Annotated in this window: 100 protein-coding genes and 2 tRNA genes (1 of these 102 cut by a window edge); 55 read left to right on the forward strand and 47 right to left on the reverse strand. The window is 61.5% G+C overall.

Annotated features, from left to right (window positions below; translation table 11 throughout):
* The 3 genes from AC13QO_RS08345 to AC13QO_RS08355 form a co-directional block, all read right to left on the reverse strand.
* Positions 1-5,952 carry the 5' portion of a translocation/assembly module TamB domain-containing protein gene (locus AC13QO_RS08345; protein WP_488540415.1) on the reverse strand. 792 nt of this gene lie to the left of the window's left edge, so the window shows 5,952 of its 6,744 coding nt (coding positions 1-5,952); it begins with the start codon at positions 5,950-5,952; its stop codon lies beyond the left edge, outside the window.
* Positions 5,953-6,012: 60 nt separating this feature from the next.
* Positions 6,013-7,941, reverse strand: a complete 1,929-nt coding sequence (locus tag AC13QO_RS08350) for an autotransporter assembly complex protein TamA (RefSeq protein WP_488540416.1) — start codon at positions 7,939-7,941, stop codon at positions 6,013-6,015.
* 167 nt (positions 7,942-8,108) lie between these two features.
* The gene (locus AC13QO_RS08355) at positions 8,109-8,366 is read right to left on the reverse strand and encodes a YMGG-like glycine zipper-containing protein (protein ID WP_004679653.1); all 258 of its coding nucleotides are present in this window, start codon (positions 8,364-8,366) and stop codon (positions 8,109-8,111) included.
* A gap of 328 nt (positions 8,367-8,694) precedes the next feature.
* Here AC13QO_RS08355 and hemA point away from each other — a divergent pair, with 328 nt between their 5' ends.
* The 7 genes from hemA to AC13QO_RS08390 all read left to right on the forward strand — a co-directional run bounded on the left by hemA (position 8,695) and on the right by AC13QO_RS08390 (position 17,516).
* Positions 8,695-9,909: a 5-aminolevulinate synthase gene (gene hemA / locus AC13QO_RS08360; RefSeq protein WP_488540470.1), complete on the forward strand. Its 1,215-nt coding sequence runs from the start codon at positions 8,695-8,697 to the stop codon at positions 9,907-9,909.
* Positions 9,910-10,246: 337 nt separating this feature from the next.
* Positions 10,247-11,224 carry a LacI family DNA-binding transcriptional regulator gene (locus tag AC13QO_RS08365; RefSeq protein WP_285195386.1) on the forward strand — a complete coding sequence of 326 codons (978 nt, stop codon included), beginning with the start codon at positions 10,247-10,249 and terminating at the stop codon, positions 11,222-11,224.
* A 54-nt stretch (positions 11,225-11,278) separates the two neighbouring features.
* Complete coding sequence (locus tag AC13QO_RS08370; RefSeq protein WP_488540417.1) at positions 11,279-12,517, forward strand: ABC transporter substrate-binding protein; 1,239 nt, start codon at positions 11,279-11,281, stop codon at positions 12,515-12,517.
* Positions 12,518-12,591: 74 nt separating this feature from the next.
* Positions 12,592-13,509: a carbohydrate ABC transporter permease gene (locus AC13QO_RS08375; protein ID WP_488540418.1), complete on the forward strand. Its 918-nt coding sequence runs from the start codon at positions 12,592-12,594 to the stop codon at positions 13,507-13,509.
* Entirely contained in the window at positions 13,506-14,369 is an 864-nt protein-coding gene (locus tag AC13QO_RS08380) for a carbohydrate ABC transporter permease (RefSeq protein WP_085779667.1), read from the forward strand. Before AC13QO_RS08375 ends, AC13QO_RS08380 begins: the two co-directional genes overlap by 4 nt.
* Before the next feature lie 127 nt (positions 14,370-14,496).
* Complete coding sequence (locus AC13QO_RS08385) at positions 14,497-16,419, forward strand: glycoside hydrolase family 127 protein (protein ID WP_488540419.1); 1,923 nt, start codon at positions 14,497-14,499, stop codon at positions 16,417-16,419.
* Between the two features lie 23 nt (positions 16,420-16,442).
* The gene (locus tag AC13QO_RS08390) at positions 16,443-17,516 is read left to right on the forward strand and encodes an ABC transporter ATP-binding protein (protein ID WP_285195321.1); all 1,074 of its coding nucleotides are present in this window, start codon (positions 16,443-16,445) and stop codon (positions 17,514-17,516) included.
* 12 nt (positions 17,517-17,528) lie between these two features.
* Here AC13QO_RS08390 and dxr read toward each other — a convergent pair whose 3' ends face one another.
* Positions 17,529-18,719, reverse strand: a complete 1,191-nt coding sequence (dxr, locus tag AC13QO_RS08395; RefSeq protein ID WP_285195320.1) for a 1-deoxy-D-xylulose-5-phosphate reductoisomerase — start codon at positions 18,717-18,719, stop codon at positions 17,529-17,531.
* A gap of 378 nt (positions 18,720-19,097) precedes the next feature.
* On the opposite strand from dxr, the gene AC13QO_RS08400 reads away from it, so the two are divergent.
* Entirely contained in the window at positions 19,098-19,748 is a 651-nt protein-coding gene (locus AC13QO_RS08400) for a hypothetical protein (protein WP_488540420.1), read from the forward strand.
* 60 nt (positions 19,749-19,808) lie between these two features.
* Positions 19,809-20,099 (forward strand): BON domain-containing protein, encoded by a 291-nt coding sequence (locus AC13QO_RS08405; protein WP_097601551.1) that lies wholly within the window; start codon positions 19,809-19,811, stop codon positions 20,097-20,099.
* Positions 20,100-20,156: 57 nt separating this feature from the next.
* On the opposite strand, the gene AC13QO_RS08410 is transcribed toward AC13QO_RS08405, so the two are convergent.
* Together AC13QO_RS08410 and AC13QO_RS08415 are read right to left on the reverse strand one after the other, a co-directional pair.
* The gene (locus AC13QO_RS08410; RefSeq protein WP_176536406.1) at positions 20,157-20,309 is read right to left on the reverse strand and encodes a hypothetical protein; all 153 of its coding nucleotides are present in this window, start codon (positions 20,307-20,309) and stop codon (positions 20,157-20,159) included.
* Positions 20,310-20,410: 101 nt separating this feature from the next.
* Entirely contained in the window at positions 20,411-20,692 is a 282-nt protein-coding gene (locus AC13QO_RS08415) for a hypothetical protein (protein WP_488540421.1), read from the reverse strand.
* Positions 20,693-20,838: 146 nt separating this feature from the next.
* On the opposite strand from AC13QO_RS08415, the gene AC13QO_RS08420 reads away from it, so the two are divergent.
* Complete coding sequence (locus AC13QO_RS08420; RefSeq protein WP_488540422.1) at positions 20,839-21,363, forward strand: DUF2937 family protein; 525 nt, start codon at positions 20,839-20,841, stop codon at positions 21,361-21,363.
* A gap of 90 nt (positions 21,364-21,453) precedes the next feature.
* On the opposite strand, the gene AC13QO_RS08425 is transcribed toward AC13QO_RS08420, so the two are convergent.
* A tRNA-Arg gene (locus tag AC13QO_RS08425) sits at positions 21,454-21,530 on the reverse strand.
* Between the two features lie 54 nt (positions 21,531-21,584).
* On the reverse strand, positions 21,585-22,748 hold the full coding sequence (locus tag AC13QO_RS08430) for a M20 aminoacylase family protein (RefSeq protein ID WP_488540423.1): 1,164 nt from the start codon (positions 22,746-22,748) through the stop codon (positions 21,585-21,587).
* 157 nt (positions 22,749-22,905) lie between these two features.
* On the opposite strand from AC13QO_RS08430, the gene AC13QO_RS08435 reads away from it, so the two are divergent.
* Both AC13QO_RS08435 and AC13QO_RS08440 read left to right on the forward strand, forming a co-directional pair.
* Positions 22,906-24,039 carry a D-alanyl-D-alanine carboxypeptidase family protein gene (locus AC13QO_RS08435; protein ID WP_488540424.1) on the forward strand — a complete coding sequence of 378 codons (1,134 nt, stop codon included), beginning with the start codon at positions 22,906-22,908 and terminating at the stop codon, positions 24,037-24,039.
* Positions 24,040-24,069: 30 nt separating this feature from the next.
* On the forward strand, positions 24,070-25,239 hold the full coding sequence (locus AC13QO_RS08440; protein WP_488540425.1) for a CobW family GTP-binding protein: 1,170 nt from the start codon (positions 24,070-24,072) through the stop codon (positions 25,237-25,239).
* A gap of 62 nt (positions 25,240-25,301) precedes the next feature.
* Here AC13QO_RS08440 and AC13QO_RS08445 read toward each other — a convergent pair whose 3' ends face one another.
* The 5 genes from AC13QO_RS08445 to AC13QO_RS08465 all read right to left on the reverse strand — a co-directional run bounded on the left by AC13QO_RS08445 (position 25,302) and on the right by AC13QO_RS08465 (position 29,106).
* Positions 25,302-25,526, reverse strand: a complete 225-nt coding sequence (locus tag AC13QO_RS08445; RefSeq protein WP_488540426.1) for a sulfurtransferase TusA family protein — start codon at positions 25,524-25,526, stop codon at positions 25,302-25,304.
* Between the two features lie 5 nt (positions 25,527-25,531).
* Complete coding sequence (locus AC13QO_RS08450; RefSeq protein WP_488540427.1) at positions 25,532-26,758, reverse strand: L,D-transpeptidase family protein; 1,227 nt, start codon at positions 26,756-26,758, stop codon at positions 25,532-25,534.
* Between the two features lie 196 nt (positions 26,759-26,954).
* Complete coding sequence (locus AC13QO_RS08455) at positions 26,955-27,908, reverse strand: acetyl-CoA carboxylase carboxyltransferase subunit alpha (RefSeq protein ID WP_085779655.1); 954 nt, start codon at positions 27,906-27,908, stop codon at positions 26,955-26,957.
* A 62-nt stretch (positions 27,909-27,970) separates the two neighbouring features.
* Complete coding sequence (xerD, locus tag AC13QO_RS08460; RefSeq protein WP_085779654.1) at positions 27,971-28,924, reverse strand: site-specific tyrosine recombinase XerD; 954 nt, start codon at positions 28,922-28,924, stop codon at positions 27,971-27,973.
* Positions 28,925-28,929: 5 nt separating this feature from the next.
* Positions 28,930-29,106 carry a hypothetical protein gene (locus AC13QO_RS08465; RefSeq protein ID WP_157131434.1) on the reverse strand — a complete coding sequence of 59 codons (177 nt, stop codon included), beginning with the start codon at positions 29,104-29,106 and terminating at the stop codon, positions 28,930-28,932.
* A 148-nt stretch (positions 29,107-29,254) separates the two neighbouring features.
* Here AC13QO_RS08465 and AC13QO_RS08470 point away from each other — a divergent pair, with 148 nt between their 5' ends.
* The 3 genes from AC13QO_RS08470 to AC13QO_RS08480 are packed head-to-tail and all read left to right on the forward strand — an operon-like array spanning position 29,255 to position 32,279.
* Positions 29,255-29,842: a shikimate kinase gene (locus tag AC13QO_RS08470; RefSeq protein WP_085779653.1), complete on the forward strand. Its 588-nt coding sequence runs from the start codon at positions 29,255-29,257 to the stop codon at positions 29,840-29,842.
* A complete protein-coding gene (gene aroB / locus AC13QO_RS08475; RefSeq protein ID WP_488540428.1) occupies positions 29,839-30,969 on the forward strand; it encodes a 3-dehydroquinate synthase in 1,131 nt (376 codons plus the stop codon). Before AC13QO_RS08470 ends, aroB begins: the two co-directional genes overlap by 4 nt.
* Complete coding sequence (locus AC13QO_RS08480; RefSeq protein ID WP_488540429.1) at positions 30,966-32,279, forward strand: HlyC/CorC family transporter; 1,314 nt, start codon at positions 30,966-30,968, stop codon at positions 32,277-32,279. The genes aroB and AC13QO_RS08480 overlap by 4 nt, the downstream gene beginning before the upstream one ends.
* Before the next feature lie 47 nt (positions 32,280-32,326).
* On the opposite strand, the gene AC13QO_RS08485 is transcribed toward AC13QO_RS08480, so the two are convergent.
* Complete coding sequence (locus AC13QO_RS08485) at positions 32,327-32,611, reverse strand: BolA family protein (RefSeq protein WP_176536407.1); 285 nt, start codon at positions 32,609-32,611, stop codon at positions 32,327-32,329.
* Positions 32,612-32,713: 102 nt separating this feature from the next.
* Between AC13QO_RS08485 and AC13QO_RS08490 the strand changes: the two genes are divergently transcribed.
* The 5 genes from AC13QO_RS08490 (at position 32,714) to AC13QO_RS08510 (ending at position 38,220) form a co-directional block, all read left to right on the forward strand.
* Complete coding sequence (locus tag AC13QO_RS08490) at positions 32,714-33,331, forward strand: J domain-containing protein (protein ID WP_085779650.1); 618 nt, start codon at positions 32,714-32,716, stop codon at positions 33,329-33,331.
* Positions 33,332-33,640: 309 nt separating this feature from the next.
* Complete coding sequence (gene cobS, locus AC13QO_RS08495) at positions 33,641-34,633, forward strand: cobaltochelatase subunit CobS (RefSeq protein ID WP_064805316.1); 993 nt, start codon at positions 33,641-33,643, stop codon at positions 34,631-34,633.
* 13 nt (positions 34,634-34,646) lie between these two features.
* Positions 34,647-36,548, forward strand: a complete 1,902-nt coding sequence (gene cobT, locus AC13QO_RS08500) for a cobaltochelatase subunit CobT (RefSeq protein ID WP_488540430.1) — start codon at positions 34,647-34,649, stop codon at positions 36,546-36,548.
* 21 nt (positions 36,549-36,569) lie between these two features.
* Positions 36,570-37,595 (forward strand): esterase-like activity of phytase family protein, encoded by a 1,026-nt coding sequence (locus AC13QO_RS08505; protein ID WP_488540431.1) that lies wholly within the window; start codon positions 36,570-36,572, stop codon positions 37,593-37,595.
* A 58-nt stretch (positions 37,596-37,653) separates the two neighbouring features.
* Positions 37,654-38,220 (forward strand): ATP-binding protein, encoded by a 567-nt coding sequence (locus tag AC13QO_RS08510; RefSeq protein ID WP_488540432.1) that lies wholly within the window; start codon positions 37,654-37,656, stop codon positions 38,218-38,220.
* A 6-nt stretch (positions 38,221-38,226) separates the two neighbouring features.
* Here the strand turns inward: AC13QO_RS08510 and AC13QO_RS08515 are convergent, their stop codons facing one another.
* Together AC13QO_RS08515 and rpmB are read right to left on the reverse strand one after the other, a co-directional pair.
* On the reverse strand, positions 38,227-38,862 hold the full coding sequence (locus AC13QO_RS08515; RefSeq protein WP_488540433.1) for a queuosine precursor transporter: 636 nt from the start codon (positions 38,860-38,862) through the stop codon (positions 38,227-38,229).
* A gap of 109 nt (positions 38,863-38,971) precedes the next feature.
* Positions 38,972-39,268, reverse strand: a complete 297-nt coding sequence (gene rpmB, locus AC13QO_RS08520; protein WP_008527777.1) for a 50S ribosomal protein L28 — start codon at positions 39,266-39,268, stop codon at positions 38,972-38,974.
* A 240-nt stretch (positions 39,269-39,508) separates the two neighbouring features.
* Between rpmB and AC13QO_RS08525 the strand changes: the two genes are divergently transcribed.
* Both AC13QO_RS08525 and yddG read left to right on the forward strand, forming a co-directional pair.
* Positions 39,509-40,288: a DUF3108 domain-containing protein gene (locus AC13QO_RS08525; protein ID WP_430959673.1), complete on the forward strand. Its 780-nt coding sequence runs from the start codon at positions 39,509-39,511 to the stop codon at positions 40,286-40,288.
* Positions 40,289-40,318: 30 nt separating this feature from the next.
* Complete coding sequence (yddG, locus tag AC13QO_RS08530; RefSeq protein ID WP_285195299.1) at positions 40,319-41,209, forward strand: aromatic amino acid exporter YddG; 891 nt, start codon at positions 40,319-40,321, stop codon at positions 41,207-41,209.
* 3 nt (positions 41,210-41,212) lie between these two features.
* Here yddG and AC13QO_RS08535 read toward each other — a convergent pair whose 3' ends face one another.
* Together AC13QO_RS08535 and gloB are read right to left on the reverse strand one after the other, a co-directional pair.
* Positions 41,213-41,635, reverse strand: a complete 423-nt coding sequence (locus AC13QO_RS08535; RefSeq protein ID WP_285195298.1) for a cupin domain-containing protein — start codon at positions 41,633-41,635, stop codon at positions 41,213-41,215.
* Positions 41,635-42,405 carry a hydroxyacylglutathione hydrolase gene (gene gloB, locus AC13QO_RS08540; RefSeq protein WP_488540434.1) on the reverse strand — a complete coding sequence of 257 codons (771 nt, stop codon included), beginning with the start codon at positions 42,403-42,405 and terminating at the stop codon, positions 41,635-41,637. The genes AC13QO_RS08535 and gloB overlap by 1 nt, the downstream gene beginning before the upstream one ends.
* A 53-nt stretch (positions 42,406-42,458) precedes the next feature.
* Between gloB and AC13QO_RS08545 the strand changes: the two genes are divergently transcribed.
* The 4 genes from AC13QO_RS08545 to AC13QO_RS08560 all read left to right on the forward strand — a co-directional run bounded on the left by AC13QO_RS08545 (position 42,459) and on the right by AC13QO_RS08560 (position 45,843).
* Complete coding sequence (locus tag AC13QO_RS08545; protein ID WP_488540435.1) at positions 42,459-43,235, forward strand: class I SAM-dependent methyltransferase; 777 nt, start codon at positions 42,459-42,461, stop codon at positions 43,233-43,235.
* A gap of 122 nt (positions 43,236-43,357) precedes the next feature.
* Complete coding sequence (hisC, locus tag AC13QO_RS08550; RefSeq protein ID WP_488540436.1) at positions 43,358-44,455, forward strand: histidinol-phosphate transaminase; 1,098 nt, start codon at positions 43,358-43,360, stop codon at positions 44,453-44,455.
* Positions 44,452-45,378: a prephenate/arogenate dehydrogenase family protein gene (locus tag AC13QO_RS08555; RefSeq protein WP_488540437.1), complete on the forward strand. Its 927-nt coding sequence runs from the start codon at positions 44,452-44,454 to the stop codon at positions 45,376-45,378. The genes hisC and AC13QO_RS08555 overlap by 4 nt, the downstream gene beginning before the upstream one ends.
* Positions 45,379-45,387: 9 nt before the next feature.
* Positions 45,388-45,843 (forward strand): GNAT family N-acetyltransferase, encoded by a 456-nt coding sequence (locus AC13QO_RS08560; protein ID WP_488540438.1) that lies wholly within the window; start codon positions 45,388-45,390, stop codon positions 45,841-45,843.
* Here AC13QO_RS08560 and AC13QO_RS08565 read toward each other — a convergent pair.
* Complete coding sequence (locus AC13QO_RS08565) at positions 45,840-46,856, reverse strand: DUF2125 domain-containing protein (RefSeq protein ID WP_488540439.1); 1,017 nt, start codon at positions 46,854-46,856, stop codon at positions 45,840-45,842. The two genes, AC13QO_RS08560 and AC13QO_RS08565, sit on opposite strands and share 4 nt — an antisense overlap.
* Before the next feature lie 49 nt (positions 46,857-46,905).
* Between AC13QO_RS08565 and AC13QO_RS08570 the strand changes: the two genes are divergently transcribed.
* Positions 46,906-47,436: a gamma-glutamylcyclotransferase gene (locus AC13QO_RS08570; protein WP_097601580.1), complete on the forward strand. Its 531-nt coding sequence runs from the start codon at positions 46,906-46,908 to the stop codon at positions 47,434-47,436.
* On the opposite strand, the gene AC13QO_RS08575 is transcribed toward AC13QO_RS08570, so the two are convergent.
* From AC13QO_RS08575 to ftsE, 4 genes are all read right to left on the reverse strand, one after another.
* Positions 47,437-48,234: a lysophospholipid acyltransferase family protein gene (locus AC13QO_RS08575; RefSeq protein ID WP_085779636.1), complete on the reverse strand. Its 798-nt coding sequence runs from the start codon at positions 48,232-48,234 to the stop codon at positions 47,437-47,439. It abuts the gene before it with no gap.
* A gap of 87 nt (positions 48,235-48,321) precedes the next feature.
* A complete protein-coding gene (locus AC13QO_RS08580; protein ID WP_488540440.1) occupies positions 48,322-49,038 on the reverse strand; it encodes a YdcF family protein in 717 nt (238 codons plus the stop codon).
* A 67-nt stretch (positions 49,039-49,105) separates the two neighbouring features.
* Positions 49,106-50,125 (reverse strand): cell division protein FtsX, encoded by a 1,020-nt coding sequence (locus AC13QO_RS08585; protein WP_488540441.1) that lies wholly within the window; start codon positions 50,123-50,125, stop codon positions 49,106-49,108.
* A complete protein-coding gene (ftsE, locus tag AC13QO_RS08590) occupies positions 50,118-50,777 on the reverse strand; it encodes a cell division ATP-binding protein FtsE (protein ID WP_488540442.1) in 660 nt (219 codons plus the stop codon). Before ftsE ends, AC13QO_RS08585 begins: the two co-directional genes overlap by 8 nt.
* Positions 50,778-50,983: 206 nt before the next feature.
* Here ftsE and AC13QO_RS08595 point away from each other — a divergent pair, with 206 nt between their 5' ends.
* From AC13QO_RS08595 to AC13QO_RS08605, 3 genes are all read left to right on the forward strand, one after another.
* A complete protein-coding gene (locus AC13QO_RS08595; RefSeq protein ID WP_488540443.1) occupies positions 50,984-51,637 on the forward strand; it encodes a hypothetical protein in 654 nt (217 codons plus the stop codon).
* A gap of 129 nt (positions 51,638-51,766) precedes the next feature.
* Positions 51,767-52,309, forward strand: coding sequence for a hypoxanthine phosphoribosyltransferase (gene hpt / locus AC13QO_RS08600; protein WP_064805282.1), 543 nt, complete (start codon positions 51,767-51,769; stop codon positions 52,307-52,309).
* A 136-nt stretch (positions 52,310-52,445) separates the two neighbouring features.
* Complete coding sequence (locus tag AC13QO_RS08605) at positions 52,446-52,805, forward strand: response regulator (protein ID WP_010028815.1); 360 nt, start codon at positions 52,446-52,448, stop codon at positions 52,803-52,805.
* A gap of 33 nt (positions 52,806-52,838) precedes the next feature.
* Here the strand turns inward: AC13QO_RS08605 and AC13QO_RS08610 are convergent, their stop codons facing one another.
* The 4 genes from AC13QO_RS08610 to argH form a co-directional block, all read right to left on the reverse strand.
* A complete protein-coding gene (locus tag AC13QO_RS08610) occupies positions 52,839-55,508 on the reverse strand; it encodes a TIGR02302 family protein (RefSeq protein ID WP_488540444.1) in 2,670 nt (889 codons plus the stop codon).
* A gap of 268 nt (positions 55,509-55,776) precedes the next feature.
* Positions 55,777-57,045 carry a diaminopimelate decarboxylase gene (gene lysA / locus AC13QO_RS08615; RefSeq protein WP_097601576.1) on the reverse strand — a complete coding sequence of 423 codons (1,269 nt, stop codon included), beginning with the start codon at positions 57,043-57,045 and terminating at the stop codon, positions 55,777-55,779.
* Positions 57,046-57,057: 12 nt separating this feature from the next.
* Positions 57,058-57,252, reverse strand: coding sequence for a hypothetical protein (locus AC13QO_RS08620; RefSeq protein WP_285195285.1), 195 nt, complete (start codon positions 57,250-57,252; stop codon positions 57,058-57,060).
* A 149-nt stretch (positions 57,253-57,401) separates the two neighbouring features.
* The gene (gene argH, locus AC13QO_RS08625; protein WP_488540445.1) at positions 57,402-58,805 is read right to left on the reverse strand and encodes an argininosuccinate lyase; all 1,404 of its coding nucleotides are present in this window, start codon (positions 58,803-58,805) and stop codon (positions 57,402-57,404) included.
* 24 nt (positions 58,806-58,829) lie between these two features.
* Between argH and tlpA the strand changes: the two genes are divergently transcribed.
* The gene (tlpA, locus tag AC13QO_RS08630; RefSeq protein ID WP_285195283.1) at positions 58,830-59,492 is read left to right on the forward strand and encodes a thiol:disulfide interchange protein TlpA; all 663 of its coding nucleotides are present in this window, start codon (positions 58,830-58,832) and stop codon (positions 59,490-59,492) included.
* Positions 59,493-59,662: 170 nt separating this feature from the next.
* On the opposite strand, the gene AC13QO_RS08635 is transcribed toward tlpA, so the two are convergent.
* The 7 genes from AC13QO_RS08635 to AC13QO_RS08665 all read right to left on the reverse strand — a co-directional run bounded on the left by AC13QO_RS08635 (position 59,663) and on the right by AC13QO_RS08665 (position 65,368).
* Complete coding sequence (locus AC13QO_RS08635; protein WP_064805274.1) at positions 59,663-60,544, reverse strand: 3-hydroxybutyryl-CoA dehydrogenase; 882 nt, start codon at positions 60,542-60,544, stop codon at positions 59,663-59,665.
* A gap of 148 nt (positions 60,545-60,692) precedes the next feature.
* Positions 60,693-61,622, reverse strand: coding sequence for an electron transfer flavoprotein subunit alpha/FixB family protein (locus tag AC13QO_RS08640; RefSeq protein ID WP_488540446.1), 930 nt, complete (start codon positions 61,620-61,622; stop codon positions 60,693-60,695).
* Between the two features lie 25 nt (positions 61,623-61,647).
* Positions 61,648-62,409 carry an electron transfer flavoprotein subunit beta/FixA family protein gene (locus AC13QO_RS08645; protein ID WP_488540447.1) on the reverse strand — a complete coding sequence of 254 codons (762 nt, stop codon included), beginning with the start codon at positions 62,407-62,409 and terminating at the stop codon, positions 61,648-61,650.
* Between the two features lie 184 nt (positions 62,410-62,593).
* On the reverse strand, positions 62,594-63,376 hold the full coding sequence (locus AC13QO_RS08650) for a rhomboid family intramembrane serine protease (protein ID WP_488540448.1): 783 nt from the start codon (positions 63,374-63,376) through the stop codon (positions 62,594-62,596).
* 32 nt (positions 63,377-63,408) lie between these two features.
* A complete protein-coding gene (locus AC13QO_RS08655; protein ID WP_488540449.1) occupies positions 63,409-63,987 on the reverse strand; it encodes a cob(I)yrinic acid a,c-diamide adenosyltransferase in 579 nt (192 codons plus the stop codon).
* Positions 63,988-64,312: 325 nt separating this feature from the next.
* Positions 64,313-64,516, reverse strand: a complete 204-nt coding sequence (locus AC13QO_RS08660) for a twin transmembrane helix small protein (RefSeq protein ID WP_085779625.1) — start codon at positions 64,514-64,516, stop codon at positions 64,313-64,315.
* 18 nt (positions 64,517-64,534) lie between these two features.
* Entirely contained in the window at positions 64,535-65,368 is an 834-nt protein-coding gene (locus AC13QO_RS08665) for an SDR family oxidoreductase (RefSeq protein ID WP_488540450.1), read from the reverse strand.
* A gap of 76 nt (positions 65,369-65,444) precedes the next feature.
* Between AC13QO_RS08665 and AC13QO_RS08670 the strand changes: the two genes are divergently transcribed.
* Positions 65,445-66,368 carry a YihY/virulence factor BrkB family protein gene (locus AC13QO_RS08670; RefSeq protein WP_085779623.1) on the forward strand — a complete coding sequence of 308 codons (924 nt, stop codon included), beginning with the start codon at positions 65,445-65,447 and terminating at the stop codon, positions 66,366-66,368.
* On the opposite strand, the gene gluQRS is transcribed toward AC13QO_RS08670, so the two are convergent.
* Positions 66,333-67,214, reverse strand: coding sequence for a tRNA glutamyl-Q(34) synthetase GluQRS (gluQRS, locus tag AC13QO_RS08675; RefSeq protein WP_488540451.1), 882 nt, complete (start codon positions 67,212-67,214; stop codon positions 66,333-66,335). The genes AC13QO_RS08670 and gluQRS overlap by 36 nt on opposite strands.
* On the opposite strand from gluQRS, the gene AC13QO_RS08680 reads away from it, so the two are divergent.
* On the forward strand, positions 67,213-67,905 hold the full coding sequence (locus AC13QO_RS08680) for a DNA-3-methyladenine glycosylase family protein (protein WP_488540452.1): 693 nt from the start codon (positions 67,213-67,215) through the stop codon (positions 67,903-67,905). The genes gluQRS and AC13QO_RS08680 overlap by 2 nt on opposite strands.
* A 111-nt stretch (positions 67,906-68,016) precedes the next feature.
* Positions 68,017-68,574: an HNH endonuclease gene (locus AC13QO_RS08685; protein ID WP_285196102.1), complete on the forward strand. Its 558-nt coding sequence runs from the start codon at positions 68,017-68,019 to the stop codon at positions 68,572-68,574.
* Positions 68,575-68,584: 10 nt separating this feature from the next.
* Here AC13QO_RS08685 and AC13QO_RS08690 read toward each other — a convergent pair whose 3' ends face one another.
* Both AC13QO_RS08690 and AC13QO_RS08695 read right to left on the reverse strand, forming a co-directional pair.
* Entirely contained in the window at positions 68,585-69,100 is a 516-nt protein-coding gene (locus tag AC13QO_RS08690) for a disulfide bond formation protein B (protein WP_488540453.1), read from the reverse strand.
* 22 nt (positions 69,101-69,122) lie between these two features.
* Positions 69,123-69,719, reverse strand: coding sequence for a YqaA family protein (locus AC13QO_RS08695; RefSeq protein ID WP_488540454.1), 597 nt, complete (start codon positions 69,717-69,719; stop codon positions 69,123-69,125).
* A gap of 195 nt (positions 69,720-69,914) precedes the next feature.
* On the opposite strand from AC13QO_RS08695, the gene AC13QO_RS08700 reads away from it, so the two are divergent.
* Entirely contained in the window at positions 69,915-70,205 is a 291-nt protein-coding gene (locus AC13QO_RS08700; protein WP_097601627.1) for a hypothetical protein, read from the forward strand.
* A 16-nt stretch (positions 70,206-70,221) separates the two neighbouring features.
* Here the strand turns inward: AC13QO_RS08700 and AC13QO_RS08705 are convergent, their stop codons facing one another.
* Entirely contained in the window at positions 70,222-71,967 is a 1,746-nt protein-coding gene (locus AC13QO_RS08705) for a cation:proton antiporter domain-containing protein (RefSeq protein ID WP_488540455.1), read from the reverse strand.
* 212 nt (positions 71,968-72,179) lie between these two features.
* Here AC13QO_RS08705 and AC13QO_RS08710 point away from each other — a divergent pair, with 212 nt between their 5' ends.
* Positions 72,180-72,464, forward strand: coding sequence for a hypothetical protein (locus tag AC13QO_RS08710; protein WP_434711532.1), 285 nt, complete (start codon positions 72,180-72,182; stop codon positions 72,462-72,464).
* A gap of 163 nt (positions 72,465-72,627) precedes the next feature.
* Entirely contained in the window at positions 72,628-72,915 is a 288-nt protein-coding gene (locus AC13QO_RS08715) for a hypothetical protein (protein WP_488540456.1), read from the forward strand.
* 201 nt (positions 72,916-73,116) lie between these two features.
* On the opposite strand, the gene AC13QO_RS08720 is transcribed toward AC13QO_RS08715, so the two are convergent.
* Positions 73,117-73,201 (reverse strand) — tRNA-Leu (locus tag AC13QO_RS08720).
* A gap of 124 nt (positions 73,202-73,325) precedes the next feature.
* On the reverse strand, positions 73,326-74,621 hold the full coding sequence (locus tag AC13QO_RS08725) for an MFS transporter (RefSeq protein WP_488540457.1): 1,296 nt from the start codon (positions 74,619-74,621) through the stop codon (positions 73,326-73,328).
* Between the two features lie 128 nt (positions 74,622-74,749).
* Here AC13QO_RS08725 and AC13QO_RS08730 point away from each other — a divergent pair, with 128 nt between their 5' ends.
* Positions 74,750-75,328 carry a TetR/AcrR family transcriptional regulator gene (locus tag AC13QO_RS08730; RefSeq protein WP_488540458.1) on the forward strand — a complete coding sequence of 193 codons (579 nt, stop codon included), beginning with the start codon at positions 74,750-74,752 and terminating at the stop codon, positions 75,326-75,328.
* 65 nt (positions 75,329-75,393) lie between these two features.
* Here AC13QO_RS08730 and AC13QO_RS08735 read toward each other — a convergent pair whose 3' ends face one another.
* Positions 75,394-76,374 carry an aldo/keto reductase gene (locus AC13QO_RS08735; RefSeq protein ID WP_488540459.1) on the reverse strand — a complete coding sequence of 327 codons (981 nt, stop codon included), beginning with the start codon at positions 76,372-76,374 and terminating at the stop codon, positions 75,394-75,396.
* A 193-nt stretch (positions 76,375-76,567) separates the two neighbouring features.
* On the opposite strand from AC13QO_RS08735, the gene AC13QO_RS08740 reads away from it, so the two are divergent.
* Positions 76,568-78,196 (forward strand): AMP-binding protein, encoded by a 1,629-nt coding sequence (locus AC13QO_RS08740; RefSeq protein WP_488540460.1) that lies wholly within the window; start codon positions 76,568-76,570, stop codon positions 78,194-78,196.
* Positions 78,197-78,212: 16 nt separating this feature from the next.
* Here the strand turns inward: AC13QO_RS08740 and AC13QO_RS08745 are convergent, their stop codons facing one another.
* The 3 genes from AC13QO_RS08745 to secA all read right to left on the reverse strand — a co-directional run bounded on the left by AC13QO_RS08745 (position 78,213) and on the right by secA (position 83,798).
* A complete protein-coding gene (locus AC13QO_RS08745) occupies positions 78,213-79,490 on the reverse strand; it encodes a GNAT family N-acetyltransferase (protein WP_488540461.1) in 1,278 nt (425 codons plus the stop codon).
* Positions 79,491-80,906, reverse strand: coding sequence for a lipopolysaccharide biosynthesis protein (locus AC13QO_RS08750; RefSeq protein ID WP_488540462.1), 1,416 nt, complete (start codon positions 80,904-80,906; stop codon positions 79,491-79,493). It lies immediately after the preceding gene.
* A gap of 177 nt (positions 80,907-81,083) precedes the next feature.
* Positions 81,084-83,798 carry a preprotein translocase subunit SecA gene (gene secA / locus AC13QO_RS08755; RefSeq protein WP_285196092.1) on the reverse strand — a complete coding sequence of 905 codons (2,715 nt, stop codon included), beginning with the start codon at positions 83,796-83,798 and terminating at the stop codon, positions 81,084-81,086.
* A gap of 246 nt (positions 83,799-84,044) precedes the next feature.
* Between secA and AC13QO_RS08760 the strand changes: the two genes are divergently transcribed.
* The 6 genes from AC13QO_RS08760 to AC13QO_RS08785 all read left to right on the forward strand — a co-directional run bounded on the left by AC13QO_RS08760 (position 84,045) and on the right by AC13QO_RS08785 (position 88,173).
* Positions 84,045-84,926, forward strand: coding sequence for a peptidylprolyl isomerase (locus AC13QO_RS08760; protein ID WP_085780207.1), 882 nt, complete (start codon positions 84,045-84,047; stop codon positions 84,924-84,926).
* A 114-nt stretch (positions 84,927-85,040) separates the two neighbouring features.
* Positions 85,041-86,282 carry a bifunctional glutamate N-acetyltransferase/amino-acid acetyltransferase ArgJ gene (gene argJ / locus AC13QO_RS08765; protein ID WP_183705415.1) on the forward strand — a complete coding sequence of 414 codons (1,242 nt, stop codon included), beginning with the start codon at positions 85,041-85,043 and terminating at the stop codon, positions 86,280-86,282.
* A complete protein-coding gene (locus tag AC13QO_RS08770) occupies positions 86,263-87,069 on the forward strand; it encodes a GNAT family N-acetyltransferase (protein ID WP_085779609.1) in 807 nt (268 codons plus the stop codon). The genes argJ and AC13QO_RS08770 overlap by 20 nt, the downstream gene beginning before the upstream one ends.
* Complete coding sequence (gene mutT, locus AC13QO_RS08775; protein ID WP_488540463.1) at positions 87,066-87,479, forward strand: 8-oxo-dGTP diphosphatase MutT; 414 nt, start codon at positions 87,066-87,068, stop codon at positions 87,477-87,479. Before AC13QO_RS08770 ends, mutT begins: the two co-directional genes overlap by 4 nt.
* Positions 87,480-87,605: 126 nt before the next feature.
* Complete coding sequence (locus tag AC13QO_RS08780) at positions 87,606-87,923, forward strand: hypothetical protein (RefSeq protein ID WP_064697586.1); 318 nt, start codon at positions 87,606-87,608, stop codon at positions 87,921-87,923.
* Between the two features lie 82 nt (positions 87,924-88,005).
* A complete protein-coding gene (locus tag AC13QO_RS08785) occupies positions 88,006-88,173 on the forward strand; it encodes a Flp family type IVb pilin (RefSeq protein WP_085779607.1) in 168 nt (55 codons plus the stop codon).
* A gap of 15 nt (positions 88,174-88,188) precedes the next feature.
* On the opposite strand, the gene AC13QO_RS08790 is transcribed toward AC13QO_RS08785, so the two are convergent.
* Positions 88,189-89,073, reverse strand: coding sequence for a methyltransferase domain-containing protein (locus tag AC13QO_RS08790; protein ID WP_488540464.1), 885 nt, complete (start codon positions 89,071-89,073; stop codon positions 88,189-88,191).
* Between the two features lie 77 nt (positions 89,074-89,150).
* Between AC13QO_RS08790 and AC13QO_RS08795 the strand changes: the two genes are divergently transcribed.
* From AC13QO_RS08795 to AC13QO_RS08810, 4 genes are read left to right on the forward strand one after another with little or no spacing between them, the layout of a single operon-like run.
* Complete coding sequence (locus AC13QO_RS08795; RefSeq protein WP_488540465.1) at positions 89,151-89,927, forward strand: ComF family protein; 777 nt, start codon at positions 89,151-89,153, stop codon at positions 89,925-89,927.
* Positions 89,928-89,959: 32 nt separating this feature from the next.
* On the forward strand, positions 89,960-90,217 hold the full coding sequence (gene grxC / locus AC13QO_RS08800; protein ID WP_085779605.1) for a glutaredoxin 3: 258 nt from the start codon (positions 89,960-89,962) through the stop codon (positions 90,215-90,217).
* A 10-nt stretch (positions 90,218-90,227) separates the two neighbouring features.
* Positions 90,228-91,085 (forward strand): carbon-nitrogen hydrolase family protein, encoded by an 858-nt coding sequence (locus AC13QO_RS08805; protein WP_285196088.1) that lies wholly within the window; start codon positions 90,228-90,230, stop codon positions 91,083-91,085.
* Positions 91,082-91,510, forward strand: a complete 429-nt coding sequence (locus AC13QO_RS08810) for a DUF1178 family protein (RefSeq protein ID WP_085779603.1) — start codon at positions 91,082-91,084, stop codon at positions 91,508-91,510. Before AC13QO_RS08805 ends, AC13QO_RS08810 begins: the two co-directional genes overlap by 4 nt.
* 64 nt (positions 91,511-91,574) lie before the next feature.
* Here the strand turns inward: AC13QO_RS08810 and ubiG are convergent, their stop codons facing one another.
* Positions 91,575-92,321, reverse strand: coding sequence for a bifunctional 2-polyprenyl-6-hydroxyphenol methylase/3-demethylubiquinol 3-O-methyltransferase UbiG (gene ubiG, locus AC13QO_RS08815; RefSeq protein WP_488540466.1), 747 nt, complete (start codon positions 92,319-92,321; stop codon positions 91,575-91,577).
* A gap of 294 nt (positions 92,322-92,615) precedes the next feature.
* On the opposite strand from ubiG, the gene AC13QO_RS08820 reads away from it, so the two are divergent.
* The 6 genes from AC13QO_RS08820 (at position 92,616) to clpB (ending at position 102,138) form a co-directional block, all read left to right on the forward strand.
* Entirely contained in the window at positions 92,616-93,890 is a 1,275-nt protein-coding gene (locus AC13QO_RS08820) for an aspartate kinase (protein ID WP_064686444.1), read from the forward strand.
* Between the two features lie 89 nt (positions 93,891-93,979).
* Positions 93,980-96,247: a phosphoenolpyruvate--protein phosphotransferase gene (gene ptsP / locus AC13QO_RS08825; RefSeq protein ID WP_285196087.1), complete on the forward strand. Its 2,268-nt coding sequence runs from the start codon at positions 93,980-93,982 to the stop codon at positions 96,245-96,247.
* A 28-nt stretch (positions 96,248-96,275) separates the two neighbouring features.
* Positions 96,276-97,355, forward strand: coding sequence for a peptide chain release factor 1 (gene prfA, locus AC13QO_RS08830; RefSeq protein WP_097601642.1), 1,080 nt, complete (start codon positions 96,276-96,278; stop codon positions 97,353-97,355).
* A complete protein-coding gene (gene prmC / locus AC13QO_RS08835; protein WP_085779599.1) occupies positions 97,352-98,212 on the forward strand; it encodes a peptide chain release factor N(5)-glutamine methyltransferase in 861 nt (286 codons plus the stop codon). Before prfA ends, prmC begins: the two co-directional genes overlap by 4 nt.
* Before the next feature lie 343 nt (positions 98,213-98,555).
* Positions 98,556-99,284: a DUF4167 domain-containing protein gene (locus tag AC13QO_RS08840; protein ID WP_085779598.1), complete on the forward strand. Its 729-nt coding sequence runs from the start codon at positions 98,556-98,558 to the stop codon at positions 99,282-99,284.
* A gap of 253 nt (positions 99,285-99,537) precedes the next feature.
* The gene (clpB, locus tag AC13QO_RS08845; protein WP_488540467.1) at positions 99,538-102,138 is read left to right on the forward strand and encodes an ATP-dependent chaperone ClpB; all 2,601 of its coding nucleotides are present in this window, start codon (positions 99,538-99,540) and stop codon (positions 102,136-102,138) included.
* Between the two features lie 55 nt (positions 102,139-102,193).
* On the opposite strand, the gene AC13QO_RS08850 is transcribed toward clpB, so the two are convergent.
* The gene (locus AC13QO_RS08850; RefSeq protein ID WP_085779596.1) at positions 102,194-104,134 is read right to left on the reverse strand and encodes a M23 family metallopeptidase; all 1,941 of its coding nucleotides are present in this window, start codon (positions 104,132-104,134) and stop codon (positions 102,194-102,196) included.
* Positions 104,135-104,487 lie beyond the last annotated feature (353 nt).

Genomic DNA, 104,487 nt, shown 5'->3' on the forward strand with positions numbered 1-104,487 from the left:
GAGTGAGGTCGGCAATCTTTCCGGGACGGTGATCGAGGTCTTGTCCAGCCGAAGCTTGCCGCTCAGCGTCGCACTCAGGATCGGCCCGCGCAGGCCGACCGTCCCGTTGACGGTCGAGACGACAAGTGTTCCGTCGACATAGACGGCCTTGTCGAGCTTAATCGAAATGTCGGCGGGAAATCCGCCGGCGGGCTGGATGCCGATGGTACCGCTTGCCGAAATCGTGCCGCCGCCGCCCAGATTGCCGCTGAGGCGCGAGATGACGGCCTGGTTGCCATTGAAGGTGACTGTGGCTGCGAGATTGTTGACGGCAAGATTGCGCCTGACGTCGACAAGCTTGGCGCCTGATGTCGAGACCGTGCCGTTGATGACGGGGGCTGCGGCCGTTCCGCCAATCTTAAGATCGACCTTGGCGACGCCGTCGGCGACAAAGCCCTGCTGTGCGAGCGGGGCGCCAAGCACGGCGAAGGGAACATTGCCGTTGAAGCGCATGTCGAGGGCGCGGTTGCCCGATGTCACGACGCTGCCGCCGCCTTTCAGCGACATACCGGCGTCGCCGGTAAGGTTGGTGTCGGCCGTCAGCCTGTTATCGGCAAGCTTGCCGGATGCGCCGATGGTGAATGGCGAAAGACCGGCGCCCTTCGTCTGGCTCGTTGCGGCATTCTTCCAGTCGACCTTGAAGTCCACCACGGGCGAGCTCAGCGTGCCAGTCACTTTGGCCGTCGCCGAGATCGTGCCTTCGGCTCCTATGCCAGGAACAAAACCGTTGGCGATGGCGGCCGGAACATTGGAGGCGTTTGCAGTGACGTCGATCGATCGGATCGTTGTGCCTGCAATGGAAAGATTACCAGCGGCTTTCAGCGAAATGCCGCCACCGCCGCTGAGGTCGGCATCAAAATCCAGCCGGTCGCCGGCATATTTTCCCGTCGCCGCCAAGGCAAGGCGGGAGAGGCCGGCGGCCTTGGTGTGGCTGGTCGCGGCATCTTTCCAGTTCAGCTTGAAATCGACGATCGGGTCTGCCGGCGTTCCCGAGGTCTGGGCGCTCGCCGACAGCGTGCCTTCGGCACCGAGGCCGGGAACAAAGGCATTGGCGATATTTGCGGGCAGCGCCGGAATATCGGCATTGATCGAAAGGTCGCGTATCGCGGTTCCCGCGATCGTCGCGCCACCCGCCGCCTTGGCCAACATGCCGTCCTTGCCGGCAAGGCTAGCATCGAAGTCGACCCTGTCATTGGCGAACTTGCCGGTGACCGCGGCACTCAGGCCCGACAAACCGCTGCTCCTGGTCTGGGCGGTGGCGGCGTTCTTCCAATCGAGCTTGAAATCGACGGCGGGTTTCGGCAGCGCTCCGGATGCGGATGCTGTTCCCGACACGGTGCCCTCGGCGGCAAGACCGGGAACGAAGCCGTTGGCAAGGCTCGCGGGCAGATTGGCGAGATCGGCTTTGACGTCAATGTTGCGGACCGAAGTGCCCGATATCGCCACATTGCCCGCGGCATTCAGTGAGAGACCGTCCTTGCCGCCAAGATTGGTGTTGAAGTCGAGCTTGTTGTCGGCGAAGTGTCCCGACGCGGCAAGCGCGAGGCCGGAAAGATGCGCGCTTCTGGTGTGGCTAGTTGCGGCGTCCGCCCAGTCGAGCTTGAAATCGGCCTTGGGTGCAGCGGGTGTTCCGGCTGCAGAGAGCGTGCCTGATATCGTGCCGCCGGCCGCCAAATCGGGGAGGAAGGCATTTGCGAGAGCAGCCGGGAGTTTGACGATTTCGGCATCGACCTTCACGCTGTCGATCGCCGTACCAGCGAGAGCGACATTGCCCATGGCCTTCAATGAGAGACCTTGATCGCCACCGGCGGCCGCGTTGAAATCCAGCTTGTTATCGGCGAATTTCCCCGATGCGGTCATGGCGAGAGCCGCAAGGCCGGCACGCTTCGTGTGGCTCGTCGCAGCGTCTTTCCAATTGAGGTCGAAATTGGCGGTCGGGGCGGAAAGCGAGCCCGCAGCCGAGATCCTCCCCGAGACTGTGCCTTCGGCGGCGAGATCGGCGACGAAGCTGTTTGCCAGGCTTGCCGGGATATTTGACAGCGTCGCATCGGCCGCGACGGTGCCGATCGTCGTGCCGGTCACGGCGACATTGCCGTTCGCCTTGAGCGAGAGGCTGTCTGCGCCGGCGACCACGGCGTCGAAATCAAGCTTGTTGTCGGCAAATTTGCCGGACGCCGTGGCATCAAGACCGGTTAGGCCGGCTCGTTTCGTGTGGCTCGTCGCGGCGTTTTGCCAATGGAGATCAAAATCAGCGATCGGAGCCGCAAGCGACCCGCTGGCGGCGACCGTTCCGGAGAGAGCACCTTCCGCTGCGAGATCGGGAACGAAGCCGTTGGCAATAGCCACCGGGATATTGTCCAGTGTTGCGTTGACCTTGACGCTGCCGACCGTCGTTCCGGTGATGTCCACGTTGCCGTTTGCCTTGAGCGAGAGGTTGTTGGCGCCGCTGGCCGCAGCGTCGAAATCGAGCTTGTTGTCGGCGAACTTTCCGGACGCCCTAGCTTCAAGACCGGTAAGGCCGGCTCGTTTCGTGTGACTCGTCGCGGCGCTTTGCCAATGGAGATCAAAATCGGCGATCGGAGCTGCAAGCGACCCGCTGGCCGCGACCGTTCCGGAGAAAGCGCCTTCCGCTGCGAGATCGGGAACGAAGCCGTTGGCAATAGCTGCGGGGATATTGTTCAGTGTTGCATCGACCTTGATGTCGCCGATCGTCGCCTCGGCGATATCAACGTTGCCGTTTGCCTTGAGCGAGAGTCTGTCAGCGCCGATGGCTGCGGCGTCGAAATCGAGCTTGTAGTCCGCGAATTTGCCGGACGCGGTCACATCAAGAGCCGCGAGGCCGGCCCGCTTTGTGTGGCTCGTGGCAGCGTTTTTCCAGGCGAGATCGAAATTGGCGGTCGGAGCCTTAAGCGAACCGGAGGCAGTCACCTTTCCCGTGATGGCGCCCTCGGCGGCGAGATCGGAAACGAAACCATTGGCGACCTGCGCCGGCAGGTTGAGGATATCGGCATCGATATCGAGCACCGGCGCCGTCGGATCAGCGAGCCCGACGTCGCCGCGGGCCTTGAGCAACAGGCTGTCCGCACCGGTGATTGTCGTGTCGAAATCGAGCTTCTTGTCGACGAATTTACCGTTGGCGATGATGCCGAGCGGTGCCAGGCCCGCGCCCTTGAGCTGTCCTGTGGTCGCATCCTTCCAGTCGAGTTTGAAATCGGCGATGGGTGCTGCCGGCGTTCCCGTCACGGCAATCGTTCCCGAGATCGTGCCGCCAGCCGAAAGATTCGGCACGAAACCGTCGACGAGTGATGCTGGCAGCTCTTTGATGATGGCATCGAGATTCAGCGTTTCGCCGGCCGAACCGGTAACCGATACCGAGCCGGTGCCGGTCTTCAACGTCAGTCCGTCCAGATTGGCGACGCCGCCGGTGACCGTGACCCGCGTCGGCGCAGCGAGTTCGATCGGAATATTGCGGGGGCTTGCCGAGAGCCGATCGAGGTTGAGGCCGATATTGCCAGCGGCCATCTCGATGGTGCCGTCCGCCATCACGGGATTGCGGTCATAGGCAGCATCGAGGTCGAAGTTGGTGCGGTCTTGCTGCTTGGTAAAGCTGAGAGAAAGTCCGCCAAGTTTGTTCGCTCCGGCAGCTACCTCCTCGGCCCTGAGCGTGCCGTTTGCCGCGAGGGTGCTGAGATCGCTGACCGTGAGGTCGATATCCGGCTTAGCGATCGCCAGCGTATCGCGGCGGATCGAGGCACCTGACGCAACGAGCTTGAGCGCGATCTTGCCGTCATGGCTATCGATGCCGAGCGAGCCCTTGAGGTCTCCTTCGGCTTTCTGTCCGCCGAGCGCGGCCAGCAAGCCGAGCTTGGGAAGATCGAAGGTCAACCCGCCCGAGGGTGTCAAGGAGGGCGAGAGCTCCAGATTGCCGGTCAGCCGGTTGCCGCCGACATCGGCGGTCAGTGCGGGAATGCTCGTCTTGCCGTTTTCAGAACGGATGTCGCCGTTGATGCCGAGCGGCTGTCCGTCGATCGTGCCGGTGGCCGCAAACTTCCCCTGCGGTGCCTTGGGATCGGCGACACCCGACAGATCGATATTGACGTCGGCGAGCGCGCGATCAGCTATCTCAAGGCTGGGAGCCTTGATATTGGCTGTCACGGAGATCGCCGGCAGTTCGCCTCCGATCCTCAGCGCGTAACCTGCTCCGCCGCTCGCGCCTGTCATCAGCTTGCCGATATCGGGCAGCCGGCCTGAAAGATCGGCGTTCAACATCGAGCCGTCGAGCGCGACGTTGCCGGCAGCTTCAAGCGTGCCGGATTTCAGGACGAGGTTGGACAGCGCGAATTTCGACGGGATCGTGCCGGTCACCTGGCTTTCGACCAAGATCGGCTGATCGAACCTGCTCGTCGCCGCGGCCGGCAGGGCCGCCGGTTCGACGCTCAGCTTGACATTGCCGGTCAGCGCGCGGTCCGCCAGCCGATAGGAGCCGTTGAGGCTGCCGTTGATATTGGCGCTTTCGACGGTGGTGCCGTTGAAGCCGATGTCGCCCGGCGAAATCTGGAGCGGCGCCGCGATCGTGATAGGGCCTTGAACTGCGCGGTTGAGGTTCGGCTCGGCAAAGGTTGCGTCGCCGGCCACGAGGCGTAGCTGAACGCTGCCGGAACGGCCGGCAAGATTGAAGGCGTCGCTCTTTGCTGTCAGCTTGACGTTGCCGATATCGGCCTGCGGCAGGGTTGCGCTGTCGAGCGAGCCGCTGAGGCTCAGTCGGGCGGTCTGCGCCTCGCCTGTTAGAGCCAGGTTGAGGCCTGATATCAGAAAGCGCGCTTCGCCTTCGGCGAGCGGCCAGCGGAAATCGACGGGGCCGGATGTGCCGAGGAGATTGGCGTTCAGGCTGTTGTTGCCGGCCGGATCAAGCGCGCCCGATGCGGCGATGACGACGCCGCCGGTGGCGATGTTGCCGGTCTGGATATCGAGCTTGCCATGATCGTCGAAGGTGGCGGCAAGGTCGATATTGGTTTGGCCGGCGAAAAGCGGCCGGAATGCCGCGGGAAGAAGCGAACTCAGGTCACCGCCACCCTTGAGATCGAGATGGTGCAGTCCGTCTGTGCCAATCGCATGCCGGCCCTCGATTGCAGCGCGCTGCTGTCCGTCGAGCGCAGCCTGCACTTTGCCCGTCCAGTCGGATATCGGTCCCTGACCGTCGAGGTCGATGTTGACGGCAGGATTGTCAGGCAGGCCGAGGAAGCCTGCCAACAGCCCACCCTTCGGCTCGGCAAGCTCAGCCTTCAGCCGCAGCCGGTTTTCGGCCGGCGCATAGGCGATATCGGCAGTAAGGCGCGCATCCGGAACCGCGTGGCGGCTGACATTGACCATCGCTTCGCCGCCGTCGCCATCGGCCGAAAGGCTGCCGTTGGCGGCGAGCGCGAAGGCGCGCCCGGCAAAAGCTTCGGCCAGATTGATATCGGGCAGGGCCACATGGTCGACATCGATCTTGACCGGAAGTGCGAAGCCGCCGGAATTTTCGGCGCCGGGCCGCGAAGGCAGGGTGCGCACCGGCTTGCGCAGCACGTTGATCGTGTCGATCTGGAAACGCTTGGCGTGGAATGTTCCCGTCAGCAGCGCCAGCGGGTTCCAATCGATTGCCACGCCGTGAATTTCCGCAAAAACGCCCCTGGTGTCGGATAGGGAGATTTCGGCGGCGCGAAGCCCGCCAGTCAAAAGCCCTTCCGGTTCGCGCACCTTGATCGTCATGTCGCGGTTGGAAAGAGTGGAGGCGATCCTTTCGGTGACGATGCGGGCGCCAAAGGAGGTGAAGCCGAAGATCGCAAGTGCCGCGACAGCGAGAATCAAAATGGCGCCTACGGCATAGCCGGTGACCCGCACGATCCAGTTGACGATTTTTGCCAGCGTTTGCATCGGCGCGGACTACCCCGTTTTCATGCGGCCCATCGATCGGAAGAAGCCGGAATCGCAATCCTAGAAGGATTGGCCGATGCCGGCATAAATTCCATAATCTGTGCCATCTTCGTACTTGTTCAGCGGCACGGCAAAATCAAGCCGCAACGGCCCGAAAGGTGTGGCATATCGTATTCCCGCGCCGGCGCCGGCGCGGATATCGGAAAAACCCGGGAAAGTGCTATCCGATACGGTGCCGACATCGATGAAGGGCACAAGGCCGATCGTATCGGTGATCTTGAATCGGGCCTCCAACGACCCGGTCACATAGGAGCGGCCGCCGGTGGCATCGCCTTTGTCATTGTAAGGCGAAATCTCCTGATAGCTATATCCGCGCACTGAACCGCCGCCGCCGGCGAAAAAACGCTGCGTGGCAGGAATGTCCTCGATCCCGCCGCCGCCGATCAGCACGCCGGCGGCGATCTTGCCGGCAAGCACGAGGCGGTCCTCGGCGCCGAATGGCAGATAGCCGGAGATCGAGCCCTCGAATGCCGCGTAGGGTGTGGCGTTGAAGATCTCGTAGCCGGGCTTTGCCGATGCTGTCGCCCGATAGCCTTCGGTCGGATTGAACTTGTCGTCGCGTGCGTCACGATCATATTGAAGCGGCAGGGCGATGGTCAGATAGTCATTGGTGCCGAAGGCGTCATCATCACGCTCCCAGCTGACTTCGCCGCTCGCCGACACCGTGTCCTTGTCGGTCAGTTCATAGGAAAGGCCAAGCGAGGCGGTGACGAGCGTTGCATTATAAGCGTCCGGGTTCTGGGTCTTGGCGACGATGCCGGCCTTCAACGTGGCGGCCGGGAAGAAGGCGCCGGGCTTGGTGAAGAGGATGCCGGCGGAGTAGTCGAGGCTGCCGACATCGGTTGTTTCGCCGAGCCGCGAGACCGAGCCTTCGATCCTCAGCGTCTCGGCCTCGCCGAATAGGTTGCGGTGACCCCAGTAGCCCTGGATGCCGAGGCCGTCGGTGGTGGAATATTGCGCGCCGACGCCGAAATAACGCCTCTTGCCTTCGGAAACCTCGATCGTCATCGGCAGCGTACCATCAGGCGCCAGCACATCGCCCTGATGAATGGTGACGCTTGAAAAGACGCCGAGGGCGCGAAGCCGCTCGCCGGCCTTTTTCAGCCTTTCCGGCGAATAGGCGTCCCCTTTGTTCAGCCGGGAATAACGCTGGATGAAACCGGGCCGCACGGTCTTTTCGCCGGTGACCCCGACATCGCCGATCGGGGCGACAGGCCCACCTTCGGCAGCAAGCACGATGTCGACCGTATCGCTCCTGTGATCGGCGACGACCTTGCGTTCGGTCAATTTGGCGAAGGGCCGGCCTTCACTTTTCAACTGTTCGACAATCTTGTCGCCGGCCTTGATGATGGCGAGCGAGCCGGCCTCGGCGCCGGGTGCAAGGTCGTAATCGGCGGGATTGCGATCTGCGGCGTCGCCGCCGAACTGCACCTCTCTGACCCTGAACACGGGACCGGGTGTTATATTGACGGTGACGGGGATCGGCCCGGAGCGGTCGAAGGTCGGATTGGGCGGCAGGTCGTCGATGTTTCTGCCATCGATGGTGATCGTCACCACGCCGCCATAGCGCGCCTTTTCGTACAAGGCGGCGATCAGCCGCTCGCGGTCGTCACGCGCCTTGACGACGATGCCGAGATCGCCGGAGACCAGCTGTTTCTGGTCGCTGACGAGGCGGGAGCTGTTTTCGAGCGCTTCCTTAAGATCGGGATCGGCGGTGTCGGCCTTGAGGTCGACTTGATAGCGCACCGGATCGGGCACCTGTTCGCTCTCGTCCTCCTCCTTGCCGAAGATGGTGATGCCGAAAAGCTTGAAGGCGTAAGCATCGCCGATCAGGACCGGTGAGAAAGCAGCTGCCGCTGCGACCACCATCATGGTGCCTGTTCGCCGATACGCAAAACCTATTTTCGGACTTGTCCCTCTAATCCGCATCCGCTGCTTTTGGTTACGCCTACATGAAGCTTCGTTGCCCAGCCGTGAACAGCTTAGCGGCAAAATCGCGCAGGGTGTACCATTTTAAATTGCCCACGCACTAATTCAGCACAAAAAATCCCGGATGTGTGTCCGGGATTTCCTGTTTTGCCGCTTTGTCAGCGCTCTCAGCGCGGGCAAGCGTCGATGTAACGGCGACCATAGCGGTCGCGATAGTAGCACTGGCCGGGCTGTTCCGCGACGCTGCCGATAAGAGCGCCTGACACGCCGCCGATGGCGGCCCCGACGGCCGCGCCGCGGACATTGCCGGTGACCGCGCCACCGATGACGGCGCCCGATGCAGCGCCGATACCGGCGCCCTGCTGGGTCGGCGTGCAGCTTGCGATCGACAGGCCGATCAATGCGAGTATGACAGCTTTTTTCATCTCTTCTCTCCGAGGTTGTTGTCCAGTGGGCAAAGGCCGTCCCTTTTGTTTTTTTGGCAGGCTAGCTGGAAAACTATGTCGGAAGAAAGGGTTGTCCACTCTTGGCCTGATTTTTTTCGCGAAGAGTGTTGTTGCGGCCGTGCGGATTTTGCGCCTATGTCAGGCGCTTTTGCGGCACCGGTCCCACTGATTGTGGCGCACGCATTTTTTCCTCTGGAATCATTCAAAAATCTGGGCCTTTTGCCGCAGTTGATGTTAAAGCAAAGGGTAAGCATTGACGCGCGGACGTCCGGTCGGCAAGAACGGCCGCGCGATACTGGAGCATATGATGGATTTCGAAGCATTTTTCAAAAACGAGCTGGACGGGCTTCATGCCGAGGGCCGCTACCGCGTTTTTGCCGATCTCGAACGTCACCGCGGTAATTTCCCGCGCGCGACGCGCCATACGTCCGACGGCGAGAAGGAAGTCACGGTCTGGTGCTCCAACGACTATCTCGGCATGGGCCAGAACCCGAAGGTGATCGAGGCGATGAAGGCCGCCATCGACCACTGTGGCGCGGGTGCGGGAGGCACCCGGAATATTTCTGGCACCAACCATTATCACGTTCTGCTCGAGCGGGAGCTTGCCGATCTGCACGGCAAGGAATCAGCACTGATCTTCACCTCAGGCTATGTCTCCAACTGGGCCGCACTCGGTACGCTCGGCGCCAAAATTCCCGGCCTGATCATCTTCTCCGACGCGCTGAACCACGCCTCGATGATAGAGGGCATCCGTTACGCCAAGTGCGACAAGGTGATCTGGAAGCATAACGACGTCGCCGATCTCGAAGCCAAGCTCAAAGCCGCCGATCCGAAGGCGCCGAAGCTGATCGCCTTCGAGAGCGTCTATTCGATGGACGGCGATATCGCCCCGATCAAGGAGATCTGCGATCTCGCCGACAAATACGGGGCAATGACCTATCTCGACGAAGTCCATGGCGTCGGCATGTACGGCCCGCGCGGCGGCGGCATTGCCGAGCGGGAGGGACTGATGGACCGGCTGACGGTGATCGAGGGCACGCTCGGCAAGGCTTTCGGGGTGATGGGCGGCTATATCGCCGCGTCGACGGCCCTTTGCGATTTCATCCGCTCCTTCGCCTCCGGCTTCATCTTCACCACGGCGCTGCCGCCGGCGCTCGCCGCCGGTGCGGTGGCCTCGATCCAGCATCTGAAGGTCAGCCAATTCGAGCGCGCCCGCCATCAGGACCGGGTGCGCAAGCTGCGCTCGCTGCTCGACCAGCGCGGCATTCCGCATATGCACAATCCCAGCCATATCGTACCGGTGATGGTCGGCGATGCCGCCAAGTGCAAGTGGATCTCCGACCTGCTGCTCGACAATTGCGGCGTCTATGTCCAGCCGATCAACTATCCCACCGTGCCGAAGAAGACCGAGCGACTGCGCATCACCCCGACGCCGCTGCATTCCGACGCCGATATCGCCCATCTCGTCGAGGCCCTGCATTCGCTCTGGTCGCGTTGCGCGCTGGCAAGGCACGTCGCCTGATCTAGCGATCGCTTGGGTTCTAGCTTCCGCGAATCAGAACCTCCATCGGGTTCTGACGGCGGTTGTTCGTTCCGCATTCATTAGCTAAGATTATCCAGCGCTGCCCTTCGCTCTAAGATGAGTGACGCATTGCAAGTCGGTCCTATGGATTCGCATCGGCCGTTTCAACGCCTTCCTTCCAGACAATCCATGCCTCGCCGCTCCGTCTCTCGAATTGCATGAGAAAACCTTTTCTCACTTGACAGGCACAATGGTAAAAGCTTTTCTCAAGCCATTTCAGAAGGAGGAAAGCCTGAACATATCGGGAGGAAAAAGAGGCAGGATCACCATCCATGAGGTGGCGTCGGCCGCCGGGGTGAGCATCTCGACGGCGTCGAAGGCGCTCAACGACACCGGTCGGATGGGGACGGAAACCCGCGAGCGCGTGAAGCGGATTGCCGGCGAAATCGGATATCGGCCAAATGCGCTGGCAAGAGGTCTTCTCAGCAAGCGCAGCTTCACCATCGGGCTGCTGACGAACGACACCTACGGCCGTTTCACGCTGCCTGTGATGGCGGGTATTTCGGACGCGCTCGTCGATCATGGCGTTTCGGTTTTCCTATGCGCCATCGAAGACGATCCGGCGCTCGCTCAGATCCATGTCGATGCGATGCTGGACAAGCAGGTCGACGGTATCATCGCAACCGGCAAGCGGCTGGACAGGCGTCTGCCCGTCGATCTGTCGAATTTGCATGTGCCTGTCGTCTACGCCTTCACCGAGGGGACGCCGAACAGCGTTACTTTCCGTTCGGACGACGGGCAGGGTGCGAGATTGGCGGTGGAATGGCTGGTGACGATCGGGCGGCGGCGGATTGCGCATATTACCGGGCCGGAGGACTTCTTTTCGGTGCGGGAGCGGGCCGGGGCCTATCGTCAGGTGGCGGGCCACCGCGAGCCGGTGCTCTACGGCATCTGGTCGGAGAGCTGGGGCCATGAGGCGGTGGAACAGCTTTGGAAGAGGCCAGGGGAAAAGCCCGATGCGCTCTTCTGCGGCAACGACCAGATCGCCCGTGGGGCGGTGGATGCGCTGCGTGAGCGCGGCGTCAAGGTGCCGCAGGACGTGTCGGTGATCGGCTTCGACAATTGGGAGATTGTCGCGGCCCAGACGCGGCCGCCGCTGACGACGGTAGATATGGAACTGAAGGAACTCGGGCGGCAGGCCGGATTGACGGTGCTGGCGCTTGCGGAAGGACGGCCTGTCGAGCCGGGAGTGAGGAAGTTGCCCTGCCGGCTCGTCGTTCGGCGGTCATGCGGGGGTAGAACCCCCGGGGAATGAGAATCACGGAAATGAGCAAAGGCGCGAGGAGAGCGCCATATTGGGAGGAGTGTCATGATCAAGCGTCTATTGGCGGCGACCGGTATCGCCACCTTGTGCCTGGTTTCGGCTGCATCGGCGGCCGAAAACGTCGAAATGTGGGTTCGCTCGGGGATCGGCGACGCCTTCAAGAAAGTCGTCGAAGCCTATAATTCCAGCCACGAGAACAAGGTCGTAATGACCGAAGTGCCGTTCTCCGAGCTGGTGCAGAAATATGCGACGGCAATCGCCGGCGGACAGGCGCCCGACGCGCTGTCGATGGACCTCATCTACAATCCTGCCTTTGCCGCGGCGGGCCAGCTGGAGGATCTGACGGACTGGGCGAAGTCGCTGCCCTATTTCAACTCGCTTTCGCCGTCGCATGTCCGCCTCGGCACCTATCAGGACAAGATCTACGGCCTGCCGCTCTCCGTCGAGACATCGGTCTTCGCCTGGAACAAGGATCTCTACAAGAAGGCCGGTCTCGACCCGGAGAAGGCGCCGGCGAACTGGGATGAAATCACTGCCAATGCAGAGAAGATCCGGGCACTCGGTGACGACACCTACGGCTTCTATTTCTCCGGCGGCGGCTGCGGTGGCTGCATGATCTTCACCTTCACGCCGCTCGTCTGGGGTGCGGGCGCCGACATCCTGTCGGCCGACAGCAAGACGGCGACGCTCGATACGCCTCAGATGCGCAAGGCCGTCGACATCTACCGCAACATGGTCAAAAAGGACCTCGTGCCGGCGGGTGCGGCCAGCGACAACGGTACGAACTTCCTGACCTTCACCAACGGCAAGATCGGCCAGCAGAGCCTCGGCGCCTTTGCCATCGGCACGCTGGTGACCCAGCATCCCGAGATCAATTTCGGTGTGACCCTCATCCCCGGGGTCGACGGCAAGCCTTCCTCCTTTGCCGGCGGCGACAACTTCGTCATCACCAAGGGCACCAAGAAGATCGACGCCGTGAAGGAGTTCCTCGAATATATCTATTCCGAGGACGGCCAGAAGGTGATGGCGAAATATGGCAGCCTGCCGACCCGCGGCGACATCGCCGGTAAGGTGCTGGAAGGTCTCGATCCGCGCATGCAGGTCGGCCTCAAGGCGATCAGCGTCGCCAAGACGCCCTATACGCTGCAGTTCAACGACCTGATCAACAGCGCCAACGGCCCATGGGCAAGCTTCACCAACGCGGCGATCTTCGGCGACGATGTCGACGGCGCGTTCTCGAGCGCCCAGTCGGAAATGCAGTCGATCATCGATAGCGGCCAATAACTCTCCCAAGGCCGCGGCCGGGGAGCGGTGGCAGCTTCCCGGCCATTTTCAATTGACAGATGCGGAGCGTTTCGATGACCGGTTCCGGTTCGAATATGCTATTGCCCCGGCGAAAGCGGCGGCGCAGATCGAATTGGCGCGGCCCGCTCTACATCGCGCCGGCCATGGCGCTGGTCATCGTCTTCTTCGTCATGCCGGTTCTCTTCACGGGGTGGATGAGCCTTCACAACTGGCCGCTGATGGGAGCGTCGCGCTGGATCGGCTTCAACAATTATTTCCGTATGTTCAACGACACCCGTTTCATGGCGGCACTGAATTTCACCGCCTATTACACCGTGATCGTCACTATCGCGATCTTCGCTGTCGCCTTTCCGCTGGCGATCTTCGTCGAAAAGGAACGGCAGTTCGTCAGCGCCTACCGCACGATCATCTTCCTGCCGGTCGTGGTCGGCCTTGCCACGGCCTCGCTGCTCTGGGTCTGGCTTGCCAATGTCGATAGCGGCTTCATCGGCCCAGCCTTTAAAGCACTCGGTCTTCTGGAAAAGAGCCCCAACCTGCTTGCGACCTTCGACACCGCCTTTCTGACGGTCGTGGTGATGGTCGTCTGGAAGATCGCCGGCTTCACCATGATCATTCTGCTGACCGGGCTGCAGGCCATTCCATCCGAGCTGACGGAGGCGGCCCGCATCGACGGCGCCGGCCGCTGGCAGCGCTTCCGGCACCTGACGCTGCCGCTGATGCGCAAGACGATCGCGCTAGCCCTGATCGTCTCGGTTACCGGCTCGATCCTCGCCTTCGACCAGTTTTATATCATGACGGCCGGTGGACCGCAGAACAAAATGATCTCGGTGGTCTATTACATCTTCAACCAGTCCTTCGTCTCCTTCAATCTCGGGTATGGCGCGGCCCTCTCGATTGCGCTCCTCGCCATTCTGGTCGCCATCAGCATCGTGCAGCTCTGGCTGCTGCGCGTCGGGGAGGAGCGTCCATGACGACCTCAAGGCAACGCCGCGCCCGCAAGGCCATCCGCACGAAGTCGACCTATCATCTGGCAGGCATCGCCATTTCGATCTTCTTTCTGGCGCCGTTCGCGGTCACGCTGCTCGCTTCCTTCCGGCCGGGTGCCGAGGCCACCCTGCCGCCCTTGCCGCCGTGGCCGACATCCAGCATCAGCTTCGATGCCTATGCGCTGCTCGATACGTTCGGCGCCGGCATCTGGCGGCACATGATCAATTCGCTGTTCGTTTCGGTCGCCACCGTGGTGCTGACCGTTCTTGTCAGCCTGCTCGCGGGCTATGGCTTCTCGCGTTATCGCTTCCCGATGAAGAATGCACTGTTCGTGCTGATCATTGCTACGCTGATGATCCCGTTCCAGTCGATCCTGACGCCGCTCTTCATCATCCTGGCAAAACTCGGCCTCAACAATTCGCTGCTCGGGCTGACGCTCGTCTATGTGACGCTGCAACTGCCGTTCTCCGTTTTCATGATGCGCAATGCCTTCGACGCCGTGCCCAAGGAGATCGAAGAGGCAGCGCGCATCGACGGTGCGCGCGATCTGAGGCTGCTGGCGCGCGTCCTGCTGCCGCTGGTGCTGCCCGGTGTCGCGACGGTGGCGATCTTCGCCTTCCTCAATGCCTGGAACGAGTTTCTCGCTGCGCTCGTGCTGCTTTCCAGCAATGAGAAATACACCCTGCCGGTGCTGATGACGGCGGTTCGCGCCGGACGGCTCGGCGCCATCAACTGGGGAGCGGTGCAGGCCGGTGTCGTCGTCATGACGATCCCCTGCCTGATCGTCTTCCTGCTCCTGCAACGCTACTACATGCGCGGGCTGATGGCCGGCGCGGTGAAATGATCGCAAGAACAGGATGATTTTAGGCCGTCGGCCTAAAATCTGAATCCTATTCTAAATTAAAGAGTTAGAGCATGATGTCGTCCGAAAACCGCTCACACTTTTCGGCATCATGCTCAAGGTAGAGCCCATGACCAAGTCAAGCAATGACCGCCAGTTTCGTCCCGTCGCCGTTCCCGATGTCGAGCTCGGCGGCTTCTGGGGCAAGTGGCAGGACGCCGTCTGCAATTCCACCGCCGAGACCCTGCTCGACCGCTGCGTCGAGGCCGGGATGTTGAAAGCGATCGACGTCAACCAGCCGAGCCCGGGCGTTGTCATTCCCATTCAGCCCTGGGGCGGGACGACGCAGATGTTCTGGGATTCCGATCTCGGCAAGTCGATCGAGACGATCGCCTACTCGCTTTATCGCCGGCCGAACCCGAAGCTCGAGGCGCGCGCCGATGAGATCATCGACATGTATGAACGAATGCAGGACAAGGACGGCTATCTGAACGCCTGGTTCCAGCGCGTCGAGCCATCCCGCCGCTGGACCAATCTGCGCGATCATCACGAACTCTATTGCGCAGGCCATCTGATGGAAGCCGCGGTCGCCTATTATCAGGCGACCGGCAAGCGCAAGCTGCTCGACATCATGTGCCGCTACGCCGATTACATGATCAAGGTTTTCGGCCATGGCGAGGGACAGATTCCCGGCTATTGCGGCCACGAAGAAATCGAGCTGGCATTGGTCAAGCTCGCCCGGGTGACCGGCGAGAAGAAATATCTCGACCTGTCGAAATACTTCATCGACGAACGCGGCACCGAGCCGCACTTCTTTACGGCCGAGGCCGCTCGCGACGGCCGGAGCGCTGCCGACTTCCATCAGAAGACCTATGAATATGGCCAGGCGCACCTCCCGGTGCGCGAACAGACGAAGGTGGTCGGCCATGCGGTGCGCGCCATGTACCTCTATTCCGGCATGGCCGATATTGCCACCGAATATAACGACGACAGTCTGACGGCGGCGCTGGAAACGCTTTGGGACGATCTGACGACCAAGCAGATGTACATCACCGGGGGCATCGGCCCGGCCGCCTCCAACGAAGGCTTCACCGATTATTACGATCTGCCCAACGACACGGCCTATGCGGAAACCTGCGCCTCCGTCGGCCTGGTCTTCTGGGCGAGCCGCATGCTCGGGCGCGGACCGAACCGGCGCTATGCCGATATCATGGAGCAGGCGCTTTATAACGGCGCGCTGCCGGGTCTTTCCACAGACGGCAAGACCTTCTTCTATGACAATCCGCTCGAAAGTGCGGGCAAGCACCACCGCTGGAAGTGGCACCATTGCCCCTGCTGCCCGCCGAACATCGCCCGTCTGGTGACGTCGATCGGCTCATACATGTATGCGGTTGCCGATGATGAGATCGCCGTCCATCTCTATGGCGAAAGCACCGCCCGGCTGAAGCTTGCCAATGGCGCCGAGTTGGCGTTGGAGCAGAGCACCAATTATCCGTGGAACGGCGCGGTCGCCTTCACTGTCAAGCTGGCAAAGCCGGCTCGGTTCGCGCTGTCGCTGCGCATCCCGGATTGGGCAGAGGGCGCAACCCTCAGCGTCAACGGGGCGATGCTCGACCTCGGTGCCCATGTCCGCGACGGATATGCGAGGATCGACCGCGAATGGGCGGACGGTGATAAGGTGGCCTTCTACCTGCCGCTGGCGCTTCGTCCGCAATATGCCAATCCGAAAGTGCGCCAGGATTCCGGCCGCGTCGCCTTGATGCGCGGTCCGCTCGTCTATTGCGTTGAGACAACGGACAATGGCGAGGACCTCAACACCATCGTTCTGCCCCGCGACCTGTCGGCCGCCGAAACGGTCGTGCTGAAGGACCTCAATGATGCCGTCGCTCTCGATCTCAAGGTCGAGCGTGAGGAAACATCGAATTGGGGCACATCGCTCTACCGCAAGGCACCGGCCGAAAGGCGGGTCGCCACAGCTCGCTTCGTGCCCTATCATCTCTGGGACAACCGCGCGCCCGGAGAGATGCTCGTCTGGGTCCAGGCGGACAAGTAGGTCGTTTGGGGATGACGAACGGTATGGGTAACAAGAGCGTCGTCCTTCAGGACGTGCGAAAAAGCTATGGCAATCTGCAGGTGGTCCATGGCATCGACCTGACGATCGAGGAGGGCGAATTCGTCGTCTTCGTCGGTCCGTCCGGCTGCGGAAAATCGACGTTGCTTCGCATGATCGCCGGCCTGGAGGACGTGACCGATGGCGAGATCGAGATCAAGGGACGTGTTGTCACCGATCTTGATCCTTCCGAGCGCGGCATCGCCATGGTCTTCCAATCCTACGCGCTCTATCCGCATATGAGCGTGCGCGACAACCTGGCCTTCGGCCTGAAGATGGCGCGTACGAATGGTGCGGAGATCGAGACGCGCGTCAAGGCAGCCTCGGCGATCCTGAAGATCGACCATTTGCTCGACCGGCGCCCCGGCCAGCTTTCCGGCGGCCAACGCCAGCGCGTGGCGATCGGCCGGGCGATCGTGCGCGAGCCCGATGTTTTCCTGTTCGACGAACCGCTGTCCAATCTCGATGCGGAGCTGCGCGTGTCCATGCGCATCGAGATCGCCCGCCTTCATCGCGAACTCGGCAATACGATGATCTATGTCACGCATGATCAGACCGAGGCGATGACGCTCGCCGACAAGATCGTCGTGCTGCGCGACGGCCGCGTCGAGCAGGCCGGAACGCCGCGGGAAATATACGAAAATCCTTCGAATACGTTCGTGGCGGGTTTCATCGGTTCGCCGAGGATGAATCTCCTGAATGCCCGATGGGGCGAAGGCGGCTTGGTCGATATCGCCGGCGGGGGCGTCGAAAGCGGCCTGCTGGCGAAAGACAGGCTGGCCGGTACGGCCGTGACGCTCGGTCTGCGGCCGGAGCATCTGAAAGTGGCGCCCGAGCTCAATGGCAGCCTGAGGGCAAGAGTCGATTTTTCGGAGTATCTCGGCGGAACGCAGTATCTCTATTGCCAGCTTGGCGATGGTCAGTCGCTCACCGTCGAGCACCGGTCGCCGACCAGCATTGCGGCCGGCGAAGAGGTCAGCCTGCAGTTCGAGCCCTCGAATTGCCGATTGTTCGACGAGCACGGCAATCGGCTGCGCTAGCCGACCGAGCTCTCAACCGACGAGATCGAGTTTCAGCAGCGCCGCCGCGCGCTGCCGGGCTTGCCGGTCGGCGTTGAAGACATCGTCCATGCCGGCAGCCGGCGGCAGGTGGGCCAGGTCATCCATGACCCTCTCGGTGACCTCGGCCATGGCGAGGAAGGAGAGGCGCCCCTCGATGAAGGCCTCGAGCGCCACTTCCTTGGCGCCGTTCAGCACCGCGCCCTGAACGCCGCCGCGCGTCATCGCAAGGCGCGCCAGCCGCAAGGCGGGAAACCGCACCTCATCCGGCGCCTCGAAATCCAGCCTTGCGAGCTTGGCGAAATCCAGCCGCTCGACCGGCAGGTTCGGCCGGCGCGGAAAGGACAGCGCGTAACCGATGGCGGTGCGCATATCAGGCGCGCCGAGCTGCGCCAGCACTGAACCGTCGGTATAACCCACCATGGAATGGATGATCGACTGCGGATGGAAGATCACCTCGATCTGCTCGGGCCTCAGTCCGAAAAGATGGCGGGCTTCGATCATTTCCAGCGCCTTGTTGAACATCGAGGCGCTGTCGATCGAGATCTTCAAGCCCATCGACCAATTCGGATGGGCGCGTGCGGTTTCCACCGTCACATCGGCCATCTCCTTCAACGAGGCGGTACGGAAGGGACCGCCTGAGGCGGTCAGGATGACACGCTCGACGGCATGGCGCTGGTTTTCTTCCAGCACTTGGAAAATCGCATTGTGCTCGCTGTCGACGGGAAGCAGCTTGCCGCCGCCGGCGCGGATCGCCCCGATGAAGAGATCGCCGGCCGAGACCAGACATTCCTTGTTGGCAAGGGCGATATCAGCGCCACGGCGCGCAGCGGCAAGCGTCGGCGCCAGACCCGCCGTGCCAACGATTGCCGCCATCACCCAGTCGGCTTCGCGGTCGGCCGCTTCCATCAGGCCGGATTTCCCCGACGCGACCGCGATGCCGCTGCCGAAAAGTTCGTCCTTCAGCGCTTCATAATGCCGGTCGTTTGCCGTCACCGCCAGCCGCGCGCCGAAGGATCTGGCCTGCCGGGCGAGCAGCTGGACATTGCCGTTGCCTGTCAGCACGGAAATTTCGAAGTTCTCCCGCCCGCCCAGATGTTCGACGACATTGAGGGTATTGCGGCCGATCGACCCGGTCGAGCCGAAGATGCTGAGGCGCCGCGGCGCGGTTTTGCCTGTCATCATTTGGAATTTCGCGAAAAATGTCTCTCGTAGGCTCAGGCTCTACTAGGGTTTGGAGGGTGCGGCAAGTGTGCGGTGCAGCAGATTTCAGCTCCTCGGGGGTTTACAGAGCGGCGGCGGGGTGTGATCCTTATGACATTCCTGAAGGGATGTGATTCCCCTGCCGCCGCTCGCCGGCGCATGGGCAACCGGGGCGCTACGGCGGCCATTGAAAAAGGGCACTTGGCTGCCCTCGGCTTTTTCGGCCAAACACTAAATCGAGGATGACATCGGGATGAACGGCTTGGCCGTGCTGCCTGTCCGTGTTCGCTGACGGCACTTTGGTGCGGTATCGTGCCATTCGATGAGCCAGCACGTGTCAGGTCAAAACGATCGGAACACATGACGATATTCAGAATAGCCATCATTCTTTCCGCCATCGTGCTTTCGCTGACCGTGACCGCAAAGGCGGACGACCTGTTGATCTGGTCGCCTGCCAAAGTCTCGGATCGATCATACAAGGCAACGATGGGTTTTCGTCTGCCGGCGGAATGGGAGACGAGCGCCGGCGCCGATCTCGCATTGGCAGCGACAAAAGGCGGCGCGCCGCTACCCGATTCCGAACAGGCCATGCTCTGGGGTAGGATCAGCAAGACGAGCGTTACGCCGGCAGGCCAATGGCAGCAGGGCGCCAGGGTCAGCGTCGATACGCTGCGCGGCAGCGGCGCTCTGACGCTCAGCCGCTCGCGCAGCTGGATCCTGTCGGATTCGCTCGACATGCAATCGAGCCGCTCCCTGAGCGTCCGTTACGATCCAGTCGATGCCAGGGAGACTTCGGTGACGGCGTCACAGGCGCTGAAGTTGATCCATCCCTGGACGGGAACCTCGCTTTCGGCAGGCGCCGGGGTCAGCAATGCCAGCGGCGACTTCTCGAGCTCGGTGGCGGTCAACCAGGCGATCCTGCCGAACCTCAACCTCGATGCCTCGGTCAGCAATCCGTTCTCGCCTGATGAGGCGAGCAGCGTCAATCTCCGCTATCGCGTCAGGTGGTAACGCAGGAAACCAAACCAGGCCGATGGCGTTTCTTCTTGAGATCTTTCGGAGGAACGGAATATGGTTTTCAAAGAGCCAACATTTCACGGGCTTGCGCCCGAAGTGGAAGCGGAGATCGCCAATCGCGCATCTCTCGAGGCCGCCGTCGCCAATGCATTGGCAATTGCCGGCGGCATCGATGCATCGGATGTGGAAGTGACGATGGAGGAAGATCAGGTCGTGTTGACAGGCACCGTCGGTACGGTCGGGGAAATCGAACGGGCAACCGCCGTCGCCCGGGCGGTCGAGGGCGTGACCGCGGTGCAGAACCGAATCCTGCTCAGCGGGTCTGCCGTCGGCAACCCACATTGATATTAGCGAAAGGCGTCCCGCTTGCGAGCGCCGGCCTCTACGCCGGCGCTCGGCTGATCAACCGGCGAAGCGCTCGACGAGGAAGGACGCGCCTTCCAGGCGATCGGTCTTCGCTGTGGCCACCGACCCCTGCGGCTGATACGCGATGGCGAGCAGCAGAGCGCTGACGGCGACATAGGCGATTGCCAAAAGAGTCATCTTGATACGCATGATGAGTTCTCCCTTTTTCGCGATAAACGCAGCCGATGTTGCGAAGTTCCTGAAGAGCCCGGCCGGGGAGGAGCGGCCGGGCTTTTCATGCATGGACCGCCTTATCGGCAGATCCGGGTCTCCTTCACGATCGTATGGCCGTGACGGCGGATTCTTTCCGTCTTGGTGAAGCAATCATCGGAGACGCGGCGCATCATGTGATGGCGGTAGTAGGGCCGGTGGCGATAATAAGGGCGCTCCGAATCGCGATAATAAGGACGCTCCAAATCGCCATAATAAGGACGCGGGTTATCGGTGGTGATAGTCACGCTTGCCGCCTGGGACGGCATGGCGGAAAGGACGGACGCTGCAGCGAGCGTGCAAGCAAGAATGAACTGTTTCATGACGAGCCTCTCTTTCTGAGTTGGTCATAGTCTCAACTCGCCGGAAGCGCCGCCGGTTCAATCACATAGCGTTACCGATTGTGTCGAAGGCAGAAACCTTTGCGGCCGCGGATCGTTAGCGCAGGAAACAGCCGGAGACCACGGTCGTGGGACAGATTGCAAGGATCATCGCCCTTGTCGCCGGACTTGCCGGCGGCACGGTCTTTTCGCAAGCGCCTGAATTTGCGCAGCAATATCGCCAGCGGATCGGCGGCGCGATCGATGAGCTGCGTGTCATCGTCGAGGACTTCAACCGCCAAGCCGCCCAGCATCAGCTCGACCGCGAGCAGGCGCTGAACGCTTATGCCCAATCTTCCGATGATTTCCTGCGCGACCGCGGCGTCTCGATGCAGAGCACGATTACTCGTTATGAAAGGCTGCAGTCGCAGCAATTGAAACTGAGCACCGCGGCCCCCGTCGCCAAGCCCTTCGTGCTGCTAGGGAATGCGGATGATGTGGTTTTCGCCAATACTTGGCGCGACTTCGTGCCTGGGGTGCCTATGAGCTTTGCCGGCCTCGTCTGGGGCGCAATCGGTTTCGTCGGCGGATCGGTTGTGGCGGCGTTGCTGGGACTAGGGGCACGGCGGATCATAAGAAGACGAGGAGCCTATCGTCAGGTACCGCGAGCTTGAAACGGGGCAAAGCCTTCAGCGGCGATCTACAAGACGAGATCAGTCATTCCACCCATTCCCGCAGTGGCCATATGGCTCAGCGTTTGAGAATGGTGATCCCGGCGCGATTCGAACGCGCGACCCCCAGATTAGGAATCTGATGCTCTATCCTGCTGAGCTACGGGACCACTTGAATGCCATGCATACAAAAGGCTTGGCGCGAAGCCAAGCCTTAATTCTTGTCAGAGGCCCAAGCGTTGTTCGGCAAGGCGGACCCAGTAGGAGATGCCGTGGGCGATGGCTTCGTCGTTGAAGTCGTAGGCCGGGTTGTGGAGGCCGGCGCTGTCGCCGTTGCCGATGAAGATGAAGGCGCCGGGACGGGCGTTCAGCATGTAGGAGAAGTCCTCGCCGCCCATCATCGGATCGATTTCGGCATTGACGTTGGCCTCGCCGGCAATGGCGCTGGCGGTGGCGACGGCATGCTCGGTCTCGTCGGGGTGGTTGACGGTGACTGGGTAATTGCGATTGAAGCTGATTTCGGCCTCGGCGCCATGAGCTGCGACCAGGCCTTCGATAATCTGCCGGAAACGGGTTTCGGCAAGCGTGCGCATTTCGGGATCGAGGGTGCGGACGGTGCCGGCGAAAGTCGCGTCATTGGGGATGACGTTATGGGCGAAACCGGCGTTGAACTTGGTCACCGAGACGACGACAGAGCTGATCGGATCGGCGGTGCGCGAGGCGATCATCTGCAAATTGCTGACGATCTGGGCGGCGATGGCGATCGGGTCGATCGTCCGGTGCGGCTGGGCGGCGTGGCCGCCGCGGCCCTTGATGGTGACGGTGAATTCGTCGGTTGCCGCCATGATGGCGCCCTTGCGGATCGCGAACTGTCCCACAGGCAGGCCCGGCAGGTTGTGCATGCCGTAGACTTCTTCGATCCCGAAGCGCTCCATCATGCCATCCTTGACCATCAGATTGCCGCCGCCGCCGCCTTCTTCGGCGGGCTGGAAGATGACGGCGACATTACCATTGAAATTGCGGGTTTCGGCGAGATATTTCGCGGCGCCGAGCAGCATGGCGGTATGGCCGTCATGTCCGCAGGCATGCATCTTGCCCGGCGTCTGCGAAGCCCAGGGCTTACCGGTGATTTCAGTCAGCGGCAGGGCATCCATGTCGGCGCGCAGGCCGATCGTGCGGCGGCCTTCGCCCTTGCCCTTGATTAGTCCGACGACGCCGGTGCGGCCGATGCCGGTGACGATCTCGTCAACCCCGAAATCCTTGAGTTTTTCAGTGACGAAAGCGGCCGTGTTTTCCACCGCGAAAAGAAGCTCGGGCCGGGCATGGATATGGCGGCGCCATTCGGCGACTTCGTCCTGCAATTCGGCGGCTCTGTTCAAAATCGGCATCTTGGCGTTCCTGTTATCAAATTCCGACAATCGTTCGTCGCTTCAAAAGGCCGTGAGGCCCGTGCAATTACTTCGTCAATGACCTTTGCCATGTCATAGCCATATAGGCTAGATAGATGAAGGTTGCGAGATTTTCCGGACATCTGAAGGACGAACCGTGTCGACGAGCCACTTCCGTTTGTTTGCCGCCATGCGGCCGTTTCGTTTCATGGTTGCGGCGACTGCCGCTTTTGTCGCTTCCGTTTCGCTCGTCCAGGCCAATCCCCATATTCTCGTCGACGTGCAGACAGGCCGCGTTCTCGAACACGAAGAAGCCTTCCGAAAGTGGTATCCGGCCTCACTCACCAAGCTGATGACCGTCTATACCGTCTTCGATGCGATCCGCGCCGGCCAGATCAGCCTCGATACGCCCATCGTCATGAGCAAACGCGCCGCCGCGCAGCCGGCCGCCAAGATGTATTTCAAGCCGGGCCAGAAGCTGACGCTCGACAGTGCCTTGAAGATCCTGATGGTGAAATCGGCCAACGATATCGCGGTCGCGGTCGCAGAAGCCGTCGGCGGCACGCAGGAAGGTTTCGTGACCCGGATGAACGGCGAGGCGCTGAAGCTCGGCATGACGGATTCGCATTTCGTCAATCCGAACGGCCTGCCGGGCAAGGGGCAATATACGACGGCGCGGGACCTGGCGGTGCTGACGGTGGCGCTGCGTCGCGAGTTTCCGCAATATGCCAGCTATTTCGCGCTCGAGGGCTTCACCACCGGCCAGCAGAACGTGCCGAACCTCAATATGCTGATCGGCCGCTTCGCCGGCGCCGACGGCATGAAGACCGGCTTCATCTGCGCCTCGGGCTTCAACCAGATCGGTTCGGCGACGCGCAACGGCCGTACGCTTGTTTCCGTCGTGCTCGGCACGGACAGTCTCGCGGCGCGTGCCGATGCGACGGCGAATCTGTTGCAGAAGGGCTTTACCACCCAGTTTCCCGGCAATGAGACGCTGGGTTCGCTAAAGCCCTACGGGCCCGGACAAGACCAGGTGACCGACATTACAGCCGATATATGCAGCGCCAAGGGCGCCAAGATACGCAGCGAAACGCGAGACGAGGTCGGCCGCATGAAGGTGCACTCGCCCTACATTCTGGAAATGGACCACGACCCGCGATTCGTCTTCGCCGGCCTCATTCCGGGGCAGGACCCGCAGCCGTCTCAGCAGCCGGAAAAGGTGGCGACCGGCGATACGGCTGGCGGCATCGCCAACGTGCCGGTGCCGCTGCCGCGCCCGACCGCGTTTTAAGACAAGATGGGCTTCTAAGGTAAGGCAGATATGAGCGCGTTTAACGACAGGATTCCGGTCACCATCCTGACCGGCTTTCTCGGCGCCGGCAAATCGACGCTGCTGAACCGCATCCTCAAAGATCCTGACATGAAGGATGCGGCTGTGATCATCAATGAATTCGGCGATGTCGGCATCGACCATCTGCTGGTCGAAAGTTCCGGCGATTCGATCATCGAATTGTCCGACGGCTGCCTCTGCTGCACGGTGCGCGGCGAGCTTGTGGATACGCTGGCGAACCTGATGGACGCCGTCCAGACGGGCCGCGTTAAGCCGGTGAAGCGCGTCGTCATCGAAACGACCGGTCTTGCCGATCCTGCGCCCGTCATGCAGGCAATCATGGGCAATCCCGTCATCGCCACGAATTTCGAGCTCGACGGCGTCGTGACGGTCGTCGATGCGGTCAATGGGCTGCAGACGCTCGACAATCACGAAGAAGCGCGCAGGCAGGCTGCGGTCGCAGACCGGCTGATCGTCTCGAAGAGGTCGATGGCCGGCGCAACGGCGGAGCTGGAACAGCGCCTGCGGACGCTCAATCCGCGCGCGGCGATGATGGATGCTGACGGCGCCGAGGCCGGCAGCGCCGCGCTCCTGGTGAACGGTCTCTACGACCCGGCAACGAAGATCGCCGATGTCGGGCGCTGGCTGCAGGACGAGGATGCGCATGAGGCGCATCATCATGATCATGACCACGATCACGATGGCCATCACCATCATCGCGATGGCCACGGCCACCACCATCATGATCATGCGCAGCAGGATCCGCACGACGTCAATCGTCACGATGCCTCGATCCGGTCTTTCTCCATCGTCGAAGAAAAGCCAATCGATCCGATGGCGCTCGAAATGTTTGTCGATCTCCTGCGCTCGGCGCATGGCGAAAAGCTGTTGCGGATGAAGGCGATCGTATCCGTCTCCGACCGACCGGAACGGCCGCTGGTGCTGCAGGGCGTCCAGAGCATCTTTCACCCGCCGGTGCGGCTGCCGGCGTGGCCGAATCCGCAAGACCGGCGCACGCGCATGGTGCTGATCACCAAGGATCTGCCCGAAGCTTTCGTGAAGGATCTTTTCGACGCCTTCCTCGGCAAGCCGCAGATCGACACACCGGATCGTCAGGCGTTGTCCGACAATCCACTCGCCATTCCGGGTTTGCGCATCTAAAGGCGCGCCGCGTCGTTCTTATCGAGTCCGATTTTTCAGGCTGCTACGCCAAGTGACATGTTCTACCGCTTGCGGATCAGGAAGCAGTGGCCGTCTTCGGTCTTTTCCGTCGCGACCAGTTCGTGACCGTCCTCATTGCAGAAATGCGGCATATCGATCACCGCCATCGGATCGCTGGTATCGACGAGGACGAGCGTGCCGCGTGCCATGGCGGCAAGCTTCCGGCGTGTCTTGATCACGGGGAGTGGGCATTTCAGGCCGCGGAGATCGTAGAGAACGGGGTTCAAGCCGTTCAGTTCCGCGCCCAGAATTTCCAGAACGGCTTCTTTGCCGCGGCGTCTGCCGTCTCCTGCGGCTCGGGCGCGGTATAGGCGAGCGGGTTCGGCATCGGCACCGGCACGACCGCAGGCGTCGCGGCGGCAATGGTCGTTGCCTGCGGCTGGGTCGGCGGTGTCGGTGTCGCGCCGGCCGCGGTGTTGGCGGTGAGGCTCTGAGTCGTGCGCTTGGCCATCAGGTCTTCGAGTTCGGCGATCTTGACCATGCGGCCGGCTTCGAGCGACGTCCCGGTCGGGGCGAAAGCAAGTTCGCGTCCCTTGCGCAGCTTGGCGACCACGGCCTTGCGCTCGGCTTCGGACGGGTCGTACCAGGCCATGCCGTCATATTTGCTCATCGCCTTGGCATAGTCGGCGTCATAGGTCTTGCCGTAGGAGGCAAGGGCTGCCGTCAGCGCCGGCGGCGTCGACATGGCAGGGCATTTGCCGGCGGCGTTGAAGGCGCCACCATCGGTTGCCTGCTGGTTGAAGACGTATTTCTTCTCGCAGACGTTGACCTCGGGCGGGCGCTTCGTCACTTCGAAATTGTCGTAGCCGACCTTCAGCATCTTCCAGAAGTCATAGTTCGGGTCGAGGCGATGCTTGACCATGTTTTCCGCCGTCATGCGGAACGGGAAGGCCTGCAGTTGCACGGTCGACTGGCCGCCCTTGAAGGCGTCACGGGCGAAGGCATAGATCTCCAGCACCTGCTGGTCGGTCATCGAATAGCAGCCGGATGACGAGCAGGCGCCGTGGATCATCAGATCGGAACCGGTGCGGCCGTTCACTGCGTCGTAGCGGTTCGGGAAGCCGGTGTTGATCGCCAGATAATATTTGGAATTCGGGTTCAGGTTGGCCCGGGTCAGCTCGTAGAAGCCTTCCGGCGCCTGCCGGTCGCCGGTCTTGACCTTCGGACCGAGGCGGCCGGACCAGGCGCAGATCTTGTAATCGGCGATCTTGTCAAAACGGTTGTCGGTCTTCGCTTTCCAGATCTCCATTGCACCTTCTTCCTTGAAGATGCGGATCATGATGGGCGAATTGCGGTCCATGCCCTTAGCGGCCATGGCGTTCAGGATATGGGGAGGGAGCGGCTGTTCGACCTTGTTCTTGACCTTGGAAAGATCGACCTGCGCCACTTCCAGCGTATCGTTGCAGCCGGCGAGAGCCAGCGCCATGACGGAAACATAGGCAAAATGACGTATGCGCATCCAAACTAGCCCATAAAGATAGTGCGACCCGGTCCGCCTATGGAGTTCGGGCATTGGAAGGAATCATAGGCGGCTTATACTTTATAAAACCTTACCAGCCTATGACGTGCCTCGAACATCCCCGCAAGCGCGAATGTTACAGATAATATCAATGTGGCCAAGATTTGGCCCCAATCGCTGAAAAGCGCAACTTGCCTTAGAGGTTGCGGCCCATATTGAGGAATTTCTGACGCCGCTCATTGCGCAGCTGTTCGCCGGAACGCGATGCCATTTCGCCGAGCGCATTGGCGATCACGTCGCCGGTTGCGGCGATCACGCTGTCGGGATCGCGATGGGCGCCGCCGAGCGGCTCGGAAATGATGCCGTCGATGACGCCGAGCGATTTCAGGTCTTCGGCGGTGATCTTCATGTTGGTCGCCGCTTCCCGGGCGCGGGTCGAATCGCGCCAGAGGATGGAGGCTGCCCCTTCCGGGGAAATGACGCTGTAGATCGAATGCTCGAGCATGTAGACCCTGTTGCCGGTGGCAATCGCGATCGCGCCGCCCGAGCCGCCCTCGCCGATGACGACGGAAACGAGGGGAACCTTGACGCCGAGACACATTTCCGTCGAGCGGGCAATCGCCTCGGCCTGGCCGCGCTCCTCGGCGCCGACGCCGGGATAGGCGCCGGCCGTATCCACCAGCGAAATGACAGGCAGGCCGAAACGGTCAGCCATTTCAAGGATGCGGATCGCCTTGCGGTAGCCTTCCGGCCGGGGGCTGCCGAAATTATGCTTCAGGCGAGTCTTGGTGTCGTTGCCCTTTTCCTGGCCGATGACGGCGACGGGCTGGCCGCGGAAGCGGGCAAGGCCCGCCTGGATCGCGGCATCCTCGGAAAACTTGCGGTCGCCGGCAAGCGGGGTGAATTCCTGAAACAGCGTCTTGGCGTAATCCACGAAATGCGGGCGTTGCGGGTGGCGGGCGACCTGCGTCTTCTGCCAGGCATTGAGCTTGGAATAGATTTCGACGATCGCTTCGCGGACGCGAACCTCCAGCCTGCCGATCTCATCGGTGGTGTCGATGCTCTCGTCTTCCATTGCGAGCTTCTTCAGCTCGATGATCTTGCCTTCGAGGTCGGAGATCGGCTTTTCGAAGTCGAGATAATTGTGCATGAGGTGCGTTTCCGTTCCTTGTGCCCGGGGCGTTTTCCTGGCTCCGCCCCTTGTCGCCGGTCCTATTCGTGCTTTTTCGCCTGTTTGGCAAGGGGGTGATGCATCTGGACGAGCTGCTGCAGCCGCTCTTCGAGGACATGCGTATAGATCTGTGTGGTCGAAATGTCCGAATGGCCGAGGAGTTCCTGCACGACGCGCAGATCGGCGCCGTTTGCAAGCAGGTGGCTGGCAAAGGCGTGGCGCATGACGTGCGGCGAGATCAGCGACGGCGTCAGGCCGGCGCGGATCGCCAGGTTCTTGAGGTCGCGCGCGAAAACCTGGCGCGGCAGGTATCCCTCCTTGGAGGCGGCAGGAAAGAGCCAAGGGCTTTCCTGCGGCTCCTTCGCCGCGGCGGTCTCGGTCGCCAGCAGGCGCCCATACGATTTCAGTGCCGCGATCGCCGAGTGCGACAGCGGCACCAGCCGCTCCTTGTTGCCCTTGCCGCGGATCATCAGGAAACGGCCCTCCTGGTCAAGTACGCGGGCCGGTAGCGAGACGAGTTCGCTGACGCGCATGCCGGTGGCATAGAGCAGTTCCAGCAGCGCCAGCATGCGCAGGCGCTGCAACTGGCCCGGGGCCGGGTCGTCGGCCTCGGCCTGCGCTTGCGACAGCAGCCTGCCGACCTCTTCAACCCCCATTGTCTTCGGCAGCGGACGTCCCTTCTTCGGCGCATCGAGAACGCCTGTGGGGTCGTCGGTCCGCAGGCCCTCGGCATAGAGGAACTTGTAGAATTGCCGCATGGCGGCGAGCCGGCGTGCTTGCGAGGAGGGCTTGAAGCCCTGGCGGGCGAGCGAGGCGAGATAGGCGGCCAGGTCGGCGGAACCGGCTTCGGTCAACCTTATGCTGCGGCCGTTCAGGAAAGCGCTGACATCGTCGAGGTCGCGCTGGTAGGATTGCAGGGTGTTGGCGGCAGCGCCACGTTCGGCGCTCATCATTTCCAGAAAGGATTCCACGTGGACGCGGCTTAGATCCATCATCTCACTCACTTACCGGTCGTGTTGATTGTGCCCGTCGCCGGCGGGTTGACCCGCTCGGAGGGAAGACGAATCGTCACGTCGCGCGGCTCGGGCTCGACGAAGGTCACGAGCGCCAACATCGCTCCGTAAACCGTCCCGGCGAGGATCGCGCAGAAGAACAGGAAACGGAACAGGGTCGGCATCCGGCAACTCCTTCATGCTGTGCTTCTGTTATAAGAAGCGTATTCGCAAGTGCAAGAAGCGCCATTCGAGCCATGATTCCCTTGTCCGCGACTTGACGCTCTACCTGCATTTGTCGATACGGTTTGCAAACAAAGTGTGAATGGACCGATGAGTGAACCACTGCTGACCGTTGCTGACAGCCTGAAAGACAGAGCTCGCGCTGCGCTCGGTTCACGCAATCTGATCCTCGTCGGCCTGATGGGCGCCGGGAAATCCTCTGTCGGGCGCATCGTCGCCAGCCAACTCGGCATTCCCTTCATCGACAGCGATCATGAGATCGAGCGGGTGTCGCGCATGACCATTGCCGAACTTTTCGCAGCCTATGGCGAGGAAGAGTTCCGGGCGCTGGAAACGCGAGTGATGAAGCGGCTCCTGAAGAGCGGACCGCGCGTCGTCTCCACCGGCGGCGGCGCCTTCATCAATGACCGCACCCGCAGGCATATAAAAAAGGGCGGGCTTTCGATCTGGCTGAAGGCTGATCTCGACGTGCTTTGGGAGCGGGTCAACAAGCGTGACACGCGGCCGCTGCTCAAGACCGAAAATCCCAAGCAGACCCTCGAAAATCTGATGAAGGCGCGTTACCCAATCTATGCGCAGGCAGACCTCACTATACTCTCGCGTGATGTGCGCAAGGAAATCATGGCGGACGAGGTGCTGAAGGCTGTGGTCGAACAGAAAGAAAGTGCAGCGTCATGAAAGCGATAAGCTCCACCTCATCAGTCCAGACGGTGCATGTGCCGCTCGGCGAGCGCGCCTATGACATCCTGATCGGGCCAGGGCTGATTGCGCGGGCCGGCGCCGAGATCGCCTCGCGTCTCAAAGGCCGCAAGGCGGCCATCATCACCGACGAAAACGTCGCTCCGCTCTATCTCGAGGCCGTCGTCGCGAGCCTCAATGCGGCAGGTGTCGTCTCGGCCGAGGTCGTGCTGCCGCCCGGCGAAAAGACGAAGAGCTTCGAACATCTCATTGATGTCTGCGACAAGGTGCTCGAAGCCAGGGTCGAGCGCAACGACTGCGTGATCGCGCTCGGCGGCGGCGTCATCGGTGACCTCTCGGGTTTTGCCGCCGGCATCGTCCGCCGCGGCGTGCGCTTCGTGCAGGTGCCGACTTCGCTGCTGGCGCAGGTCGATTCTTCCGTCGGCGGCAAGACCGGCATCAATTCCCGCCACGGCAAGAACCTGATCGGCGTCTTCCATCAGCCGGACCTGGTCCTGGCCGATACGGATGTGCTGAATACGCTGAGCGGGCGGGAATTCCGCGCAGGCTACGCCGAGGTCGCAAAGTATGGGCTGATTGACAAGCCGGATTTCTTTGCCTGGCTGGAAGCGAACTGGAAGTCGGTGTTTACGGGCGGCTCGGCCCGCATCGAGGCCATCGCTGCCAGCTGCCAGGCGAAAGCCGATGTCGTCGTTGCCGACGAGCGGGAAACCGGCCAGCGGGCGCTGCTCAATCTCGGCCATACGTTCGGGCATGCGCTGGAAGCGGCGACCGCTTATGACAGCCGCCGGCTGGTGCATGGTGAGGGCGTGTCGATCGGCATGGTGCTGGCGTATGAATTTTCCGCACGAATGAACCTTGCGAGCCCAGACGATGCGCAGCGCGTCGAGCGGCATCTGAAGGAAGTCGGCCTGCCGACCCGCATGGCGGATATCATGGGCGAGCTGCCGCCGGCTGAATCGCTGATGGATGCGATCGCGCAGGACAAAAAGGTCAAGAGCGGCAAGCTCACCTTCATCCTGACGCGCGGCATCGGTCAGTCCTTCGTCGCCGACGATGTTCCGGCATCCGAAGTGCTCAGTTTTCTCCGGGAAAAACATCCTTGACGACGATCGAAGGCGCTTTGGCGTTTCTTGCGACATACTGGCCGGAGATCCTTTCGATCACGGCGCTCGTGCTGACGTCCGCCTTCTTCTCCGGCACCGAGACGGCGCTCACCGCCGTTTCGCGCAGCCGCATTCATACGCTTGAGGTCAACGGCGATGAACGCGCCGGCCTCGTCAGGCAGTTGATCGAACGGCGCGACCGGCTGATCGGTACGCTGCTGATCGGCAACAATCTTGCCAACATCCTCTCTTCCTCGATCGCCACCAGCCTTTTTCTCGGGCTGTTCGGCAGTTCGGGTGTGGCGCTGGCGACGCTCGCCATGACCATCATCCTCGTCATCTTCGCGGAGGTGCTGCCGAAGAGCTGGGCGATCTCGGCGCCGGAACGCTTCGCGCTGGCGGTCGCATTTCCCACCAGACTGTTCGTCGCTATCGTCGGCCCGGTGTCCTCCTTCGTCAATGCGGTTGTGCGACAGATCCTGGCGCTGTTCGGCATCAATCTTTCGCGGGAAGTTTCGATGCTGACGGCGCATGAGGAGCTGCGCGGCGCCGTCGATCTGCTGCACCGCGAGGGATCGGTGGTGAAGGCCGACCGCGATCGCCTCGGCGGCGTGCTCGACCTCAACCAGCTGGAGCTATCAGACATCATGGTCCACCGCACCAAGATGCGGGCGATCAATGCCGACGATCCGCCGGAAGCGGTGGTGCGCGCTATTCTTGAAAGTCCCTATACGCGCATGCCGTTGTGGCGCGGCACGATCGACAACATCATCGGCGTCGTCCACGCCAAGGATCTTCTGCGGGCCCTGGCCGAGCCGAACATGGAGCCGCAGAATCTCGATATCGTGAAGATTGCGCAGAAGCCGTGGTTCGTGCCAGACAGCACCAATCTTGAGGACCAGCTCAACGCTTTTCTGCGCCGCAAGCAGCATTTCGCCGTCGTTGTCGACGAATATGGCGAGGTGCAGGGCATCGTCACGCTGGAGGATATTCTCGAGGAAATCGTGGGCGACATTTCCGACGAGCACGATATCGAGATGCAGGGCGTGCGTCAGGAAGCGGACGGCTCTGTCGTCGTCGATGGCAGCGTGCCGATCCGCGATCTCAACCGCGCGCTCGACTGGAACCTGCCCGACGAGGAGGCGACGACCATCGCCGGCCTCGTCATCCATGAATCGATGACCATCCCGGAAGAGCGTCAGGCCTTCACCTTCTACGGCAAACGTTTCGTCGTGATGAAGCGGGAGAAAAACCGCATCACCAAGCTGCGCATCCGCCCCGCGCAGGAAGACGACACAAAACCGGTGTGATCCGGTTGGATTGCCTGCGCCTTATACCCATATAGGCTGCTGTGCCGCTACCAGCGGGTGGGTTCACCAGGTGCCGCCGGTTCGACGGCCAGCGCGTGCAGGCCGGCATCGAGCTCCGGTTTCAACAGATCGGTGATCGCCCGGTGGCGCGCCAGGCGGGAGAGGCCGGCAAATTTAGTCGAAACGATCCTCACCCGCATGTGGGTTTCGCCGGTGCCCGTGATGTCAGGTTGGTGGCCGGCATGCAGATGGCTTTCGTCGATGACGCTCAAGCGTTCGGGCGCGAAGGCTTCGATAAGTTTTTCTTCGATGCGGGTCCGCAGGGTCATCATCCGGTCTTGCTGCTTCGCGAAAAGGGTTCCCACCAAGCCAGCAACATTCCCATTTGTCAATTCTTGTTGTCGCCTCGCGACAGCCCCATAATTAGCGCCGCCATGAGACTTGATTCAAAATACTTCGATCGCATCCGCACACGCCGCAAACGCGAGCAGGAGACGGAGCAGGCGCCGCCTACCTGTCAATGGGACGGCTGCGATAAGAAAGGTGCGCATCGCGCTCCGGTGGGGCGCAATGCGGAAGGCCAGTTCTTTTTGTTCTGCTTCGAGCACGTCAAGGAATACAATAAGGGCTATAATTATTTCTCAGGCCTTTCGGACGGCGAGATCGCGCGCTACCAGAAAGAGGCGATCACCGGCCATCGACCGACATGGACCGTCGGCGTCAATAAGTCGGCCAAGGACAGCCCGCTGCATTCCGAGGTGCGCTCCGGCGCCTACTCGCGCGTTCGCGATCCCTTCGGCTTCGTCAAGGAAGGCGGCAAGGGCAGCGGGCCGCGCTTTCCCCAGGCGCGCAAGCTGAAATCGCTCGAAAGCAAAGCTTTCGACACAATGGGTCTCCACGCCAACGCGACCTCGGCGGAGATCAAGAGCCGCTACAAGGAGCTGGTCAAGAAGCACCATCCGGATGCCAATGGCGGCGACCGCGGCTCGGAAGAGCGTTTCCGCGCCGTCATCCAGGCGTATCAATTGTTGAAGCAGAACGGTTTTTGTTAATTCCCGTCCTTGCTCTTGGGCTTCAATCGGGTATGGTCCAAATCGGCTGAGGCCGCAGGCAAACGCGGCTCCTATCTGCGTGTTTTCCCGACATCGCCTCGGCCGACCTTCCGGACGCGGCGTTTCTTGTCCGGGACTCTTTCAAGAATGCTCGCACGCGGTCATCATCCCGCCGAGGTTTCGTTTCAGTCCCGGAGAAGTATCGCCGACGTTCCGACCTGGACGGGCGCGGAATAAAATCGCGGCGTCACGGTTGCGACATGGCCTGAGACAGTTTGGCCGGGTGGCTTCACCCGCCTTGGAGACATGATGAGCAAGATCGACCTCGATATTTCAGAACTGCCCGATACTACCGTTTCGGTCCGCGAGACCTTCGGCATCGATTCCGACATCCGCGTTCCTGCCTACAGCAAGGGTGACGCCTATGTGCCGGATCTCGATCCCGACTACCTGTTCGACCGCGAGACGACGCTCGCCATTCTCGCAGGCTTCGCGCATAACCGCCGCGTGATGATCTCCGGCTATCACGGCACGGGCAAATCCTCGCATATCGAGCAGGTGGCGGCGCGCATCAACTGGCCCTGCGTGCGCATCAACCTCGACAGCCATGTCAGCCGTATCGATCTCGTCGGCAAAGACGCGATCGTCGTCAAGGACGGGCTGCAGGTCACCGAGTTCAAGGACGGCATCCTGCCTTGGGCCTATCAGCACAATGTCGCGCTCGTCTTCGACGAATATGATGCCGGCCGTCCCGACGTGATGTTCGTCATTCAGCGCGTCCTGGAATCGTCAGGCCGCCTGACACTGCTCGACCAGAGCCGCGTCATCCGGCCGCATCCGGCTTTCCGCCTGTTTGCGACCGCCAATACGATCGGCCTCGGCGACACCACCGGCCTTTATCACGGCACGCAGCAGATCAACCAAGCGCAGATGGACCGCTGGTCGATCGTCACGACGCTGAACTACCTGCCGCATGATCACGAAGTGAATATCGTCGCCGCCAAGGTGAAGAGCTTCGGCAAGGACAGGGAAGGGCGTGAGATCGTCTCGAAGATGGTTCGCGTTGCCGATCTGACGCGCGCCGCCTTCATGAACGGCGACCTTTCGACCGTCATGAGCCCGCGCACGGTCATCACTTGGGCCGAGAATGCCGAAATCTTCGGCGATCTAGCCTTTGCCTTCCGCGTCACCTTCCTCAATAAGTGCGACGAGCTGGAGCGCCCGCTGGTCGCCGAGCACTATCAGCGCGCCTTCGGCGTGGAGCTGAAGGAAAGTGCTGCCAACATCGTCCTCGGAGCCTGAGGCCCGACCGATCATGGCAGCTCGCGGTGACAATTCGAAAGCAAAGCCCGGTGCGCCCGTCGACGTCGAGCCGTTGCGCCGGGCGATATCCGGCTGCGTCCGCTCGATCGCCGGCGACGGCGATGTCGAGGTGACCTTCGCCAACGAACGGCCTGGTATGACCGGCGAGCGCATCCGGCTGCCGGAGCTTTCCAAGCGGCCGACGGCGCATGAGCTGGCGGTCACCCGCGGGCTAGGCGATTCCATGGCATTGCGCCTCGCCTGCCATGACGAGAAGATGCATACGACGATGGCGCCGCAGGGCTCCGACGCCCGAGCGATCTTCGATGCGGTCGAGCAGGCGCGTGTCGAATCGATCGGGACGCTGCGCATGGAGGGCGTGGCGGCGAACCTGCGTTCCATGACGGAAGAGAAATATGCCAAGGCGAATTTCACCGGCATCGAGCGCCAGGAAGACGCGCCGATCGGCGAAGCCGTCGCCATGATGGTGCGCGAGAAGCTGACTGGCCAGCGTCCGCCTGCTTCCGCCGGCAAGGTGCTCGATCTCTGGCGCGGTTTCATCGAAGACAAGGCGGGGGCTGAACTCGGTAACCTGTCGGGTGCGATAAACGACCAGCAGGCCTTCGCCAAGGTCGTCCGCAACATGCTGTCGGCGATGGAAATGGCCGAGGAGTATGGCGACGACGACAGCGAAGCTGACAATGACGATCAGTCGGAGCAGGAAGACCAGCCGAGCGGCGAGGAGCAGGACCAGGACGAGGTCGACGAGGATGCCGGCACCGATGCCGCCCCGGTCGAGGACAGCGAGGTTTCCGACGAGCAGATGGAGGACGGCGAGACTGAAGGCGCCGAAATCTCCGACGACGACATGATGGAAGAGGGCGAGGACGATTCGGAAACGCCTGGCGAGACCCGCCGCCCGAATACGCCGTTTGCCGATTTCAACGAAAAGGTCGATTATCACGTCTATACCGAAGAGTTCGACGAGATCATCACCGCTGAGGAACTCTGCGACGCCGCCGAGCTGGAGCGCCTGCGCGCCTTTCTCGACAAGCAACTGGCGCATCTGCAGGGCGCGGTCGGGCGCTTGGCCAACCGGCTGCAGCGCCGCCTGATGGCACAGCAGAACCGCTCCTGGGATTTCGATCTGGAGGAGGGCTATCTTGATACGGCGCGGCTACAGCGCATCATCATCGACCCGATGCAGCCGCTCTCCTTCAAGATGGAGCGGGACACGCAGTTCCGCGATACCGTCGTCACCCTGCTCATCGACAATTCCGGCTCCATGCGCGGCAGGCCGATCACGGTAGCCGCTACCTGCGCCGACATTCTCGCCCGCACGCTGGAGCGCTGCGGCGTCAAGGTCGAGATTCTCGGCTTCACCACGAAAGCCTGGAAGGGCGGGCAGGCGCGTGAAACCTGGCTTGCCGGGGGCAAGCCGCAGACGCCGGGTCGTCTCAACGACCTTCGCCACATTGTCTACAAATCGGCCGACGCGCCGTGGCGGCGGGCACGCGCCAATCTCGGGCTGATGATGCGCGAAGGCCTGCTCAAGGAAAACATCGACGGCGAGGCGCTGATCTGGGCGCATAACCGCCTGCTCGCCCGCCGTGAACAGCGCCGCATTCTGATGATGATCTCGGACGGCGCGCCGGTCGACGATTCGACGCTGTCGGTCAATCCGGGCAATTATCTCGAGCGGCATCTGCGAGCCGTCATCGACCAGATCGAGACGCGCTCGCCCGTCGAACTGCTGGCAATCGGCATCGGTCACGATGTGACGCGCTACTATCGCCGCGCCGTGACGATCGTCGATGCGGACGAGCTTGCAGGCGCGATGACCGAACAGCTCGCCTCGCTCTTCGAAGATCAATCCGCCCAGCCTCGCGGCGGCCGGTTACGCCGTGCCGGCTGACGCGGGAAGGAAACATATCGAATGATGGTCAAGCGCCTGTGCCGCGCGGCATCGATCTCGCTCTGCCTGGCAGGGGGAGCTTCCGCGGCTATGGCCGGCGACGAGACACCCATAATTAGCCGGCAAATTACCGATTTCAGGATCGGATCGTCGGAGACGACGTTCGGCTCGCTGGAATTTCTCGGCGGGCTGGAGATGGTTTCCAGCCGAGCGTTGTTCGGCTCGCTTTCCTCCATCCGTTTCCGGCAGGACCAGAAACACTTCATCGTCGTGCTCGATACCGGCCAGTGGCTGACCGGCAGCATCGAGCGCGATGCGAGGGGCAGGCTTTCAGGCCTTTCTCAGGTCGAGATCACCCCGATGAAGAACCGCGCCGGCCGCAGCCTCGAGGGCAAGGGCTATATGGATGCCGAGGGCGTGGCGCTCGACGGCGACCGGATATTGGTCTCTTTCGAGCAAAATCATCGCGTCGACGTTTATCCCAATCCCGGCTTTGCCGCATCGCGCGCGACCGCTACCCTGCCGATCCTCATCCCGCGCCAGATGCTGAGCGACAATCGCGGTATCGAAACCATAGCCGTGGCACCCGCCTCCAGTCCGTTGAAGAGCGGCGTGGTCATCGTCTCCGAGCGCGGTCTCGACAGCGAGGGCAATCGGATGGCGGCTATTCTCAGCGGCCCGCTTAAGGGGCTGTTCTCGATCAAACGCGATGGAAGCTTCGACGTCACCGACGGTGCTTTCCTGCCGGACGGCGACCTGCTGCTCCTGGAGCGGCGCTTCAACATGGCCGAAGGCATCGGCATGCGGCTTCGGCGCATCAAAGGCGCCGATATCCGGCCGCAGGCCGTCGTTGATGGCGAATTGCTCCTCGAAGGCAATTTCAACTCGCAGATCGACAATATGGAAGGGCTTGACGTGTTTCAGGCCGCCGACGGCACGATCCATATGATCATGGTGTCGGACGACAACCATTCGATCCTGCAGCGCAATCTGATGCTGGAATTCCGGCTCTCCGATAGCCGTATGCTCAGCGCGGCGTCAGATTGACGTCACATGTCCCGGTTATGCCATTGTCGCGTTGAGAGCAGCTTTCGGAGGGACAATCATGGTGCATATTCATATCATGGGTGCATCCGGTTCCGGCACGACTTCGCTCGGTCATACGCTTGCCGAACGGCTCGATATCGCCCATCTCGATACTGACGATTTCTTCTGGCTGCCGACCGACCCGCCATTCACGACGCCGCGTGACGCCGACGAACGCATTCGGCTGCTGCTTGCAGAAGCGGCACGGCATGACGGCTGGGTCCTCTCCGGATCGGCGCTGAAATGGGCGAGGCAGATCGAGCCGTTCTATGATCTGATGGTGTTTCTCAGGGTCGAGCCGGAGCTGCGGATGGCCCGGATTCGCGCGCGGGAGATTGCCCGCTACGGAGACAGGATCGGGCCTGGCGGTGACATGGAAATCAAAAGCGGGGAATTCATGGAATGGGCGGCAAGTTACGACACGGCCGGTCCGGAACGCCGCAGTCTTGCAGCGCATGAGCAATGGCTGGAAACGCAGACGGCCCCTGTCCTGCGGCTTGATTCGTCACGAGAGATCGATGATCTGGCTGCAGAGGTTCTGCTGCATCCCGCAATCGCCGCCGGCGCGGTCCGGCAGCGCCGTTGAAAGGCTTTAGCTGACGCGTGCGGGCTGCATCGGCCGCAGCACGTTCATCAGCGCGCCATAAGGCAGCAGCATCACGAGGCCGACGATCATCTTGACGGCGAAATCGCCGATCGCCCAGGAAATCCAGCGCGGCGCCTCTATGGCAAAGACGCCGAGGACAGGAGCTGCTTCGAGCGCAAAGGGCTCGTTCGGGCCGAGGAAGACGAAAAACGCGGCAAAGGACAACGAGAAGAACATCACCGTGTCGAGCGCCGAGCCGATCAGCGAGCCCAAAAGCGGCGCGCGCCACCAGACCTGGCGGCGAAGGCGGTTGAAGACGGCGATATCGAGCAGCTGGCCGGCGAGATAGGCCGAGCCGGAGGCGATGGCGATGCGCGGCACTGACGTGAAGAACGACAGCGTCACGCCGACGACGAAGCCGGCAAAAACGACCTTGCGGGCTGTCTGCGGGCCGAACTGGCGGTTGGTCAGATCGGTGATCAGGAAGGCGACCGGATAGGAGAAGGCGCCCCAGGTCAGGATGTCGGCCAAGTTGATGCCCGCGACTTCGGCGTTCAGCGGAAACTGGACGAGGAAGTTGGAGGCGACGACGACAAGCGTCATCAGCGCGACATAGGCAAGCGTATAGCGGGTCTTCAGCATTTTTTTATCCTGGGTGATGCCATCAGTTGGAGTGCCCAGGCAAAGCAAAAGGCTTGTCCGGCATCATCCGTTCAAGCCTTTTGAAGCCGTATGAAAGAAGGTCAGAAGCTTACGCAGCAGCGGCTTCGGCGGTCTTCTTCACAATCTGACGGCGCAGCAGGCGCGCGCGCATCGACAGTTCGTTTTCGCTTGCCTTGATCAGGAAGGCATCGAGGCCGCCACGATGTTCGACGGAGCGAAGAGCCGCAGCCGAAACGCGAAGACGGTAACGCTGGTTGAGAGCGTCGGAGATCAGCGTTACCTGGCACAGGTTCGGCAGGAACCGGCGCTTGGTCTTGTTGTTGGCATGGCTGACATTGTTACCAGTCAGGACGGCCTTGCCGGTCAATTCGCACACGCGGGACATTGAACACCTATTCTTGTTTTTCTCGGGCCATCGAATTGTTATCCCCGGCAAAACCGGTCTCGCAATCCAACAGGCATGATTGGAAAGTTGCGGTTCTATAGTCAGAGAGGCTGCGCGCGTCAAGCCAAACCTTGGCCTTTCCCGCAATTCTGTCAAAAAGCTGCTGTTTTCTTCTCTTTACGGCAGGAGTATAGAGCGTTCGGCAGGGCTGCCGGCGCGCGGCAAGACAAGGCTTCACTCATGGCTCATTCGGGCAGACGCATTTTCATTTCGGCCATCGCCGCACTCCTTGCCATACCGGCATCGGCGGCCGAAATCCAGCATCAGACCGTCTATCGGGTGACGCTTGCCGGCCTGCCAATCGCGCGTGCGGCGTTTCTGACGCAGATCGAGGACGATCACTCTTACAAGATTGCCGGCGATATCAAATCCGCCGGGCTTGCCGATCTCGTCAAGACGATCTCGGCAAAGACCAGCGTCACCGGCGTCGTCCGTAACGATCGGCTGCAGGCGCTGAAATATTCGCTCTATTACAAGAGCGGCAAGAAGGCCCGCGTCTACGAGGTCAGCTACCGCAACGGCAACATCATCTCGGCGACGACGACGCCGCCGCCGAAACGGCCGAAGAACTGGATCGACGTCACGCCGGGCGACATGCGTTCGGTGCTCGATCCGATCTCCGGCCTTGTTTTCACCGGGGATACCAAGGTCTGCGCGCAGACGCTGCCGATCTTCGACGGCGAGACGCGCATGGACCTCGTGCTTTCGCCGAAAGGCGACGAGGATTTTTCGACCGACGGCTTCAAGGGGAAGGCGGTCGTCTGCGGCGTGCGCTTCGTGCCGCGCTCCGGCTACAAAAAAGGCCGCAAGGACATCGACTATCTCAGCAAGAGCGACCGCATGGAGATCTGGTTTGCCAAGTCGGAGGCGGCCAATGTATATGCTCCGGTCTATGTGCGCATTCCCACGGAATATGGAATGGTGACGATCACTGCCGTCAAATATGGCAGTGTCAGCTGACGGAGCTTTCGCCTCCGTGAAGGGGGACAGGTGAAGCTTCGTGCCACGGTGGTCGGTTTTACGGCTATTCTGATGTGGTCGTTCCTGGCACTGCTGACGGCCGGCTCCGGAAAGATGCCGCCCTTCCAGCTTTCGGCCGTCTGCTTTGCGATCGGCAGCATTCCCGGCCTCGTCATGCTTGTCCTCAATCCGGCGCGGCTGGCGTTGCTGAAGCAGCCGCCAAAGGTCTGGATAACCGGTATTGCAGGCTTGTTCGGCTATCATTTCCTGTATTTCACCGCGCTCAGGAACGCGCCGGCGGTGGAGGCGGGACTGATCGCCTATCTATGGCCGCTCTTGATCGTGGTCGGCTCAGCGCTGCTGCCGGGCGAACGGTTGCGCTGGTATCACGTGGCGGGCGCGCTTGCCGGGCTTTGCGGCACCTTCCTGATCGTCGGCCGCAACGGCATCGATTTTGACGGCGCCTACGCGGTCGGTTATGGGGCTGCCTTCCTCTGCGCCTTCACATGGTCGGGCTATTCGCTGCTGACCAGGCGTTTCGAAGCTGTCTCCACAGATGTCGTCACTGGCTTCTGCCTTGCGACCTCCATCCTGTCCCTCTTCAGCCATCTCGGCCTGGAGGTGACTGTCTGGCCGGAAACCAGCGTCGAATGGGTGGCCGTCGTCGGGCTCGGCCTCTTCCCGGTCGGGGCGGCCTTCTATGCCTGGGATTACGGCGTCAAGAATGGCGATATCCAGATTCTCGGCGCGGCAAGCTATGCCGCGCCGCTGCTTTCGACGCTCATCCTGACGTTGTTCGGATTTGCCGAGCCGAGCTGGCGCGTTGCTCTCGCCTGCCTGCTCGTCACCGGTGGAGCGGTGCTCGCCGCCCAGGAAATGTTCCGCCGCAAAATTCCGGCGCATTCTGCGGCAGCGGAGTAGCCCTCAGTCGCCCGGCTTCCAATCCGCCGGCGCCATCTCAAAGCTCGAAAATTCGAAGCCGGGCGAGACAGTGCAGCCGACCAAGGCGAAGTCACCGAGCGGTTCGGCCGATTGCCACCAATTGGCGGGGATGATTGCCTGCGGCCGCTCGCCGGCGGCAAGGTCTGTTCCGAGCGTCAGGGTTTCGCTTGTCATCCCGTCCTGCGAGCGGTGCAGAGCCAGCGGTGCGCCGGCGTAATAATGCCAGACCTCGACCGCGTCATGGACGCGATGCCAGTGCGAACGCTGTCCTTTTGTCAGCAGATAATAGATCGCCGTCGAATGGCCGCGCTCTCCACCCGCCTTGTCGCGGAACGTCTGCACGTACCAGCCGCCTTCGGGATGCGGCTGCATGCCGAGCTCGCGAATGATCTTCTCAGGCGACATCAGAAATTGTCCTTGCGCTTCCGGATCTCGGCAAAGACCTCCTCGTTCGTCTTGCCTTCCATGATCAGATTGCGGCGGATCGCGGGATCGGCGGCGCGCAGAAACGGGTTCGTTTCCTTTTCCAGCCCGAGCGTCGTGGGGATGGTGAATTTGCCTTCGGCGCGCCGAGCTTCGATCTCGGCAGCGCGGCTTTTCAGGCGCTCATTGTCGGGATCGACCGTCAGTGCGAAGCGGGCGTTGGACAATGTATATTCGTGGCCGAAATAGACAGCGGTCTCGTCCGGCAGGACCGCGAGCTTCTGCAGGGAATGCCACATGTCGGCGGCGGGGCGTTCGAAAAGGCGGCCGCAGCCGAGGGCAAACAGGGTGTCGGCGGCAAAGAGCAGCTTGTCGTCGACGAAGTGATAGCAGATGTGACCGGCGGTGTGACCGGGGGTCTCAATGACCTTGACCGTGTGATCGCCGAAAAGAAAGCTGTCGCCATCGGCCATCGTTCGGTCGAGACCGGGAATGGCGATGGCCTCGTTGATCGGGCCGATGATCTCGCAGCCGAACTGCTCCTTCAGCGTCAGGTTTGCCGCGACATGATCGGTGTGGTGATGCGTGGTGAAGATGTGGGTGATCTTCCAGCCGCGCCGTGTTGCCGCTTCCAGGATCGGCGCCTCCTCCGGCGCATCGATCGACGCGGTAAATCCTGTCTCCGGATCGTGCACGAGCACGCCGAAATTGTCGGTGCGGCAGAGAAAAACGTCTAAATCCAAAGGTTTCATCTTTAAACAATCCCTTGTCCCACGACTCTCGCGGGAATGTAGAGACTCCGGCCTTGAAGTCCAACCGCCCGCTGATAACATTTATCGCGATGCACGCAGATATCGTCGACCTTCGTCAGTTCTACCACTCCGACCTCGGGCGTCTTGCCGAGCACTCGATCGCCATGGCGCTCTCCTCGCTCTGGGTGCGCCTGCCACAGGAGCGTCTCGTCGGACTCGGTTATGCCGTGCCGTTCCTCGATCGATTCCAGGCCGATACCGAACGCACCTTCGCCTTCATGCCGGCCGGACAGGGGGCGGTGAACTGGCCGATGGGCTCGCTGTCGTCGACGACGCTGATTTTCGATGAGGAACTACCGCTGCCGGATTCCTCGATCGACCGGGTGCTGATGGTGCATTCGCTCGAGTTTGCGGAAAGCCCGCGCGAGACGCTGAAAGAGCTTTGGCGGGTGCTGGCACCGGGCGGGCGGCTTGTTATCGTGGTGCCGAACCGGCGCGGGGTCTGGGCCCGCATGGAACACACGCCCTTCGGCTCGGGCCGGCCCTATTCCCGCGGTCAGCTGACGCATCTGCTGCGCGAGACGAATTTCACGCCGGGTGCGACCGCCGAAGCGTTGTTCTTTCCGCCCTCGAAACTCAGAACCATCCTGCGCCTTCGCCGCGCTTTCGAGCGGATCGGCCGCACTTTATGGCCAGCCTTTTCGGGTGTCATCATCGTCGAGGCGCAGAAGCGGCTCTATCAGGGTTTGCCGGTCGCCGCCCGCGCCTCCCGCCGTGTCTTCGTGCCCGTTCTCGCGCCGCACGGCGTCCCGACCACACGCAACAGCTGAAGAACATGGGACATTCTCCGGCTGCTTGTGTCACGCCCATGCCTCTCGACAACAATCACATTCCGCTTTAATGCCACTTGGTCATTTTCCGGAAAATCCAAGGTCGACCCATGAGCGTTGAGATGAGCAAGCCCGTTCCGCGTCCCGGTATTCTCGATATCGCATCTTATGTGCCGGGCAAGGAACATGCGCCGGGTGTCGCCCGCGTTTACAAGCTCTCCTCCAACGAGACGCCGCTCGGCGCCAGCCCGAAGGCGATAGAGGCCGTCAAGGCAGCTGCCGACAATCTGGGACGTTATCCCGACGGGCAGGCGGTCGAACTGCGCGAGGCGATCGCCGCTGTACATGGCCTCAATCCGGCAAACATCCTCTGCGGCAATGGTTCCGACGAGCTGCTCGGCCTGTTGTGCCATGTCTATCTGGGCGCCGGTGACGAAGGCATCATCACCGAGCACGGCTTTCTTGTCTACAAGATCCAGATCATGGGCACGGGCGCCATGCCCGTCATCGTCAAGGAGAAGGACTATACCGTCGACGTCGACGCGATCCTGGCGGCGGTGACGGAAAGGACGAAGATCGTCTTCATCGCCAATCCCGGCAATCCCACCGGTACATACGTTCCCGTCAGCGAGATTCGCCGCCTGCAGGCCGGCCTGCCCAAGCATGTCGTCCTCGTGCTCGATGCGGCCTATGCCGAATATGTACGCCGCAACGATTATGAAGCCGGCATCGAGATCGTATCGTCCAGTTCCAACGTAGTGATGACCCGCACCTTTTCGAAAGCCTACGGTCTTGCGGCTCTGCGCGTGGGCTGGATGTATGCGCCAGTGGAGATCGTCGACGCTGTGAACCGTGTACGCGCTCCGTTCAACCTGAATGCGGCCGCGATCGCCGCCGGTGCCGCGGCCATCCGCGACCAGGCCTTCGTCCAGCAGGCCGTCTCTTTCAACCAGATGTGGGTGGAGACGCTCACGGAGGCTCTCGAAGCGATCGGGCTGAAAGTGACGCCGTCCGTCGCCAATTTCGTCCTTATCCACTTCCCCGATATCGATGGAAAGCGCGCGGCCGATGCCGACGAGCTTTTGACGAGCCGCGGTTATATTCTCCGCGCCGTGCGCAGCTACGGCTTTTCCAATGCGCTGCGCATGAGCATCGGTCCGGAAGAGGCCAATCGCGGCGTCATTGCCACGCTGCGTGAGTTCATGGGACGGCAGGCATGAGCGTGCTGTTCGATCGCATCGCGCTGATCGGCATCGGCCTGATTGGCTCTTCGCTCGCCCACGACATCAGGCGGCTCGGGCTTACCAAGGAGATCGTCGTTGCGACACGCAGCGCCGAGACGTTGAAGCGCGCCGAAGAGCTCGGTCTCGGCGACCGCTATACGACCTCTTCGGCCGATGCTGTTCGAGATGCCGACCTCATCATCGTTTCGGTTCCGGTCGGCGCTTCGGAAAGCGTGGCGAAGGAAATCGTCGGCAATCTCAAGCCCGGCGCTATCGTCACCGATGTCGGTTCCACCAAAGCATCCGTCATCGCGCAGATGCAGCCGCATATGCCCGACAATGTGCATTTCATCCCCGGCCATCCGCTGGCCGGCACGGAAAAATCCGGCCCGGATGCCGGTTTCCCCGGCCTCTTCGAAGGCCGCTGGTGCATCTTCACGCCGGTTGCCGGCACCGACGAGACGGCGCTGAAGCGGCTGCGCGGCTTCTGGGAAGCGCTCGGATCGAAAGTCGACGAGATGGATGCGGAGCATCACGACAAGGTGCTCGCGATCGTTTCGCACCTGCCGCATATCATCGCCTACAACATCGTCGGCACCGCCGACGATCTGGAGACGGTGACGGAGTCCGAGGTCATCAAATATTCGGCCTCCGGCTTTCGCGATTTCACCCGCCTTGCCGCTTCCGACCCGACGATGTGGCGCGACGTCTGCCTGCACAATCGCGATGCGATCCTCGAAATGCTGGCGCGCTTCTCAGAAGATCTCGCCTATCTGCAGCGCGCGATCCGCTGGGGTGAAGGCGACAAGATTTTCGAACTCTTCACCCGCACGCGCGCCATTCGCCGCTCGATCATCCAGGCCGGCCAGGATGTCGACGCCCCCGATTTCGGCCGCCCCCACGCGCTGGATAAGAAGTAGACTCTCGCGATGGTGGAGGTGGCGAGCGCAAGTCAGGCGGATATCGACTGGCTGGCTCGCGAGGATGCCACTGCAGGCAAGGTGTGGGTATCGCGATGCGTCGCGCTTGGCGAATATCTCGTTGCCAGGGAGGCCGGCGAGATCGTCGGCTTCCTGCGCTTCTCCCGCTTCTGGGGCAGGGTTCCCTATATGGAGGTGATCCGCGTTCTGCCCGGCCATCGCCGGTCGGGCGTCGGCACCGCGCTGTTTCTCGCCTGGGAAAGAGCCATGCGCGGCGAGGGCGCTCGGCTGCTGATGACGTCGAGCGAATGCGATGAGAGCCGGCCGCAGGACTGGCATCGCCGTAACGGATTTACAGAAACCGGTGCGATCGAGCTGCCTGGTCTGCAATCGGTGCCTGAGGTTTTTTTCATCAAGCGGATTGATTACGGCCTTTCCAGCACTCTAGCCCCGGAAAAGCCTTAGATCGGTGGGATCTGACCGAGCGGAATGAAGCCGCTGACGGTGGCATTGCCGCGATCGACGACGAGATCGACTGAGACCTTGTCTCTACCGCCGGCCAGCGCCTTCAGCATCTTCGTCGCCGTGTTGACGGTCGGAGCAAGATCCGGGAAAGCCTGTTTCAGGCTGTCGCCCCAGGGGCCGAGCCGTTCAATTTCCAGCTTGAACTTCCCGGAGAGAAAGCCTTGCTCGTCGAAGGAAAACGGGCCGGTGAGCGTCATCACCTTGCCGTCGCCGATGTCGGCAACGATGCGACGCAGTTCGCCGGCAGAACCATTGAGGCCGTTCGGGTCGCTGCCGTCGATCAGGCCGGCCTTGCCGGCAATCGTGAGATCGATGCTGGCAGAGAGTTTCGGGAAGAGCTGCGGCCAGTCCTTGATCGCGGTGTTCGCATCCTGCAAGGAGATCGCGCCGTCGAGATCGGCGCCGTTCTGGCGCAGGTGAATTTCGGTGCGAGCCGCGTCGAAGCTGATGGTCTGTCCGGAATAGGAGGAGACCGCCGTCGCCTTCAGGCCCTCGATGACGGTCGAGCTGCGATCGATGCCCTGCAGCCTGGTCGTCAGGCTCGCCTGCAGATTCGTCCACTGAGCCGAGACCGAAAGGCCGTTTGTGGTGCGGATTTCGGCCGGTGAATCGAGCTCCCAGACGATATGGCTCGGCGCGTAGACCTGCGCGGCAGAGCGCAATGCGCCGAAGGTGGCGGAGACGCCGTTGACATTGTCGTCGACGTCCACCTTGGAGCAGAACAGACCGATGCGAAAAGGATAGCCGCGGAATTCGATATCGGAGCATTCGCCGGTGACGCCGGCCTGATCGCGCGGCGCGATTGCTTTCAGCACCGTCGTTTTCAAGGCCGATGCGGCATAGAACCAGCCGCCGGTATAAAGCGCGATCACCAGGAGGATGCCTCCGCCCAGCAACAAGAATTTCTTGCTGTTGCCGGGTTGGCTGCTGCCGGATCGGCTTGACGCTGCCATGATGTTCTCCAATGGTGAATCGCAATGTGATTCCGGTCTGGCGTGCGATATGGACGAATTTTGGGTGTTTGGCTACGGCTCGCTGATGTGGAATCCGGGCTTCGAGTTCCTGGAGCGGGCAGAAGCTCTTGTGCATGGTTACCGACGTTCGCTGTGCGTCCGATCCTTCGTCCATCGCGGCACGCCGGACAATCCCGGCCTGGTTCTCGGCCTCGACAGGGGTGGAGCATGCCGTGGCATGGCGTTTCGTGTTTCACCGCAGAAATGGGACGAGGTGATCGATTATCTCCGCGCCCGCGAACTCGTCACCAATGTCTATCTGGAGCGCCGGGTTCGGCTGCAGTTTGCCGGCGGTCGCCGAACGGAAGCGGTTACCTACATCGCTGATCGCGACCACGAGCAATATGCCGGTACGCTCGATGCGCTTGCGGCCGCGCGGGTGGTGAACGAGGCCAGGGGGCAGTCAGGCCCCAACGACGCCTACGTCTTCAACACGCTTGCGCACCTGAGACAGATGGGCATTCGCGACCCGTGGCTGGAGCAGGTCGGCAACGAGGTGGAGCGGCTGCGGGCCGGCTGATCAGGCCGTCGCCGCCCTCACTTTGCGCAGCTCGGTCAGCCGAGCGACCGCTGTCGGCGGCAACGGCAGATGCGGATTACGGTCGACGGTGTCGATGAGGAGCTCGTCGCTTGCCCGTTCCGTGACCTCGATCAGATGAGCGAAGAAAGCATCGGGATCCATTCCCGGCATGATCGGCGGCAGGATCCTGACCTTGAAATGACCGGGATAACGGCGGACGCTCCGCCGCGGCCAGAAGAGGCCTGGATGCATTGCAACCGGCACGACGGGAATGCCAAGATCGCGGTACATGCGGGCGATGCCGTATTTATAGACCGGCTCGGCACCCGGGGGGCGGCGGGTGCCCTCAGGATAGATGATCAGCTGGCGACCGGTCGAAAGCTCCTCCCTGGTGCGTTTCAGCACTTCCACCATCACCTTGCCGCGGGCGCCGCGGTCGACCGGGATCATGCGCTGCTTCTTCGCATACCAGCCAAAGAGCGGAATCCACATCAGCTCGCGCTTCAGGATGTAGACCGGATCCTTGAGATCAGGCAGCAACGCATAGGTGTCCCAGAAGGACTGGTGCTTCGGCGCCAGGATAAAACTGCCCTCAGGCAGGTTCTCCAGCCCCTCGATCTCGAAGGTCGTGCCGACGATCATGCGCATCAGCCAGTGGTTGGAGCGCGCCCAATTCTTTGGGATCTCATAGGCGGTCAGCCGCGGCACCACAAAATAATAGGGCGAGAGCACGATCATCCGGACGATGAGATTGGCATAGAAGATCGTGTTGAAGAGGACGGAACGCAGGGCGATCATGAAATTATCCCGAGGCATGCTCATGCGACCGGCCTACACGATATTGCCCGTGATAAAAAGCGTTTGATGCCGCCCCGATGCAAAAGCTCAGTCTGCGCCGGATACACTTGCCGAGCGCAGTCCGGTGTGACGGCCGAAGCCGGTGACATTGCGAGCGCCCGTTAACAGCACCTTTGCATATTCGGCGAGCATGACCCGCATCGCGTTCGGGTCGGTAAACCAGTTGCGGGTCTTCAAATCCGAATTGACCACCGGATAGGGGATAAACTCGATGTCCGGATCGACATAGGAGAGTTCTGCGAGGCTGCGCGGCATGTGATAATTGTTCGTGACAACGAGAACGCTTCTGTATCCCCTGGCGTGGATCCAATTGGAGGTTTCCTCGGCGTTGCCGATCGTGTCTATCGCATCGTGGCCGATATCGACGCAGCAGGAGAAAAGATCGGCCGAGCCTTGCGTCATCTTGCGAATCTGCGCCGGCGTCGTCGTCGGATGGACGCCCGAGATCAGCAGTCGTTTGCCCGCCCCCTTCTGCAGCAGTTCCACGGCCTGGTCGATGCGCTGGTAGCCGCCTGTCAGCACGACGATCGCGTCAGCCTTGGGCTCGGCCGGAGGCTTGAGCGTTGTCACGGAATCGGCAAACCGCAGAAAGCCGCCGAACACCAGGGCGATTGCCAGAACGCAACCAAAGCCGCCCCAGCGCAGCAGGCGGCGGATCGGACCGCGCCGCGGCGGCAGGCCCGCCGGACGATCAAGCTCCGGGTCCTGCCGAATCGGATTGCGTGTCGTATCGCCCATGGTCATGAATCGTGATTATACGCTGATTGCGGCGCGGAACAGACGCTTTCACGATAAAACGGCATGGTCACGATCAACTTGCGATGCCGTCGGTGCGTGTCGGGTCCGAACGCAATGTATCGATTTCATAGATCGTCCGCATGACGGTCAGCCGCGCCGTGACGGTCGTCAAGAGTGCGATGACGATCATTGTCGCGAAGATGCCGGCATAACCGAGTACACCAACGGAAAAGGTGCCGAACAGCGCCGTTGCCTGATCCGTCTCCGGCGTCGCCAGCGTACGGCTTTGCCAGAAGCCGGCGCTAGCGAAGAAAAGAGCGGCAAGCGCGCTGCCGATCGCCGAACCCTTAAGGCTGATCTTCAGGAAATGCTTCTGAAATTCGGTGGCGACGAAGGAGCTTTCGGCGCCGACGAAATGCAGGACTTCGACGATGTGCCGGTTGCCGGACAGCGCGCCGCGCGTGGCGAAGACGACGGTCAGCACCATTGCCGAGAAGACCAGAAGCAGGACGCCGGTGCCGATCAGCACCGTCGTGTGCGCCATGGAGACCAGCCGGTCAACCCAGGTGCGGTGATCGTCGAGGCTCGCCTGCGGAATGCTGTCCTTGAGGAGCCCTCGCATTGCATCGAAATCCGGCGGATTGTTTTCGTCGATGGTGATGACGACGAGACGGGGAACAGGCAGATCCTTGAGATCGAGGCCGGGGCCGAGCCAGGGTTCGAGTAGCCGGGCGGTGGCTGCCTCGTCGACGATCTGGCCGCTTTTGGTGCCGACGAATGTCAGCGCCAGGTCGCGTGCCTGCGTCAGCGCTTTTTCCATATCGAGGTTGTCGTCCGGCTTGATCTGGATGGTTATCTCGCGGGAGATCTGGCTCTCCCAGCTTGCCGCCGTCGAACGCACCATGCTGACGCCGCCGAGCGTCAGGCAGGCAAGAAAGGCCATGATCGATATAACCACCATCAGGGCGTTGCCCTGGATATTGGAGGGCGGCAGGATCGGCGCGGTCGGGCGCACGCGCATTTCCGGGCGCTTCTGCTGGGCGGCAGGCTGGCCCGACGCCTTCTCTCGGTTCCTGGACGGGGGTTCAGTCATAGATATCGAGATGCCCCTCCGAGAGGATCATACGGCGGGCTTCTACCTGTTCCATCAGCGCCAGATCATGGGTGGCGATCACGACCGCCGTACCAAGCCGGTTGAGTTCGAGGAAAAGATTGAGCAGGCGCCTTGCCATAGGCGGGTCGACATTGCCCGTGGGCTCGTCGGCCAGCAGGACTTCCGGCCGGTCCATCAGTGCCCGTGCAATGGCGGCGCGCTGCTTTTCCCCGCCGGAGAGGACCGGCGGCAGCACGTTGATGCGTTCGCCGAGCCCGACCCATTTCAAGAGTTCCAGAACGTCGGTTTTGTAGGAGCTTTCATCCTTGCCGCGCACGCGTAAGGGCAAAGCGACATTCTCATAGGTCGTGAGATGGTCGAGCAGGCGAAAATCCTGGAAGACAATGCCGACGCGCCGGCGCAGCAGCGGCAGTTCCGGCCGGGGAATTTCGGAAATGTCGCGCCCGAACATGCGGATCAGACCACGTGTCGGCTGCAGCGACATGAAGAGCAGCCGCAGCAGCGAGGTCTTGCCGGCGCCGGATGGGCCCGTCAGGAACTGAAAGGATTTCTTCGGAATGTCGAAGGTCATGTCCCGGAGGATTTCCGGGCCCATGCCATAGCGCAAACCGACGTTCTCGAAGTGGATCAACGGGCAGCTCAGTCTGTTCTTGGTTTCACCGCGTGACTTGTTAACCAACACCGTTAACAGCCGGTAAAGTTTGCCGAAAAGACGCCCGTTTAATGGCAATCTTTGCGAAGCATTAACCATTAAAATTTACGACTGAGGAGGATTCGTTTCAATGCCAAGATTTCTTGCGGCAGCGAAACCATGTGGACATCTGCGAGGCAGCCACCATGGAAGCATCCTCCTTCAGCCGCCGTACGCCGGGCCAGGCCTATGATTTCCTGCCGCCCGAACCCGTAGGCCGCCAGTATCGTTCGACACGTCCTGCTGATGTCTCCGACGCCGAATTCGTGACGGTCGGCAAAACCCGGCCGAAGGACTTCAGCACCAAGATCCATAACGACAACGGCAGGCGCATGGCGGCAGCGCGCGTCGCACGGCCGCCGCTCCTGTCGCCGATGGCTGCTTCCGCTCTGCGAAGGGCGGAATCCTGGCTGCAGCGAGCGTCGCCGCGCAGTTTCGCGGTGCTGGTACTGGCGCTCGCCGTGCTCGTTTTCGGGCTCGCAGGCGGCTTTTCCGGCCTTTCCGCCGCGGGCGCCTCCTCCGGAGCGCCGCTGCATTTCACCCATGTCACCCTGACGCCGCGTGATGCGAACGGCATGCGTGTGCTCGTCGTCAACGGCATCATCGAAAACGAAAGCGGCACAACGCAGACGGTGCATCCGATCCGCGCCGATCTGGTGACCGACGAACGACTGACGGCAAGCGTCGTCATCGATCCGCCCGCCGACGTCATCTACGACGGCCAAAGCCGTGGCTTTTCAGCCCGCGTCCAGCACGCCGGCGGAAAATTGCCGGAGGTCCAGCTTTCTTTCCTGCCGTAGAAATAACGGGTTTCGTGATCGCTTTCTGCCACAGGATGCACCAATCCCGTTGATTTCATAAACGGCGAGGCTGTTTCAGGCGCGCATATGTGCTAACGGCTTACCCTTCTTTTCATGGAGCAAGCCCTTATGCCTGTCGTGCGCGGAAAAAATATCGAGCCGCTCTTCACCGCCGAGCAGATCGCGGAGCGCAATCATGCGATGGCGCGGGAGATCGCTAACGGTCCGACCAAGGACCTGCTCGTCATTGCCGTGCTCAAGGGCTCCTTCATCTTCGCCGCCGACCTGATTCGCGCCCTGCACGACACCGGACTTGCTCCCGAGGTCGAGTTCATCACGCTTTCGAGTTACGGCACCGGCACCGTTTCGCAGGGCGTGCGCATCGTCAAGGATATCGACAGCGACGTACATGGCCGAGACGTCCTCCTGATTGACGATATTCTCGAGTCCGGCCGGACGCTGCTCTTTGCCAAGGAACTGCTCTTCGAACGTGGCGCGCGCAACGTGACGATCGCCGTGCTGCTCGACAAGCGGGTCAAGCGCAAGGAAAAGCTGGAGGCCGATTATGTCGGCTTCGAATGTCCCGATTACTTCGTCGTCGGCTACGGCATGGACGTTGCCTATGCGTTTCGCGAACTGCCATTCGTGGGCGTAGTGACCGGCGACGCCTGAGGGAATGCAGGCGTCGCTTCATTGCCGCGTGAAGACGGGTTGTTAACCATCTCGCCTATCGCTTCGCCATCTTTACCGATCGAAAAGGAAAGTCTGGTGATTTCCGTCGCGGGGCTGAAGACGGAGCAATGCACATATGGCAAGAATTCTGATTACGGAAGACGAGGATTCCCTGCGGTCTTTCGTAGCCCGGGCCTTGCGGCTTGACGGTCACGAGACCGATGAAGCGGCCGACGGCGCCGAGGGGCTGGAGAAGCTGAAGGACGGGGTCTACGATCTGCTGCTGTCGGACATCCGCATGCCCGTGATGGACGGCATCGAACTCGCCCATCAGGCGAAGGACGCCTTCCCCGCTTTGAAGATCCTGCTGATGACCGGCTATGCCGAGCAGCGCGAGCGCGCCGACGATCTCGCGGAAAAAATCATCGACGTCGTCGCAAAGCCATTTGCGCTTCCCGATATCCGCAAGGCTGTCGCCCGGGCACTTGTCGCTTAAAGCGCACGCGTATCTTTGACGGCGGTATAAGGCTTACTGGATGTCCAGAAGCCGTTCGAGATACCGCCGTTCCATTTCCTGTGGCGGATTGTTGCCGAGCTTCTCGCGGATCGCATCGAGAATTTCGCGTGCGCGCTGAACGTCGATTTCGTCAGGCACCTTCACGCCATCGTTGTCGATATAGCCGTTGGTCATGCGCGGTCGCCCCAACGGATCCCGGCCGTTCTGATCGCCCTGGCCGACCTGGCCGTTCGGGCCTTGTCCCTGCTGGCCCCGCTGCGCCTGCATCATCTGGTTCATCATGTCGCGAGCGCCCTGGCGAAGGGCTTCCAGCGCACGGCCCTGGTTCTCGACGGCCGTGTCGCCGCGGCCCTGGCCGAGTTCGCGGCCGGCGCCGTCCATCTCGCGTTGGGCCTGGCCGAAGCCCGGGCCGGGCTTCATGCCCATTTCGCCGAGTTTCTTCTGCAATTCCCCGAGCTGCTTGCCGAGGGCATCCTGCTGGGCGCGCAACTGCTTCAGCGCTTCTCTGAGCTGCTCGGCAGTCATCTGGTCGGAAGGTTTCTGGCCCTGACCTTGCTGGCTCTGGTCTTGCTGCCCTTGCTGCTGGTCCTGCGGTTCGCCATTCTCTCCCGGCATCATATCGTCGAGCAGCGGATCGTTTTCGCCCATATCGGATTCGCCACGCTGCATACGGTCCTTGAGCTGCTGATCGAGGCGGAAGGTCTCTTCCATCAGCTTCTGCTGATCGCGCAGGATCTCGCCGAGCTTGTCGATCTGCTTGCGGGCTTCGCTGTTTTCCTGACCCTGCTGGCCCCGCTGCGGCCGGCCGGCCTGCAGGTTGTTCATCATGCGCTGCAATTCCGACAGCATCTGCTGTGCCGCGTCGCGATTGCCGGAGCGGGCGAGATTCTCGATCTGGTCCATCATCCGTTCCAGATCCTGCTGGCGCAGGATGTTCTGCGCGTTCTGGTTCGGCTGCATCGTCGGGGCATTCTGCATGCGTTCGGCAAGCTCCGTCAGATAGTCCTGCATCGCCTTGCGCAGCTCATCCATCAGCTTCTTGATCTCTTCGTCGGGCGCGTTGCGGTCCAATGCGTCTGCAAGCTTCTGCTGGGCTTCACGCAGCTTGCGCTCGGCAAGCGAAAGATCGCCGTCCTCCATGCCGAGCGCGATTTCCCAGAGATACTGGGCGGTATCCTTCAGCGCCTCCTCGCCTCTTGCCAGCTTCATGCGGACCAAGGCCGATTCCAGCAGCAGGTAGTTGGTAAGCTTGGGGATGGTCTCCTCGGGACGGATGGTCAGCGCCTCGTTCAGCGCGATCGCCTGCGGCATCTTACGGGTATCGAGCGCGAAAACCTGCCGTTCCTCGGCGACAGCTGCGGCAAGCGGCTCGTTGAAGGGTCGCGACGGCAGCGTCATCTCGTAGGGCGGGCTGCGGCCGGTCTGGCCGGCGGCATCCTTGGCGACGAGGGTAATGCGCACCGGCTTGCCGGCAAGCGGATGTTCGGTCAGATTCCGGCTGGTCACGCCCTTGGCGTCGCGGGCGTTGCGACGGGGAATATCCAGCCGGTACTCCGGCAGCGAATATAGCGGCGTCGCCGTCGGATCATTTTCCAGAGGAACGATCTCCGCATGGGCCTCCTGGACGCCGTAATCGTCCTTGACGGTGAAGCCGATTTCCAGCGCGCCGTTGACGCTTGCCTTCGGCATGCCGTCAAAGGCGATTTCAGGCGCCTTGTCAGGCAGCACGTCGAAGCTCCAGCGGCGACCGTTGACTTCGAGCGCGCCGTTTTCCTCAAGCCTCATCACATGCGTCTGCGCGATGAGGGCATTATTGGCAGTCGCGCCGGCCGTCGGCTGCTCGCCGGCAGGCGCGCTTGCCTGCTGTGGCTTTGCGTCAGCCTGCACGGCGATATCCCGCGCCTCGCCGTTCGCCTTGCGGAACACGACCTTTTCGGCCGTCTTTCCGCCGCTGACGCGCACGGTGAGGCCGGAGAACTGCGGAACGCCGACCGGCGCCTGTTCGCTGCCGTCGGCAGTCAAGTAAACCGGCGCGCGACCGGTATAGGAGGGCGGCGTCACCCAGGCATCGATGCGCACCGCCGGATCGACCGCCACCTGTTCGGGCGCTGACTGCAATGCGTCACTGACCGAGCCACCGTTGAGCGACAGCGAATAGCCAAAAGCGGTGACAACAAGCAGAGCAGGGAGGGCGCGCAGGGCGAAGCGGTCATGTGCGGCGATATCAGGCCGCGGCATGCCGGCATCGAGTGCTGCGATCTTTTCCGCCATGCGCACCTGGTGCTCACGCCAAAGTGCCCGCGAAAAGGGCGTGTCGTAGGCCGGCTCGTCTTCCTGGACGGCAACCGGCTGGTGCGGCAGGCCGTTGCGCTCTTCCAGCATGCGATCGGCTTCAGCGGTTTTCGGCCAGCGCAGATGGCGGAAGGGAACAAGCGAGACGAGAAACGCCGCGGCAAAGGCGATCAGCAACAGGATGCGCAGCCAGTCCGGCACGTTGCGGAAGATACCGAACCAGGAGGCCGAAAGATAAATGGCGACGATGGAGAGGACCGGCATCAACAGCGGCAGCAGTTGCTCGAAGAAGAGCACGGTGCGCGCCAGCAGGCGTTTCGTCGTTACCAGCCGGGCAAGCGAGGGACGGAGCGCAAATGCACCCTTCCTCTGCCTTGAGGGGCTTGTCATCGGTCCGGTCTCCGCGATCTGGCGTTCTGGTACAGAGGGCGCTTCCGGCGATTGCGGGGCAATACGCTCATGAACGAAAGGATAACACTCTTTGTGGCGAAGGCGAGGGCGAACGGGCAGGAATACCGCCTTTTCACGTTTATTCGCCGAAAAGTGATGGTGCTGCTAAAGCGCGCCGCGATCTTTCAGATTCGCTTCTTGCGCTTTAGCTCTATGCTTTACGGATGTCGTTAACGCAAAATCGCCTCACACTTTTGAGCGACATGCTCTAGTCGAGCCAGGCCGGAACGGAATCGAGGCTGATCAGCTCGGCATAGGTCCTGCGCGGGCGGATCACATGAAAATCGCTGCCCCTGACCAGAACTTCGGGCACCAGCAGGCGGCTGTTATAGGTGCCTGCCTGCACCGCGCCATAGGCGCCGGCAGTGCTGACGGCCATCAGGTCGCCGGGCTTCGGCATCGCCATTTCGCGGTCGAGCGCCAGATAATCGCCGGTCTCGCAAACGGGGCCAACCACGTCGGCGCGGATGCGCGGCGCGTTTGCTGCCGATATCGTCACCGGACGGATCTCGTGATAGGCCTCATAGAGCGTCGGTCGAATGAGGTCGTTCATCGCACCGTCGACGATGACGAAAGTCTTCTCGCCGCCGTCCTTAACATAAAGAACTTCGGTCACGAGAATGCCGGCATTGCCGACGATCAGGCGACCGGGTTCGGTGACGATCTTGCAGTTCAGGCCGCGAAGCTGGTTCTTGACGATCGCCGCATAGGCATCGGGCAGCGGCGGCGGATTGTTGTCATCCTTATAGGGAACGCCAAGGCCACCGCCGATATCGACGTGATGGATGGAGTGGCCGTCGGCACGCAATGTCGCGACGAGATCGCGCAGCAGCTTGAAGGCGTCGTCGAAGGGCTGCAGCTCGGTGATCTGGCTGCCGATATGCATGTCGATGCCCGTGACTTCGATGCCGGGCAGCTTGGCGGCATGGGCATAGATGGCGCGGGCGCGATCCCAAGAGATGCCGAACTTGTTTTCCTTCTTGCCGGTCGAGATCTTCGCATGCGTCTTGGCATCGACATCCGGATTGATGCGGAAGGAGACCGGCGCCTTCTTGCCGGCGTTGACGGCGCGCTGGTTAAGAATCTCCAGCTCAGGCTCGGATTCGACGTTGAAGCAGTAGATGCCAGCCTCGAGGGCGAAATCCATCTCCTGCGGCGTCTTGCCGACGCCCGAAAACATGATGCGGCTCGCCGGAATGCCGGCGGCAAGTGCACGGCGCAGTTCGCCTTCCGAAACGACGTCGATGCCGGCGCCGAGGCGTCCCAGGGTCTTCAGCACGGCTTGGTTCGAGTTCGCCTTCATCGCATAGCAGACCATGGAGTCGACATCGGCGAACGCTTCCGAGAAGACGCGATAGTGGCGCTCCAGCGTTGCGGTTGAATAGACGTAGAACGGCGTGCCGACCGCCTTGGCGATCTCCGGAACGGGGACGTTCTCGGCGTAAAGGATGCCGTCGCGGTAATCGAAATGGTTCACGGGGTGCGCGCCTTAAAGGAGGGGGTCAAGGAGGAAGGGCTTGTCAACGGTGCCGGGCTGTTTCGTCGGCTTGGAAACGTCGCCTTCCTTCGTCGCCGCAGCACTCGGCGGATCGAGATCGCCCTTACGTCCGCATCCGGCACCGGCAAGGCCGATGACGGCGAGCACCGCCGTCAGGCGGATGAGGTGCGGCAAGCTCTTCTGCATGGATATCCTCTTGTGCGGCCTATGGCTGATATCGTTCATCGAACGACGGGATCTTCATAGCGAAGTTTCTCAGCCTTGTGCACCCTGATTGTTGGGCGGTTTCGAGCGCTGGCAGAAGGGCGAGGCGGCTTTCGGCCTGCCCTGTACCCTCAATTGCGGGCGCGCCAGAAGGCGATCTGCTTGCGGACTTCGGACGGGGCCGTGCCGCCGAAGCTCTTGCGGCTGGCGACCGAGGCTTCCACCGTCAACACGTCGTAGACCTTGTCGGTGATTGCAGAATGGATCGCCTGCAGGTCGGAGAGCGGCAGTTCGGCAAGATCGCAGCCCTTGCTTTCGGCGAGCGCCACGGCGCGGCCGGTGACGTGATGGGCATCACGGAAGGGCAGGCCCCCTTCGCGCACCAGCCAGTCGGCAAGATCGGTCGCCGTCGAAAAACCGGAGCCGGCCGCCGCCTTCATGCGCGCGGTATTGACGGTCATGTCGCGCACCATGCCGGTCATGGCGGCAATCGCCAGTTCCAGGCTCTCGGCGGCGTCGAACACCTGCTCCTTGTCTTCCTGCATATCCTTTGAATAAGCGAGCGGCAGGCCTTTCATGATCGTCAGCAGCGCGATCAGCGAGCCGTTGATGCGGCCGGTCTTGGCGCGCACCAGTTCGGCTGCGTCTGGATTCTTCTTCTGCGGCATGATCGAGGAGCCGGTCGAGAAGGCGTCGGACAGGCGCACGAAACCGAATTGCGGGGTCGACCAGATGACGATCTCTTCCGCGAGGCGCGACAGATGCATGCCCGTGATCGCGGCGATCGCCAGGAATTCGATGGCGAAGTCACGGTCGGAGACCGTATCGATGGAATTGCGGGTCGGCTCGCGGAAACCCAATGCCTTGGCCGTCATATGGCGATCGATCGGATAGCCGGTGCCGGCAAGGGCGGCAGCGCCGATCGGGCTCTCGTCCAGATGCTCGATAGCATGGCGCACGCGCGAGCGGTCACGGCCGAACATTTCGACATAGGCCATGCAGTGATGGCCGAAGGTGACGGGCTGGGCGGTCTGCAGATGGGTGAAGCCCGGCATGACGCTTTCGGCATGTTCCTCGGCACGGTCGAGGAAGGCGGCGATCAGGCCGGTCAACATCCGTTCGGTCTTCTCAAGCTCTTCCTTCACCCAGAGACGGAAGTCGAGCGCCACCTGATCGTTGCGCGAGCGGGCGGTGTGCAGCCGGCCGGCCGCCGGACCGATCAGCGTCGCCAGGCGTGCTTCGATATTCATATGGATGTCTTCGAGCTGGCGGGAGAATTCGAAATTGCCGCTTTCGATTTCTGACAGGATCGTGTTTAGCCCGTGAACGATCTTGTCCTTATCGTCTGACGAAATGATCCCCTGATGGGCGAGCATCGTCGCATGGGCGACGGAACCACGGATATCCTGCGCGAATAGCTTCTTGTCGAAACCGATCGAGGCATTTATCTCCTCCATGATCGCGTCCGGGCCGGAGGCGAAGCGCCCACCCCACATCTGGTTGGAGGATTTGGTGTCCGTGGTGTTCTCGGCCATAAGATGCCCGTCCTGGAGAATGAAATGACGACAAAAAAACCCTTCGGCCTGCCGTCCGGAAAACTGATCGCAATCGCCGCCGTCGCAGGTGTCGTTGCAGGTGCGGCAGCGGTATACGTGAAGGAGACGGGCATTGGCAATGGCATCGGCAGCAGCGCTTCGGCCGAATGCCCGCTGGCAAAGGAGCGCGCCGCCGATCTGACGCCGCTGATGAAGGGGCAGGTCGCTGCCATGGTTGCCGCCAACGAGCCGCGCAAACTGGCGACGGTTTCCTTCAACGGACCGGATGGTAAATCGCTGACGCTCGATCATTTTGCCGGCAAGACCGTGCTGCTCAATCTCTGGGCCACATGGTGCGTGCCCTGTCGCGAGGAGATGCCGGCGCTGAACGCGCTGGAAAAGGAAATGGGCAGCGACAAGTTCCAGGTCGTGCCCGTCAATATCGACACTGGCAATGATGAGAAGCCGAAGACTTTCCTCGCCGAGACCGGTGTCGATGCGCTGCAGCTTTACCGCGACAATACGATCGGCGTCTTCAACAGCCTGAAGAAGGAAGGTCTCGCTTTCGGCCTGCCAGTGACGCTGCTGCTCGACGACAAGGGCTGCCTGATTTCGGCCATGAACGGGCCTGCCGCTTGGGACAGCGAAGATGCAAAGGCGCTGATCAAGGGTGCGATCGGGTCGTGAGTGCGCTCAGGAGTCCCCATCTCCTCTTATGAGGAAGACGCCCGCGAGTCCGATAAGGACGCAGCATTGCAGCAGGAACATGGGTGTTTCGGTCGACATGGCATTCCTCCCGTTCCGGCAAGGAAAGCATTTAGCGGGCGTGCGGTCCACTCGCCCTTTCTGATGATCTCTTATCGGGTCGGGACGGGCACTTCGCCACGATAATCGTAGAAGCCGCGGCCGGATTTGCGTCCGAGCCAGCCGGCTTCGACATATTTCACCAGCAGCGGGCAGGGGCGATACTTCGAGTCCGCCAGCCCGTCGTGCAGCACCTGCATGATCGAGAGGCACGTGTCGAGGCCGATGAAATCGGCAAGCTGCAGCGGCCCCATCGGATGGTTGGCGCCGAGCTTCATCGCCGTGTCGATGGCGTCGACGGTGCCGACACCTTCGTAGAGCGTATAGATCGCCTCGTTGATCATCGGCAACAGAATGCGGTTGACGATGAAGGCCGGGAAGTCCTCGGCGACGGTGACGGTCTTCTCCAGCGAGCCGACGAATTCCTTGGCGGCGGTGAAGGTCTTCTCGTCGGTCGCAATGCCACGCACCAGCTCGACCAGCTTCATCACTGGCACCGGGTTCATGAAATGTATGCCCATGAAGCGCTCGGCGCGGTCGGTGGCAGCAGCAAGACGGGTGATGGAAAGCGAAGAGGTGTTCGTGGCCAGCAGCGCTTCCGGCTTCATCACCGGGCAGACCTGGCTATAAATCTTGCGCTTGACGCTTTCGTCCTCGGTGGCCGCCTCGATGACGAGATCGGACGGGGCGAGATCGTTGACATCGGCGGAGCCTGATATGCGCGACAGGGTCGCCTTGCGTTCCTCGTCGGTCATCTTGCCGTTCGTCACCAGGCGGGCGAGATTGCCGTTGATGGTGGCGAGGCCGGATTCGATGCGGTCCTGCGAGAGATCGTAGATGTGAACCCTGTAACCTGCGGCGGCCGAAACATGCGCGATGCCGCAGCCCATCTGGCCAGCACCGATAATACCAATATTCTTCAACACCGCATTCATCTCCAAACCCCCGCCGGCAGTCGCCCCCGCGTTGCCGTATTATATTAGCAATACTGCCGGACGAAAGATCGCCCGGCAGTAAGTAGTAGACCGATAAAAGACAATTTTCCAGTCATTCGCAAGTGCGAAAGAAAGGCATTTGCCTCGCTCAGAGCGCCTTTTGCAATTCCGGCAGCGCGTCAAAGAGATCGGCGACGAGGCCATAGTCAGCAACCTGGAAGATCGGCGCCTCCTCGTCCTTGTTGATGGCGACGATCACCTTCGAATCCTTCATGCCGGCCAGATGCTGGATGGCGCCGGAGATGCCGCAGGCGATATAGAGATCGGGCGCCACGACCTTGCCGGTCTGGCCGACCTGCCAGTCGTTCGGGGCATAACCGGCATCGACGGCGGCGCGGCTGGCGCCGACGGCAGCACCGAGCTTGTCGGCGACGGGAAGGATGACCTCCTTGAACTTCTCGGACGAGCCGAGTGCGCGGCCGCCCGAGATGATGACCTTGGCCGAGGTCAGTTCCGGACGTTCCGACGCCGACAGGGCATCGGAGACGAAACGCGACAGCCCCGGATCGGAGACGGCCGGGATCGCCTCGACCGTTGCCGAACCGCCTTCCGCTGCCGAGGCGAAGGAAGCAGTGCGCACGGTGATCACCTTCTTGGCGTCGCTTGATTGCACCGTCTGGATGGCGTTGCCGGCATAGATCGGCCGCTTGAAGGTGTCGGCGGAGACGACTTCGATGATCTCCGAGACCTGGGCGACGTCGAGAAGGGCTGCCACTCGCGGCAGCACCGTCTTGCCGACCGAGGTGGCGGCCGAGACGATCGTGTCATAGGAGCCGGCGAGCGAGACGATCAGATCGGCCAGCGGTTCGGCGAGATTGTTGGCAAGCGCGTCGCTTTCGGCGAGCAGCACCTTGGAGACGCCGGAGAGTTTTGCCGCCTGATCGGCCGCAGCCCTGGCAGCCTTGCCGGCAACCAGCACATGAATATCGCCGCCGATCTGGCTTGCCGCCGTCAGCGCCTTGGCGGTCTGGTCGGAAAGGTGATTGCCGTCATGATCGGCCAGAAGAAGAATGGTCATGATAGTTGCTCCTGTTCCAGCCCGATTACAGCACGCCGGCTTCGTTCTTCAGCTTGTCGACGAGTTCGGCGACCGACTTGACCTTGACGCCGGCCTTGCGGCCGGACGGCTCCTCGGTCTTCAGCACCTTCAGCCGCGGCGTCGTGTCGACGCCGAAATCGGCAGGGCTCTTCTTGTCGAGCGGCTTCTTCTTCGCCTTCATGATGTTCGGCAGCGAGGCGTAACGCGGCTCGTTCAGTCTGAGATCGGTGGTGATGACCGCCGGCAGCTTGATCTCGATCGTCTGCAGGCCGCCATCGACCTCGCGGGTGACCTGAGCCTTGCCCCCAGGGACGGCAGATTCGATCTCGATCTTCGAGGCGAAGGTCGCCTGGGCCGAGCCCAGCAATGCCGCCAGCATCTGGCCGGTCTGGTTCGAATCGTCGTCGATCGCCTGTTTGCCGACGATGATAAGGCTAGGCTGCTCGGCATCGGCCACACCCTTGAGGATTTTGGCGACGGCCAGAGGCTCGACCTGATCATCGGTTTCGACCAGGATCGCCCGGTCGGCGCCCATGGCGAGCGCCGTGCGCAGCGTTTCCTCGGCCTTGGCCGGGCCGATCGACACCACCACCACTTCTTCCGCCTTGCCGGCTTCCTTCAATCTCAGCGCCTCTTCCACCGAGATCTCGTCGAACGGGTTCATCGACATCTTCACATTGGCAAGCTCGACACCTGTGCCATCCGGCTTCACCCGGATCTTCACGTTGTAGTCGACAACCCGCTTGACGGGCACGAGAATCTTCATGGGAGCCTTCCTTCAAGAGAAACTGGTTTCACGAGTTTTTAGGAAAATGCGCGCTCAGGCGCCGCTTCGATTGTCGAATGGCGACATGGATACGCGTTTTTCCTCCAAATACAACGCTTGCATGATGCCGGCAGGGAATCGCCTCGGCAATATATGGACGTTTACGTACACGTCAATATATCGGTCAACGCCGGTCTCGACCCCAGGGAAGACGCTGCTCGTTGCGGCCGCCCGTGCCGGCCGCAACGGCGCCGGCTTCATCCCTTACGGCGCGGGGCGTTACGATTTCACGGTCGAAGAGCGGCACGCCTGGACGGCGCAGGACGAGAATCAGCAGGGCACCGGCAAGGATGCCGCCGACATGGGCGCCCCAGGAAACATCGCCATCCGGCGCAATCGCCAGCATGAAGAATTGTTGTCCGATCCACAAAAGCAGCGGCACGAAGGCCGGCAGGGGCAAGGGCACACGTAGGAACACCAGCACCCAGACCCTGACGCGCGGATGCAGCATGACATAGGCGGCAATGACGCCGGAGATCGCCCCGGAAGCGCCGACCAGCGGTGCTTCCGACGTCGCCGTCAGCAGCCCGTGGCAAAGGGCGCCGGCAGCGGCGCAGAGGAGGTAGAAAAGCAGGAAACGCATATGCCCCATCGCGTCCTCGACATTGTCGCCAAAGACCCAGAGGAAGACCATGTTGGAGGCCAGATGCCAGAAGCCGGTATGGACGAAGGCATAGGTGAGATAGGTGAGCGGTTCCGGCACGATTTCCAATCCCAGTGCCAATTGGGCGTGCCCGAAGGCGATCGCCGGGATGAAGCCGAGGCCGACCGTCGTCGCCTGGGCTGCCAGTTCGCTCTCCAGGCTGGTGAAGAGCCAGACCGCGACATTCAGGATGATCAAAGCCAGGGTCACCCACTGAACCTTGATATGCTTCAGCGTATTGGCATCATGAAGTGGTATGAACATAAGGCCCCCCGGCGATCGTGATCGCGGCAAACCTATCTGTTTTTTCCCGGAACCCAAAGCACATCCGCACGACCGCGTTCATTCGCGTGACGGGCCGCCACGAAGAGGAAATCCGAGAGCCGATTGACGTATTTCCTTGCAGGCTCGCTGACGATTTCACCGTCGCAGCGGGCAAGCGCCACCATCAGACGTTCGGCGCGCCTCGCAATCGTGCGGGCAAGATGCAGATGTGCGGCAGCGGGACTGCCGCCCGGCAGGATGAAGGATTTCAGCGGCTCGAGACCGGAGTTCAACTGATCGATGTCGCGCTCGACGCGGTCGACTTGGGTCTCGACGATCCGCAGCGGTTCGTAGGCCGGCGTCTCTCCGGTATCGGGCGTGGCGAGATCGGCGCCGAGATCGAAGAGGTCGTTCTGGATCGACATCAGCATGGCGTCGAGCTCGGGCAAGCCTGATGTGTGCAGCCGCGCCAGGCCGATCGCCGAATTGGCTTCGTCGATCGTGCCATAGGCTTCGACGCGCAGATCGTCCTTAAGCCGGCGCGGGCCGGAAACCAGCCCGGTCGTGCCGTCATCGCCGGTTTTGGTGTAGATCCTGTTGAGTTTCACCATGTAGCACCGTCCCCAGACGCGAAGGTGGCCGTGCCACACGACCCGCGGTCAGACTCGACGCGGGGTAAGTCAAAGGATTCCAATGCGCGTCCGCATCGTGGATACGTCCGGCCGCCCCGACCTCCGTCATGCTCGGGCTTGACCCGAGCATCCACGCGGCGCCCACCAGCAGCCGCGGCTTGGATCCTCGGCTCAAGGCCGAGGATGACGGAGAATGGAGTTCGCCCTTTCGACAAACCTGACGCTGCCTGGAGAGACACCTCATCCGGCATCACCTCGGCTCTGTCATTCCCATTCGTCATCAAGAACCTCCACTACGCTTTCCTCACGTCGGCCGGCCGCCGCCGGTGATCCAGAGGGTGATCATGATCAGGATGACGGCGATGGCCTGCAGCAGCACACGAAGCTGCATCAGCTTGTTGGAACGGTTGGCATCGCCGCCCTTCATCATGTTGAAGAGGCCGCGGATCAGCACGAGGGCGACGAGGCCCATGACGATGATCGCAAGGATATAGGTGGCCGTGGACATGGTATTCAACTTTCTCGGTCAATCGGTCCAGCGCATCAGATTGTAGAAGAGGTCCGCCGGAAGCAGCCGCTTCAGGAGCATGCCCTGTTTAGCCGGAGTCGTTACAGGATAATGTGGCCTTGGTCTTTTCGAGTTCAATGCGTTTTTCAACACCGAATAGACCGCGTCCGGGCCAAGTTTGTGGCGGTTGACCGGCCCGGAGCCGTCAAGTCTCGCCAACTGTCTGGCATAATCGGCTGCGTGCGGCGAATTCTCGAGGTCGATGTTTTCTTTGAACTTTGCGAGCGCATTGGCGGTGAAACGCGTGGCGATCGGCCCGGGCTCGATCAGGCTCACATGGATGCCGCTGCCGGAGAGCTCCATGCGCAGGGTTATGCTGAGGCCCTCGAGCGCAAATTTCGAGGCGGTGTAGGCACCGCGATAGCGATAAGGAACCAGGCCGAGAATGGAGGAGCATTGCACGATCCGTCCGCGACCATGTTTGCGCATCGACGGAATGAGCTGCCGCGTCAATTCGTGCCAGCCGAAGAAGTTCGCTTCGAACTGCGCTCGCAGCGCCGCCGTCGACAGATCCTCGACGGCACCAGGCTGGCCATAGGCACCGTTGTTGAAGAGCGCGTCGATGCGGCCGTCGCTGCGATTGAGGACCGCGGCTGCCAGGTCCGAGATGGTGTCGGCCCTGGCATAATCCATCACGAAGGCTTCGAAGCCGTCGGCTTCCAGTGCCGGCAGATCGTCCGCCTTGCGCACCGTTGCAAAGACGCGCCAGCCGTCGGCTTTCAGCGCCCGGGCGCAGTAAGCGCCGATGCCGGAGGAACAGCCGGTGACGACGATTGTGCGCTGTTCCGCCATGGAATGATTCCTGTACAAAATGCGACTCGTTTCCCATATTCGGCCAGAGGATACAATCTGGAAACCCGGAGACGGAATGCCGAAGGTGCTGCGCACGATCTACGACGTGGTCTATGACGCGATCTGTCACATGGTCGAGGATGACGGCTTTGCGATGGCGAGCCACGTGGCTTTGTCGAGCCTGCTTGCGGTCTTCCCTTTCCTGATCTTCGGCACGGCGCTTGCAAGCTTCCTCGGCGCCGATCAGTTTTCCTCCACCGCCATCCATCTGATCTTCGACACCTGGCCGGAAGCGATCGCCAAGCCGCTCGCCGACCAGGTGCTCCAGGTCCTGACCATTCAGCGCGGCGGACTGCTGACGATCTCGGTGCTGGCGGCGGCCTATTTCGCCTCGAACGGGGTAGAAGCGCTTCGAATCTCGCTCAACCGTGCCTACCGGGTGCAGGAAACGCGGCCGTGGTATTTCACCCGCCTCGCCAGCCTCGGCTATGTGCTGATTGCCGTCATCATCTTCGCGGCGATCAGCATTCTGTTGGTGGCCGTGCCATTGGCTCTCGACTATGCCCGGAAGTGGCTTCCGCTGTTTGCCGATACGCTCGACGTCGTCTTCAGTTGGCGCATCTACGGCACACTTGTCGTCCTCACCGTCGGCCTGCTGGTCATGCATCTGTGGCTGCCGGCCGGCAAGCGGCGGGTGTTCGACGTCATTCCCGGCGTGCTGCTGACGCTGCTTCTGTGGCTCGCCGGCGCGTTGGTCTTTGCCTATTATCTCGCGACCTTCGCCAATTATACCGCGACCTATGCCGGTCTCGCCTCGGTGATGATCGTGCTGATCTTCCTCTACATGGTCGGCGTCATCTTCATCATCGGCGCAGAGATCAACGCGGCGCTGATCAAGTTCCGCGTCTTCCGGATGTTCTCCCACACACTTTCGATCGTCGGCAGAGAGCGTGTCGAGCGGCGGTCAGAGCCCGACAAGGCGGCGAATATCGGCCCCTGACATGCCCTGGGCACGTAATTCGGCAAGGCCGCTGTCACCTTCGCTTTTCGAAAGCTTGCGGCCATTGGCGTCGAGAATGAGACGATGGTGGTGATAGAGGGGCTGCGGCAGGCCGAGCAGCACCTGCAGCAACCGGTGCACCGATGTTGCGTGAAAGAGGTCGAGCCCGCGTACGACATGGGTGACGCCCTGCAGCGCATCGTCGACGACCACCGAAAGATGATAACTCGAGGGGGCATCCGAGCGAGACAGGATGACGTCTCCCCAGACCTCGGGTTCGGCGGCGATCTCGCCCGTCCTGCCGTCGCCGGTTTCGGTCCAGAACAGCAGTTCGCCGATCAGGTCTAGCGCCTTGCGCATATCGAGCCGCCAGGCATGTTTTTTCCCCGAGGAGATGATGTCCCGCCATTCGGCCTCAGGCCGCTCGCGATCAATCGGCGGGTAATGCGGCGTGCCATCGGGGTCGCGCGGCCAGGATTGGCCTGTTGCCTCGTAGGCGGAGACACGCGCCTTCACCTCGCCGCGCGTCAGGAAGGCCGGGTAGACCAGGTCGCGTTCGATCAATGCGTGGAGCGCCGCCTGATATTCCGGGAAATGTTCCGATTGGCGCCGCACCGGGCTTTCCCAGTCGATGGCAAGCCAGTCGAGGTCCCTCAGAATGCCGGCCTCTAATTCAGGCGTGCAGCGCGTCTGGTCGATATCCTCGATGCGCAGCAGCAGCCGGCCGTTTTCGCTTTCGGCCATGTCGCGATTCAGAAAGGCCGACAGCGCGTGGCCGAGGTGCAGCGATCCGTTCGGACTCGGCGCAAAACGAAAGACAGGTTTTTGACGCTCGCTCGTGGTCATGCTTTCTTCTGCCACGGATTTTCGTTTCGAACCACTGGGAGGACGCGTGCAGATCATTCGCAACGACGATGACGTCAAGCTGGGGCTCGAAGCATTGATGCGTCTCGATCCGCGCCTTGCACCAATCGCGGCGGATGCAGGGCCGGTTCCACTACGCTTGCGCGAACCCGGTTTTGCCGGCCTTGCCCATATCATCGTCTCGCAAATGGTCTCGCGCGACAGCGCCGAGGCGATCTGGCGGCGCATGCTGCCGGCAGACGGCCCGCTGACGGCTGAAGATTACGTGATGCTTGCGCCGGAGGCATGGCGGGAATTCGGTCTGTCGCGCGCCAAGGCCGACACGCTGTCGCGGGTCGCCGAAGCGGTTGTCTCCGGCCGCCTCGATCTCTCCGGACTCTGCCTGAAGCCGCTGGACGAAGCGCTTGGCGAGCTGACAGCGCTGAAGGGCGTCGGCCCGTGGACGGCGGAGGTCTATCTGATGTTCTGCGGCGGCCATGCCGATGTCTTTCCGGCCGGGGACGTCGCGCTGCAGAATGCCGTCGGCGCCGCGCTCGGACTTGCGGCGCGGCCGCAAACAAAGGCGCTTGCCAAGCTTTCGGAGATCTGGTCGCCATGGCGCTCCGTGGCGGCGCGGCTTTTCTGGGCCTATTACGCCACGAAAGTGCGGCGCGACATGTTGCCGATCGGCTGATCGGCAACACTCTTCAAATTGCCTTTATCCTCTGAATTTATTGGACTTCACAATCCTGTAACAACCGGCCTAATATACAGGTGCAGATGCCGAATCGATCAGGAGAGTCCCTTGACGATTGCAGTCTCCCCGCAGGCCCTGCCGGCGCTCGTCCTGAACGCCGACTACCGGCCGCTGAGTTATTACCCCTTGTCGCTCTGGTCCTGGCAGGACGCGATCAAGGCGGTATTTCTCGACCGTGTGAATATCATCGCGGAATATGAACATTCGGTTTCCTCACCGAGCTTTTCGATGCGGCTTCCGAGTGTCGTATGCCTGAAGACTTACGTTCAGCCATCCCGCAATCCGGCTTTCACCCGGTTCAATGTCTTCCTGCGCGACCGGTTCGAGTGCCAGTATTGCGGCTCGAACGACGACCTGACTTTCGACCACGTCATCCCGCGCGCCCATGGCGGCGAGACGACCTGGGAGAATGTCGTGGCGGCCTGCTCGCCCTGCAATCTGCGCAAGGGCAGCAAGCTTCCGAAGCAGGCGGGCATGTTCCCGTCGCAGAAGCCCTATCAGCCGACGGTGCAGGATCTGCACAATAATGGCCGGCTGTTTCCGCCCAACTATCTGCATGAAAGCTGGCTCGACTATCTCTATTGGGATACCGAACTGCAGCCCTGATAGGCTCACCTCACGCAGATTTGCGGACGCCGACGAAGGCGAAAGCTGCGAGCAGAATGCCGGCGATCACGTTCCAGCCTGCGAAAGACAGGCCAAGCACCCTGAGCGCTGCATCGGTGCAGGATGGGCCTTTGATCGTATTGAGCTCGGTCAGCAGATCGCCGGCGTTGCTCGTCATGCTGTTTGCGGTCGTCGAGCAGGTCGCCGGCCCCGGCCAGAAATGCCATTCCACGCCGGCGTGATAGACGCCCATGCCGGCGGTCACCAGCATCAGGATGCCGGCAGCGAGCAGCATTGCACGGGAAATCCAGTTCGGCAGACCGGCAAGCTCGCAGATGGCAGCGAGAATGGCGATCGGGATGGCATAATAATAGGGCTGGCGCTGCAGCAGGCAGAGTGCGCAGGGAATATAGCCGCCCATATATTGAAATCCAAGAGCGGCGCCAACCACCGCCGCCATGCCGATAGCAAGCAATATGGAATAGATAAAGCCGGGGCGGGCGAGCGGCGAGGAAGTGGCAGTCATGGCGGAACTCCGCAAAGTGGGCCTAGTGAGCAAGTAGTTTGTAGGCGATACCGAGCATAATCAGCACGGCAGCACCGACACCTACGATCTGGCCGAGACGCTTCTCGATGAAATCGCGGATCGGTTCGCCATAGCGACGCAGCAGCCAAGCCAAAAGTAGGAACCGGGCGCCGCGAGCGACAATGGCGGAAATGACAAAGAAGCTCAGATTTATACCGATGGCGCCCGCCATAATGGTCACGACCTTGATCGGCGGCAGATGGGCCAAGCCGGAGGTCACCAAAAACAGAAGCAAAATTTCCCATTCGCCATGGATCGAGTTTCGCAGCTGTTCGAAATCATCGAATTTGCCGTAGAATTCGAGAATCGGCCGCGCCACCGTCTCGTAGGCGTAATAGCCGAGCGCCCAGCCGGCAATGCCGCCGAGCACGGAAGCAACGGTAGCGATTAGTGCATAGCGATAGGAGCGTTCCGGCTTGGCAAGTGCCATCGGCAGGAAAAGCACGTCGGCGGGAACGAGAAAGATGGAGCTTTCGACGAAGGCGATGACGGCGAGCCAGACTTCGGCCGATTTGCGCGAGGCCAGAGACATGGTCCAGTCGTAAAGTCTGCGAAGCATTCCATTCCTTTCCTATTGCGGTGCAAAAAGCTTTAGGGGTCGTATGCGGCGCTGTAAATGCTCGCCCGTGTCCTTCGTGCCACCGCCGTCTAAAAATTTTGTGATGCGGAGGCGTCGCCGCCTCTCCCAGGATTTCATGGGATTGCGAATCGGCCATTCTAGGGCAAGGTTTACGTGGTCGACGTGCAGGGTGGCATGAGAATGTTCAAAGTGATCGAAGGCGGCCTTGGGCGGGCCGCGCAGATGAATGACCGGGCCGAAGCGGGTTCGGGACCGAGCCGGGAAGATGTGCGCCGGGAAGCGAACCGGCGGCTCAAGGAAAGTGGTTATCACCCTTCCCGCATCCGGGAATTTGCCACCGGCGTGCCGATGCTGGCCTCCCTGAAATACCTGTCGCTGCAGATCGATTTCGCAGCCGAGACCTTGTCGCGGCTCGACCCGATCCCGGACGATTTCCGCTCTGACGCCTATTGGCCGGCGGGTTGAGACGAGCCCCGCGCCCTCAGGACAGATCCATCGACTTTTCCCATTGCTGACGCAGGACGTTCATTTCCGTGCGTTTTTGCGCCATTTCGCTGACGATGGCGCGCAAGTTGGGGTGATGCGACATGAACATATTGAAATCACGCCGCTCGAGCACTTCGAATTGACAGAAGTCAACGGCGATGACGTCGGCCGTACGCCTTCCGCCGCTCAGCAATGCCATCTCCCCGAAGAAGGCGCCCGGCTCCAGGCGGATCGCGCCGCTGGCTAGGCGCACTTCGACCGCGCCTGAGGAGATGAAGTACATGCTGTCGCCGCGATCGCCGCGACGAATGACACGTTCGCCAGGGGGAGCCGACTTCGCCTTGAAGAGCAGCAGCAGCTCTTCCTGCGCATCCTCCCCGACCTGGGTGAACAGCGGAAAGGTTTCGATCAGCTGCTGCATCTTCAGCTGATGCTGGCGTTCGCGTTCCTCGCCGAGCGCCCTGATCTTTTCCAGTTCCTTGCCGAGCGTAATCTGCCTCTTTCTACCGAAGCTTTCGAAGACGGAGGGCCATTGCGCATGGATATATTTCTTCAAGCCCTCGGTTGCGATGATCACGATCGGGTTGAGCGTGATCGACAGGATCGCTGCAGCCAGCATGAGATCCTGGCCTTCATGCGGCAGCAGCCCGAGCGAGACGCCGAGGCCGGCGAGGATGAAGGAAAATTCGCCGATCTGGGCAAGGCCGCCGGCCAAGGTCAGCCCCATGCCGATCGGATATCGCAGCAGCATGACGATGGCGAAGGTGATGACGGCCTTGCCGACAATGACGAGCGCCAGGGCGCCGATCACCGCCAGCGGCTGGCGCACCAGGATCGAGGGGTCGAAGAGCATGCCGACCGAGACGAAGAACAGCACGGAGAAGGCGTTCTGCAACGGTAGCGAATCGGCCGCCGCTCTGTGGCTGAGCTGGGATTCGCTCATGACGACGCCGGCGAAAAACGCGCCGAGCGCGAAGGAGACGCCGAAAATCGCCGCCGAGCCGAAGGCGATGCCGAGCGCGATCGCCAGCACCGTCAGTGTGAAGAGTTCGCGCGAGCCGGTGCGCGCGATCATCGTCAGCAGCCAGGGCACGATACGGGGGCCGAGGAAGACCGCCATGGCGGCGAAGGCCAGCACCTTGAACAAGGTCAGTCCGATCGTCAGTGCCAGCGGCAGATCACCGAGGCCGTGATTGGTCTCGACGGCGTGGCCGCCGAGAAGCTCTGCCAGCGCTGGCAGCAGCACCAGCGCCAGCACCATCACCAGATCCTCGACGATCAGCCAGCCGACGGCGACGCGCCCGCTTGGCGCATTGACGAGATTGCGCTCCTCCAGCGCCTTCAGGAGCACGACCGTACTCGCCACCGAGAGGCTGAGCCCGAAGACGACGCCGGCGCCAAGGCTCCAGCCCCAGAGCATGCAGAGGCCGATGCCCAGCAGCGTCGCGAGGACAATTCGGCCGATCGCGCCCGGCACGGCGATCCCGCGTACAGCGAGCAGGTCGGAGGCGGAAAAATGCAGGCCGACGCCAAACATCAGCAGGATGACGCCCATTTCGGCGAGCTGGCCGGCAAGAGCGGTATCGGCGACGAAGCCTGGCGTGAACGGTCCCATCAGGATGCCGGCCATCAGGTAGCCGACGAGCGGCGGCAGCCGAAGCCGGTCGGCGCCGTAGCCGAGGATCGCCGCGAAAACGAAACTAACGGCGACCGTTGCGATGAGTCCCACTTCCTGATGCACGTCTGCCCTCGCCTGATGGTAACGGCCGCCACCTTGGACGAAGCGCAAGCAAAATTAAATAGTTGATTTGCGTTTTGCGGCTGCCGACGGGGGCATTATTCAGTCGGAAATAATGGGCCTGCGACTGCTCGCGGCATGAACGAGCTGTTGCTGATGCTGGAACCACTTGCGTCTTGGGTCGTTGCCTTTTCATCAAGAGAAGGAGAAAGGATATGCGGAAGATCATCCTGAACTGTGCTGTGGCGGCCCTTGCCGCCTGCTCGTTTGCAGCGCCGGTGCTTGCCGATAGCGTCTATGTCAGGGAGCGTTCCTATGACGACGATTATCGCCAGGAGCGGGTACGGCCCGGCATCACCATCAGTGAGCGCGGCGTCACTTTCGGTGCTGTGCGTGAACGTGAGCACCGCCGCTATCGGCATGATGGCTGCGAAACCAGGAGTGTCACGCGCCAGACCGATGAAGGCGAGGTGACCAGGACGGTCAGGCGCTGCTATTGACGAAAATCCGCGGCAAAGACGAAGCCCGGCTTCGACAAGCCGGGTTTTCGCCTTTCGCGGCACGGACAGCTCAATGCGGTGGCGGACGTGATCAGTCGATGTTATGAGCCCCTTCGCTCGGAGCGCATTTCAAGCGCAAAGAACCCGGCACAGGATTTTCGATATGATTGAGCTTACCCCATCCCAGATCACCGCACTCAAACTCGCCAGGGATGGCGATCTCTATCCTCAGCCGGCCAATAAATGGACGCATCAGAACGCGACGGTGACCTACGCAAAAACCGACCGGTGGAAAGAACGGCCGCAGAAAGTGAAATCGGTCACGGCAAAGACGCTCGGCGAGTTGAAAGAGCCGGGCTTCCTCGAGCGGCGGCACCTGGATGATGATGCATCAAAGGATGTCTACGGCATTACCATGGCCGGCAAGATGTGGCTGCTGAAGAACAAGTAGGCTTCACTCGGAGGCGAAACTTGCTCCGTAGTCCCGCTTAGGTCTTTAGAGGTAGGGGCTACACAAAGTCATTTGAGATGATGGTGCAGCTAACCGGAGATTGTCGAACAGTCCGCCTTCGTTCCTGACGGAACTACGGCGCGACAGCCTCCGCTTGGCTGCTCTTCGGCTCGCCGAGCCGAAGCTCCGCAGCGCGAAGGCTGGTGCCCCATGCCGGGGTCGAACCAGCACTTCTTTCGAAACTCGATTTTGAGTCGAGCGCGTCTACCAATTCCGCCAATGGGGCAACGGATCCAGACGAGGCGGGTGTCTAACATGCGAGCGGGCGAGCGCGCAAGACGGGAGAGCGAAGTTATCGCGGCAATGCCGCGGGAAATCCGGCCTCGTTACGAGGCCGGATCCTGTCGATCTCAATGAGCGGCGGCGGGTGCCGCACTGGGCAGCCCGGACTTCTTCAGCGTAATCGCCAGGATCGAAGCCAGCAGGCAGAAGGCACCGGCGACGAAGAAGGCGGGCAGGTAGCTCGATAATTCCGTGCGCGACAGGCCGGCGCCATAGGCGGCCGTGGCAGCGCCCAGCTGGTGGCCGGCAAAGACCCAGCCGAAGACGAGACCGGCCTTTTCGCGGCCAAAGCGATCGGCGGCGATCTTGACGGTGGGCGGCACTGTGGCGATCCAGTCGAGGCCGTAGAAGATGGCGAAGATGGAGAGGCCGTAGAAGCTGAAATCGCTGAACGGCAGATAGAGCAGCGAGAGACCGCGCAGGCCGTAATACCAGAACAGCAGCCAGCGATTGTCGAAGCGGTCGGAGAGCCAGCCAGAGCCGATGGTGCCGAAGAAATCGAAAATGCCCATGACGGCAAGCACGCTGGCGGCGGCAACCGGCACGATGCCGAAATCGCCGCAGAGGGTGACGAAATGGGTCTGGATCAGGCCGTTGGTGCTAAGACCGCAGATGAAGAAGGTGGCAAACAAGATCCAGAAAGTCGAGGTCGTCGAGATTTCACGGAGCGTGGTGATCGGCGTCATCAGCGCAGCGCCGAGCGTCGTTCGGGCCGGCGCCGGCGCCACATGGGCTTCTCCCAATAATGGCAGGTTCACATCCGAGGGGCGGTCGCGCATGAAGAGAAGGACGAGAAGAGCGGCCGCCATGATCATGGCGCAGACGAAGAACACGGTGGCGCGCCAGCCGTAACGTTCGGTGAGTTCCGCCATCAGCGGCAGGAAGACGAGCTGCCCGGTCGCCGAGCTTGCCGAGAGCATGCCGACGACAAGGCCGCGATGCTTGACGAACCAGCGCGTCGAAACCGTCGCCGCCAGCACCATCGCCGTCAGGCCGGTGCCGAAGCCGACGACGACACCCCACAGCGCCAGCAGATGCCAAAGCTTGGTCATGAACAGCGAGCCGACAAAGCCCGCGCCGATCAGCGCCAGCGCAAAGACAATTACCTTACGGACGCCGAAATAATTCATGAAGGCCGCAGCGAACGGACCCATGAAGCCGAAAAGGATCAAGCGAATCGCCAGAGCCGAGGAAATCTGCGACGTTTCCCAGCCGAACTCGTCCTGCAGCGGTTTGATCAGGACGCCGGGCGCGCCCATGGCGCCTGCCGTCACCAGCATGGTCAGGAAGGTCGCGGCAACGACGACCCAACCATAATGAATATTGCGCCGCGCAAGGGAGGAGGCAAGAACTGTTGAAACCATGAGGGGATTCCATTCGAATTCAGGTTGGGGAAGATACAGAACCAACTTACATGATGGTCATCATATTTCTTGCTTATTCATGATGGACATCATATATTTTGTCAAGCGACGATTTCTGGAGAATGAAGATGCGGGTTAGCCGCGAAAAATTTGCCGAGAACCGCGAGAGGATCCTCACTGTTGCCGGCGTGCTCTTTCGCGAGAACGGTTTCGACGGTGTCGGCGTCGCCGACATCATGAAGGCGGCGGGGCTGACGCATGGCGGCTTCTACGGCCATTTCGGCTCCAAGGACGAACTGGCGCTGGAGGTCAGCCGCAAGCTGATCGACAAGGTCGAGAGGCGCTGGAAGGAACATATTGCCGAGTCTCCGGACAGGCCGCTGCAAGCGCTTCTCGACCATTATATCCACTGGCGCACTGTTGACGATCCAGGCGGCAGCTGCGTATTCGCCACCTTGATCCAGGAGGTCAGCCGTAGCCGCGGCGCGGTCCGCGCGGCCTTCAGCGATGGGTTGTCCGTACTGGTCGACACACTTGCCGATATCGTTCCGGGCGAGACCGAAGAGGAGCGCCGCGCCAATGCCGCGACGACGCTCTCATCGATGATGGGTGCCGTGATTCTTGCGCGCGCCGTCGAGGACAGGGGACTTGCCGAGCAGTTCCTGGTGACGATGCGTCGGCAGCTCGATCCCGCCAGCCGGAGATAGTCCCGAGCGCCGAAGCCGATGTTCCGATCCTCTCCACGCCAGTCTGCCGATCGAGATGCCGGCGGCTAATTGAAGCCTGCGATGGCGTGCGGGATGTAGGGCGCTTCGAGTGCCGCGATTTCCTCGGTGGTGAGTTTGACCGACAGCGAGGCAACGGCGTCCGTCAGGTGGTTCGGTTTGGATGCGCCGATGATCGGCGCAGTGACCACGTTCTTCTGCAGGATCCAGGCGGTGGCGACCTGGGCGCGGGAAATGCCGCGGGCTCCGGCGATTTCGGCGACGGCATTGACGATCTTGCGGTCGGCATCGACGGACTGCGTGTAAAGCGTCTTGCCGAATTCGTCGGTTTCGCTACGCGCCGTCGTCTCGTCCCAGTCGCGGGTCAGGCGGCCACGAGCCAGTGGGCTCCAGGGGATGACGGCGATCTTCTGGTCTTCGCAGAAGGGCAGCATTTCCCGCTCTTCTTCCCGGTAAAGCAGGTTCAGGTGGTTCTGCATGCTGACGAACTCGGTCCAGCCGTTCAGCCGAGAGATGTAGAGTGCCTTGGCGAATTGCCAAGCATACATCGACGAGGCGCCGATATAACGCGCCTTGCCCGATTTGACGATGTCATGCAGCGCTTCCAGCGTTTCCTCGATCGGCGTCGTATAGTCGAAACGATGGATCTGGTAGAGGTCGACATAGTCGGTGCCGAGACGGCGCAAGCTATTGTCGATCTCGTCGAAGATAGCTTTGCGTGACAGACCGGCGCCGTTCGGGCCCGGCCGCATGCGGTTAAACACCTTGGTCGCCAGCACGATGTCCTCGCGCTTGGCGAAGTCTTTGATCGCACGACCGACGATCTCCTCCGAGGAACCGTTGGAATAGGTATTGGCGGTGTCGAGGAAATTGATGCCGAGGTCGATCGCCTGTTTGATCATCGTCCGACTTTCCTCTTCCCGCAGGCTCCAGGCGTGATTGCCGCGGCCGGGATCACCGAAAGTCATACAGCCGAGGCAGATTTTCGAGACTTCGAGCCCGGTCTTTCCGAATTTGACGTATTCCATGAAAAACTCCAAGACTTGAGATAACCCCGCGCGGCGTTTCATGATCTAGTGCGCAACCGCGAAAGTCGCAGGGGCTGAATGAACAATCTGCGGACAATGCGCACACTGGTGCGTGATCTGCCGTTTTTCCCTGCAGCTTGCGTATCCGCGCCGCAAGGTGTTAGCTGGTGCAGCATTTCACCGGATTTCGACCATGCGACTGCCGTCCTTCGATCGTTATGGCGATCTCTACCGTGATTTTTCCTGGCGGATTCCGGAGGATTTCAATATCGGCCGCGCCGTCAGCGACGAATGGGCGGTGCGAGATCCGGAGCGCGTCTGTCTGGAGCATTTCAGTCCGGACGGCAATCATCGTTCGCTGACCTATGGCGAGCTTTCCGGTACTTCCTCCATGTTCGCCAATGCGCTGGCGTCGCTCGGCATCAAGCGCGGCGATCGTGTCGCTCTGCTGATGCCCCAGTCCTTCGAGACCGTGATTGCGCACGTCGCGATCTATAAAATGGGTGCAATCGCCCTGCCACTGGCGCTGCTGTTCGGCGTCGAGGCGCTTGAATATCGGCTCAGAATCTCAGGCGCGGCGGCAATCATCACCAATGATTTCGGCCTTGATCGGGTCCGGCAAATCCGTGATCGCCTGCCGGAGCTGCGACAAATGATCAGCGTCAGCGACGCTGCCGACGCCCTCTCCTTTGCCGATCTGACCGCCTCGCATGCGCCGGTCTTCGAGGGAGAGAAGACAACGCCCGACGATCCGGCGCTGATGATCTTCACCTCGGGCACGACGGGGTCGCCCAAGGGCGCATTGCATGGCCACCGTGTTCTGCCCGGGCATGCCCCCGGCATGCAGTTCGCCCATGAAGGGTTTCCCAAGGCGGGCGACAAGGTCTGGACCCCGTCCGACTGGGCCTGGGCCGGCGGGCTGCTCAACGCGTTGCTGCCGAGCCTTCTGCTCGGCGTCCCCGTGGTCTCGTCGCCGGCGCAGAAATTCGATGCCGAGATGGCCTATCGGATCATGGCAGAGATGAAGGTGCGCAATGCCTTCATTCCACCGACGGCGCTTCGGCTGATGCGGTCGGTTTCCGACCCCAGGTCGAAATATGATCTGGTGCTGCGCACCATCGGCTCGGCGGGAGAAGCACTCGGCCGCGAGACCTATGATTGGGCGCAGCGCACACTCGGCATCACCGTCAACGAATTCTACGGCCAGACGGAATGCAATTTCGTGCTGTCGTCGAGTGCCGCCTTTGGCGTCACCAAGGCCGGCGCTATCGGACGCGCGGTGCCCGGCCATCGTGTCGCGATCGTCAGCGAGGCCGGCGACGAACTGCCGGCGGGCGAATCCGGTCAGATCGCTATCGCCAGTCCCGATCCCGTCATGTTCCTCGGCTATTGGAACGACGCGGCGGCGACCGAACGAAAATTTCTCCACGGCTGGCTGCTTACCGGCGACATCGGCCGGCAGGACGAAGACGGCTACGTCACCTTCGAAGGCCGCGACGACGACGTCATCACATCGTCCGGATATCGCATCGGCCCGGCCGAGATCGAGGATTGCCTGATCGGCCATCCCGCCGTGCAGCTTGCCGCGGCCGTCGGCAAACCCGATGCGGTGCGCACCGAGATCGTCAAGGCCTATATCGTGCTGTCACCCGATCATTCGCCGAGCGAGGTGCTGGCCGCCGAAATCAGGGAATGGGTGAAGATGCGGCTTTCGATGCACGAATATCCGCGCGAGGTGGAATTCGTCGAGTCATTGCCGTTGACGACAACCGGCAAGGTCATCCGCCGGCTGCTGCGGGAGAAGGCTGCGGCTGAGGGCTAAGCATCCCGGAGATGCTTTAGCCTCGGCCGGCGAGCGACATGATCTTCTCGCGCAGCATTTTCGCCATGTTGCGGGTGCTGCGATACATGTGCAGCTGGGCGGCGGCCTGGCGCATGTCGCGGTCGCCGTTCTGCGTCAGACCGATGACCAAAGTTCCCATCTCCTCGCGCTCCTGCCAGAAGCGGCTCATGATCGGGTGGTCGGAGACGGCGCAGGAATCCGAGCGCACGATATTGGCGTCATCGAGATGCCATTCCGTGAGCTCGCTCATCAGGAGCTTGCCCGGCGAATAGCGGGCATAGTTCTCGTCATAGGCCGTCTTCCAGGTATAGGCCTCGCCGCCCATCATCAGAACGACGATGGCGGCGATCGCCTTGCCGTTGAGATCGATCGTATGGATGCGCACGGCGTCGACGGCGGCAAGGTTCGAGACGGCTTCGCGCGCGAAGGCGGTATGGTAGCGATCGGTGACGAGAGCACTTCGGCGTTTGCCCTTCCAGCCGCCGGCCTCCATTGCCAGGAATTCCTCGAAGCGGACGTGGACGTCGCGCGGCTGACGGGCGACGGCATAGACCGCCGTTCCCTGTTCCTCAAGCAGGCGCCACTGTCGGCGCATCTCGCGCATATGCGACGAGGATATTGTTTTGCCGAGATAGGCGGGCGCCTCTTCCTCACTCTGCAGCATCGGGCGCAGATAGGGATTGGCCACGGTGAGCGGCAGGTTGCGGCCGAGCGCCACGGCCTTGAGCATGCGCACGAAAATGCCGTTCAATCTCAGATCCGGCAAGACCAGCGTGCTCGGCAGGTTGAGGTCGGGAACGGTCAGTCCCTCGAAGAAATTGTCGAGGGTTTCGGCCGCATCTTCGCTGTCGACGAGCGGTGTGCCCAGCGGACCGAAGCTGTTCGACCAGCCGCGGATGATCGAGGGGCCGACGGCAAAGCCCGGTCTGTCGACCGAAAACGGCAGGAGGAAACGCATGCGGCTACGGCCGGCGGCGTGATCGCGGATCAGGGCGAAATTGACCTGCCGGTCTTCGATCCGCGGCATGGCGGGCGCAAGGAAGCGGCCGGAGAAAAAAACGTTTGGTTCCATCGCCCGGTTGGACAGGAAGTCGAGCTCATCCTGAAGTTCGTAGCCGAGCTTGCCAGGATAGAGGCAGAGCTCGCGCCCCGCCCGGCCGATCTCGGCACGGGCTTCGGCCTGCGGCGCTTCGAAATGCAGCGCCGCGAGTTCATGGATCATGCGGTTGCTGATGCTGTCGGTGCTTTCGGTGACGGGGGGCAGGCGCACCATCTATCGAACTCTCATTTCTGGCGTTGCGGCGGAGGGGCTGGCGAAGGCGAAGAGGGCGATGCCGAGCGTGCGGCGCACGGCGACATGCAGGAGGATAGCCTCGACCGCCATGGCCGAGGCCGTGGCGACGGCGGTGCCTTCGATGCCGTGGTGCGGGATCAAAGCAAGGTTGAGGCCGACATTGGCAGCCAATGCGCCGGCATAGAGCGCCACACAGAGGTTCTGCTTGCCCGCCATCATCAGCAGCGTTTCAGCCGGGCCGACCAGCGACTTGGCAAGGATGCCGGCAAGCAGGATCGCCATGACAAGATAGCCTGACGTGAAGGCGCCGCCGAACAGCGACAGCAGCAGATGGCCGGTCGCGAGCACCGCAAGGCCGACCACCAGCGCCGGCCAGAAGGTCCAGCGGGCGGCGTCGACAGCGGCGTTGGCGAGCTGGGATTGATCGCATTCGGCAATGATCGAGGAAAAGCGCGGGCCGGAAGCGGCCTTGACCGAGAAATTGATGAAATGCACCAGCGCCATGGTCTTGGCGGCGGCGAAATAGACGGCGACGTCGTGCGGTTCAAGGAAAATGCCGACAACGATGACATCGGAATTGGTGAGCAGGAAACTCACGCCCTCAATGAGGAAGATCGGGAAGGCGACGCTCAGCCAGGCGAGGAAATTGACCTTGCGCGGACCTTCGTCATAATGCCGGCGGAGGCGCAAGAGTGTCGCGCCATACTGGCCAAGAGCGGTGACGAAGGTCGCGACAAGCGCTGCCTGCATGGCAGTGACAGCCGTATGCTCTGCGCCCATCGCAATCGCGATCAGCATGAAGGCGATGATGAGAATCGGCCGGATGATATAGACCGGGCTCAGCGCCATCACCGGCCAATGGTTCGCCCGCGACGTGCCCTCCAGAATATCGCCGAGCGCGATCATCGGCATGGCAAGCAGGCCGATGAAGATCGGGACGAGATAATAGCTTTCGATCCTATCGCCGAAGAAATGCAGCCCGATCATGCCGGCGGCGAGCATCACCGTGCCGGAAAGCATCGCAAAAATGCGTGCCGTGCCAGTCAGGCCGCGGATTTCGTCGAAGGCGCCCGCCGCCTTGTACTGCGGCAGAAAGCGGACGATCGCGGTGTGGAAGCCAAGGCAGGAGAGATCGCCGAAGACAACGATCAAAACCCAGACGAAAACGAAGATGCCATATTCATATTCGCCCATCAGCCGTGCGAGCACGATCTGCGAGATAAAGGCGAGCGCGGCGCTGAGGATACGGATCGAAAAGGCCGTCAGCGCCATGCGACGGGCATTGGCTTTTTCGCCGCGTTCGGTGAGCATGGCGGCTAACATGCGCAGCGTGCGGCCGCCGATCGGGCGCAGGCCCGCGGGCAGCAGTTTCTCCGCTGTTTCTATGACCGCCATGATGAACACGCAAAACTCTAAAGGTCAGGCAAATCGTCTCTGAAGTCTTGACAGAGCAGGGTTAAGAAACGGTTCCGGATCGGGTCGCCATTCGGCTGCGAAGGCCGGGTTTCGGTGCTGCCGCAGAAAAGAAAAATGCCGCCCCAAGGCGGCATTTCCAGTTTTTCGCGATTTGCCTCAGACCTGCTCGAAGGCGCCGTGGCAATGCTTGTATTTCTTGCCGGAACCGCAGGGGCAAGCCTCGTTGCGCCCGACTTTGCCCCAGGTGGCGGGATCGTCCGGATTCCGGTTCTCAGGTGAGACGAAGACTTCGGAAGCTTGGTAGATCGGGGCGAAATCGTCCTCGCCTGTCGTCGGATCCAGGTGATGAGCTTGCATCACCGGCGGTTCGGGCTCTGCAGGCGCCTGCTGCACCAGTTCGACGCGCATCAGCTGAGCGGTGACGGCCTCGCGCAGATTGTTGAGGAGGCCGGTGAAAAGCTCGAAGGCTTCGGACTTGTATTCCTGCAGCGGATCGCGCTGGGCATAACCGCGGAAACCGATGACGGAGCGCAGATGGTCGAGGTTAACGATATGCTCGCGCCAGAGATGATCGAGCGTCTGCATGACGATCGAGCGTTCGACATAATGCATGATGTCGTCGCCGAAGCGCTCGGCCTTTTCGGTAAAGGCGGCATTGGCGGCCTGCGTCAGGCGCTCGCGAATGTCATCCTCGCCGATGCCTTCTTCCTTGAACCACTCCTCGATCGGCAGATCGAGGTTCAGGATATTGGCAACGCCGGTCTTCAGGCCGACGGCATCCCACTGTTCGGCATAGGCGCGCTCGGGGATATGCTTTTCGACCAGATCCTCGATCACTTCGCGGCGCATGTCGGAGACGGTCTCGGAAATATTGGTCGATTCCATCAGCTCGAGACGCTGCTCAAAAATCACCTTGCGCTGATCGTTGAGGACGTCGTCATACTTCAGCAGATTCTTGCGGATATCGAAGTTGCGGGCTTCGACCTTCTTCTGCGCGCGCTCGAGAGCCTTGTTGATCCACGGATGGACGATCGCCTCGCCCTCCTTGAGGCCGAGCTTGGTCAGCATGCTGTCCATGCGGTCGGAGCCGAAGATGCGCATCAGGTCGTCCTGAAGCGAAAGGTAGAATTTCGAGCGGCCGGGGTCGCCCTGACGGCCGGAGCGGCCGCGCAGCTGGTTGTCGATACGGCGGCTTTCGTGGCGTTCGGTGGCGATGACGTAGAGACCGCCGGCAGCAAGCGCCTTTTCCTTGAGAGTTTTGATTTCCTCGACGATCGCCTGGACCTTTGCGTCGCGCTCCGGACCGGCTTCGACATCGCCTAGCTCGCGCTCGATACGCATTTCCAGGTTGCCGCCGAGCTGAATGTCGGTGCCACGGCCGGCCATATTGGTGGCGATCGTGACGGCGCCCGGTACACCGGCCTGGGCGACGATATAGGCTTCCTGCTCGTGGTAGCGGGCGTTCAGCACCTGGAAGTCGTTGAAACCCTGCTTGCGCAGGCGCTCGGCAAGCAGCTCCGACTTCTCGATCGAGGTCGTACCGACGAGCACCGGCTGACCGCGCTTATGAGCATCGAGGATCTCGTCGATGATCGCCTTGAACTTCTCGTCGAAGGTCCGATAGACCTCATCGTCCTCGTCGATACGCTTGATCGGCAGGTTGGTCGGGACTTCGACCACGTCGAGATTATAGATGTTGGCGAATTCTTCCGCTTCCGTCTGCGCAGTGCCGGTCATGCCGGCGAGCTTATCGTACATGCGGAAGTAGTTCTGGAAAGTGATCGAAGCCAGCGTCTGGTTTTCCGGCTGGATCTGCACCTTTTCCTTGGCTTCGAGCGCCTGGTGCTGGCCTTCCGAATAACGCCGCCCCGGCATCATGCGGCCGGTGAATTCATCAATGATGACGACTTCGTCGTTGCGGACGATATAGTCCTTGTCGCGCTGGAAGAGTTTGTGGGCCTTGAGCGCATTGTTGATGTGGTGGACGATTGCGACGTTCTCGATGTCGTAGAGCGCGTTACCCTTCAAGAGGCCGGCCTGACGCAGCAGGTTTTCCAGCTTCTCGGTGCCCTCTTCGGAGAAGTTGGCGGAACGCTGCTTCTCGTCGATCTCGTAATCGCTGGGCGCGAGCAGCGGAATGAAGGCGTCGATCGTATTGTAGAGCTCGGAACGGTCGTCGAGCGGACCGGAGATGATCAGCGGCGTGCGCGCTTCGTCAACGAGAATCGAGTCGACTTCGTCGACGATCGCGAAATTGTGGCCGCGCTGGACCATCTGATTCTTCTCGTACTTCATGTTATCGCGCAGATAATCGAAGCCAAGCTCGTTGTTGGTGGCATAGGTGATGTCGCAGGCATAGGCCGCGCGGCGCTCCTCGTCGGAGAGGCCATGGACGATGACGCCTGTGGTCATGCCGAGGAAGCTGTAGACGCGGCCCATGGTCGCGGCATCGCGCTGGGCAAGATAGTCGTTGACGGTGACGACGTGCACGCCCTTGCCGGAAAGCGCGTTCAGATAGACCGGCAGGGTGGCGACGAGGGTCTTGCCTTCGCCGGTCTTCATCTCGGCGATCGCATTCGAATGCAGGATCATGCCGCCGATCAGCTGTACGTCAAAAGGTCGCAGGCCGAGAACGCGGCGCGACGCCTCTCGGACGACGGCGAAGGCGGGAATCAGAATGTCGTCGAGCGTCTTGCCTTCGGCGAGAAGGGCGCGGAATTCGACGGTCTTTGCCGCGAGCTGCTCGTCCGTCAGCGCCTTCGTCTTCTCTTCGATGGAGTTGATCGCGGCGACGTTCGGCTGGTAGGACCGCACGCGGCGATCATTGGACGACCCAAATAACTTGCGGGCTATACCGCCAAAGCTGACCATGTGACTGGTCCTTTCTCAATATTCATCCGCGACGTTTCTTGTCCGTGGCCCAGCCGAAAAACGGGCGCACGCCTTGAAACGCCCGGAAACTGTTCTGGACGCGAGGTTGCGTGACAGATAAGAGGGGGGTCGAATGATGTCAACGGATTTGGCGGATACAGAAAGGCCACAATCCGGTGTTGATGGCTATTTTGAGCTGGAACAGGCGATGCTGAAGCCGGCGATGTAACTGTGAAGGGTTATTTGATGTTGAGCACCAATAAATTCGCCGTGCTGGCGTTTGCAACTTTTGTTGCATTCCAGGCTCCGGCCCATGCTGAGGACGCCGTCGTCGCCATGGTCGGCAATCTGGAGATCCACCAGTCTGAACTCGATCTCGCCGTTGCCAACCTCGATCCGCAGCTGGCGCAGCTTCCCGATGACCAGAAGAAGGTCGCGGCGCTCTCCGCAGCCATCGATGTGAAACTGCTTGCGACCGGCGCCACGACTGAGAAGCTCGACCAGACCGACGAATTCAAGAAGCGCATGCAGTATCTCACCGATCGTGAGCTTCACAACGCCTATTTCAAGAAGCACGTCGTCGACACAGTGACGCCTGACGAAATCAAGGCCCGTTACGACAAGGAAGTCGCAGCCCTGCCGAAGCAGGAAGAAGTCCACGCCCGCCACATCCTGGTCAAGACTGAGGACGAAGCCAAGGACATCATCAAGCAGCTTGACGCTGGCAAGGATTTCGCCGAACTCGCCAAGGAAAAATCCACCGACCCCAACAAGTCGGAAGGTGGCGATCTCGGCTATTTCTCGCGCGGCCGTATGGTGAAGGAATTCGAGGACGCGGCCTTCGCGCTCGAGAAGGGTGCCTATTCGAAAACGCCGGTCAAGACTGATTTCGGCTATCATGTCATCAAGGTCGAGGACAAGCGCGACGCTCCGCCGCCGCCTTTCGATCAGGTGCAGGACCAGGTTCGTCAGCTCGTCATGCGCGACAAGTATCTTGCCCTGCTCAATCAGGCGAAGTCTTCTGCCAAGATCGAGATCTCGGACGAGACTTTGCGTAAGGGTTACGACGAGGCCAACAAGCAGCCGGAGCCGGGCAGCGAGCCCGCCCAGCCGGCGCCGAAGCAGTAAATATTCGCATCAGGGCCCGGTTCTTCCGGGCCCTTCCGTATCGTTGTTGTCGCATTTCCGGACGGCGAGCCGGTTCTTTCAGTCGCCGGGAAATGCTCATTGGCAGGTTTCATCATGTCCGGTTCCGTTTCGCCGCTCGCCCCGAAATCCTTCGTTCCGATGCCTTCGCTGCGCGGCGTGCGCATGGCGACGGCTTCGGCCGGCATCAAGTACAAGAACCGCACCGACGTGCTGATGATGGTCTTCGATAAGCCGGCATCGGTCGCGGGCGTCTTCACCCGTTCCAAATGCCCCTCCGCGCCAGTCGATTTCTGCCGTGCGAACCTGCCCCACGGCACTGCGCGCGCCGTCGTCGTCAATTCCGGCAATGCCAATGCCTTTACCGGCATGAAGGGCCGCCAGGCGACCGCGCTGACGGCGAAGTCGGCTGCTGCGGCCGTCGGCTGCGGCGAAAACGAGATCTATCTGGCATCGACCGGCGTCATCGGTGAGCCGCTCGATGCCACCAAATTCGCTGGCGTTCTTGACAGGATGCAGGCCGAGGCGACCGGCGATTTCTGGTTCGAAGCCGCCAAGGCGATCATGACGACCGATACCTATCCGAAAGTTTCGACCCGCAGCGCCGAGATCGGCGGCGTGGCCGTGACGATCAACGGCATTGCCAAAGGCGCCGGCATGATTGCGCCCGACATGGCGACTATGCTCTCCTTCGTCGTCACCGATGCCGATATCGCCTCCGAAGCGCTACAGGCGCTTCTGTCCGACGGCGTCGGGCCGACCTTCAATTCCATGACCGTCGACAGCGACACGTCCACCTCCGATACGCTGATGCTGTTTGCGACGGGGGCTGCGGCCGAGGACGGCCAGGCCCACATCGAACGCGCCGACGATCCGCGCCTTGCAGCTTTCCGCGCCGCCCTGAACGAAGTGCTGAAGGACCTTTCGCTGCAGGTTGTGCGCGACGGCGAAGGCGCCACCAAGATGCTCGAAATCACTGTAACGGGCGCCGAGAGCGATGCCGCCGCCAAGCGCATTGCGCTGTCGATCGCCAATTCGCCGCTTGTCAAGACGGCGGCCGCCGGCGAAGACGCCAATTGGGGCCGTATTGTCATGGCCGTCGGCAAAGCCGGGGAGATGGCGGATCGTGACCGGCTTGCCATCTGGTTTGGCGATATCAGGGTCGCCGTCAACGGCGAGCGTGACCCGGATTATTCCGAGGCCGCCGCCTCGAATGTGATGAAAGCGCAGGACATCCCCGTTAAAGTCGATATCGGCCTCGGTACGGGGTCGGCAACCGTCTGGACCTGCGACCTCACCAAGGAATATGTTGCAATCAATGGCGACTATCGGAGCTGATCGTCCATTGGGCCAGGCATCCATATCTTCAAAGAATCTGCCGTTGGTCCGCAGGCTGGAGGCCGTCGGCTTTCGCGCCTGGCCGGCGGCGTCCGTGCAATATGACGGCAGCTGGCAGGTGCGGCTGACGGCGGGCCACCCGTCCAACCGGCTGAATTCCATTGTGCCGCTCGACCCCTCGGACCATCGCGATGTCGAGATCCGTCTGGAAAAGGCGAGCCGGAAGTTCGAGGCCTATGGCCGCGCCGCCGTGGTCCGTCAGACACCGCTCGCCTCGCCGGTGCTGATCGAGCTTCTCAGCGCCCGGAACTGGACACGGTTCGACGAGACCGTGGTGATGACCTGCGATCTCACCGAGGCCGAGCTGCCGGACACTCTCGATCATCTGCCGACCCACGATGTCGGTCGTTTCGTCGATGCCAACCTGGCGGTCGACGGGGCGCCAGTGAGCCTGAAACCGGCGCTTGCCGAAATCATTTCGGCGATCAAGCCGCCGTCGGGGCTTTTCCTCATCGAGAATGCCGTGGAGGGACCGCTCGCGACCGTGCTCTGCGTCCAGGATAACGATCTTGCCGGCATCATGTCGCTTTCGGTCTGCGAAACGCGACGGCGCGAAGGGCTCGGCACCGAAATCTTGACGTCAGCACTACGCTGGGCGCGCATGCGTAGCGCCCGTTCGGCCTGGCTGCAGGTCAAGCTTTCCAATCGCCCGGCCATCGCGCTTTACGAGCGCCTCGGGTTTCGCGACGCCTATCATTACTGCTATTGGCAGCGAGGGTCGCGATGAGCGAGGCAGGCCGGAAGATATTGCTGGTCGCCGCCTGTGCGCTGATCGATGCCGACGGGCGTATCCTATTGGCACAGCGTCCTGAGGGAAAGTCGCTGGCGGGGCTCTGGGAGTTTCCCGGAGGGAAAATCGAGCCCGGCGAGACTCCGGAGGAGACGCTGGTGCGCGAGCTCGAGGAGGAGCTTGGTGTGAAGACCAAGATCGCCTGCCTGGCGCCGCTCACCTTTGCCAGCCATTCCTACGAGACGTTCCACCTGCTGATGCCGCTTTATATCTGCCGGCGCTATGAGGGGATTGCCCAGGGCCGCGAGGGGCAGGCTCTGAAATGGGTGCGTGCGCAGGCGCTACGGGATTACCCGATGCCGCCGGCCGACGAGCCGCTGATCCCGATGTTGCAGGATTTACTTTAGCATTAGCTGATTATTGTCTCGCCGCGGCATTTTCGGCTGTGGATATTAATGGATCGTTTAACACCTTCTGCCAAAGATCGGCCTCAATCAAGCATCTGGCGTGCGTGTATTAAAAGGCTTGACGTCATGGACGATGATTTCTGGAAAGCTGTCCGGGAAAAGGAACGGGCTTCGTCTGCCTCGCGCAGGACCGGTGCGCTCAATATCGCCCTTCTGTTCGGCACGGCGGTGGTCGCGTTGACGTTGATTCTGACGCCCATGCTTGCGGATTCCTCGAAGAAAAGCGTCTTTGCGAGCGCACCGGTCGATTTCGATACGATCACGACCGGATCGATTCCGAAGAACGAAAGCGGCAAGCACTATACCATTCGTCGTAGCGTCCTTCAGGACACGCCCGGCTCAGTCTGCGTCGTCCAAGGCTACGGCGTCGGCGCCGGTTGCTGAAGCCGGACGCTTGGAATGATGGCCATCGCTCGGTGGCTGCGGAATTGATCGATGCAGGCGGTTCACGCAGAAGGTTGGGGTAATGCGTCTTTGGAAAGCATTTCTTGCAGATGACATTGGCGCAACGGCGGTCGAATACGGCCTGATCGCCGCCATCATTTGCACGGCGCTTGTCTCCGGTCTCGGCATCTTCACCGGCAGCCTGCAGAACGTCTTCAACGTGGTCAGCAACAATATCACTGTCAATTGAAGAAGCTGCGGACGATCACTGCTTGAGCTTGTGTTCGTCCACTTTCAGCGCGTCGGCAAGGCGTGCTTTGGCCGAGCCCGGCTGGAGCGGCTTCTGTTGGCTCTCGTGCGGAGCCCATCCGGAGACATAGATGATCGAGAATGTCGCGCGAATGCGTCCGTCGGGATCGGAATATCGTTCGGCGTAGATCTCTGCGGCGCGCAGGAAGAAGGCGCGCGTCAGCGGCATGCGGCTGCGGGCTGCAAGCGGATTGCTCATGCCCATCGCCCTGAGATCGCGCATCAGCGGGAAGAGCGAGTCATATCGGACCGTATAGTTCTCTGCGTCGATCACCGGCAGGGTGAAGCCGGCGCGCTGCATCAGACTGCCGATATCGCGCACATCGGCGAAGGGAACGACACGGGGGCTTGCGCCGCCCGTCGTCTCGACCTCGGCGGCCAAAAGCACTTCACGCAGTTCCTGCAGCGTGCCGGCGCCGGGAATGGCCGCCAGGAACAGGCCGTCCGGCTTCAGGGCGCGCCGAATCTGGATGAAAACGCCGGGCGTATCGTTGGTCAGATGCAAGCTGAGCGGTGCGAGGATGAGATTGGCCGATTGCGGCGGAAGCGGCACCTCCTCGAGCGGCGCCTCGATCAAGGTTTCGCCCGGGCCCGTATAGGCCCTTTCGCTCTCGACGCGGATCATCGCGCCGATCTTGCCCGTCGCCAGCGCCGCGCGGGCAGCTGCACCGGTCGTGCCATGCAATTCAACGGCGGTGTCGAAGCGCCGCTCGACGACATCAAGCCTCTCGGCCATTTCCTTGGCCGCGATGTCGAGCAGGAAAGCGGCTTTCAGGTCGTTGTTGACAAGCGCGCGATGGCGATGTGCGGCGATCAGGGCTCTGTCGAAGATCGTTTCCATGGGAATGTCCATAGTCCCGGCTCGCTGAAGCGGCAAGGCGATTTTCCTTTCGAAGAGAACAGGCTAGTCTCGACCTTATGAAACGGATCCAACCCGAATGGCCGGCAGATTTGCTCCGGGCGCATCTCCTGCGACCGTTTTCGGCGCTCGCCGATTTTCTCTATCCGCCCGCCTGTTCCGTCTGCGGCATTTCGACCGGCGACCATCGCGGACTGTGTGCGAAATGCTGGTCCGGCATCCGATTCATCGAGCGGCCCTATTGCGAAGTGCTCGGCATTCCCTTCTCGCATGATCTCGGCGTCGGCATCCTCAGCGCCGAGGCGATCGCCAATCCGCCGCCTTTCGACCGGTTGCGGTCAGCGGCGACGCACGATCATGCCATCCGAGATCTCGTTCACGGGTTGAAATATCGCGATCGTACCGATCTGGCGCCGATGATGGCCGTCTGGATGCTGCGCGCTTCCGACGGCGCGGTGGAAAGCTGCGATGCGCTGATCCCGGTGCCGTTGCACCGCACCCGCATGCTGGCGCGTAAGTTCAACCAGGCTGCCGAACTTGCCCGCCATATGGCGAGCCTATCGGGCAAGCCGCTGCTTGCCGCAACGCTCATCCGCGTCAAGCGCACCAGTCAGCAGGTCGGCCTCGGCGCCAAGGCGCGCGAGGACAATGTCAGAGGTGCTTTCGCGATTGCCAAAGGCTGCGAGAACGACGTTTTCGGCAAGCGTATCGTGCTTGTCGACGACGTCTATACGACCGGGGCGACGGTCGCCGCCGCCAGCCGGACGCTGCGCAAGGCGGGTGCGGCCGAGATAACGGTTTTGACCTTTGCAAGGGCTCTCTCCGAGCCTATATGACAGAAAATACCCGGCATTCGTCTGGAGATATCATGGTACCCGTCACGATCTATACACGGCAGTTCTGCGGCTATTGCAGCCGCGCCAAGTCCCTTCTCGAACAGAAGGGTGTCGACTATGTCGAGCATGACGCTACATATTCGCCGGATCTCCGCCAGGAGATGATCGGCAAGGCGAACGGGCGCACGACATTTCCGCAGATCTTCATCGGCACCAAACATGTCGGCGGCTGCGACGACCTCTTCGCGCTCGACCGGGCCGGCAAGCTCGACCCGATGCTGGCGGCCTGAGGACGAACCGATGAGCTTCAGGGCCGCCGCCGTCCAGATGTGCTCCGGGGTCGATCCGGAAAAGAACGCCGCAGCGATGGCGCGGCTGGTGCGCGAGGCTGCCGCTCAAGGCGCGACCTATGTGCAGACACCCGAAATGACCGGAATGTTGCAGCGTGATCGGGCGGCGGCACGCGCCGTGCTTGCCGACGAGACTCGCGATATCATCGTCAAGACCGGTTCGGCGCTTGCAGCGGAACTTGGCATCTACATGCATGTCGGATCGACGCCGATCGCGCTTGCCGACGGCAAGATTGCCAACCGCGGGTTCTTGTTCGGTGCCGATGGGCGGATTCTCAATCGTTATGACAAGATCCACATGTTCGACGTCGATCTCGACAATGGCGAAAGCTGGCGCGAAAGTGCGGCCTATACGGCCGGCTCGGAAGCGCGCGTCCTGTCGCTGCCCTTCGCAGAAATGGGCTTCGCCATTTGCTACGACGTTCGATTTCCGGCGCTCTTCCGTGCGCAGGCGATCGCCGGTGCCGAGGTAATGACGGTTCCTGCAGCGTTCACCAGGCAGACCGGTGAGGCGCATTGGGAAATCCTGCTGAGGGCACGCGCGATCGAGAACGGCGTCTTTGTCATCGCTGCTGCGCAAGCCGGCCGCCACGAGGACGGACGCGAGACTTTTGGCAATTCGATGATTATCGATCCTTGGGGAACGGTATTGGTGTCCGCCGGCGCGACCGGCGAGGCGATCATCCTCGCCGAGATCGATCCCGGCGCGGTCAAGGCCGCCCGTGACAAGATCCCGAATCTGAGGAATGGCCGGGAATTCTCGGTCGAGAAGATCGCGGGGGCAGTCGCAGGAGGCGTCGCCGCTTGATCCGCTATTCCCTTACCTGTGACAATGCCCATGAGTTCGAAGGCTGGTTTTCGGAAAGCGCCGATTTCGACCGCCAAGTCGCCAGCGGCTTCCTGACCTGCCCGGTCTGCCATTCCGCCGCCGTCTCCAAGCTCCTGATGGCGCCTTCGGTGTCGACCGCGCGCAAGAAGGACGAGCGGCAGACGCTGGCGATGGACGCCATGCGCCGCGAGGCCCTGGAAAAGCTGAAAGAGGCGGTCGCGGCCGTCAAGGCCAATTCCGAGGATGTCGGTGCGAAGTTCCCTGAGGAGGCCCGCAAGATCCACTATGGCGAGGCGGATGCCCGCGGCATCATCGGGCAGGCGACGGTCGACGAGGCCCAGGCGCTCGTCGAAGAGGGCATTGAGATCGCCGCCATTCCAGTGCTGCCGGAGGACGTAAACTAAGATGCAGTCAGTGCACCCGGCCTTCTTGGCGGGAGCATCCGCCGAAGTGTAGCCGGCTTATTGATTATGCCGGCCGCTTCGCCAGCAACATATAGTTCACATCCATATCTCGGGACAGATTCCACTGGTTCGACAGCGGGTTGAAGAAGACGCCGGTGTGGTCGGTGATCTCGAGACCGCTTGCCGCGAGCGGCTTTTCCAATTCTTCGGGGCGCACCAGCTTTTCATATTGATGCGTCCCGCGCGGCAGCCAGCGCAAGATGTTCTCGGCAGCGAAGATGGCAAGGGCCGCCGCCTTCATTGTGCGATTGATGGTGGCGACGAAGATCAGGCCGCCGGGGCGGACCATTTTCGCGCAGGTCGTCATGAAGAGTTCGACGTCGGCGACGTGTTCGACCACTTCCATGTTCAAGACGATATCGAAGGTCTCGCCGGCATCTGCAAGCTCCTCGGCAGTGACGGCGCGATAGTCCACCGGGACACCAGACGCCTTGGCGTGGGTCGAAGCAATGCCGATGTTCTTCTCGGAAGGATCGGCGCCGACGACGGAGGCGCCCATGCGCGCGACGGGCTCAGACAGGAGGCCGCCGCCGCAGCCGATATCGAGCACGCGCAGACCTTCGAGCGGCCGGGCGTTTTTCGGATCACGGCCGAAATTCTCGCAGGCCTTGTCTCTTATATAGGCGAGGCGGACGGGATTGAACTTGTGCAGTGGCTTGAACTTGCCGGTCGGGCTCCACCATTCCGCCGCCATCGCCGAGAAGCGGTCCACTTCGCCCTGGTCGATCGTGCTTCTGGCGGTTTCCGTCATGGTGTTCTCCATCGTTCATGTCATGTGAAGTCGGACGATCGGGGGCATAAGTCAAGGGGCGGCGCATAAGGGAGGGGCGAGCGTGCAAATGGCCGGCAATTGCTTTTATCGTGTACGCTTGCCTCCCCCCGCCAAACTCGCTAAGAGACGCCGCAACTTGGGGCCTTCAGGGGCCTGGGCTTTAGAGCGGTTCCAGAAATGGAAGCCCGGCTCTTTCGCCAAGCGGTTCGCCCCAGAGCTTTCGTGATGCCGGGTCGGGTTTCCGCTGTCCGGCGCCAGTCGTGGTAGAGGCATATGGCACGCATCGTAATGAAATTCGGCGGCACGTCCGTCGCTGACCTGGACCGCATCAAGAACGTTGCCCGCCACGTGAAACGCGAAGTCGATGCCGGCCACGAGGTCGCGGTGGTGGTCTCGGCCATGTCCGGCAAGACCAATGAGCTGGTCGGCTGGGTGCAAGGCATGCCGAAGGTGATCGGCGCCAATTCTCCCTTTTACGATGCGCGCGAATATGACGCGGTGGTCGCTTCCGGCGAGCAGGTGACGTCTGGGCTGCTTGCGATCGCATTGCAGGCGATGGATATCAATGCCCGCTCCTGGCAGGGTTGGCAGATTCCGATCCGCACGGACAATGCGCATGGCGCTGCCCGGATTCTGGAAATCGACGGCTCCGACATCATCAAGCGCATGGGCGAGGGACAGGTCGCCGTTATCGCCGGTTTCCAGGGATTGGGGCCTGACAACCGCCTCGCCACTCTGGGACGCGGCGGGTCGGACACATCGGCCGTCGCCATTGCCGCGGCTGTCAAAGCGGATCGCTGCGATATCTATACCGATGTCGATGGGGTCTATACGACCGATCCGCGTATCGTGCCGCAGGCGCGTAGGCTGAAGAAGATCGCCTTCGAGGAAATGCTCGAAATGGCCTCGCTCGGCGCCAAGGTGCTGCAGGTGCGCTCGGTGGAGCTTGCCATGGTGCACAAGGTGCGTACCTTCGTGCGATCGTCTTTCGAAGATCCCGATGCTCCGGGCATGGGCGATCTGTTGAACCCGCCCGGAACGCTGATTTGTGACGAGGATGAAATCGTGGAACAGGAAGTAGTCACCGGCATCGCCTATGCCAAGGATGAGGCTCAGATCTCGCTTCGCCGTCTTGCCGACCGGCCGGGCGTCTCCGCCGCGATCTTCGGGCCGCTTGCCGAATCCCATATCAATGTCGACATGATCGTCCAGAATATCTCCGAGGACGGATCGAAGACCGACATGACCTTCACCGTGCCGTCAGGCGACGTCGAGAAGGCGATCAAGGTGCTCGGCGACCATAAGGAGAAGATCGGTTACGATGTCGTGCAGAACGAATCGGGGCTGGTGAAAGTCTCGGTCATCGGAATCGGCATGCGCAGCCATGCGGGTGTTGCTGCCACCGCGTTTCGTGCACTTGCCGAAAAAGGCATCAACATCAAGGCGATCACCACCTCCGAGATCAAGATTTCCATCCTGATCGACGGTCCCTATGCAGAACTCGCTGTCAGGACTTTGCATTCCTGCTACGGTCTGGATAAGAATTGATTCCCAGTGGGCGGCCTGCCCCTTCAGGTTGAGTAGACGAGGGCCGGCCTGCCGGGACTGAGTGCGTTGTTTCGGGAGCTTGAGACGCCATGAGAGACCTTTCCGGCGGTCCGCGCGTGCTGCTCAGGCGGCTGCGCGAGTTGATGGCAGAGCCGCTGGAGCCGCAGGATCGTCTTGACCGGATCGTCCGCCAGATTGCCAGCAACATGGTGGCGGAAGTCTGCTCCGTCTACGTGCTGCGCGCCGACGGTGTGCTCGAACTCTATGCGACCGAAGGCCTGAACCGAGAGGCGGTGCACCTGGCGCAGCTGAAGATGGGACAGGGCCTGGTCGGCACGATTGCGGCCTCGGCGCAGCCGCTGAACCTTTCCGACGCGCAGTCGCATCCGGCCTTCCGTTACCTGCCGGAGACGGGCGAAGAAATCTACCATTCCTTCCTCGGTGTGCCGATCCTCAGGACCGGGCGCTCGCTTGGCGTTCTCGTCGTGCAGAACAAGGCGAGCCGCAACTATCGCGACGAGGAAGTGGAAGCGCTCGAAACGACGGCGATGGTGCTTGCCGAGATGATCGCCACCGGCGAGCTCAAGAAGATCACCAAGCCCGGCCTCGAACTCGATCTGACACGCTCGGTGACGATCGACGGCGACACCTATAATGACGGCATCGGCCTCGGCTATGTCGTCTTGCACGAGCCGCGCATCGTCGTCACCAACCTGCTGAACGAGGATACGGAGAAGGAGATCCGGCGGCTGGCGGAGGCCATGGGGTCGCTCAGGATCTCGATTGACGACATGCTGTCGCGCCGTGACGTGTCGATGGAGGGCGAGCATCGCGAGGTGCTCGAAACCTATCGTATGTTCGCGCATGACCAGGGCTGGGTGCGCAAGCTCGAGGAGGCGATCCGCAACGGCCTGACGGCCGAAGCGGCGGTCGAAAAGGTGCAGAGCGACACCAAGGCGCGGATGATGCGGTTGACCGACCCTTATCTGCGCGAACGCATGCATGATTTCGAGGATCTGGCGAACCGATTGCTCAGGCAGTTGACGGGTTATACCGGGCGCACGACCGCCGAAGGTTTTCCCAATGACGCGATTATCCTGGCGCGGGCCATGGGAGCGGCCGAGCTGCTCGATTATCCCCGCGCCAATGTGCGCGGACTGGTGCTGGAAGAAGGGGCGGTGACAAGCCATGTGGTGATCGTCGCCCGCGCCATGGGCATTCCCGTCATCGGCCAGGCGGCGGGCGTTGTGGCGCTCGCCGAGAATGGCGATGCCGTGATCATCGACGCCGACGAAGGGCATGTGCATCTTCGCCCGATGGCCGATCACCGGCGCTCCTACGAAGAAAAGGTGCGCTTCCGCGCGAGGCGGCAGGAGCAGTTCCGGGCGCTGCGTGCCATCGAGCCGGTCACCAAGGACGGCCAGCGGATTTCGCTGATGATGAATGCCGGCCTGCTGGTCGACCTGCCGCAGCTCTCGGAATCGGGTGCGGAGGGTATCGGTCTCTTCCGCACCGAGCTGCAGTTCATGATCGCTTCGACCATGCCGAAGGCGGAAGAGCAGGAGCAGTTCTACCGTAATGTGATCAAACAGGCGGCAGGCCGCGTGGTCACCTTCCGCACGCTCGATATCGGCGGCGACAAGGTGGTGCCTTATTTCCGAGGCCATGAGGAAGAAAATCCCGCGCTCGGCTGGCGCGCGATCCGGTTGTCGCTCGACCGGCCGGGATTGTTGCGCACCCAGCTGCGCGCCCTGCTGAAGGCATCGGCCGGCACCGAGCTGAAGCTGATGGTGCCGATGGTGACCGAGGTTTCCGAGTTGAAGATGGTGCGCGAGCTCCTGCAGAAGGAAGTGCAGCATCTATCGCGCTTCGGGCATGGGCTGCCGCGCAAGCTGCAATTCGGAGCGATGCTGGAGGTACCCGCGCTGCTCTGGCAGCTTGACGAACTGATGGAGGCGGTCGATTTCGTCTCGGTCGGTTCCAACGACCTCTTCCAGTTTTCTATGGCGGTCGATCGCGGCAATGCGAGGGTGTCGGATCGCTTCGACCCACTCGGCAAGCCTTTCCTGCGGATCCTCCGGGATATCGTGCGTGGGGCGGATCGGAACAAGACGCCCGTGACGCTTTGCGGGGAGCTTGCCGGCAAGCCACTTTCGGCAATGGCGCTGCTTGGCGTCGGCTTTCGCTCGATCTCGATGTCGCCGGCCTCGATCGGCCCTGTAAAGGCAATGCTGCTCGGGCTTGATGTCGGGGCATTGGCGAAGGTGATGGACGAAGTGCTGGACGATCATCGCAGCACGGTGCCGATGCGCGAGGTGCTTGCCCGCTTCGCCGAGAGCCACAATATTCCCCTTTAGAGAAATATAAGAAGAATCGGAGTGCAGGGTGGCGAAGCTTCCCGTTGAAAAGATGCGCGAGCTGGAACGCCGTTTCGGCGAGATCGAAGCGCGCATGTCGGCCGGTCCAGCCGCCGATGTGTATGTGAAGCTTGCATCCGAATATTCCGAGCTGCAGCCTGTCGTGACGAAGATCCGCGCCTATGAAAAGGCTGTCGCCGAGCTTGCCGATCTCGAAACGCTGCTCGAGGACAAATCGGTCGATCGTGAGATGCGAGACCTCGCCGAACTCGAACTGCCCGAGGTGAAGGAGCGGATCGAGGCGCTGGAGCAGGAGATGCAAATTCTGCTTCTGCCGAAAGATGCGGCCGACGAGAAAAGCGCAATCCTCGAAATCCGCGCCGGCACCGGCGGCTCGGAAGCAGCACTTTTCGCCGGTGATCTCTTTCGCATGTACGAGCGTTTCGCCTCCGAGAAGGGCTGGAAAGTCGAAGTGCTCTCGGCAAGTGAGGGCGAAGCCGGCGGCTATAAGGAAATCATTGCGACGATCACCGGAAGGGGCGTCTTCGCTAAGCTGAAATTCGAATCTGGCGTGCACCGCGTGCAGCGCGTGCCGGAGACCGAGGCGGGCGGGCGCATTCACACGTCGGCCGCGACGGTGGCGGTGCTGCCGGAGGCCGAGGAGATCGACATCGAGATTCGGCCGGAAGACATCCGCATCGACACCATGCGCTCTTCGGGAGCCGGCGGCCAGCACGTCAATACCACGGATTCGGCAGTGCGCATCACCCATTTGCCGACCGGCATCGTCGTCACCAGCTCGGAAAAATCGCAGCATCAGAACCGCGCCAAGGCGATGCAGGTGCTGCGCTCCAGGCTTTACGACGCCGAGCGGCAGCGCGCCGACAGCGAGCGCTCGGCCGATCGCAAGAGCCAGGTCGGTTCCGGTGATCGTTCGGAACGCATCCGTACCTACAATTTCCCTCAAGGGCGCGTCACGGACCATCGCATCAATCTGACGCTTTACAAGCTCGACCGGATGATGGAAGGGGAGATCGAGGAGGTCGTCGACGCGCTGATGGCCGACTACCAGGCAAGCCAGCTGGCGCAGCTCGGTGAACAGCAGTGAGCGCTACGGTCGCCGACACGCTTGCCGAAGCGCGCCGTCGTTTCACCGAGGCGGGCATTGTCGATCCGGCGACCGATGCGCGGCTGCTTGTCGCAGGTCTTTTGAAACTGTCGTCGACGGAGCTGTTGACGCGGTCGGCTGAGAGGCTTTCACCTGAGCAGATTGATGTGATTTTCAAGGCGGTGGAACGCCGGCTCGGCCATGAGCCGGTGCATCGTATTCTGGGCGAGCGGGAATTTTATGGTCTGCCGCTTGGCTTGTCGGCGGAAACTCTGGAGCCGCGTCCGGATACGGAAATCCTGGTCGATACGGTGCTTCCTTATCTGAAGGACCTTGCAATGGCGCAACGCCATCTCCATATTCTTGATATCGGAACCGGGACTGGGGCGATATGTCTTGCGCTTTTGAGCGAATGTCCCGAGGCGTCAGGTATCGGCAGCGACATATCGTCGGATGCACTTCGGACGGCAAAGTCAAACGCAGAAAGAAACGGGTTGCAGGATCGCTTTCAGGCCGTGCAGTCGAGATGGTTCGAGAACATCCAGGGCTCGTTTCACGCGATTGTCTCAAATCCGCCCTATATTGCCTCCAATGTCATTCACGATCTCGCTCCTGAAGTGACGAAATTTGATCCGGTTGCAGCGCTGGATGGCGGCCCGGATGGGCTTGACGCTTACAAAGCCATAGCCAAGGATGCGGCAAGGTTCATGAGGCCCGAAGGGGTCGTGGGACTGGAAATCGGCTACGATCAGCGAAACGATGTGACGGCGATCTTCGAAGCGGAAGGCTTCAGGTGCCTCAAATCCGTGAAAGATTATGGTCAGAACGACAGGGCGCTCGTTTTCGCGCTCGCGTAAAAGGCGATAATTGCGGTATTGGGCGGGACATTATTGCTATTGCGAAGAAAAGGCTTGGATTTCCCAGGGAAGCAATATAGGTTGCGGACACGTGTTGGGCAGATAGGAATGAACGAGATTCGTTCGGTACTTGGTTTGCCTCGGGGGTCCGCTCTTTTAAACGAGAGTTTCAACGGTTGAACACGACCCAACGCGTGAATCAGTCAAACTGACTTGAGAACCAAGCGGCAGGTCGGCGCAAAGGCGCAGTATGCTCGCGGCACAAAGGTCCTGACCCGGTTTTCCGGTCATGGCGGTTGGTGCCATGTATCCATCACAAACAGAGAATTCAGGTGAACGATCTATGAGGCCAGGACAGCAAAACAAGCGCGGTCGAGGGCGTGGTAACAACAATAACAATGGCGGCGGCGGAAATAACAATAACAACAATTTCAACCGCAAGGGCGGCAACCCGCTGACCCGGACCTATGACAGCTCCGGCCCCGATGTGAAGATTCGCGGTACTGCACAGCATATCGCCGAGAAATATGCGCAGCTTGCCCGTGATGCCCAGAGCTCCGGCGACCGTGTGATAGCCGAGAATTATCTTCAGCACGCCGAACATTACAATCGGATCATCGCCAGCGCTCAGGCGCAGATGCAGGAGCGGTTCCAGCGCGACGATCGCAGTGACTACAATGACCGCGACGCGACGGATCGCGACAGCGACGACATCGATGTCAGCGACAATGACGGCGACGATGTCGTCGTCGTCCAGCCGCCGCAGAGCAGACAGCATCAGCCGCAGGCGCAGACAAAGCCGGCGCCGGCACCAGTTGCGGCGCCTGCCCCGGCACCCCAGCCCGAAATCATCGACGGAACCGGCCCACAGCCGGAGATCGAAGGCATTCCAGCCGAGGTCGCCATGGACGAGGAAGGCTCTGCCGGCCAGTCACGCGAACGCCAGCCCCGTCGTCGTAGCCCCGGCAATCGTCCCCGTCGCCCGCGTCGCGGCGCAGACGGCGATGCAGCCCCCGAAGGCGAGGGTGCTTCCGCCGAGGCACCGGTTCTGGCGGATGCCGCATCGGAATAAGGGATCTGGCCGCTCCTTTCGGGGAGAGCCGGGTACTTATGCCATCTGTTCGAATTTCCTTGAAAATCCCCGGCCTTCGTACCGGGGATTTTCGTCTTATGGGCTCTTTAAACTCCCGGAACAGCGTACCATATTCTCTTCGACTGCTTCGCCCAAATCCCAGACGGGCCAAGCGCGACCTGCCTTTTCAGGGGGTCGATCTCAATCATCGGTCTGCGCCTCGTAAGGGCAGGGCGATCAATGGAGGTAGAATATGAATATCGAGAAATATTCCGAGCGGGTGCGCGGTTTCATCCAGTCGGCCCAGACCTATGCGCTGGCGCAGGGGCATCAGCAATTTTCACCCGAACACGTGCTCAAAGTTCTGCTCGATGACGATCAGGGCATGGCCGCGTCGCTGATCGAGCGTGCTGGCGGCGATGTCAAGGCTGCTCGCCTCGCCAATGACGCGGCTCTTGCCAAGGTGCCGAAGATATCAGGCGGCAACGGCAACATCTACTTAGCGCAGCCGCTCGCCAAGGTGCTTTCGACCGCGGAAGAGGCGGCCAAGAAAGCCGGCGACAGTTTCGTCACGGTCGAACGTCTGCTGCAGGCGCTGGCGATCGAATCCTCGGCTTCGACCTATTCGACGCTGAAGAATGCAGGCGTGACGGCCCAAGGCCTCAACCAAGTCATCAACGATATCCGCAAGGGCCGGACGGCGGATTCCGCCAGTGCCGAGCAGGGCTTCGATTCACTCAAGAAGTTCGCCCGCGACCTCACTGGCGAGGCCCGCGAGGGCAAGCTCGATCCGGTGATCGGCCGTGACGATGAGATCCGCCGCACCATCCAGGTCCTGTCGCGCCGCACCAAGAACAATCCGGTGCTGATCGGCGAGCCGGGCGTCGGAAAGACCGCGATCGTCGAAGGTCTGGCTCTGCGCATCGTCAACGGTGACGTGCCGGAATCGCTCAAGGACAAGAAGCTGATGGCGCTCGACATGGGCGCGCTGATTGCCGGCGCGAAATACCGCGGCGAATTCGAAGAGCGGCTGAAGGCCGTGCTCAATGAAGTGCAGGCGGAAAACGGCGAGATAATCCTGTTCATCGACGAAATGCACACGCTGGTCGGTGCCGGCAAAGCGGACGGGGCGATGGATGCCTCGAACCTTCTGAAGCCCGCCCTTGCCCGCGGCGAGCTGCATTGCGTCGGCGCGACAACGCTCGACGAGTATCGCAAACATGTCGAGAAGGATCCGGCGCTTGCGCGCCGCTTCCAGCCCGTCGTCGTCGACGAACCGACGGTCGAAGACACGATCTCGATTCTGCGCGGACTCAAGGAGAAATACGAGCAACATCACAAGGTGCGCATCGCCGATGCGGCGCTGGTCGCCGCCGCGACGCTGTCCCACCGCTATATCACGGATCGCTTTTTGCCCGATAAGGCGATCGATCTGATGGATGAGGCAGCGGCGCGACTGCGCATGCAGGTGGATTCTAAGCCGGAAGAACTCGATGAACTCGACCGCCGGATCATTCAGATGAAGATCGAGCGCGAGGCGCTGAAGAAGGAAACCGACGTTGCTTCCGCCGACCGGCTGAAGCGGCTTGAGACCGAACTCACCGCGCTTGAAGAGGAGGCCGATGCGCTTACGGCCCGCTGGCAGGCGGAAAAGCAGAAGCTCGGCCTTGCCGCCGATCTCAAGAAGCAGCTCGACGATGCCCGCAACGAACTGGCGATCGCCCAGCGCAAGGGCGAGTTCCAGCGCGCCGGCGAACTGACCTACGGCGTCATTCCGGATCTCGAAAAGCAACTGGTCGAAGCCGAGAAGCAGGACGGCGAGCGCGGCGCGATGGTGCAGGAGGTCGTCAGCCCCGACAATATCGCCCATGTCGTTTCCCGGTGGACCGGCATCCCGGTCGACAAGATGCTGGAAGGCGAACGTGACAAGCTGCTTCGGATGGAAGACGAGCTGGCAAAATCGGTGATCGGCCAGGGCGATGCGGTTCAGGCCGTGTCGCGCGCCGTCCGCCGCGCCCGCGCCGGCCTGCAAGATCCGAACCGGCCTATCGGCTCGTTCATCTTCCTCGGCCCGACCGGCGTCGGCAAGACGGAGCTCACCAAGGCGCTCGCCCGCTTCCTCTTCGATGACGAAACGGCGATGGTGCGCATGGACATGTCGGAATACATGGAGAAACACTCCGTCGCCCGACTGATCGGTGCACCTCCCGGCTACGTCGGCTATGACGAAGGCGGAGCGCTGACGGAAGCCGTACGCCGACGGCCGTATCAGGTCGTGCTGTTCGACGAGATCGAGAAGGCACATCCCGACGTCTTCAACATCCTGCTGCAGGTGCTTGACGACGGACGGCTGACAGACGGCCAGGGCCGGACAGTCGATTTCCGCAATACGATGATCATCATGACCTCGAACCTCGGAGCCGAATATCTGACGCAGCTCCGGGACGGCGACGATAGCGATACGGTTCGCGAGCAGGTGATGGATGTCGTGCGTGGGCATTTCCGGCCGGAATTCCTGAACCGCATCGATGAGATCATTCTCTTCCACCGCCTCAAACGCGAGGAGATGGGTGCGATCGTCGACATTCAGCTGAAGCGGCTGGTGGCATTGCTGTCCGAACGCAAGATCGTCATCGACCTTGACGAGGACGCTCGTCACTGGCTGGCGAACAAGGGTTACGATCCGATTTACGGCGCAAGGCCGCTGAAGCGGGTTATCCAGAAGTTCGTGCAGGACCCGTTGGCCGAGCAGATCCTGTCGGGCCAGGTGCCGGACGGATCGACTGTCAAGGTGACGAACGGCTCGGACCGGCTGCAGTTCAGCACGCGGCAGACGGTCAGCGCTGCGGCTTAATTTAGTTTGCTTCGGAATGAGAAATGGCGGCTTCGGCCGCCATTTCGTTTAGAGATTACTTGCTCGCCACCTGCTCCGGCGTCGGGTTGTTCAGCAGCGTATCGATACGCTTTCGCTCGTCTTCGAATTTCGCCAGCGCCTCGCCCTGCAGCGACTTCCCGCCCGGAAGGCGGATGCGCAACGGATCGACCTTGGTGCCGTTGACGATCAGCTCGTAATGCAGGTGCGGGCCGGTTGATTCTCCCGTGGTGCCGACCCAGCCGATCACCTGGCCCTGACGTATTTTCGCGCCGGGAACGACGCCTTTGGCGATGGCGCTCTGGTGATTGTAGGAGGATTCGTAGCCATTGGCATGGCGGATGATCGTCTGATTGCCGTATCCGCCGGAATCCCAACCGGCTTTTTCGACTGTGCCATTGCCGGCGGCGATGATCGCGGTGCCACGTGGCGCGGCCCAATCGACGCCTGTATGCATTCGGGCGAAACCGAGGATCGGGTGGCGGCGCATGCCGAAGCCCGATTTGAAAATGCCGTTCGGAACCGGGTTGCGCAACAGGAACTGGCGAATGCTCTTGCCGTTCTCGTCGAAGTAATCGACCGTCCCGTCATCGGGATCCTGGAAGCGATAGAAGCGCGTTTGCGTATCGCCAAAACGAGCATTGACGTAGAGCAGTTCGGAATCCTCGGTCGCCTGGCCGCTGCTGTCGGCGACGGAGAAGAAAGCCTCCAGCTTATCGGTCGGTCTCAGCTGCGCCTGGAAATCGACGTTGCTTGCGAGCAACTTGATGATCAGCGCGGTCATATCCTTGGTCATGCCGTAGGAAAGGGCGGCACGATAGATTCCGTCATAGACGCGCGGCAGGTTCTGTCCAGGCGGCGGAGCGAATGTATTGTCATCGAAGGCCGTGGCGATCGCATCCAGCATCGGCGGCTCGCTGCCCGGCACATACTTGCCCTTGTCGTCCAGGGCCACGGTGACCAGATGGCGAGTGCCGCGGTAGACGCTGGCGCGGATGATCTTTGCCTGTTCGCCCTTCTGGATAATGCCGATGCGCAGCACGTCACCCTTTTCGAGATCGCTGGCGCCGAGTTGCTGCGAGATATAATTGGCAATGCCATCGGCATATTGCTGTGGATAGCCTGAGTCCGTAAGCGCCTTGGCGATCGATGTATCCGCGCGAACCGGAAGGATGTCGTCGGCGAATTCTTCGGTCTGCGGCGTGATCGATTCCGGCGCAGAGACCGTCATGTTCTGCTCGAGCACGCGGGCGGACAGGCCTGCGGTCAAATCGACATCGGTTTCCTCGTTGGAGAAACGACGCGGATCGACGTAATAGAGGGCCGCAAGCTGCGTATTGCCGTCGGTGAGCACGGAGCCGTTGGAGCGGACGTTTTCCTCGACCTCCTCAAGCGACAGGCCAGAGGCCATTTTCATACTGGTCTTGGCGGTCGGGAAGGGAACGGTCTTCAGACTGACTTCGGATTCAACGTCGGAGCCATAGAGTGCGCCGGTGCGGCTCTGCGGGGCGGGCTGCGGCTCGTCGGCGGAAAATATCGCCAGGGGATCGAAATCGGGGTAGTCCTCGGTCGCCACGTGGTTGGCGGCCAGCGTCATCTTCACATGCGCGAAAGGCTGGCGGCGCACGACCTCCTTCTCGCCGTCGTGGACAACGGTCGATACTTCCATGATCGCCCGGTCCGAAGGTTTTGCGGCGATGGCGGGCGCGATCAGCCGACCGCCACGGACGACGCTCGTGTCCACATGCGCCTCTGCGACGGCACTCGCATAGGCCTCGGCAGGAATCGCAAGCTGCTGGCGGCCATCAAGCGCGGCAAAAAGGGCGACGCCCATCAGGACAGAGGATGTGATGCCGGTGAGGAACGTGCCCGAGAGCCAGCGCAAGGAAACTTCGCGCTTGTCAGGCGCACGCCTGCCGTCAGCCAGAAGCGGAGGCTCGTTGCCCAACGAGCGGATCATCATTTTCTCCGTCATCATGGCAGTCGGGTCCGCGTCCTTACATTTGACGTCTCTGGAAGCATGTCTCGGCCATCCTGGCTGGGGCGAAAGATGTGCATATTTTGGGCACCGAAGTCAAATCGTGCACTGGAAAGGCAGCCTATCTGCATTTGCCTGTGTGAATCATGTGTACGTAAAGACCAGCAGATTGTGATCATGTCGGGGCGCGAGAGACGAAAGGGCGCTCTTTCCACGAAAAGCCGACGAATGTTCACTTCTCCGGCTCGGTGGAGACAGCTCAGAAACCGGAAAATGAGCGCACCGACAGGCTCCACAGAAAATTCTTCTGAAAAAACAATGACTTGAAAGAAAAATGATTTTTTTCGAAAAGC

It is taken from the genome of Rhizobium sp. CNPSo 3670, assembly GCF_057784555.1.

Excerpts from the sequence above, each read along its gene's own strand:
- AC13QO_RS08620 (WP_285195285.1), bottom strand. The coding sequence starts at position 57,252 with ATGCAGAAGAGCTTGCCGCACCTCATCCGCCTGACGGCGGTGCTCGCC.
- hpt (WP_064805282.1), top strand. The coding sequence starts at position 51,767 with ATGCCTGTCGTGCGCGGAAAAAATATCGAGCCGCTCTTCACCGCCGAG.
- AC13QO_RS08470 (WP_085779653.1), top strand. The coding sequence starts at position 29,255 with ATGAGTGAACCACTGCTGACCGTTGCTGACAGCCTGAAAGACAGAGCT.
- AC13QO_RS08710 (WP_434711532.1), top strand. The coding sequence starts at position 72,180 with ATGCGGAAGATCATCCTGAACTGTGCTGTGGCGGCCCTTGCCGCCTGC.
- AC13QO_RS08375 (WP_488540418.1), top strand. The coding sequence starts at position 12,592 with ATGACCGGTTCCGGTTCGAATATGCTATTGCCCCGGCGAAAGCGGCGG.
- clpB (WP_488540467.1), top strand. The coding sequence starts at position 99,538 with ATGAATATCGAGAAATATTCCGAGCGGGTGCGCGGTTTCATCCAGTCG.
- AC13QO_RS08785 (WP_085779607.1), top strand. The coding sequence starts at position 88,006 with ATGCGTCTTTGGAAAGCATTTCTTGCAGATGACATTGGCGCAACGGCG.
- AC13QO_RS08390 (WP_285195321.1), top strand. The coding sequence starts at position 16,443 with ATGGGTAACAAGAGCGTCGTCCTTCAGGACGTGCGAAAAAGCTATGGC.
- AC13QO_RS08795 (WP_488540465.1), top strand. The coding sequence starts at position 89,151 with ATGAAACGGATCCAACCCGAATGGCCGGCAGATTTGCTCCGGGCGCAT.
- AC13QO_RS08510 (WP_488540432.1), top strand. The coding sequence starts at position 37,654 with ATGGTGCATATTCATATCATGGGTGCATCCGGTTCCGGCACGACTTCG.
- gloB (WP_488540434.1), bottom strand. The coding sequence starts at position 42,405 with ATGAAACCTTTGGATTTAGACGTTTTTCTCTGCCGCACCGACAATTTC.
- ptsP (WP_285196087.1), top strand. The coding sequence starts at position 93,980 with ATGAGAGACCTTTCCGGCGGTCCGCGCGTGCTGCTCAGGCGGCTGCGC.
- hisC (WP_488540436.1), top strand. The coding sequence starts at position 43,358 with ATGAGCAAGCCCGTTCCGCGTCCCGGTATTCTCGATATCGCATCTTAT.
- AC13QO_RS08410 (WP_176536406.1), bottom strand. The coding sequence starts at position 20,309 with ATGCGTATCAAGATGACTCTTTTGGCAATCGCCTATGTCGCCGTCAGC.
- AC13QO_RS08730 (WP_488540458.1), top strand. The coding sequence starts at position 74,750 with ATGCGGGTTAGCCGCGAAAAATTTGCCGAGAACCGCGAGAGGATCCTC.
- AC13QO_RS08670 (WP_085779623.1), top strand. The coding sequence starts at position 65,445 with ATGCCGAAGGTGCTGCGCACGATCTACGACGTGGTCTATGACGCGATC.
- AC13QO_RS08610 (WP_488540444.1), bottom strand. The coding sequence starts at position 55,508 with ATGACAAGCCCCTCAAGGCAGAGGAAGGGTGCATTTGCGCTCCGTCCC.
- AC13QO_RS08700 (WP_097601627.1), top strand. The coding sequence starts at position 69,915 with ATGAGAATGTTCAAAGTGATCGAAGGCGGCCTTGGGCGGGCCGCGCAG.
- AC13QO_RS08560 (WP_488540438.1), top strand. The coding sequence starts at position 45,388 with ATGGTGGAGGTGGCGAGCGCAAGTCAGGCGGATATCGACTGGCTGGCT.
- AC13QO_RS08595 (WP_488540443.1), top strand. The coding sequence starts at position 50,984 with ATGGAAGCATCCTCCTTCAGCCGCCGTACGCCGGGCCAGGCCTATGAT.
- AC13QO_RS08725 (WP_488540457.1), bottom strand. The coding sequence starts at position 74,621 with ATGGTTTCAACAGTTCTTGCCTCCTCCCTTGCGCGGCGCAATATTCAT.
- dxr (WP_285195320.1), bottom strand. The coding sequence starts at position 18,719 with ATGATGACAGGCAAAACCGCGCCGCGGCGCCTCAGCATCTTCGGCTCG.
- AC13QO_RS08850 (WP_085779596.1), bottom strand. The coding sequence starts at position 104,134 with ATGATGACGGAGAAAATGATGATCCGCTCGTTGGGCAACGAGCCTCCG.
- hemA (WP_488540470.1), top strand. The coding sequence starts at position 8,695 with ATGGATTTCGAAGCATTTTTCAAAAACGAGCTGGACGGGCTTCATGCC.
- AC13QO_RS08655 (WP_488540449.1), bottom strand. The coding sequence starts at position 63,987 with ATGGTGAAACTCAACAGGATCTACACCAAAACCGGCGATGACGGCACG.
- AC13QO_RS08750 (WP_488540462.1), bottom strand. The coding sequence starts at position 80,906 with ATGGCGGTCATAGAAACAGCGGAGAAACTGCTGCCCGCGGGCCTGCGC.
- AC13QO_RS08455 (WP_085779655.1), bottom strand. The coding sequence starts at position 27,908 with ATGCACAATTATCTCGACTTCGAAAAGCCGATCTCCGACCTCGAAGGC.
- AC13QO_RS08515 (WP_488540433.1), bottom strand. The coding sequence starts at position 38,862 with ATGCTGAAGACCCGCTATACGCTTGCCTATGTCGCGCTGATGACGCTT.
- AC13QO_RS08605 (WP_010028815.1), top strand. The coding sequence starts at position 52,446 with ATGGCAAGAATTCTGATTACGGAAGACGAGGATTCCCTGCGGTCTTTC.
- argJ (WP_183705415.1), top strand. The coding sequence starts at position 85,041 with ATGTCCGGTTCCGTTTCGCCGCTCGCCCCGAAATCCTTCGTTCCGATG.
- AC13QO_RS08665 (WP_488540450.1), bottom strand. The coding sequence starts at position 65,368 with ATGGCGGAACAGCGCACAATCGTCGTCACCGGCTGTTCCTCCGGCATC.
- argH (WP_488540445.1), bottom strand. The coding sequence starts at position 58,805 with ATGGCCGAGAACACCACGGACACCAAATCCTCCAACCAGATGTGGGGT.
- xerD (WP_085779654.1), bottom strand. The coding sequence starts at position 28,924 with ATGATGGATCTAAGCCGCGTCCACGTGGAATCCTTTCTGGAAATGATG.
- AC13QO_RS08820 (WP_064686444.1), top strand. The coding sequence starts at position 92,616 with ATGGCACGCATCGTAATGAAATTCGGCGGCACGTCCGTCGCTGACCTG.
- AC13QO_RS08650 (WP_488540448.1), bottom strand. The coding sequence starts at position 63,376 with ATGTTCATACCACTTCATGATGCCAATACGCTGAAGCATATCAAGGTT.
- AC13QO_RS08695 (WP_488540454.1), bottom strand. The coding sequence starts at position 69,719 with ATGCTTCGCAGACTTTACGACTGGACCATGTCTCTGGCCTCGCGCAAA.
- AC13QO_RS08645 (WP_488540447.1), bottom strand. The coding sequence starts at position 62,409 with ATGAAGATTCTCGTGCCCGTCAAGCGGGTTGTCGACTACAACGTGAAG.
- AC13QO_RS08505 (WP_488540431.1), top strand. The coding sequence starts at position 36,570 with ATGATGGTCAAGCGCCTGTGCCGCGCGGCATCGATCTCGCTCTGCCTG.
- ubiG (WP_488540466.1), bottom strand. The coding sequence starts at position 92,321 with ATGACGGAAACCGCCAGAAGCACGATCGACCAGGGCGAAGTGGACCGC.
- AC13QO_RS08525 (WP_430959673.1), top strand. The coding sequence starts at position 39,509 with ATGGCTCATTCGGGCAGACGCATTTTCATTTCGGCCATCGCCGCACTC.
- AC13QO_RS08465 (WP_157131434.1), bottom strand. The coding sequence starts at position 29,106 with ATGCCGACCCTGTTCCGTTTCCTGTTCTTCTGCGCGATCCTCGCCGGG.
- tlpA (WP_285195283.1), top strand. The coding sequence starts at position 58,830 with ATGACGACAAAAAAACCCTTCGGCCTGCCGTCCGGAAAACTGATCGCA.
- AC13QO_RS08370 (WP_488540417.1), top strand. The coding sequence starts at position 11,279 with ATGATCAAGCGTCTATTGGCGGCGACCGGTATCGCCACCTTGTGCCTG.
- mutT (WP_488540463.1), top strand. The coding sequence starts at position 87,066 with ATGAGCGAGGCAGGCCGGAAGATATTGCTGGTCGCCGCCTGTGCGCTG.
- AC13QO_RS08415 (WP_488540421.1), bottom strand. The coding sequence starts at position 20,692 with ATGAAACAGTTCATTCTTGCTTGCACGCTCGCTGCAGCGTCCGTCCTT.
- cobS (WP_064805316.1), top strand. The coding sequence starts at position 33,641 with ATGAGCAAGATCGACCTCGATATTTCAGAACTGCCCGATACTACCGTT.
- gluQRS (WP_488540451.1), bottom strand. The coding sequence starts at position 67,214 with ATGACCACGAGCGAGCGTCAAAAACCTGTCTTTCGTTTTGCGCCGAGT.
- AC13QO_RS08490 (WP_085779650.1), top strand. The coding sequence starts at position 32,714 with ATGAGACTTGATTCAAAATACTTCGATCGCATCCGCACACGCCGCAAA.
- AC13QO_RS08350 (WP_488540416.1), bottom strand. The coding sequence starts at position 7,941 with ATGCGGATTAGAGGGACAAGTCCGAAAATAGGTTTTGCGTATCGGCGA.
- AC13QO_RS08450 (WP_488540427.1), bottom strand. The coding sequence starts at position 26,758 with ATGCGCATACGTCATTTTGCCTATGTTTCCGTCATGGCGCTGGCTCTC.
- AC13QO_RS08405 (WP_097601551.1), top strand. The coding sequence starts at position 19,809 with ATGGTTTTCAAAGAGCCAACATTTCACGGGCTTGCGCCCGAAGTGGAA.
- AC13QO_RS08660 (WP_085779625.1), bottom strand. The coding sequence starts at position 64,516 with ATGTCCACGGCCACCTATATCCTTGCGATCATCGTCATGGGCCTCGTC.
- AC13QO_RS08485 (WP_176536407.1), bottom strand. The coding sequence starts at position 32,611 with ATGATGACCCTGCGGACCCGCATCGAAGAAAAACTTATCGAAGCCTTC.
- grxC (WP_085779605.1), top strand. The coding sequence starts at position 89,960 with ATGGTACCCGTCACGATCTATACACGGCAGTTCTGCGGCTATTGCAGC.
- AC13QO_RS08570 (WP_097601580.1), top strand. The coding sequence starts at position 46,906 with ATGGACGAATTTTGGGTGTTTGGCTACGGCTCGCTGATGTGGAATCCG.
- secA (WP_285196092.1), bottom strand. The coding sequence starts at position 83,798 with ATGGTCAGCTTTGGCGGTATAGCCCGCAAGTTATTTGGGTCGTCCAAT.
- AC13QO_RS08745 (WP_488540461.1), bottom strand. The coding sequence starts at position 79,490 with ATGGTGCGCCTGCCCCCCGTCACCGAAAGCACCGACAGCATCAGCAAC.
- AC13QO_RS08840 (WP_085779598.1), top strand. The coding sequence starts at position 98,556 with ATGAGGCCAGGACAGCAAAACAAGCGCGGTCGAGGGCGTGGTAACAAC.
- AC13QO_RS08385 (WP_488540419.1), top strand. The coding sequence starts at position 14,497 with ATGACCAAGTCAAGCAATGACCGCCAGTTTCGTCCCGTCGCCGTTCCC.
- AC13QO_RS08400 (WP_488540420.1), top strand. The coding sequence starts at position 19,098 with ATGACGATATTCAGAATAGCCATCATTCTTTCCGCCATCGTGCTTTCG.
- AC13QO_RS08760 (WP_085780207.1), top strand. The coding sequence starts at position 84,045 with ATGTTGAGCACCAATAAATTCGCCGTGCTGGCGTTTGCAACTTTTGTT.
- AC13QO_RS08790 (WP_488540464.1), bottom strand. The coding sequence starts at position 89,073 with ATGGAAACGATCTTCGACAGAGCCCTGATCGCCGCACATCGCCATCGC.
- AC13QO_RS08380 (WP_085779667.1), top strand. The coding sequence starts at position 13,506 with ATGACGACCTCAAGGCAACGCCGCGCCCGCAAGGCCATCCGCACGAAG.
- AC13QO_RS08430 (WP_488540423.1), bottom strand. The coding sequence starts at position 22,748 with ATGCCGATTTTGAACAGAGCCGCCGAATTGCAGGACGAAGTCGCCGAA.
- AC13QO_RS08565 (WP_488540439.1), bottom strand. The coding sequence starts at position 46,856 with ATGGCAGCGTCAAGCCGATCCGGCAGCAGCCAACCCGGCAACAGCAAG.
- AC13QO_RS08680 (WP_488540452.1), top strand. The coding sequence starts at position 67,213 with ATGCTTTCTTCTGCCACGGATTTTCGTTTCGAACCACTGGGAGGACGC.
- AC13QO_RS08770 (WP_085779609.1), top strand. The coding sequence starts at position 86,263 with ATGGCGACTATCGGAGCTGATCGTCCATTGGGCCAGGCATCCATATCT.
- AC13QO_RS08355 (WP_004679653.1), bottom strand. The coding sequence starts at position 8,366 with ATGAAAAAAGCTGTCATACTCGCATTGATCGGCCTGTCGATCGCAAGC.
- AC13QO_RS08535 (WP_285195298.1), bottom strand. The coding sequence starts at position 41,635 with ATGTCGCCTGAGAAGATCATTCGCGAGCTCGGCATGCAGCCGCATCCC.
- AC13QO_RS08635 (WP_064805274.1), bottom strand. The coding sequence starts at position 60,544 with ATGAATGCGGTGTTGAAGAATATTGGTATTATCGGTGCTGGCCAGATG.
- AC13QO_RS08585 (WP_488540441.1), bottom strand. The coding sequence starts at position 50,125 with ATGACTGAACCCCCGTCCAGGAACCGAGAGAAGGCGTCGGGCCAGCCT.
- AC13QO_RS08555 (WP_488540437.1), top strand. The coding sequence starts at position 44,452 with ATGAGCGTGCTGTTCGATCGCATCGCGCTGATCGGCATCGGCCTGATT.
- cobT (WP_488540430.1), top strand. The coding sequence starts at position 34,647 with ATGGCAGCTCGCGGTGACAATTCGAAAGCAAAGCCCGGTGCGCCCGTC.
- aroB (WP_488540428.1), top strand. The coding sequence starts at position 29,839 with ATGAAAGCGATAAGCTCCACCTCATCAGTCCAGACGGTGCATGTGCCG.
- AC13QO_RS08690 (WP_488540453.1), bottom strand. The coding sequence starts at position 69,100 with ATGACTGCCACTTCCTCGCCGCTCGCCCGCCCCGGCTTTATCTATTCC.
- AC13QO_RS08715 (WP_488540456.1), top strand. The coding sequence starts at position 72,628 with ATGATTGAGCTTACCCCATCCCAGATCACCGCACTCAAACTCGCCAGG.
- rpmB (WP_008527777.1), bottom strand. The coding sequence starts at position 39,268 with ATGTCCCGCGTGTGCGAATTGACCGGCAAGGCCGTCCTGACTGGTAAC.
- AC13QO_RS08805 (WP_285196088.1), top strand. The coding sequence starts at position 90,228 with ATGAGCTTCAGGGCCGCCGCCGTCCAGATGTGCTCCGGGGTCGATCCG.
- AC13QO_RS08580 (WP_488540440.1), bottom strand. The coding sequence starts at position 49,038 with ATGACCATGGGCGATACGACACGCAATCCGATTCGGCAGGACCCGGAG.
- AC13QO_RS08440 (WP_488540425.1), top strand. The coding sequence starts at position 24,070 with ATGAGCGCGTTTAACGACAGGATTCCGGTCACCATCCTGACCGGCTTT.
- AC13QO_RS08740 (WP_488540460.1), top strand. The coding sequence starts at position 76,568 with ATGCGACTGCCGTCCTTCGATCGTTATGGCGATCTCTACCGTGATTTT.
- AC13QO_RS08640 (WP_488540446.1), bottom strand. The coding sequence starts at position 61,622 with ATGACCATTCTTCTTCTGGCCGATCATGACGGCAATCACCTTTCCGAC.
- AC13QO_RS08735 (WP_488540459.1), bottom strand. The coding sequence starts at position 76,374 with ATGGAATACGTCAAATTCGGAAAGACCGGGCTCGAAGTCTCGAAAATC.
- AC13QO_RS08575 (WP_085779636.1), bottom strand. The coding sequence starts at position 48,234 with ATGATCGCCCTGCGTTCCGTCCTCTTCAACACGATCTTCTATGCCAAT.
- AC13QO_RS08780 (WP_064697586.1), top strand. The coding sequence starts at position 87,606 with ATGGACGATGATTTCTGGAAAGCTGTCCGGGAAAAGGAACGGGCTTCG.